The sequence below is a fragment of the Arthrobacter sp. MDT2-16 genome, assembly GCF_054510925.1.
This window is the reverse complement of the sequence record NZ_JBTNDP010000002.1, coordinates 170,586-284,496: the sequence shown is the minus strand read 5'-3', so window position 1 is coordinate 284,496 and position 113,911 is coordinate 170,586. Positions and strand designations below refer to the sequence as shown.

The window sequence follows — 113,911 nt, the reverse complement described above, 5'->3', positions numbered from 1 at the left end:
GGCCTCGACGGGGTTGCCCGTGGTCGTCCGGCCGCGTGCGGCGAACCCCTCGTCCGTGAGCAGCCGGAGCGACGCCGCCAGGGCACTGCGGGCCGCGTCCTCGTCGTGGCGCCGGTCGTCGGGGGAGAAGGACCGGAAGGCCTCCCCGACCTCCAGCAGGCTCAGGTGGCGGAAGAACTCGCCGAGGACGGACTCGTTGCGGTCCTCCGGGATCAGGACGACGACGTCCGCGGGATCGTCCCCTTCCAGGGTCCGCAGATTCACCAGGTCGGGACGGGTCAGGGCTTCCTCGGCCAGGACGATGATCGTTTGCGTCATGGCGTCACTGTACTGCGGGGCCCTCCCATCCGCCGCGAGTCGCGCGACGCGCCCGCCGTGCTCGGCCGCCCGGGGCGGAAGCAGGGTAGAAATGGAGGCATGGCAACTGAGATGTCGACGGCCGCGGTCCACCGGATCCCTGCGCCCTGGCTCAAGTGGACGGCGCTCGGGGTCGGGGCGGGGGCCGCCCTCGCGTCCTCGGCCGCCGGCGCGGTCTCCGGACTCGCCGTGTACTTCGCACGGCAGATCGTGATCCCGGCGCGTGGCCGCGACGAGAACCTGGACATCCTCGCCGTCGTCGGACCCGCCGGGAACCAGAGCGTGATCCTCCCCGCGAACGACGACACGACCGTCGAGGGCACCTACAGCCTCCACTTCGACAAGGGCACGGGCCACGCCCGGATCGGGGCCATCCGCTCCTACGTGCCGCGCGAGGGGACGGTCGAGCGCGAGGTGGAGAAGGTGTACACGGGCGATCTCGCCTCCGCGACCCGCGGCTGGTGGGGTGGCGCGGTGTACCCCTCGCCGTCGGCCATGGGGTTCGCCGACGAGGAGGTCATCATCCCCGTCGAGGGCGGCTCGGCCCCGGCCTGGCTCGTCCGGGCGGAGAAGCCCGCCCGGACGTGGGCGATCATGGTGCACGGTCGAGGCGCGTCACGCGCCGAGGCGCTGCGAGCCCTCGCCCCCGCGCGTCGCCTCGGACTGACGAGCCTGGTGCTGTCGTACCGGAACGACGGCGAGGCGCCGTCGGCCCCGGACGGCCGCTACGGCCTCGGCATGACCGAATGGCAGGACGTCGACGCCGCGATCGACTACGCGGTGTCGCACGGGGCCCGCGACGTGGTGCTGTTCGGCTGGTCCATGGGCGGGGCCATCGTCCTGCGCACCGCGGACCTCTCGCGGCACCGGCGCCGCATCGTCGCCCTGGTGCTGGACGGCCCGGTCATCAACTGGATGGAGGTGCTCGCGCACCACGCGGAGCTCAACCGGATCCCGGCGCCCGTCGGCAGGCTCGGACAGTACCTCCTGGCGAACCCGCGGGCACGCAGGATCACGGGCCTGGCCGCGCCGCTGGACCTCAAGAGCATGGACTGGATCGCCCGCGCGGAGCAGCTGACCCTGCCCACCCTCGTGCTGCACAGCGAGGACGACGAGTTCGTCCCGATCGGTCCCTCCGCGAACCTGGCGGCGAAGAACCCCGCCTTCGTGACCCTCGAGCGGTTCCACCGCGCGCGCCACACCAAGGAGTGGAACGTGGACCCGCAGCGGTGGGAGTCCGTGGTCGAGCGCTGGCTCGACGGTCTCCTGTTCGGGCGGATCCTTCCCGGCGGGAAGGTGCCCGACGCCGGGACGCCCGAGCCTACTGCGCTTCCCTGATCTTGCGCTTGATGCGTCCGAGCATGGCGGCCATGCCGCGCATCCGCAGGGGAGTGATGGCGCGGGTCAGGCCCAGGCGGTCCGGCACGTCGTCCGGCACGGCGAGGACCTCGTCGGCCGGCAGCCCGTCGAGTCCCTCGAGGAGCACCCCGGCGAACCCGCGCGTGGTCGGGGCCTCGCGGGGTGCCGAGAAGAACAGGTGCACGGGCCGCTCGGGCTCCGCGCCGATCTCCATGGTCAGGAACAGCGGGCTCTGGCACTCGACCACCTGCTCCAGCAGTTCGGGGTGGTCGCCGTAGCGCTCGGGCAGGTCCGGGAGTTCCCGGGAGAAGTCGAGCAGGAGCTGCAGCCGGTCGGGCTCGGACAGGTCCTGGAAATCGTCGATGATCTCGGCGAGCTTCGCCGGAACGGCCCCGGCGGTCATCGGGCGACCTGCGCCCTGGCCGCGGGCACCTCGCCGGGCTCGCTGCCGCGGACGATCGGGACGCGCACGGCGTTGCCCCACTCGGTCCACGAACCGTCGTAGTTGCGGACGGTGTCGAAGCCGAGGAGGTGCTTCAGCACGAACCAGGTGTGGCTGGATCGCTCGCCGATCCGGCAGTACGCGACGACGTCGTCGCCGTCCTGCAGGCCCGCCTCGTCCCGGTAGATCGCATCGAGCTCGGCGCGAGGACGGAACGTGCCGTCCTCCGCCGCGGCCCGCGCCCACGGGACGGACTTCGCGGTGGGGATGTGACCGCCGCGCAGGGCGCCCTCCTCGGGGTAGGCAGGCATCGTGGTGCGGGCGCCCGTGTACTCGTCGCCGGAGCGGACGTCGATGAGCGGCTTGCCCAGATGCGCCAGGACATCGGTCATGTAGGCACGCACCGACGCGTCGTCCCGCTCGACGACGGGGTAGTCCGTGGGTGCCACCTCGGGCCTGTCCGTGGTCAGGGCACGGCCCTCGGCGACCCACTTGTCGCGGCCGCCGTCGAGCAGGCGCACGTCCTCGTGGCCGAAGAGGGTGAAGACCCAGAGGGCATAGGCGGCCCACCAGTTGCTCTTGTCCCCGTAGATCACCACGGTGGAATCACGCTCGATGCCCTTGGCGGCCATGAGGCGGGCGAAGCCCTCGCCGTCCACGTAGTCGCGGGTCACCTCGTCGTTGAGTTCGGTGTGCCAGTCGATCTTCACGGCGCCGGGTACGTGCCCGGTCTCGTACAGCAGGACGTCCTCGCTGGACTCCACGACCACCAGGCCGTCCGCCCCGAGGTTGTCGGCGAGCCACGCTGTGGAGACGAGACGTTCCGGGTGGGCGTACTCGGCGAACTTGTCCTGCGGGTCTGGAGACAGGGGCATTGCGGCCTTTCGTGGGGCTGTGAGCACGCGCGGCGCGCTCCTCGGGTGTCCTTCCACCTAGCCTAACCACGCGATGCGGCAATTGCTTCCGCATCTGCTGCGGCGCAGCGACCGCCCTGCCCGGCCCCTGAGGGCAGCCCGGTCAAGGGCTCCGCGACCCCCGTCCTCAACCCGGCGGACGCGCCTGTATGCCGTAGTCTTGCCTAGCGGAGCGGCACCTGCCGGGCCGCCGCCCTCGCCCCTTGCCGGAAACAGAAAGCGGTCCCGATCCGTGCCAGCCATCGAACACCTGACAGAGCGTTCCCCCAAGGTCTCCGTCGATGAATTGCTGGACGGGTTCTACCCCTCGCCCCGCTTCGGCGACGTGTCCTTCGACTCCTACCGCCCCGACCCGCAGCAGCCGTCGCAGTCCGCGGCCGTCGCCAAGCTCCGGGACTTCGCCGTCGCCGTCAACGAGCCCGAGCCCTCGGGACTGCGGAAGCTGTTCGGCGGGAGGAAGGACCCCACACGGGCCGGCCTGTACCTCGACGGCGGGTTCGGCGTCGGGAAGACCCACCTCCTGGCCTCGCTGTGGCACGCGTCCTCCGGGAGGAAGGCGTTCGGCACGTTCGTCGAGTACACCAATCTCGTGGGAGCGCTGAGCTTCCGCAAGACGGTCGAAGCGCTCAGCGGCTACAGCCTGGTCTGCATCGACGAGTTCGAGCTCGACGACCCCGGGGACACCGTGCTGATGTCCCGCCTCATGCGGGAACTGGCCGACGCCGGCGTCAAGCTCGCCGCGACCTCCAACACGCTGCCCGGCTCGCTCGGCGACGGACGCTTCGCCGCCGAGGACTTCCAGCGGGAGATCCAGGTCCTCGCCGACCAGTTCGAGGTCGCGCGGATCGACGGCGAGGACTACCGCCACCGCGGACTGCCCCAGGCCCCGGAGGCGATCGACGACGCCGCCCTGCGGGACCGGATCGCCTCTTACTCGGGGGGCGTGCTCGCGGAGGACGACTTCGCGTCCCTCATCCGGCACCTCGCCGACGTCCACCCGAGCCGCTACCGGCAGCTCCTGGACGGCGTCGACGCCGTGGCATGGCACAACGTGCAGACCATCACCGAGCAGTCCGTGGCGCTGCGCTTCGTGGTCCTGGCCGACCGTCTGTACGACCGCGACGTGCCGATCATGGCCAGCGGCACCACCTTCGACAACCTCTTCACCGAGGAGATGATGGGTGGCGGCTACATGAAGAAGTACTACCGTGCGGTCTCCCGCCTGACGGCCCTCGCGCGGCAGGGGAGCGACGTCCCAAGCTAGGTGCTCCACGCTTCGCGGTGATCATCCCCGGACGCCAGGTCGATCACGTCGCGGACGGAGACGCAAGAAGCGCCGGTGCCGCCTCTCGGCGGGACCGGCGCTCCTTCATTGCCAGGCTGGGATCACACGGCCGGCGGAGGCGTGGGGGCGTTGCCGCCCTTACCGTCCTTCTTGTCGATCTGGTCGACCATCTGCGAAGCCTTCATCTGCACCCCGCTGATGCGACGCGAGTACTTGCCATGGGTCCTGCTGTCGACGAAGCCGCCAGCCTTCCCGATGCCGTTCTTCACCTTGTCGGAATTACCGCCGATGAGTTCGGTCGCCTTACCCGCGAGGGTGCCGGCCCTGCCCTTGAGCCCGTCCAATAAACCCACGGACACCTCCTTTCGGTCGTGGAAACGCAGTCCCGTTTCCGCTCCTCCAAGCATAGGCGAGGAAGATGGGCGTGTCCTGGGAGGAAGAGCTACCGATCTCGGGCATGAAAATGGCCGGTCCTCGCGAGGACCGGCCGGTCTTATCCGAGCGGACGACGGGATTCGAACCCGCGACATCCACCTTGGCAAGGTGGTGCTCTAGCCAGCTGAGCTACGTCCGCAAAAAAGCGCCCCCGAGGGGGCGCCGTCGTGGGCGATACTGGGATCGAACCAGTGACCTCTTCCGTGTCAGGGAAGCGCGCTACCGCTGCGCCAATCGCCCATTTTCATGGTGCTCGTTCTGTAACGAGGTGGGGACGGGATTCGAACCCGCGTATACGGCTTTGCAGGCCGCTGCCTCGCCTCTCGGCCACCCCACCGTGACCGGAGAAGCTCCGGTCACCGGACTGATCCGGCCATACAGTGACTTGCGAGCGGACGACGGGATTCGAACCCGCGACATCCACCTTGGCAAGGTGGTGCTCTAGCCAGCTGAGCTACGTCCGCAGAAGAAAAACAACCTCCGAACCGCCGCTCGACGTGGTGCATTTCGCGGTAGTTCTTCGTTTTCCAACGAGAAAAAACTCTATAGGACGTTTGGGGGTTCGTCCAATCGGCGGCTCCCAGCGCCTACTGCGGTGCGCACCGGCGCCGCCCGCAGGGCGCGGGTCCGCGGCGCGGCCTGTCAGAGGCACCTGAGAGACTGGACCCATGACCGCCCCGCTCCTCGCCCACGCGACGCCCCACGGCAGGATGTACGCCCGCTCGACGACGGAACAGCCCTCCGTCCCGTCGATCACCACCGTGATCTCGCAGCTTCCCACCTCGCTCGGGGGCTGGTTCGGCCACATGGCGGCCAGCGCGCTCTCGCGGGATCCCCGGCTGCCCGGAGCGCTCGGCAACCCGTCCGAGCTGCGGTCGGCGGTTCGCGATGCGGCCTCCGCGGCCGAGCGCTACCGCGACGAGGCCGCCCTCCGCGGTACGCGCGTGCACCACTACTGCGAGCAGGTCGCCCTGCGAGCGCTGGGGCGTCCCGAGGAGCTCGACGCCGCGCGCCTGGCCCTGGAGGAGAACGGCGAGACGGGCTTCGCCGACCGGTTCGACGACTGGTGGGACCTCTACGACGTGCGGCCGGTGGAGCCCGAACTGACCGTCTGGAACACCGAGCTCGGCTACGCGGGGACCCTGGACCTCGTCGCCACCATCGGCGGGCGGACCTGCCTCATCGACTACAAGACCAAGAACACCGACCGGGACGGCTTCGTGAAGGCCCTCGACGACAAGGTGGTCATGCAGCTCGTCGCGGGGATGAAGGCCGAGGAATGCCTCGTGGACCCCGAGAAGGGTGAATGGCGCGCGTGGCCGCACGGGGACCAGCCGCTGCTGCTCGGCGTCGCCGTCGGGCAGACCGAGGTGCGGGCCATGCGCGCCAACCCGGAGGTGCTGAGGACCCACTGGCTCCGCTTTTGCGCGCTGCGGCGCGCCTGGGAGGCGGGGCTGCTCGCCGAGGAGGCCGGCCGCGCTCTGCTGCCCGTCAGTCCGCCGCCCTCCGCCGCCGTACCGACCGGGTCGGCCCTCCCCGCCTGACGCACGGGCGCGGATCGGGCCGCCCGGCACCCGGGTCGGCCCTCCCCGCCTGACGCACGGGCGCGGATCGGGCCCTGCGACGGTCGTCGGCCGTTCCGCCAGGGCCGCACGCGGGGTTGCCCCGGCGACCCGTCCGGCGACACGGCACTAGGATTGTCGGGAGCCTCGCGGCCGCAGCAGGACCGCGGGCATCCCGTACTCCTGTTCTGCGCGCCCCCGCGCAGCCCGTGACCGAAGCGAGGAACCGAGCACCGATGGCCGTCCTGAGTATCCGCATGATCGGTGATCCGATTCTCCGCACACCGGCCGCCGAGGTGACCGACTTCGGACCGGAGCTCGCGCGGCTGGTCGAGGACATGACCGAGACCATGATCGACGTCCAGGGTGCAGGGCTGGCCGCACCCCAGGTGGGGATCGGGCTGCAGGTGTTCACCTATCGCGTGGACGGGGTGCGGGGCCATGTGGTGAACCCGGTGCTCGAGACCGACGGTGCGTCCCAGGGCGAGTCCGACGTCGAGGGGTGCCTCTCCGTGCCAGGGCTCGGCAGCTTCGTGGACAGGACGGAATGGGCGCGTGTCACCGGCAAGGACGTGTCCGGGCAGGACGTCGTGGTCGAGGGGAGGGGCATGCTCGCCCGCGCCCTCCAGCACGAGACCGACCATCTGCGCGGCACCCTGTACATCGACCGGCTCCAGGGCGAGGACCGCAGGAACGCCCTCCGTGCCATCCGGAGCGCCGACTACAACCGCGTGACCTCCCGGACCGCGGCCGAGCGGTCCAGGACCCTCGGGTCGAGCTTCACACCGGGTTCGGCTCCCGCTCCCGGCGGCACCGGTGCGTTCGGCCGGACCACCCGATGAGGGTCCTCTTCGCCGGAACGCCCGAGGTCGCCGTCCCCTCACTGCGGGCGCTCGTGGACGCCGGGTTCGACGTCGCCGCGGTCCTCACGCGCGTCGACGCCCCGGTGGGGCGCAAGAAGGTGCTGACCCCGAGCCCCGTCGCCGCGGCCGCCGAAGCGCTCGGACTCCCGGTGCTGAAGGCCAACCGCTTCACGACGGAGCTGATCGGCGAACTCACGGCCCTCGATCTCGACGCCGCGGCCATCGTCGCCTACGGGGGGATCGTCCCGCCGGCAGGCCTGGCCGTGCCGAGACACGGCTGGATCAACCTGCACTTCTCCGTCCTGCCCGCATGGCGCGGTGCGGCCCCCGTGCAGCACGCCGTGCTCGCCGGGGACGCGATCACGGGTGCCACGACCTTCCGTCTCGAGGAGGGGCTGGACACCGGGCCCGTCTTCGGCGTGATGACCGAGACCCTCGAACCCTCCGCGACGAGCGGCGAGGTGCTGGAGCGCCTGGCGTCGAGCGGCGCCGTGCTGCTCGTGCAGACCCTCGCGGGCATCGACGCCGGTCAGGTGACGGCGACGCCGCAGGCAGGGGAGCCGAGCCTCGCACCCAAGCTGAGCATCGACGACGCGAGGATCCGCTGGTCGGACCCCGCCCCTGCGGTGCGCCGCCGCGTGAACGCCGTGACCCCCGAACCGGGGGCCTGGAGCCTGCTCGACGGACAGCGGCTGAAACTCGGTCCGGTCCGCCCCGCGTCGGTCGGACACGGGGTGTCGGCCGACGTGGCCGTGCCCGGGGTGCTGGCGCCGGGCGCGGTGCGCCTGGCCGGGCGGGAGGTCCTCGTGGGAACGGGCACCGATCCACTGGCCCTCGGTGAGGTCCAGCCGGCAGGCAAGAAGATGATGAACGCCCTCGACTGGGCACGGGGCGCGATAGCGCGCGGAGAGCTGGTGTTCGAGTGAGTGAGACCGGAGGCAATGATCGCGGTTCCAGGGGAGCCGGCACGCCGCGCGGCCCGGGCGGTACCGGGCAGGGTGGCAACCGGCGCCGCAACGAGCAGGGGCGCGAGCGCAACCGCGGTGGTGAGCGCCAGTACTCCTCCTCCGCGCCGTCCCAGCGCACGCGGCGCGCCGACCCGGCACGCCTCGTCGCCTTCGAGGTCCTGCGCGCCGTCGCCGCCGAGGACGCCTACGCCAACCTCGTCCTGCCGGCGAGCATCCGCAAGCACCGCCTGGACCGGCGCGATGCCGGCTTCGCCACCGAACTCACCTACGGTGCGCTCCGGGGCCAGGGAACCTACGACGCCGTCCTGGCTCGCTGCGTGGACCGCCCCCTGGACCAGCTCGACCCCGCGGTGCTCGACGCCCTGAGGATCGGCGTCCACCAGCTCCTCGCCATGCGCGTCCCCGCCCACGCGGCGCTCGACCAGACGGTCGGGCTCGTCCGCGCGGTCATCGGGGCGGGCCCGTCGTCGCTCGTGAACGCGGTCCTCCGCAAGGTGGCAGCACGCGATCTCCAGGGCTGGATCGGCGAGCTCGTGTCCGGCATGACGGATGCGACCGCCATCGCGTCCCTGACCTACAGCCACCCCGAGTGGATCGTGCGCGCCCTGCGCCAGGCGCTCGTCGCCCACGGGCGCGACGTCGCCGAGATCGACGCGCTGCTCGCCGCCGACAACGCAGCGCCCGTGGTGCACCTCGTGGCCCTGCCAGGGCTCGCCACCGTGGACGACGCCCTCGCCGAGGGCGCCGAACCGGGACGCCTCGCGCCCGGCTCGGCCTACTACTCCGGCGGGGATGTCAGCCGGCTCCCCGGCGTCTCGACCGGGACCCTCCGGGTGCAGGACTCCGGCTCCCAGCTCGTGGCCCGCGCCCTGGCGGGTGTCCGGCTCGAGGAGCGGGAGGCACAGGGCCCCGAGCGCTGGCTCGACCTGTGCGCCGGCCCCGGCGGCAAGACGGCCCTGCTGGCGGCACTGGGCCAGGACGCCGGCGTCCACCTGACGGCGAACGAGCCGGTCCCGCACCGCGCCCAGCTGGTCCGCCAGGCGCTCCGACCGCTGCCGGAGGACTCCTGGACGGTGCGGGTCGGTGACGGGCGCGATCTCGGACGGGAACAGCCCGGCGCCTACGACCGCGTGCTCGTCGACGCCCCGTGCACGGGTCTCGGCGCTCTGCGGCGTCGCCCCGAGTCGCGGTGGCGTCGCCGGCCCGCGGACCTGGTGACCCTCGCTCCGCTGCAGCGCGAACTGCTGGCCTCGGCCCTGGACGCCGTCGCGCCGGGTGGCGTGGTGGCCTACGTCACCTGCTCACCGCACCACGCCGAGACGGACGCCGTCGTCGACGACTGCCTGCGCAAGCGCGAGGGGTTCGAGCGCCTGGACGCGGGCGCTGCGCTCGACGCCGTGAGCATCGGTGGAGCGCTCGGGGCGGGACACGGCGCGAGCGCCCAGCTGTGGCCGCACGTGCACGGCACGGATGCCATGTATCTCGCACTCATCAGGAAGACTCCCTGACGAGGACTCCGCACCGAGGATTCCGCACCGAGGATTCCGCACCGAAGACTCCGCACCAAGACACCCGGCCGCTGCCCCCTGAGGGCGCGGGCCCCGGGGCAACGAAGGGAAGAACCGTGACGCACCTGCGTATCAACCCGAGCATCCTCTCCGCCGACTTCGCCAACCTCGAGTCCGAACTGCAGCGGATCGGCACCGCCGATGCGGTGCACGTGGACGTCATGGACAACCACTTCGTGCCGAACCTGACACTCGGCCTGCCGGTCGTCCGCCGGATCCAGGAGGTCAGTCCGCTCCCGCTGGACGTGCACCTCATGATCGAGGACGCCGACCGCTGGGCACCTCTCTATGCCGGTACGGGAGCGGCGTCCGTCACCTTCCACGCGGAAGCGGCGACCGCCCCGATCAAGCTCGCACGGGAACTGCGGGACACCGGGGCGAAGGCCGGGATGGCGCTGCGCCCTGCGACGCCGGTGGAGCCCTACCTCGACATGCTCGCCGAACTCGACATGCTGCTCGTGATGACCGTGGAACCCGGCTTCGGCGGGCAGTCCTTCCTGGACCTCACCCTGCCGAAGATCCGCCGGGCGGCAGCGGCGATCCGCGGGGCGGACCTTCCCCTGGTCATCCAGGTGGACGGCGGCATCACCGAGGAGACCATCCTCCGCGCGGCAGATGCCGGGGCGACCGTCTTCGTCGCGGGTTCCTCCGTCTATGGCGCCCACGATGCCGCCTCCGCCATCTCGGCCCTGCGCTCCGCGGCGTCCCGTCCGGCCTGAGGCCCGGCCCTGCCGGTCAGGTGGAGGGCGGGTCCGTCACCGTGATCCGAACGGACAGCGCCGAGCCGGCAGCCTCCTTCAGGACGGCGAACCGCGGGTCGGGCACGGTGAGGAAGGGGACCTGCGGCAGCGTCGCGAAGGCCGTCAGGGCGGGTTCGCCGAGCACCGCGGCCGCGAGCGTCCTATCGCCCCCGAGCTGGAGGCACGACGGCGGGTGCGCGCGGAACACCGCGGCCGCCCTCACCGCGGTCTCCTCGACGAGGGCGTCCGCCTGGTTGGCGCGTCGCCGGGCGAAGCGCTGCTGGGACCATCCGCCGGCGGCGGTCCTGCCCTGCACGTACCGCGTGCCCGTCTTCGAGGCCAGCACCTGACCCGCCGCGGCGACTCCCACCGAGTAGCCGCCCCGCCGGATCAGCAGCAGTCCCACGGTGGTGGCCGTGTCGATCCCCGACAGCAGCGAGGGAACGAGGCCGTCGGCATCCGGCGACGAACCCTCGGCTGCACCGGACGCGGGCGGAATGCTCCCCTCCGTGGTCGCGCGGGATCCTGTACCCGCGCGCGATCCGGCAGCGGACTCCCCGCCCGGTCGTGCCCGGGGCAGGAGGGGTGGGGTCAGGAGGGCCGTGCACCCGTTCCCGGCGACGACGTCGAGGGAGCCGTCGTCACGGCCCGTCGCGAGGCTCACGGTATACGGACCGTTCCGCGCCTCGAACCGTGCGAGCCAGCCGTCGAGCCGCCGGGCGTCGACGAGCACGGACCTGGTCGGGGACATGGAGCTCCTTCGAGGGCGACGGTGGAGGCTGCGGAGGCGGCACCGCACGGCACCGGACCCGTCAGAGGCCCACAGTAACGTTGGGGCTGTGAATGATCTATTCAGCGCGGCGGCCGACGACGACGCGGACGACGTCCCCTCCAGCACCTCCCGTGCAGCGGGGACGGTGCGGCCGCGCAGTCCCCTCGCCGTCCGGATGCGGCCGCGCACGCTGGACGAGGTGGTCGGCCAGCAGCACCTGCTGGGCCGCGGATCGCCGCTGCGCACCCTCGCCGGCGAGCACGACCCCGGCGCGCATGCGGCGCCGTCATCGGTCATCCTGTGGGGACCGCCGGGGACCGGCAAGACGACGCTCGCGCACGTGATCGCCCGCGGCCAGGGCCGGAAGTTCGTCGAACTGTCGGCCATCACCGCGGGCGTCAAGGACGTGCGGCGCGTCATGGACGAGGCGCTCACCTCCCGCGACCTGTACCGGCAGACGACCGTGCTGTTCCTCGACGAGATCCACCGCTTCAACAAGGCTCAGCAGGACGCCCTGCTGCCCGGCGTGGAGAACGGGTGGGTGGTGCTGATCGCGGCCACCACCGAGAATCCGTCGTTCTCGGTGGTGTCGCCGCTGCTCTCGCGCTCGCTGCTGCAGACCCTCCGGCCGCTCGACGAGGCGGACATCCGGGGCCTGCTCGAACGCGCGGTCGACGACGAACGCGGGCTCGCCGGGACGGTGGAGGTCTCCGGGGACGCCCTCGAGCACCTCGTCCGGCTGGCGGCAGGGGACGCGCGGCGCGGGCTGACGGCCCTGGAGGCGGCCGCCGGCGTCGCCCGGTCCGAGCGGGAGTCGCACTCCGCCGCGCACCAGCCCGACGGGCCGGTCGGCCACGGGGGAGAGGACGCCGAGGACGCCGAGCAGGAGGACGGCCAGGAGGCGCTCCCCGCGCTCGTCACCCTGGACCATGCGGAGAAGGCGGTGGACGTCGCCGCCCTGCGTTACGACCGCGCGGGGGACCAGCACTACGACGTGGCGAGCGCGTTCATCAAGTCGCTCCGCGGGTCGGACGTGGACGCGGCGCTGCACTACGTCGCGCGGATGCTCGAGGCGGGCGAGGACCCGAGGTTCATCGCCCGCCGGCTGATGATCTCGGCGTCCGAGGACGTCGGCATGGCCGATCCCACGGCGCTGCAGACCGCGGTCGCCGCCGCGCAGGCCGTGCAGCTCGTCGGCATGCCCGAGGCGCGCATCATCCTCGCCGAGGCGGTGGTGCACATCGCCACCGCGCCGAAGTCCAATGCGGCGTACAACGGCATCAATGCCGCCATCGCCGATGTCCGGGCGGGCCGCGGGCAGGGTATCCCCGCCCACCTGCGGGACGCGCACTACCCCGGGGCGAGCCAGCTCGGGCACGGCAAGGGCTACGTGTACTCCCACGACGAGCCCCACGGCATCGCGCTGCAGCAGTACGCCCCGGACGACCTCGTGGGACGGGACTACTACGAACCCACCGACCGGGGTTCGGAGCGGGACATCTCCGCCCGCCTGGCGCGGCTGCGCAGGATCATCCGCGGGAAGTAGCAGCGGGGGCGGCGCCGTGTGCGGGCGGCGATTCGGCTGCGCGACCCGCGCACTGCTAATATTGGTCGCTGACTGGCAAGTCGTCGTGTACCAGTCGTCCTCCCGTGGTCCGCAGCAGGTCTCCTGCCGCGCGGTGCGGGTCGGCGACCAGGGTCGCGGCGGACTGTAGTACCGGGAAGCGGCCAATCCCGGCTCTCCGCATGTGGAGGCCAGCGACACCAGGAAGTGCGGACGCCCCCGTGGCTGTCCGCTTCTTCGCCGCAAAAATCATCGAAAGGTAAACGTGGCTAACAACACACGTGCCCGCCGGAAGGTCCGCATCTCGCGAGCCCTCGGCATCGCCCTCACCCCGAAGGCGGAGAAGTACCTCGAGCGCCGGCCGTACGCGCCGGGCCAGCACGGCCGCGCGCGTCGCAAGCAGGACAGCGACTACGCCGTACGCCTGCGCGAGAAGCAGCGTCTGCGCGCGCAGTACAACATCCGCGAGGCGCAGATGGCCCGCATCTTCGAGGAAGCCCGCCGCACCGCAGGCCTGACCGGTGAGAACCTGATCGAACTCCTCGAGATGCGTCTCGACGCCCTCGTCCTCCGTGCAGGCTTCGCCCGCACGAGCGCCCAGGCGCGTCAGCTCATCGTGCACCGTCACATCATGGTCGACGGCGCCCGCGTGGACCGCCCGTCGTTCCGCGTGGCCGAAGGCCAGCTCATCCACGTCCACAGCCGCAGCGAGACCATGGTCCCGCTCCAGGTTGCTGCCGCCGGTGCGCACCGCGACGTCCTCCCCGCCGTCCCCGGCTACCTGGACGTCCAGCTCGACAAGCTCCAGGCACGCCTCGTGCGTCGCCCCAAGCGCTCCGAGGTCCCCGTGACCTGCGAAGAGCAGCTCGTCGTCGAGTACTACGCACGCTAGACGCCCCGACGCCGGCGGAGTCCGCAGGCGCACAGCGCGAAGGCTGAACGAAGAGCCCGTGGCAACCGCCGCGGGCTCTTCGTTCTGTAAGGTACTAGGAGCACGAATTCCCATGCCGCTCGTTCAAGGCGGTGTACCCCTGCGTAAAGGAGACCGCCCATGTCAGGTGGAGATATTGCCGGCCTGATAGCTGCCGGCGTATTCGCCGTCCTGGTCCTGCTGCTGGCCGTGCCGATCTGGAAGCTCGGCCGCGTGTTCGACGAGCTGCGCAAGGCGATCCGCACCGTCACCGACGAGACGACGCCGCTGATCGGGGAGGTCACGAGCACCGTGAACACCACCCACCAGCAGCTTAAGGCCGTGGACGGCATCACCACCAACGTGTCCGACGCCTCGGCCAACATCTCCGCGCTGTCATCGCTCGTCGCGGCCACGATCGGCGCCCCGCTCATCAAGGTCTCGGCGTTCTCCTACGGCGTCCGCTCCGCCCTCGCCGGCCGCACGTCCCCCGCCCGCCGCCGCCGCAGCCGCTAGCACCCAACGAACGGAGAGAGAACGATGATCAGAAGAGTCTTCTGGCTCGCCGCCGGTGTCACCATCGGCGTCGTCGCCGTCCGCAAGGTGTCGAAGGCGAAGTCCACCCTCGGGCCCGAGGGAGTGAACCGCGCCGTCGGGCAGATCAGCGACAGCATCGCCGACTTCGCCGATGCCCTGCGCTCGGCCATGACCGAGCGCGAGAACGACCTCCGCGCCGCGCTCGGCGTCGAGGCGCCCGCCGCGCCCGCCGCGCCCTCCACCTCCGCTCCCGTCGACGCCGTCCCGGCCTCCCGCCGCTCGCTCCGCTAGGACGCACCACCCTCCCGACGCCGGCAGCGGGGCCGCAGCCTCCGCCCGCCCGGGCGGAGGCTGTCGCCTGCGACCGGGCACCCCCGCTCGGGCCGGAGTCTCCGCGTCCCGACCCACCACCGAAGGATCGCCCCCATGAAGTCCCACGAGATCGCCAGCCGCTGGCTGAGCTACTTCGAGAAGAACGGGCACACCGTCGTCCCCTCGGCGTCGCTGATTTCCTCCGACCCGTCACTGCTGTTCACCGTCGCCGGCATGGTGCCGTTCATCCCGTACCTCACCGCGCGCGAGGTGGCCCCGTACGCGCGGGCCACGAGCGTCCAGAAGTGCATCCGCACGGGGGACATCGAGGAGGTCGGCAAGACCGCGCGGCACGGCACGTTCTTCCAGATGTGCGGCAACTTCTCGTTCGGCGACTACTTCAAGGCCGAGGCCATCCGCATGGCGTGGGACCTGCTGACCCGCGACGTCGCCGACGGCGGGTTCGGGCTGCCTCCCGAGAGGCTCTGGATCACCGTCTACCACGAGGACGAGGAAGCGCTGGCGATCTGGCGCGACAGCATCGGCGTGCCGGCCGAGCGTATCCAGAAGATGGGCAAGAAGGACAACTACTGGTCCACCGGCCAGCCCGGGCCGGCCGGTCCCTGCTCCGAGATCTTCTACGACCGCGGACCCTCCTACGGCGTGGACGGCGGCCCCGAGGCCGACGACACCCGCTATGTGGAGATCTGGAACCTCGTCTTCATGCAGTACCAGCGCGGCGAGGGGACCGGCAAGGACGACTTCGAGATCCTCGGCGAGCTCCCGAAGAAGAACATCGACACGGGCCTGGGCCTCGAGCGCCTCGCGATGATCCTGCAGGGCGTCGAGAACATGTACGAGACGGACCAGGTGCGGCCCGTCCTCGACCGCGCTGCGGCACTCAGCGGCAGGACGTACACGAGTGCGGAGTCGCCCGACGACCCGCACCACACCGACGACGTCCGGCTGCGCGTCGTCGCCGACCACATCCGCTCCTCCCTGCTGCTCATCGCCGACGGCGTCACCCCCTCCAACGAGGGCCGCGGCTACGTGCTGCGCCGCCTCATCCGCCGCGCCGTCCGCGCCATGCGCCTCCTCGGCGTGGAGAAGGCCTGCCTGCCGGAGCTGCTGCCCGCCTCGCGGGACGCCATGAAGGGCGTGTACCCGGAGGTCGAGGCCGACTTCGAGCGCATCAGCCGCATCGCCTACGCCGAGGAGAAGGCGTTCCTGCGCACCATCGCCTCGGGCACCGCCAGGCTCGAGGAGGCGGTCCGCGAGTCCCTGGCCGATGAGCGACCGCTGTCCGGGCAGGACGCCTTCACCCTCCACGACACGTACGGGTTCCCGATCGACCTGACGCTGGAGATGGCCGAGGAGGCTGGCCTGGCGGTGGACGCCGACGGCTTCCGCTCCCTCATGCTCGAACAGCGTCAGCGCGCCCAGGCGGACGCCCGCGGCAAGAAGGCCGGCCACGCTGACCTCACGGCTTTCACCGAGCTCCTCGGCCGCGGCCAGACGGTGTTCACCGGCTACGACGAGCTCACCACCGAGGCGACGGTCGTCGGCGTGCTGGACAAGGGGCAGTCGATCCCGAGTGCGCTCCAGGGCGACGAGATCGAACTGGTCCTCGACCAGACCCCGTTCTACGCCGAGGCGGGCGGCCAGGCCGCCGACGTCGGCCTCATCACCGGCGACGGATTCGTCGTCGAGGTCCTCGACGTCCAGCGCCCGATCAAGGGCCTCAGCGTGCACCGCGCGGTGGTCCGCGAGGGCGAGATCTCCCCGGGCGCGACGGTGGTCGCCGCCGTCGACCGCCAGCGCCGGCATGCGGGGGAGCAGGCCCACTCGGGGACGCACATCGTCCACGCGGCGCTCCACGAGATCCTCGGCCCGGAGGCGCTCCAGCGCGGCTCGTTCAACAAGGCCGGGTACCTGCGCTTCGACTTCTCCTGGGGCGAGGGCATCAGTGCCGCCGCGCGTTCGGAGATCGAGGAGGTGTCCAACATCGCGATCCGCAACAACTACGAGGTCGAGACGAAGATCATGTCCCTCGCCGATGCGAAGGCGCTGGGGGCCACCGCGCTGTTCGGCGAGGCCTACGGCGACACCGTCCGCGTGGTGGAGATGAACGCGGAGTTCTCGCGGGAACTCTGCGGCGGTACCCATGTGGCCTCGACCTCGCTCATCGGGAGCCTCACGCTGCTCGGTGAGCAGTCGGTCGGCTCCGGCAACCGGCGGGTCGAGGCCCTCGTCGGGCTCGACGCGTTCCGCCACCTCGCCGCGGAGCGGGCCCTCGTCTCCGAGCTCTCGGAGATGCTGAAGGTTCCCTCCGCCCAGCTGCCGGAGCGGCTCTCGGCCACCCTCGGCAAGCTCAAGGCCGCCGAGCGCGAGCTCGACCGGCTGCGCAAGGAACAGCTCGCCGTCGCGGCCGCGTCGCTCGTCGACACCGCCGTGGACGTCGACGGTGTGCGCCTCATCGCGCACGACGCCGGCGAGGTGGGCGGTGCGGACGACCTCCGCACGCTCGTGCTCGATCTGCGCGGACGGCTCGGGTCGGACGCGGCCGTCGTCGCCGCGACGGCCGTCTCCCAGGACCGCCCGCTCGTCCTCGTCGCCACCAACGAGGCCGCGCGCGCCGCCGGTGTGAAGGCCGGCGCCCTGGTGCGCACGGCGGCGAAGGTGCTTGGAGGAGGCGGTGGCGGCAAGGACGACGTCGCCCAGGGCGGTGGATCGGATGCCTCGCGCATCCCCGATGCGCTGTCGGCCATCCGCACCGCGGTCGCGAAACGCTGATCGACGCGGTGACGGGCGAGGCCGGGGGAGCGGGGGGCGCGCCCGACGCTCCCTACCCGCACGGCCCGAAACTCGGCGTGGACGTGGGGCAGGTCCGGGTGGGTCTGGCCGGCTGCGACCGTGACGGCCTGCTCGCCACACCGATCCGGACCCTCACGCGGGATCCCCGGAGGAACGGCGACGTGCGGATCCTCGTGCGGGAGGCCGTGGAGCGCGGCGTGGTGCAGATCATGGTGGGTCTGCCGAAGAACCTCAGCGGTCGGGAGGGCGCGTCCGCCGAGATGGCGCGGACCTATGCGGGGCTGCTCGTGGAAGAACTCCGGCGACAGGCCCACCCCGTGCCGGTACGCTTGGTGGACGAGCGGCTGAGCACGGTGTCGGCCCACCGCTCGCTGCACGCGGCTGGTTTGAGCAGCCGCGAGCATCGTAAGGTGGTGGACCAGGTGGCTGCCGTCGAAATTCTCCAGCATGCCATCGACATGCAGCGTTCACGTGGACGGGATGTGGGGGATCCGGTTCCTGTGCGTGAGGCGGAGGACGCCCGCCGCCCACTGCTGACCCCAACAGAGGAGCCAGTCATCAAGGACAGTTCGACGAGCAGGAGGGACCCGGAATCATGAACAACCGTACCCGGCAGACCCCTGCCTCCCCCGAGTTCGACGACCAGCACGACGCCTACGCCGGTGACCACGGGCATCCCGAACCCGTCGAGGAGTTCTTCGCATCGCAGGAGTCGAACCGGCGCCGCCGCCCGCCGTCGGACGCGAAGCGGCGCAGGCGCCTCCGGCGCACCGTCGTCATGGTCGTGGTCGTCCTGCTGTTCGCCGGCACCGTCTACGGTGCAGCGCTCATGCTGCGCGATTTCCTGGGCTTCAACGAGGTGACCGACTACGCGGGGCCGGGGGGCGAGGAGACCGTCTTCGCCGTGACCGAGGGCGCCGGTGCCCTCGCGATCGGCAACGGACTCGAGAGCGCCGACATCGTCGCGGATTCCGAGACCTTCGTGGCCGCCCTCGCCGCCATCGCCGAGGGCCGCGAGGTCCAGCCGGGCGAGTACGAGATGCGCCTGCAGATGCCCGCCGCCGATGCCGCCGAGGCCCTCCTCGGCGAGGATCCTTCCCTCGTCTCCTACGCCGCAGTGGCCCGCGACCTCCGCCAGGGCGAGGTGTTCGACATCCTCAGCACCTCCACGGGCATCCCGCGCACCGAGTTCGAGGCCCTCGCGGCGAGTCCCACGCAGTTCGGCCTTCCGCAGCAGGCGCTGTCCCTCGAGGGATACCTGCACCCGGGGGAGTACCGTTTCGACGTCGAGGCCACGGCCACGGACATCATCACCGAGATGGTGAAGGCCACGACCGACCGCCTCGCGCAGGACGGCGTGACCGATCCCTCCGAGCAGTACCGGATCCTGACGATCGCGAGCATCGTGCAGGCCGAGGCGCAGCAGGGCGACTACGCCACGGTCGCGGGTGCCATCAACAACCGCCTCACGCCCGGGAACACGGAGACCAACGGCTTCATCCAGTCCGATGCCTCCGTCACGTACGGTCTCGGCAAGCGCAGCTACCAGCTCACGGACGAGGAGAAGCAGGACACCTCCAACCCCTACAACACCTACGCCAACCCCGGCCTGCCGAAGGGTCCCATCGGTTCCCCCGGCGACGAGGCAATCGACGCGACGGTCAACGCGGCGGACGTCCCGTTCTACTTCTGGGTGACCGTCGACCTGGACACCGGCGAGACCAAGTTCTCCGAGACCTACGCGGAGCACCTGCGCTACGTCGACGAGTACCTGGCCTGGTGCACCGACCACCCCGGGCGCTGCGAGTAGGTGGCGCCGGCCGGACCTGCCGCGCCCGCCCTCCGGGCCGCCGTGATCGGCTCGCCGATCGGGCATTCGAAGTCACCGCTGCTGCATGCCGCGGCGTACCGTGCGATCGGCGTCGACTGCTCCTACACGGCGGTCGACGTCGATGAGGCGGGGCTCGCCGCGTTCATCGCCGGCGTCCGGGCCACGCCGGCCTGGCGGGGGCTGTCCGTCACGATGCCGCTGAAGGCCGCCGCGGCACGGCTCGTGGACACCACGACCGCGCCCGCGTCCGTCCTGGGCGTGATCAACACCGTCGTCGTCACCGGCGAGGGACGCGGCCGGGTCCTCACGGGCCACAACACGGACGTCGTCGGGGTGGCGCACGCGCTGGCCGGCGCCGGCGTCCGGACCCCTGGACACCCCGTGGTCCTCGGCGGCGGCGGGACCGCGGCGGCCGCCCTCGCGGGCCTCGCGCAGCTCGGCGCGCGGACCGCCGCCGTACTGGTCAGGCGCCCCGAGGCGTCGGCCGAGCTGCTGCGCGTCGGGGCGGACCTCGGCCTGGACGTCGTGATCGGGCCCTGGTCCGGCGCGGGCGAGGCGGTGCGGGCTGCCGACGTCGTCGTCTCCACGCTCCCGCCCCGCGCCGCGGATCCCCTCGCGGCGGACCTCGCCGGGCCCGGATTCCGCACGCACGGCACCCTCCTCGACGTGGCCTACGACCCCTGGCCCAGCGCACTGGCCGCCGCCTGGCAGGGCGCCGGCGGAAGCATCGTGCCGGGCCTCGACATGCTGCTCCACCAGGCCGTCGAGCAGGTGCGCCTGTTCTTCCCCGACGTCACACAGGACCCCGCAGGCGTCCTGGACGTGATGTGCGACGCAGTCGGCGCCGCACGGCGCTGATGCCTGCGCCGCTGCATGGCAGTATGGAAACCATGTTGCGTTGGTTGACGGCAGGAGAATCCCACGGCCCCTCCGTGGTCGGCATCATCGAGGGCATGCCCGCGGGCGTCGCCGTCACGAGTGGCGACATCCAGGAGGCCCTCGCCCGGCGCCGGCTCGGCTACGGGCGCGGCGCCCGCATGAAGTTCGAACAGGACGAGGTGCGCATCCTCGGCGGCGTCCGCCACGGCATCACCCAGGGCGGCCCCGTGGCCATCGAGGTCGCGAACACCGAGTGGCCCAAGTGGGAGAAGATCATGTCCGCGGACCCCCTCGCGGTCGAGGACGCCGCGGAACTCGCCGCATCGGCACGCAACGCCCCGCTCACGCGGCCGCGGCCCGGACATGCCGACTTCACCGGCATGCAGAAGTACGGCTTCGACGAGGCCCGGCCCGTCCTGGAGCGTGCGAGCGCCCGGGAGACCGCCACGCGCGTGGCCCTGGGCACCGTCGCGGCGAGGTTCCTCCAGGGCCTGGGCATCCGCCTCGTCAGTCACACCGTCTCCATCGGTTCCGTCTCGGTCCCCGAGGACGCCCCTCTGCCGGGACCCGGAGACGTGATCGCGCTCGACACCGATCCACTGCGCTGCTTCGACCGCGACACCTCCGAGGCGATGGTTGCCGAGGTCGACGCCGCCCACAAGGAGGGCGAGACGCTCGGCGGCGTCGTCGAGGTGGTCGCCTACGGGCTCCCGCCGGGGCTCGGCAGCTACGTCCACTGGGACCGGCGCCTCGACTCCCGCCTCGCGGCGGCACTCATGGGCATCCAGGCCATCAAGGGCGTCGAGGTGGGTGACGGCTTCGAGACCGCCGCGCGCCGTGGCACAGCGGCCCACGACGAGATCGTCCGCAACGACGACGGCAAGATCGTCCGCGTCACCAACCGCGCCGGCGGCATCGAGGGTGGCATGAGCATCGGCGATGCACTGCGCGTGCGCGCCGCGATGAAGCCCATCGCCACCGTGCCGCGCGCCCTGCGCACCGTCGACATCAGCACCGGGACCGCCGCCCGCGCCCACCACCAGCGCTCGGACGTGTGCGCGGTGCCGGCCGCCGGCGTGGTCGCCGAGGCCATGACCGCGCTCGTGCTGGCCGAGGCCGTCACGGAGAAGTTCGGCGGCGACTCCCTCGCGGAGACCGCCCGGAACATGCGCGGCTACCTCGAGAGCATCCCGGAGTTCCTGGACTCCGCCGGAGCCTGATGGGAGCGGACCACCCCGTGGTGCTCGTCGGTCCGATGGCCGTGGGCAAGTCCGCCGTCGGACGCATGCTCGCCCAGCGCAGGGGTGCGCGGTTCGTCGACACGGACCGCGTGATCGTCAAGCGGCACGGCAGCATCGCCGGCATCTTCGCCCGCGACGGCGAGCAGGCCTTCCGCAGCCTCGAGGCGGAGGTGGTGCGCGACGCCCTCGCCGAGGACGGCGTCGTCATCTCCCTCGGCGGGGGAGCGGTGCTCCACCCCGGCACGCGGGAACTGCTGGCGGAGGCGACAGTGGTCTTCCTCGACACCGATCTGGCGACCGTCCTCCCACGCATCCGTGCCGACTCCAGCCGGCCGCTGCTCGCCGGCCGGCCCGCCGAACGGTGGCAGGAGCTGTACGACGCGCGGCGTCCGGTCTACGTGGCGGTGGCGTCCGCCGTCGTCGACACCCGCGGCCTGACGGTGCGCGAGGCGACCGAGGCCGTGCTGCACGCCCTGGCCGCCCACCCAAACGACCACCGACACGACGAGAGCGGGAATTCCCATGGCCACTGACGAACCAACCATCATCCCGGTGACCGGGAGCGCCGAGGGCAGCTACGACGTCGTCGTGGGGCACGGGCTGCTGGGCGGGCTGCCCGCGATCCTCGGTGAGCGGGTGCGGCGCGTCCTGGTCATCCACCCCCGGGCCCTGCGCGCCACGGGCGACACGGTCCGGGCCGAACTCGCGGACGCGGGCCTCACCGCCGTCACGGCGGAGATCCCCGACGCCGAGGAGGGCAAGCACATCCAGGTTGCCGCCTTCTGCTGGCAGGTGCTCGGCCAGAACGACTTCACGCGCTCGGACGCCGTCGTGACCGTGGGCGGCGGGGCCGTCACGGACCTCGGTGGCTTCGTCGCCGCCACCTGGCTGCGCGGCGTCCGCGTGGTGCACCTGCCCACGAGCCTCCTGGCCATGGTCGACGCCGCCGTGGGCGGCAAGACGGGCATCAACACCGCCGAGGGCAAGAACCTCGTGGGATCCTTCCACCCGCCCGCCGCCGTCCTGGCCGACCTCGACGCCCTGGCCACGCTGCCGAAGAACGAGCTCGTCACGGGACTGGCCGAGGTGGTCAAGTGCGGGTTCATTGCCGACCCGGCCATCCTGGACCTCATCGAGCAGGACACGACGGCGGCCACCGACGCCACCTCGCCCGTGCTGCGGGACCTCGTGCAGCGTGCCATCCGGGTCAAGGCGGACATCGTCTCCGAGGACCTGCGCGAGTCCGGCCGGCGCGAGTACCTCAACTACGGCCATACGCTCGCACACGCGATCGAACTCGCCGAGCGGTACTCCTGGCGCCACGGGGCCGCCGTCTCGGTGGGCCTGGTGTTCGCCGCCGAACTCTCCCGCATGGTCGGGCGCCTCGGGGACGCCGACGCCGACCGGCACCGGCGCATCCTCGAGCCGCTCGGCCTGCCCGTCACCTACCGGCGGGACCGGTGGGCCTCGCTGCTGGACGGCATGCGCCGCGACAAGAAGTCCCGCGGCGACCTCCTGCGGTTCGTGGTGCTCGACGGCATCGGCCGCCCGGGAATGCTCGAGGTGCCGGACACCTCGCTCCTGTTCGCCGCCTACCAGGAGATCGCTTCCTGACCTGTCCACGCCGCCTGCGGGCCGGGCGTCCCGGCCGGGCCCCGCGCCGCGCAGGGTAGACTGGTCTCTGGACTTTTGGCGCGCTTCCCCGCGCCCGCTGTGCTCCGGCCGGCCCATCCATCCGCGAAACCGACGAAAGTGAATCTGTGGCGACCACGAACGACATCAAGAACGGCACTGTGCTGAAGCTCGAGGGCAACCTCTGGAACGTCCTCGAGTTCCAGCACGTCAAGCCCGGCAAGGGTGGCGCCTTCGTCCGCACCAAGCTTCGCAATATCCTCTCCGGCAAGGTGGTCGACAAGACCTTCAACGCGGGCCTGAAGATCGAGACGGCCACCGTGGACCGTCGCGACTACCAGTACCTGTACAAGGACGGCGAGGACTTCGTGTTCATGGACACCACGGACTACGACCAGATCACGGTGTCCGGCAAGACCGTGGGCAACGCCGCGAACTTCATGCTCGAGAGCCAGATGGCCACCATCGCGATGCACGAGGGCTCCCCGCTCTACATCGAGCTGCCCGCGTCGGTGACGCTGGAGATCACCTACACGGAGCCCGGCCTGCAGGGCGACCGCTCCACCGGCGGCACGAAGCCCGCGACCGTCGAGACCGGCCACGAGATCCAGGTCCCGCTGTTCCTCGGCACCGGCACCAAGGTCAAGGTCGACACCCGGACGGGCGAGTACCTGGGACGCGTCAACGAGTGAGCGCACGCAGCAAGGCCCGACGCCGGGCCCTGGACATCCTTTTCGAATCCGAGCAGCGGGACATGCCGGCACTCGAGGTCATCCGCGCCCGTCGTGAGAAGACGGACATGGTCATCGCCGACTACTCGGTGGACGTCGTGGAAGGCGTGCTGGAGCGCCAGGAGCAGATCGACGAGTTCCTGAGCACCTACTCGCAGGGCTGGACCCTCGACCGCATGCCGGCCGTCGACCGCATGATCCTGCGGATCGGCAGCTGGGAGCTGCTCTACAACGACGACGTCCCCGACGGCGTCGCCGTCAGCGAGGCCGTGGAGCTGGCCAAGATGCTTTCCACGGACGAGTCGCCCAAGTTCGTCAACGGCCTCCTCGGCCGGCTCCAGCAGCTCAAGCCGACCCTGCTCGCGTAGTTGCGGGCCCGAGGCCCCCGTGGACCGCCGAGAGCGGACCACGGGGGCCTCTGGCGTCCCGCGACCGGAAGGGGTGCCTCCGGGCACCCGCACGGCCGCATCCCGTGCTCCGGCGGTCAGAGCACCGCGGATGCCGCCTGGAAGATGCGCGTGCGGCGCTGCGTCGCCTCCTCGAGGAGGGCGCGCTCCTCGGCCGCGTAGTCGGCGTCGCGCCGCCCGCCGAGCAGGCGCTGGCGCGTGTACGCGATGCGGGCGCCCGTGCGGATGAACGCGCGCATGTCCTGCTCGGCGCCGACGGACCGGGCCCAGGCCAGCGCCTGCGACCTCCCGGGCCGCGTGGCGAGCATGTGCACCTCCTCGGGCGTGAACCACCCGGCGTGGGCGTAGTCGCCCAGCCGGGCCTCGGTCAGGCGCCGCTCGGAGCGGCGCAGGAGCACGACGGCGATCACGGCGGCGACGAACAGCGGGACCTGCACCACCAGGTAGAAGAGCAGGAAGTTGTTGAACAGCACGAGGGTGCCGCCGTTCCACAGCATGTGCCCCGCGATGGCGGGGATCAGCCCGAGCACGAAGGCACCGAGGATGCGGCCGTTGCCGCCGCCCCGGCTCAGCGCGTAGCCGAGCACGAACCCGAGGAGCGAGGTGAACATGACGTGCGCGAACGGGGAGAACAGGCCCCGCAGGATGAAGACCCCCACGAGGGAGCTGACGTTGCCCGACTCCATGACCGCGGACCCGAAGTACAGGATGTTCTCGGTGAAGGCGAAGCCCGCAGCGACCGTCCCGGCGTAGACGATGCCGTCCACGGGACCGTCGAAGTGGCTGCGGCGCGTGTAGACGAGGATGAGCACGCCGACGCCCTTGGCGAACTCCTCGACCAGCGGCGCCTGCAGGACCGGCCCGATCACCTCCGGGGAGGTGGTGCTGAACGCGGTGCCGAGCAACTCCACCACGTAGCTGCCGAGCAGCAGCGTCACGACCACGGAGGTCCCGGCGCCCCAGAGGAACGCGAAGAGCAGGGCGCCGCGCGGTTCGGGATCCCACCGGTCGATCCAGCGCAGGCCGAGCAGGCAGATGCCCAGTGGGACGAGGGCGAGGATGCCGCAGAGCACGAACGCCGACGGCCCCAGGGACAGAGAGAGCAGGAGCAGGACGCCCGCCACCACGAGGGCCGCCACGATCACGAGTATGACGTTCAACACGCCGCGGCGGCGGGGCGGTGGCTGGTTCCACACGGGCTGGAACGGCCGGCCGTGCGTCCGGGCCGGTGCCGGATGATGGTGGCGGTGCGTCGTCGTGCCCCACCAGTCCTGGTGCTGGACGCTCTGGTGGGTGTCCTGCGGTTGCCGCGCGAAGTCCTGCGTGCCGTGCCGGCCGGGACCGCCGGGCGCCCCTCCGGGGTTGTTCATAGCCATGGTGCAACCCTAGGTGCAAGCGGCGCTGTGGTAGTTTGGGCACCGCAACCAGCCTTTAAATTCCGTCCGGTGAGGCGGGGAAGGAGGAAGCGTGTTATGACCGTGCCTGCCTCGGAATCCGGCATCCACAAGCGCGTCGTTCTCGCAGAAGCCGACATAGACCGCGCACTCACGCGCATCGCCCACGAGATCCTCGAGGCGAACAAGGGTTCCCGCGATCTCGTCCTCCTCGGCATCCCGCGCAGGGGCTTCCCGCTCGCGCAGCGGCTCGCCCAGAAGATCGCGGCCGTGGACCCCACCGTCGACCCCGACCTCATCGCCGGCCAGCTCGACGTCACGATGTACCGCGACGACCTGCGGCGCCATCCCACCCGCTCGCCGCTGGCTACCCAGCTGCCGCCGTCGGGCATCGACGACAAGGTGGTGGTGCTCGTCGACGACGTGCTCTACTCGGGCCGCACCATCCGCGCCGCGCTCGACGCCCTCGCCGACCTCGGGCGCCCCCGCGCGGTCCGCCTCGCGGTGCTCGTGGACCGCGGGCACCGCGAGCTGCCCATCCGAGCGGACCATGTGGGCAAGAACCTGCCGACCTCGTCCCGCGAACGCGTCCGGGTCCACCTGGCGGAGACCGATTTCATCGGCGGGTCGGCGGTCAACGAGGTCGTCATCGAGGACCGCGTGTGAAGCACCTGCTCAGCACGCACGACCTCTCCGCGAGGAACGCCCTGCGCCTGCTGGACGTCGCCGAGGAGATGGCGGCGGTGGGGGAGCGGGAGATCAAGAAACTGCCCGCGCTGCGCGGACGTACCGTGGTGAACCTGTTCTTCGAGGACTCCACGCGCACTCGCATCTCCTTCGAGGCCGCGGCGAAACGGCTCTCCGCGGACGTCATCAACTTCGCGGCGAAGGGCTCCTCGGTCTCCAAGGGCGAGTCGCTGAAGGACACCGCGCAGACCCTCGAGGCCATGAGCGCGGACGCCGTCGTCATCCGCCACCCCGCCTCCGGCGCGCCCGCACGCCTGGCGGCGTCCGGCTGGATCGACGCCGCCGTGGTCAACGCCGGCGACGGGACCCACGAGCACCCCACGCAGGCACTGCTCGACGCCTTCACGCTGCGCCGGCACTGGGCACGGGTGGGCGGCACCCCGTCCGCCGGTACCGACCTCACGGGGATGAAGGTCCTCATCGTGGGCGACGTCCTCCACTCGCGCGTGGCCCGCTCCAACGTGTGGCTCCTGACCACCCTCGGCGCGGAGGTCCTGCTCGCGGGTCCGCCCACGCTGCTGCCGGTCGGCGTCGGGGCCTGGCCCTGCACCGTCCACTACGACCTCGACGACGCCCTCGCCCAGCGCCCCGACGCCGTCATGATGCTCCGCCTGCAGGCCGAGCGCATGAACGCCGCCTTCTTCCCCTCCACCCGCGAGTACTCGCGGCGGTGGGGGTTCGACGACGGACGCCTGGCGCTGCTCGACACCCTGGGCCTCGACGACACCGTGGTCATGCACCCCGGTCCCATGAACCGGGGCCTGGAGATCTCCTCCGCCGCCGCCGACTCCCCACGCTCCACCGTCCTCGCGCAGGTGCGCAACGGCGTCTCCGTGCGCATGGCGGCGCTGTACCTGCTGCTCGCCGGGGACCCGCACGACGACGTCCCCGAGCAGCACGACCCGCCCGCCCTCATCCCGGAAGGCCGTACCCCGTGACGACCACCACCAGCACCCGAACCAGCGCCCGGACCGGCACCGCGTACCTCATTCGGGGCGGCTCCCTCCTCGGGCGCGGGGTCGAGGACCTCCTGGTCCGCGACGGCCGGATCGCCGCCGTCGGGTCCGCGGCGGCGTCCGGGGCACCGCAGGACGCGGTGACCATCGACGCCGACGGGCTCGTGGTGCTGCCCGGCATGGTGGACCTCCACACCCACCTCCGCGAACCCGGCCGGGAGGACGCCGAGACGGTCGAGACCGGCTCCCGCGCCGCGGCGCTCGGTGGGTTCACCGCCGTGCACGCCATGGCCAACAGCTCTCCCGTGGCCGACACCGCGGGCGTCGTGGAGCAGGTGTACCGGCTGGGCCTCGCCTCCGGCTGGGTCGAGGTGCGGCCCGTCGGCGCCGTGACCGTGGGCCTGGGCGGAGAACGCCTCGCCGAGCTCGGCGCCATGGCCGAATCGCGGGCCGGGGTGCGCGTGTTCTCCGACGACGGCATCTGCGTCTCCGATCCGGTGCTCATGCGTCGGGCCCTCGAGTACGTGAAGGCGTTCGACGGCGTGATCGCCCAGCACGCCCAGGAGCCGCGCCTGACCGAGGGCGCCCAGATGAACGAGGGCGACGTCTCCGCGGTCCTCGGACTGGCCGGGTGGCCGGCCGTCGCGGAGGAGAGCATCATCGCCCGCGACGTCCTGCTCGCCCAGCACGTAGGCTCGCGCCTGCACGTCTGCCACGTCTCCACGGCCGGGTCGGTGGAGATCATCCGCTGGGCCAAGGCCCGCGGCATCGACGTCACCGCCGAGGTGACCCCCCACCACCTGCTCCTGACCGACGAACTGGTCCGCAGCTACGACCCCGTCTACAAGGTCAACCCGCCGCTGCGCACGCCCGACGACGTCACCGCCCTGCGCGCGGCCCTCGCCGACGGCACGATCGACGTCGTGGGGACCGACCACGCACCCCACCCGAGCGAGCACAAGGAGTGCGAGTGGGCGCAGGCCGCCATGGGTATGACGGGCCTGGAGACCGCCCTGTCCGTGGTTCAGCACGCCATGGTGGACACGGGCCTGCTCGACTGGGAGGGCTTCGCGCGCGTCACCTCGGTGACGCCCGCGCGCATCGGCCGGCTCGGGCACCAGGGCCGCCCGCTGGCCGCCGGCGAGCCCGCGAACCTGATCCTCGTGGATCCTGCCGCGCGCTGGACGGTCGACCCCACGACGATGGCCACGAAGGGCCGCAACAGCCCGTTCCGCGGGCTCGAACTGCCCGGCAGCGTGCGCGCCACCTTCTACGCCGGCCACGCGACGGTCCTCGACGGCTGCCTCGCGACACCGCGGCCCGTCCAGGCGGCGGACGGGGAGGCCCCGGCATGGAATCTCTAGGCTGGGTGGCCCTGACCCTGGGCATCATCGCGGTCCTGGTCGCTCTCATGGCCCTCGGCTGGCGCAACCGGCTCCGCCGCCAGTCCGACGTCCCCGCACCGCCCGAGGTGCCCGGACACCTCGGGCCCGTCCTCTACGAGGCCGAGGGCCAGTACGTCGCGACGACGACGGCGGGGGACTGGCTGGACCGCATCGCGGTCCACGGGCTGGGCCTGCGCGGCAACGCCGTCGCCTCCGTCCACGCCGACGGCGTCCTGGTCACCCGCACCGGGGCGCGCACGGTCTTCGTGCCGCGCGCCGACCTCGTCTCCGTGCAGCTCGCCGGCGGCATGGCCGGCAAGTTCGTCGAGAAGGAAGGCCTCGTCGTCGTGACCTGGCGACTCGGCGAGGGGCGGGTCGACACCGGCTTCCGCACCCGCCACGCCGCGCACAAGGCCCAGCTCGTCGCCGCGATCGCGGCGCTCGTCCCCTCCGATCCACCCCAGAACCGAACTCCACCGACCCCCGAAGGCAGGGAACAGCTGTGAGCAGCGCTCCACCCAAGGCCCACGCTCCATCGACGGCACCGGCCGGCACGAAGGCACCCGCGGTGCTCGTCCTCGAGGACGGACGGACCTTCCGCGGCCGCGCGTACGGCGCCGAGGGCACCGCCCTCGGCGAGGCGGTCTTCGCCACCGGCATGACCGGCTACCAGGAGACCATCACCGATCCGTCCTACGCCCGCCAGCTCGTGGTCCAGACCGCACCGCACATCGGCAACACCGGCGTGAACGCCGACGACGCCGAGTCCCGCCGCATCTGGGTGGCCGGCTATATCATCCGCGACGCGGCCCGCCGCCCCTCGAACTGGCGCTCCGAACAGAGCCTGGACGAGCAGCTGCGCGAGCAGGGCGTGGTGGGCATCGAGGGCGTGGACACGCGCGCCATCACCCGTCACCTGCGCGAGCGCGGCGCCATGCGGGCCGGGATCTTCTCCGGTGCGGACGCCGCGGCCGGCGAGGAACGGCTCGTGGAGCAGGTCCTCGCCCAGCCGTCCATGGCCGGAGCGCGCCTCGCCGAGGAGGTCAGCATCGACGAGGCGTACGTCGTCGACCCCGCCGACCACGGCTGGACCGGCGGGACCGTCGCGACCATCGCGGCCCTCGACCTCGGCATCAAGGCCATGACGCCCAAGCACTTCGCCCAGCGCGGCGTGCGCACCGTGGTCCTGCCCGCCGGGGTCACGTACGAGGACATCGCCGCCGTGCAGCCCGACGGCGTGTTCATGTCCAACGGTCCGGGCGACCCCTCGACCGCCGATGACCAGGTGGCCCTGCTGCGCCGCGTGCTCGACGAGCGCATCCCCTTCTTCGGCATCTGCTTCGGCAACCAGATCCTCGGCCGGGCGCTGGGCTTCGGCACCTACAAGCTGCGTTACGGCCACCGCGGCATCAACCAGCCCGTGCTGGACCGCCGGACCGGCAAGGTGGAGATCACCTCGCACAACCACGGGTTCGCCGTCGACGCGCCGCTCGCCGGCCCGGTCGAGGCGCCCGCGGGCTCCTACGGCCGCGTCGAGGTGAGCCACGTGAACCTCAACGACGACGTCGTCGAGGGCCTCGCATGCCTGGACCTGCCCGCGTTCTCGGTGCAGTACCACCCCGAGGCCGCCGCCGGCCCGCACGACTCCGCCTACCTCTTCGACCGGTTCATCGACCTCATGCACGCCGAGAAGGCCAGGCCCGGCTCGGGGGACGCCGTCCTCGCCTCGCAGCTCGACGCACCCTCGGAGGCGGAGGCCCTCGCGGGCGCCGCCGCCGCGGAGCTCGGCACGCACGGCTCCAAGGTGACGGGCACGCAGCCCCGCCACGCGACAGCACACGACAGCGCACACCCCAGCGAACCGCAGGAAGAGAACTGATGCCCCGCAGAACCGACCTCAAGAGCGTCCTGGTGATCGGCTCCGGCCCGATCGTCATCGGCCAGGCCGCCGAATTCGACTACTCGGGCACCCAGGCGCTGCGCGTGCTGCGCGAGGAGGGCCTGCGCGTCATCCTCGTGAACTCGAACCCCGCCACGATCATGACCGATCCCGAGTTCGCCGACGCCACCTACGTGGAGCCGATCACCCCCGACGTCGTCGCCAAGATCATCGCGAAGGAACGCCCCGACGCCCTGCTGCCCACCCTCGGGGGCCAGACGGCGCTCAACACGGCGATCGCGCTCGACAAGAACGGCGTCCTCGAGGAGTTCGGCGTGGAGCTCATCGGCGCGAACATCGCCGCCATCGAGCTCGGCGAGGACCGGGAGAAGTTCAAGGGCGTCGTCGAGCGCTGCGGCGCCGAGTCCGCCCGCTCCGCCATCATCCACACCATCGACGAGGCGCTGGTGGCCGCCGACGACCTCGGCTACCCGATGGTGGTCCGGCCCTCCTTCACCATGGGCGGCCTCGGCTCCGGCCTCGCGTACACCGAGCAGGACCTGCGCCGCATCGTGGGCCAGGGCCTGCAGTACAGCCCCACGAGCGAGGTGCTGCTCGAGGAGAGCATCCTCGGGTGGAAGGAGTACGAGCTCGAGATGATGCGCGACAGGAACGACAACGTCGTGGTCGTGTGCTCCATCGAGAACTTCGACCCCGTGGGCGTCCACACGGGTGACTCCATCACCGTGGCCCCCGCCCTGACCCTGACGGACCGCGAGTACCAGCGCCTGCGCGACATCTCGATCGCCGTCATCCGCGAGGTCGGGGTGGACACGGGCGGCTGCAACATCCAGTTCGCCGTCGAACCGGGCACCGGCCGCGTGGTCGTGATCGAGATGAACCCGCGCGTTTCCCGCTCCTCGGCCCTGGCGTCGAAGGCCACCGGCTTCGCGATCGCGAAGATCGCCACCAAGCTCTCCCTCGGCTACACGCTCGACGAGATCCCCAACGACATCACGCTGAAGACCCCGGCGTCCTTCGAGCCGACGCTCGACTACGTGGTGGTGAAGGTCCCGCGCTTCGCGTTCGAGAAGTTCCCCGCCGCCGACCCCACGCTCACCACCACCATGAAGTCGGTCGGCGAGGCCATGGCGATGGGCCGCAATTTCACCGAGGCCCTGCAGAAGGCCCTGCGCTCGCTCGAGCAGAAAGGCTCCCAGCTCTCCTTCGCGCCCGTCGGCGCCGACGAGGTGGACGACCTGGTGGAGGCCGCGAGGCGCCCCACCACCGAGCGCCTCGCCCAGGTGCAGCGCGCCCTGCTGGGCGGCGCGAGCGTGGAGCGGCTGTACGAGGCCACGGGCATCGACCCGTGGTTCCTCGACCAGCTCGTGCTGCTCAACGAGGTGGCCGAGGAGGTGCGCACCGCGCCCAACCTCAGCGAGGACGTCCTGCGGCTCGCCAAGCGCCACGGCTTCTCGGACGAGCAGATCGGCGCGCTGACCCACACGCCCGACGCCGTCGTACGCGGCGTCCGGCACGCCCTCGGCATCCGGCCGGTCTTCAAGACCGTGGACACCTGCGCCGCGGAGTTCGCCGCCTACACGCCGTACCACTACTCCTCCTACGACGAGGAGGACGAGGTGGAGATGCACGAGAAGCCCTCCGTCGTCATCCTGGGCTCCGGGCCCAACCGGATCGGGCAGGGCATCGAGTTCGACTACTCCTGCGTCCACGCGACGATGGCGCTGCGCGAGGCCGGCTACGAGACGGTCATGATCAACTGCAACCCGGAGACGGTCTCAACGGACTACGACATCTCCACGCGCCTGTACTTCGAGCCGCTGACCCTCGAGGACGTCCTCGAGGTCCTCGCCGCGGAGGAGCGCACGGGCGGCGTGCTCGGCGTGTTCGTGCAGCTCGGCGGGCAGACCCCGCTGAAGCTCGCGCAGGAACTCGCCGACGCCGGTATCCCCATCCTCGGCACGTCCCCGGAGGCCATCGACCTCGCCGAGCACCGCGGCGCCTTCAGCCGCGTGCTCGACGCCGGCGGGCTGATCGCCCCGAAGAACGGCACCGCGGTGTCCTTCGAGGACGCCAAGCGGATCGCCGACGCCATCGGCTACCCCGTGCTCGTACGGCCCTCCTACGTGCTCGGCGGCCGGGGCATGGAGATCGTCTACGACGAGGCGAACCTCTCGCGCTACATCGCCAACGCCACGGAGATCACCGAGGCGCACCCGGTGCTGATCGACCGCTTCCTCGAGGACGCCATCGAGATCGACGTCGACGCCCTGTTCGACGGCTCGGAGATGTACCTGGGCGGCATCATGGAGCACATCGAGGAGGCCGGTATCCACTCCGGCGACTCCGCCTGCGTGCTGCCGCCCATCACACTGGGCGCGGACGTGCTGCAGCGCGTCCGTGAGGCGACGCTCGCGATCGCGCAGGGGGTCGGGGTGCGCGGACTCATCAACATCCAGTTCGCGCTGGCCTCGGACGTGCTCTACGTGCTCGAGGCGAACCCGCGGGCCTCGCGGACCGTCCCCTTCGTCTCCAAGGCCACGGGCGTGCAGCTGGCCAAGGGCGCGGCACTCATCGGCACCGGGGTCACCGTCGCCGAACTGCGGAAGCGCGGACTGCTGCCGGCGCAGGGCGACGGCGGGTCCCTCCCGCTGGACGCCCCCGTCTCCGTCAAGGAGGCCGTGCTGCCCTTCAGCCGCTTCCGGACGCCCGAGGGCACCGTGGTGGACTCGCTGCTCGGCCCCGAGATGCGCTCCACGGGCGAGGTCATGGGCATCGACAAGTACTTCGACACGGCCTTCGCCAAGAGCCAGGCGGCCGCGAACGCGGCCCTGCCCGTCGAGGGCAAGGTCTTCGTGTCCGTCGCCAACCGGGACAAGCGGGCCATCGTCATGCCGGTGAAGCGCCTCGTGGACCTCGGCTTCGAGATCGTGTCGACGGGTGGCACCGCCGACGTCCTGCGCCGCAACGGCATCCAGGCGACGACGGTGCGCAAGGTCGCCGAGGGTGCCGGCGCCGCGGGGGAGGGGACGGTCGTCGACCTCATCACCGAGGGCGGGATCGACATGATCATCAACACACCCTCCGGCGGCCAGGCCCGCGGGGACGGCTACGAGATCCGCGCGGCGGCGACGTCCTACGGGTTGCCGGTCATCACCACCATCCCCGAGGTGGGCGCGGCCGTGCAGGCCATCGAGGCCATGCGCTCCTACGAGTGGTCCGTGACGAGCCTGCAGGAGCACGCCGCGAACCTGCGTGCGTCGGCCGAGGCCCGCAGTGCCTCCTGAGGCCGGGGCCGCCCCGCGCGCCCCCTTCGGGGTGCGGCTCGCGGCTGCACGGGCGGAGCGCGGGAGCCTGTGCGTCGGTATCGACCCGCATCCCGCGCTCCTGACGGCGTGGGGGCTCGAGGACACGCCGGCCGGGCTCGAACGGTTCACGCTCACGGTGCTCGACGCCGTCGGGCCCGTGGCCGCGGCCCTCAAACCGCAGGTGGCGCTGTACGAACGGCACGGCGCGCGCGGCCTGGCCGTCCTGGAGACGCTGCTGGCCCGGGCCGCCGAGGCGGACGTCCTGACCATCGCCGACGCCAAGCGCGGCGACATCGGTTCCACCATGCAGGCCTACGCCGACGCGTGGCTGGGAGAGGGCCGCCCCCTCGCGGCCGACGCCGTCACGCTCAACCCGTACCTCGGCTTCGAGTCCCTCCGGCCGGCCCTCGACCTGGCAGCCGCCACCGGGCGGGGCGTGTTCGTCCTCGCCCTCACCTCCAATCCCGAGGGCCGCTCGGTCCAGCACGTGGGCGGGGACGCGTCGGTGGCGCGGTCCATCGCGCGCGCGGCCGCCGCCGAGAACGCCGCCGGTCGGGCAGGAGCGGGTGCGGCGGCGACGGGTTCCGTCGGGCTCGTGGTCGGGGCGACCGTCGGGGACGCGGCCGGTCGACTCGGCCTGGACCTCGCCTCGCTCGACGGCCCCATCCTCGCCCCCGGTGTGGGGGCGCAGGGAGCGGGCCCGCGCGAACTGGAGGCCGCCTTCGGCGAGGCCCTGCCGTTCGTGCTCCCGACGTCGAGCCGCGCCATCCTGGCCGCAGGACCGAACGCCGCCGCCGTGCGGCAGGCCGCCGAGCGGACGCGCGACGAGCTCGCCTGAGGGATGCGCCCCGGCGGGGGTGCATTGATTTCGGAGCCGTGCGCCCGGTAGGTTCGGTTCCAGCCCGATCCCCGTCCGGGGAGACCTTTCACCGATCCATACGACGAGCGGTCGCCGCCATCCGTGGTGCCGTCCAGCGCAGGGAGCACCCGTGAACCTGAAGCCCTTGACGGACGACGAACGAACACTGGCACGAGAGAAGGCGACGGCGGCGCGGGCGGTGCGGGCGGACATCAAGTCCCGACTGAAGACCGGTAAGCTTTCCGTGGCGGAAGTCATCGACAACCCGGACGGCGACGACGCCGTGGGCCGCCTCAAGGTCCTGGACCTCCTCAAGGCACTGCCGGGCGTCGGCGACGTGCGGGCAGCCGCGATCATGGCCGAGGTCGGCATCGCGGCGACGCGGCGCGTGCGCGGACTCGGCGTGCACCAGCGCAGGGACCTCGTCAGCTACCTCGACCAACATCACGCCGGCCCGGCCGGCAAGTAAGGAACCATTCGTGTCACAGCCCCGGCTGACAGTCCTCGCCGGCCCGACCGCGGTCGGCAAGGGAACCGTCTCCACCTACATCCGGGACAACTACCCCGAGGTGTGGCTGTCCGTCTCCGCGACCACGCGCCCGCCGCGCCCCGGTGAGGTGAACGGCGTGCACTACTTCTTCGTCTCCCCCGAGGAGTTCGACGGGCTCGTCGCCGACGGGCAGCTGCTCGAATGGGCGGTGGTGCACGGACGCAACCGGTACGGCACGCTCCGGCGCACGGTCCAGGCAGCCATGGACGAGGGCCGCGCCGTCCTGCTGGAGATCGACCTGCAGGGTGCACGCCAGGTCAAGGAGAGCATGCCGGAGGCCAATTTCGTCTTCCTCGCCCCTCCCACCTGGGACGAGATGGTGCGGCGCCTGGTGGGGCGCGGCACCGAAACACCGGAGGAACAGCAGCAGCGGCTGGAAACCGCTAAACTGGAACTTGCCGCCGAGCCGGAATTCAACCACACCGTCGTCAACGACACCGTGGAGCATGCGGCAGACGAGCTCGTATCACTGATGGGACTGCGTCCGCTGCAGCGCTGAGAGGCCCCGCACCAGCCGTTCCGCCTTATTTTTTGGAGAATTTGTGTCAACTCAGCCCGAAGGCATCATCAACCCGCCGATCGACTCTCTGCTGGAGGCCTCGGACTCGAAGTACGCCCTCGTGATCTACGGTGCCAAGCGCGCCCGCCAGATCAACGCGTACTACTCCCAGCTCCACGAGGGCCTGTTCGAGTACGTCGGCCCGCTCGTCGACACCAAGCTGAACGAGAAGCCGCTCTCCATCGCCCTGCGCGAGATCAACGAGGGCATGCTCGTCTCCTCACCCATGGAACAGTCCGAATAACCGGACCGGGCCGGCAGGGGCATACGACCGGTGCGCATAGTACTCGGTGTCGGAGGAGGGATCGCAGCCTACAAGGCAGCATCCCTCCTCCGTCTTTTCACGGAGTCCGGCCATGACGTCACCGTCATCCCCACCGAGGCGGCCACACGCTTCGTCGGCACCGCGACCTGGGAGGCGCTCTCCGGCAACCCGGTCAGCAACAGCGTCTGGGACGACGTCGACAAGGTGAACCACGTGCGCCTGGGCCACGAGGCGGACCTGATCGTCATCGCACCCGCGACCGCCGACGTCCTCGCCCGCGCCGCGGCCGGCCTCGCCAACGACCTGCTGACCGGGACCCTGCTCATGGCGCGCGGCGCCGTCGTCATGGCGCCCGCGATGCACACCGAGATGTGGCAGCACGCAGCCACCCGGGCGAACGTCCGGACCCTGCGTTCGCGCGGCGTCACGGTGATCGAGCCCGCGTCCGGCCGGCTCACCGGGACCGACTCGGGTCCGGGCAGGCTGCCCGAGCCGGCCGCCATCTACGCCGCGGCCCTGGACGCGGTCCACCCTCCCGCCGGGGACGGCGCCCTGCGCGGGAAGCGCGTCACCATCTCGGTCGGCGGCACCCGCGAGGCCCTCGACCCCGTGCGCTTCCTCGGCAACCGGTCCTCGGGCAAGCAGGGCATGGCGCTGGCCGAGGCGGCCCTCGCCCGGGGCGCGCACGTGACGCTCGTCCTCGCCCACGCGGAGGTCCCGCCCCCGCAGGGGTGCGACGTCGTCCGGGTCGAGTCCGCACTCCAGCTGCGCGACGCGGTCCTGGCCGCGCTGCCCGCAACCGACGTGCTCGTCATGGCCGCCGCGGTGGCGGACTTCCGTCCCGCCGAGGTGGTCGGAACGAAGATCAAGAAGCGCGACGACGGCGCGGACCCGGTGATCACCCTCGTCCGCAACCCCGACGTGCTGCGCGAAGCCGTCCTCGCCCGCGAGGGGCGCACCGAACCCCTGGTCATCGCGGGCTTCGCCGCCGAGACGGGCGACGCCACGGCCGACCCCCTGACCCACGCCCGCGCCAAGCTGGCACGGAAGGGCTGCGACTTCCTCGTCCTCAACGTCGTGGGTCGGGAGCTCGTGTTCGGCGCGGACTCCAACGAGGTCACCATCCTCGACGCCGACGGCAGCGAAGCGGCAGCGGTGCGCGGCACCAAGCGCGTGGTCGCGGACGCCGTCATGGACCACGCGGCGCACCTGCTGTCCCCCTGAGCCCGGCCCGCGGCGCTCCGAGGGCCCCGACGGGCGGCTCCGGGACGTCCGTCATCGACACGGGACTGTCCTCCCGACCCAGTAGAGTGGGCACGTGAATCCTCCCAGCACCGCTTCCCGCCTGCGGCTTTTCACCTCGGAGTCGGTGACCGAGGGCCATCCCGACAAGATCTGCGACCAGATCAGCGACGCCATCCTCGACGGCCTCCTCGAGCAGGACCCCGACTCCCGCGTCGCTGTGGAGACGCTCGTCACCACCGGCCTCGTGCACGTCGCGGGCGAGGTCACCACCGAGGCCTATGTCGAGATCCCCGACATCGTCCGGAAGACCATCCTGGGTATCGGGTACGACTCCTCGGCCAACGGCTTCGACGGGGCCCGCTGCGGCGTGTCGGTGTCCATCGGTCAGCAGAGCGCGGAGATCGCCTCCGGCGTCTTCACCTCCCTCGAGGCGCGCGAGGGCACCGGCGTGGACCCGTACGACGCCCAGGGCGCGGGGGACCAGGGCATCATGTTCGGGTACGCGAGCGACGAGACCTCGGTCCTGATGCCCACCCCCATCTGGCTGTCCCACCGCCTCTCCGAGCGCCTCACCAGCGTCCGCAAGGACGGCACCCTCCCGTACCTGCGCCCCGACGGCAAGACCCAGGTCACCATCGGCTACGACGGGGACCGCCCCGTCTCCATCGACTCCGTGGTGATCTCCTCGCAGCACGCGGCGGAGGTCCCCCTCGACGAGCTGCGCGCGGACCTGGTGGAGCACGTCATCACCCCGGTCCTGGCCGACTCCGCCCTCGACACCTCGAACGTCCGGCACATCCTGAACCCCGGGGGTGCCTTCGTGATCGGCGGACCCGTGGGGGACGCCGGCCTCACGGGTCGCAAGATCATCGTGGACACCTACGGCGGCATGGCACGCCACGGCGGCGGGGCCTTCAGCGGCAAGGACCCCTCGAAGGTGGACCGGTCGGCCGCCTACGCCATGCGCTGGGTCGCCAAGAACGTCGTCGCCGCCGGCCTCGCGCGCCGGGCGGAGATCCAGATCGCCTACGCGATCGGCATGGCGCAGCCCGTGGGCATCTACGTCGAGACCTTCGGCACCGAGACGGTGGACCCGCAGGCCATCGGGACGGCGATCCGCGAGATCTTCGACCTCCGACCCCTCGGCATCATCAACGCACTCGACCTCAAGCGCCCGGTGTACCAGCGCACCGCGGCGCACGGCCACTTCGGCCGCGAGGAGGACGGTTTCACCTGGGAGCGCACGGACCGTGTGGACAAGCTCCGGGGCTACTTCAACGCCTAGGGCGGGAGGGGACGGCGGACGGCAGGCGCCGTCCGTCGCAGCATCATGACGGAGACGACGCGGCCTGCTGCGAGGCCCGGTGGACGGCCCACGGCCACCGACGGCCAGCTGTCGCTCCTGCACGGCTTCGGACCGGCGAAGCTCCCGCGCGCCGACCCCGAGCGTGCATCCTCCCTCCCCGTGGCGCGGGTCATCCTCGACGCACAGCTGCCCCACCTCGACCGGTACTTCGACTACGCGGTCCCCGCCGAGATGGACGCCGAGGCGCAGCCGGGTGTCCGCGTGAAGGTGCGGTTCGCCGGCCGCGAGCAGGCGGGCTTCCTCGCGGAACGGGTCGAGGAGGCCAGCACCACCGCCACGCTCCTGCCGCTCGGGAAGGTCGTGTCGCCGCAGCAGGTGCTCACCCCCGAGATCCTCGCCCTCGCGACAGCCGTCGCCGCTCGGTCCGTCGGCACCGTGAGCGACGTCCTGCGCTCCGCCGTGCCGCCCCGCATGGCGCGTGTCGAGACCGAGTTCCCCGGCATCGCAGCATCCGACGGCGGGACACGGGCGGCCGAGGACGACGGCGGACAGGAGCCGGCGCTCCCCGTCTTCGTGGAACCCCGGTCCTCCGGCAGCTTCGGCCGCTACGTGAACGGGCGCGCCTACCTGGAGCACCTCCGGGTCGGGGAGTCCCCGCGGGCCGTGGTCACGAGCCTCGGCGGGTACGGTGCCACGGCCTGGCCGGAGGAGATCGCCGACGCCGTCGCGGCCGCCGCCGCGTCCGGGCGCGGGTCCGTCGTCGTCGTCCCCGACCAGCGGGACCTCGCCCGCGTGGAGGCAGCGCTCGTCGCCCGGCTTGGCGCGCCCTCCGTCGCCCGCCTGACGGGGGAGGACGGTGCGACGCCGCGGTACCGGAACTTCCTGCGCATCCTGCACGGCACGGCGACCGTCGCGGTCGGCACCCGCTCGGCGGCCTACGCGCCCGTGCGGAATCTCGGCCTCGTGTGCCTGTGGGACGACGGCGACGACCAGCACATCGAGCAGCGCGCCCCGTACCAGCACATCCGGGACGTGCTGCTGCTCCGGGCCGAGCACGGGGGAGCGGCGATGATGCTGTCCTCCTTCGGCCGGACCACCGAGGCGCAGCGCCTCGTCGACACCGGCTGGGCCCACGCCATCCAGGCCGACCGCACCGAGGTGCGCCGCGCCACCCCCCGCGTCGTCCACGCGGCCGACGCCTACCAGATGGAACGCGACCCGCTCGCTGCGCAGGCCCGCATCCCCCATGCCGCGTGGGCAGCGGCACAGGCAGGCCTGAAGCGCGGGCCGGTGCTGCTGCAGGTCGCGCGCACCGGGTTCTCCCCGGCGCTCGCGTGCGACCAGTGCCGCCACCCCGCCCGGTGCTCGGCCTGCGCGGGTCCGCTCGCGCAGGCCGGCCGCCTCGCGCCCCTCGCGTGCAGGTGGTGCGGCCGCCCCGAGGCGCACTGGTCCTGCGCCGAGTGCGGCGGGACCAGGATCCGCGCGACCGTCGCGGGAGCCACACGGACGGCGGAGGAACTGGGCAGGGCGTTCCCCGGCGTACCGGTGATCTCCTCCGCGGGCGAGCACATCGTCGACAGCGTCCGGGACGTCCCTGCCGTCGTGGTCGCGACGCCGGGCGCCGAGCCCGTGGCGCCCGGCGGATACGCCGCCGTCATCCTGCTCGACGGCAACGCCCTGCTCAGCAGGGAATCGCTGCGTGCCGGCGAGGACGCCCTCCGCCGCTGGTTCGCGGCGGCGGTCCTCGCCCGCCCGTCGGAGGCAGGCGGCACCGTGGTGATCACGGGCCACGACGACGTCGCCGTCGGACATCTCGTCCGCTGGGACCCGTCCGGCGCAGCCTCGCGCGAACTGCTCGAGCGCCAGGAGCTCGGGCTACCTCCCTCCGTCCGCTACGCCGTCCTGACCGGGACGCGGGAGGCCCTGATGCACTTCCTGGAGGGGGTCCGGACCGACGGCGTCGCGCGCGTGGTCGGACCCGCACCGGTGCCCCCGGATCTCCGGCGGGAGGCCATGCTCGCCGAGCGTGCCGCCGGTCCGGCACGGGGGTCGGACCGGAGCGGCCCGACTCCCGCCGTCGCGCTGGCCGGGCAGGGGAGCCACCGGGTCCTCCTGTTCTTCCCCTACCGGGCGGCGGCGGGCATGACGCGCGAGTTGCGCGCACGGCGCGCTGCCCTTTCCGCCCGGAGGACGGGCGAGCCCGTGCATATCCGCCTCGACGCGCTCGACGTCCTCTGACCCCTTGCGGGCCACTGCCCGCACAAACGTGCACGGCGTGCATCTTCGGCCACGCTTCCGGCGGGCTGTCAAGGGGAGAGCGACATCCCCTGTTCCTTCTTTTCAGCCTCCCTGGGGAGGCATAGCGTCGATAACGGGCTCCGGTGGTGGACGGGCGCCCCCAGTCCGACAACGTGCCGAGCGTCCACCGGAGTTGAATCGAATCCGACCGACGAAAGCGGGAACCATGTTCTTCCACAAGCAGGAGCTTCAGTACAAGTCGACGCCTGATAAGCCTGATGCGGTGTATGCCCGGAAGTTGCAGGAGGTCCTGGGCGGCCAGTACGGGGAGATCACGGTGGCCCTGCAGTACAGCTTCCAGGCGTGGAACGCGCACATCCCGGGGAAGTACCGGGATCTGCTGTTCGGTATCGGGGCGGAGGAGATGGGGCATGTGGAGATGCTCGCGACGATGATCGCGCAGTTGCTGGAGAAGGCGCCGTTGGGCATCACGGAGGACTCGGTCCAGGCCGATCCGGCGGTCGCGGCGGTGATCGGGGGGACGGACATGCAGCAGGCGATCGTGGCCGGTGCCGGTGCGCGGGCGGCGGACAGCAACGGTAATCCGTGGCAGGGCTCCTACATCACGGCCAGCGGTAATCTGCTGGCGGATTTCACGGCGAACGCGAATGCGGAGATGCAGGGCCGGTTGCAGGTGGCCCGGCTGTATCACATGACCGATGACCACGGGGTGCGGGACATGCTGTCGTTCCTGTTGGCGCGGGACACGATGCACCAGAACCAGTGGACGGCGGCGGCCCGGGAGTTGCAGGAGTCGAAGATGGAGCTGATGCCGGTGCCGAGCAACTTCCCGATCAAGAAGGAACTGCGTGAGGTGTCCTACCAGTACCTGAACTTTTCCGACGGCAGGACCGCGTCGGAGGGCAGCTGGGCGTCGGGTCCGACCCCGGATGGCAGGGGTGAGTTCACGTACCACGAGGGTCCCACGACGTCCGCGCCGATGCCGCCGCCCACACACCCCGATGCGCGGTTCTACGGCACCACGGAGATCCCGAACACCGTGGAGAAGCTCGCCGGCACCGTCCAGGACAAACTGAACCGCGAATAGCACCGCCGGCGGTGATGTCGGCGGTCCGGACCGCCGGACCGCCGGCACCGCCCGGGCCGTCGGGTCACTCCTGCGGTTCGTACCCGATGAGCCAGCAGAGGCCGAAACGGTCGACGACCTGGCCGTCGGAGGCCCCCCAGGGCTTCGGGGCCAGGGGGTCGAGCACGGATCCGCCGGCCGACAGCTTCTCGAACCATCCGTGCAGGACCGCCGGCGGGGCGATGCCGAGCAGCGCGAGCTTGAGGCCCTCGACCCGCACGGCCGGCTCTTCCGCAGCCGCGTCCGCCCCCGCCAGTACGACGACGCCGTCGAGCACGCCGTGCGCCACCGCCGCGGGCGGGCCGTCGGTCCTGCCGAAGTCCTCGTAGGAGTGCAGGGACAGCTCGCCACCGAAGACCTCCGCGTAGAAGCCCAGTGCTGCGCGCGCGGTCCCGGGAAAGCTGATGTAGACGAGGGGGGCGGCCATGGTGACCCTTCCTGACGTGGGGAGCGGGACCGGCGACATCATCCCGCGCTACCTGATGGACGCAGACGGCCCGGCCGAATCATCGCCTCCCGGTGCATCGTCGTCGAGCAGTATCTCAGGACCGAGCCGGCAGCACGCAGAGCTCGTTACCCGAGGGGTCGGTGTAGATGCGCCAGGGCAGGTCGCCCCAGCCGGGATGCAGTTCGCGCCCGCCCCACCCGACGATGCCCGCCGCGACCTCGTCGGGATAGTCCCCGGCATCGAGCCGGACGTCCAGGTGCACCCGGTTCTTCCCGGTCCCCTTGGGCGAGGGCTCGGGGCACAGTTCCAGGAGCGGGCCCAGCAGCGACGGATGGCGCAGCGTGCGGGGGCGTCCCGGCACCGGGACCCAGCCGGTGAGCCACGACCAGAACCGCGCGTCCCGGTCCGCGTCGGAGGAGTCGAGCGGCAGCGCCGCGATCGGCCCGGTACCCGTGTACTCCGCCCGTTCGTGCATCACGCAGCAGGGGTTGCCTTCCGGATCGGCGAGGACCACCCAGGGTACGTCCCCCTGACCTACGTCGAGGTGCCGGGCGCCCAGTCCGAGCAACCGGTCGACCTCCACGGCCTGCCGGGAACCGCCCCTGAGGTCCAGGTGGAGCCGGGGCCCGGCAGCGGGCGGCTCCGGGACGCGCTGGAAGCACAGGTCCAGGACCGGGCCGCCCTCGATCGTGAGTCGGGTCTCGTACCCGTCGGGTGCGTCGGTGAGCGTCTCGCCTCCGATCACCGCCTCCCAGAAGCGACCGAGTCGCTGGGGGTCCACGGCGTCGACGACGAGATTCTCCAGGTACATGGATGCCACCGTAGGCCAGTCGGGGGACGATCCTCCAGGACCGCGCCGTCCGGAGGAGGCGCTCCGGATCGGACTGCCCACGGAGGAGTACGGCTCAGCGGCGGTGCCGCCGGCGGATGACGACCTCGGCCACGGCGAGATTTACCACCCAGCCCGCCCCCATCAGCAGCGCCCGGACGGTCACACCCGGTGGACTCGCGAGGAGCTCCGGCAGGATGAGGATCAGGGCCTGCGTCCCGGCGCCCAGCCCGATCGCGTAGGCCCGGGTCATCCAGGCACCGTGGGCGCCGATGTCGCCGCGCATCACGGCCCGGACGCCCAGTACGAGGCTGAGGGCCATGCCGCTGCCGAAGACGAGTCGGAACGCCAGCAGGAGCGGCCCGTCGCTGGGCGGGAGGACGTAGAAGAGCGCCATCCACACGCCGGACCCCGCAGCCACGAGCCCCGCAGGCAGCAGGATCCTGCCCGCGATCCGGTGCCAGCGGCGCCCACGGCGGCGCAGGGACGGCACGAACTGGAACGCGCCGAGCAGCGAGTAGAGGGTGGCCCCGACGATGTGCAGCACCACCGGTACGGGGGAGTCGAAAAACCGGGCGTTCCGTGCCGTGATGTCGGCCCCGCCCGTGAGCTCGGTGAGCCGGGCGGCCCCGGCGAGGACGGGAATGAGGCCCAGCAGGATCAGGCCCGCCGGCACGACCCAGGCCGGGGTCCTGCGGCCGGTCGTGCGCGGGCTGACCGGGGGCCGAGCCTTCTGTCCCGTGGTGTCCATCGGCGTCCTCTTCCTGGTCCCGGTCGGCGGTGCAGAGAGCTGTCCGCTAGCCCGCCCCTTGTGTACGGAGTACACGATGCGCTTCACAGTAGGTGTACGGCGTACACTCGTCAAGGGGCGGATCGACGGACAGGGAGAAGCGCATGGAGGATGGAGCGGCGCCGCGCGTGCGCCTCACCCGGGACGCCGTGCTGCACGCAGCCGTCGTCCTGGCCGACGAGCAGGGCGTGGGAGGGCTGAGCATGCGCAGCCTGGCCGAGTCGCTCGGCGTCGTGCCGATGGCGCTCTACCGGCATGTGGCGAACAAGGAGGACCTGCTGGACGGGATGGTCGACGTCCTCGCGGACGAGATCGATCCGCCGATCGACACGCCGGACTGGAGGACCGCGGTCCGTCATCGGGTCCTGTCGGCGAGGAGGGCACTCCAGCGCCACGCCTGGGCCCGCAGGGTCCTCGAGACGCGCACCAGCAGGACACCGGGCGTGCTCGCGTACACCGACTCGTTCATCGGCATGTTTCTCGACCGGGGATTCTCGATCGACCTGACGCATCACGTTCTGCACGCCCTGGGAAGCCGCATGTGGGGCTTCACGCAGGAACTCTTCGACGATCCCGGAGCCGCCCCCGCCGAGCAGGCGACCGCCGTCGACGACGCGGAGGCGCAGGCGGTCCTGCAGCAGATGGCCGCCCGGTACCCGAACGTCCTCCGGATCGCCATGGCCTCGGCGCACGGCGACGACGTCGTGGGCACGGGCTGCGACGACCAGTTCGAGTTCGAGTTCGCGCTCGACCTGCTGCTCGACGGCATCGAGGCACTGCGTGCCGAAGGCTGGACGTCGCCAGGATCGGGCAGGGACCGGTAGCCGCCGCTCCCGTCGTCGGACACGCGGCAGGGCGCGGTCCCGTCAGGGATGGTCGACGAGGTGCCAGCCGCTCGCATCGATCTCGACGGCGACCGGCGCCGGTCCCTGCATGCCCCGCGCCCTCAGCGCCCGCGTCAGTGTCTCGGCGGAGGCCGTGAGGACGAACGTCTCGCCGCGGAAGCGGTCCGCGGTCTCCTCGAGGAAGCCGGCCGCGTCGCGCTCGTCCGGCAGGTCGAACCATGCGGCGACCGGCAGGCGCGCCAGCCAGGCGGGACGGCCGGCGCCCGCCGCAGGGAGCACGGCCGTGGCGGCGCACTGCAGGTCCGTCACGATCCCCTCCGTCCGCCGCGGGTGGCGCTCACGCCGCCCGGTCCTTCCGGCCCCCGGGCACCGGGCGCCCGGTGAGGCGTCGCCGTCGGCCGTACTCGAGCACCGCACGCCGGCAGGCCGTGCGCAGCTGCTCCGCGGATGCCGCCCAGGAGTACGTGGCGGCCTGCTCCAGCCCGGCGCGGGATGCCTCGGCCCAGCGGCCGGGCTCCTCGAGGCTGCGGACGGCAGCCGCCACGGCGTCCGGGTCGTCGGGATCGACGAACAGCGCCGCCGTTCCGCCGACCTCGCGGAAGATCGGGATGTCGCTCGCAATCACCGGTGTGCCGGTCGCCATCGCCTCGATGATCGGCAGGCCGTAGCCCTCGGCCCTGGACAGCGTGACGAGCGCCGTCGAATCGTCGAGCAGGTCCTCGTACTCCGCGTCGGACACCCCGTCGTGGAAGACCGTGCGGCCGGCGTCGGGTATGAGGTCCGCGAGTTCGGCGCGGCGGGAGGGCGTGATCCTGCTCAGCAGGTGCAGCGTGTGGCCCGGGAGGGACGCCATGGCGCGGACGAGGGTCTCGACGTTCTTGTAGGGCATGAAGGAGCCCATGTAGAGCAGCGACGCGGACCGGGGCGCGCCGGGATCACGCCGCCGTTCCGTCGGCTGGGGTGCGTTGCCGACGAGGAGCACGGGCCGGCGCGTGAGGCGGTGGCGTCCGATGAGCCCGGCCGTGGTGGCGGAGATCGTGGCGACGACGTCCGCGCGGTCCAGCAGCAGGCGCTGCGGCCAGTACGCGAGGTGGTAGAGCCGCCAGAGCAGGCGGACGGGCAGGGGGAGGAACGACGGCGGGGTCGGGTTCTGGTAGTAGATGAGGTCGTGCAGGGTGAGGACGAGCGGGTACCTGCGCCCCCAGGAGCCCATGGTCTGCATGGGACAGACGACGACGTCCGGCCTCAGGCGGTTGATGCGCCGCGCGACGAACAGTTCGGCGGGGGAGAGCGGGCTGGTGATCCGCACGTGCGGCACCTCCGGCAGGAGCGCGAGCTGCCGCGGGTCGCTGACGAGCATCACGACGTCGTCGGTCGCGGCCAGGGCTGCGATGAGGCTCGCACCGTAGCGGCTGATGCCGTCGTGGTGGTCGGTCCGCGTGAACCGCGCGTCGAACAGGATCCTCACACGCGTACCCTCTCCAGGAAGTCCTCGATCAGCAGTGCCGCCTCGCGCGGCTTCTCGTAGTGCACGAGGTGCCCGACATCGGCGAGGACGGCGAGCGTGGCGTCCGGCACGAGGGCGGCGAGCTCGCGCTGGCTCTGCACCGATCCGATGTCGTCCTGCTCGGCGGCGATGAGCAGGACGGGCATCCCCAGCTCGCGGGCGCGGTCCCGGACCGTGCCGGAGATGGAGGCCCGGAACGCCTCGAGCACCACCCGGCGGCTGGCGAACGCGCTGAAGTAGGCATGGTGCTGCCCGTGGATCCAGCGGCGCAGGGTCCTGTCCCTCGTCTTGGCCATGAAGGCGCTCATGCCCCTGACGATCACCGGGTTCGCCAGCAGCGCGCGCCCGGTCCGTTCGGGCAGGCGGTCGGCGGCCACGTAGTACGCCTCCGCCACCCTCGACGCCACCCGGCTGGGCCCTTCGAGGGCGGGAGCGCTGATGGGGTTCACGAGTACGAGGGTCCCGGCCAGGTCCGGTGCGAGCGCGGCGGCCTCGGCCGCGACGATCGACCCGAAGGAGTGCCCGAGCAACACCCGCGGCTCCCGAGCGAGGATGCGTGCGGTGTCGCCGATGAAGCGCGCATAGGTGGCGACGTCGTGCGTGCCGGGCAGTTCGCCTCCCTGACCGAATCCGGGCAGGTCGGGCAGGAGGATCCGGTGCCGCGGCAGTTCCTCGACGAGGCGCAGCAGTCCGTGGTGGTCCCCCCGGAACCCGTGCACCATGACGATCGTCGCGCCGGGTCGCCCCTCGGCCTCGAGCGCGGGGAAGTCCCACACCCTCTGCAGCGTGCCCTCCCAGGGGAGGGTGCGCACGGTGGCCTGCCGCATCAGCCCACCCGGTCGGGGTGGGAGCCGAACCGCTGGTCGCGGTCGAGCACGTCGAGGTCCGCGACGTGCGCCTCCTCGAGGGTGAAGCCGAAGACGTCGAGGTTGGAGCTGATGCGCTCGCGGGAGCTGGCCTTCGGGATGGTCAGGATGCCGTGCTGCAGGTGCCATCGGAGGATCACCTGGGCGGGTGTGCGGCCGAGCTCCTCCGAGATGCGCACGATGACCGGATCGTCGAGGACGCGTCCCCGCCCGAGGGGACTCCAGGCCTGCGTGGCGATGCCGTGCAGCGCGTGGAACGCGCGCAGCTCGCGCTGCTGCAGGTACGGGTGCAGTTCGATCTGGTTGATGGCCGGCACCACACCGGTCTCGGCGACCAGCCGCTCGAGGTGCGGGCGCTGGAAGTTGGAGACGCCGATGGACCGCACCCGTCCCTCGGCGCGGAGCCGGTCCAGGGCCCGCCATGACTCCACGTAGAGGTCCCGCGGCGCGCAGGGCCAGTGGATGAGGTAGAGATCCAGCCGGTCGAGGCCGAGGCGGTCCATCGTCGCGTCGAAGGCGCGCAGCGTCGCGTCGAAGCCGTGGTCGTCGTTCCACACCTTCGAGGTGATGAAGAGATCCTGCCGGTCCGCGCCCTCGAGGAACGCCCGCGCCGCGGCGCCCACACCGGTCTCGTTCCCGTACAGCGCCGCCGTGTCGAGCAGCCGGTACCCGGCGGCCAGCGCCGTCGAACAGAGCCCCGCGGTGTCCTCGGGTGGGACCTTGTACACGCCGTACCCGAGGACGTCGATCTCGGTCCCGTCGGCGAGCGCGGTGCGGGGAACGGAGGTGCTCATGGTGGAACTCTACCGAGGCCGGCGATGCCGGCCGTGCGGGGAGCCTGTCAGGTGTGGACGAGACGCCGTGCGGAGCCCTCGTCCAGGATCAGGTCGGTGGCGAGTCCGGCAGCGAGCGCCCCCCGCAGGCCGTGGATCTTCGATTCGCCGGAGACCACGCAGATGCGCCGGCCGACCCTGCGCAGCTCGTCGAGGTCCGGCCCGGTGCTGCGCCCGTTCAGCAGGACGTCCCGGTGCGTGCCGTCCGCCCGAAAGAACATGGTGGCGACGTCGCCCACGACGGCGTCGTTCTCCAGGGCCTCGAGATCCTCGCGGTCGAGGTACCCCCCGCTGTACACATGGCTGGGGATGCCCGAGCCGACCGACCCCACGGAGCCCACCCCGAAGATCGCCATGGTCATGCGGCGCTGCAGGTCGAGGATGCGCCGGACGCTGCGTTCCTCCCACATGGCGGTCTTCGTCCCGGCATGGTCGAAGAACGCAGGCACGGGGAACTGCTCGACGCGCGCCCCGTACGCCTGGCCGAAGCGGCGCAGGATCTCGCTCGCGTACGTGATGCCGGTGGTCTGTGTGTTGCCCGCGCCGTTGAGCTGCACGATCGTGCTGTCGTGGGTCTGCTTGCGGGTGAGGTGGTGGCTGACGGCGCTGAGCGTCGAGCCCCAGGCCACGCCGATGATGGCGTTCGAGTCCACCAGGGGCCCGATGGTGCGGGCGGCCTGGATCGCGACGCGGTCGAGCACGTCCGAGTCGCTGACGGAGTCCGCGACCGGGACCACGTGCGCCTCGACGCCGAACCGGCGGCGGATGTGCTGCTCCAGTGCCGGTGCCCGTTCCGAGGGGTTGTTGACCTGGATCTGCACCAGCCCCGTCTCGCGCGCCATGGACAGCAGCCGGGACACCGTGGAGCGTGACGTGCGGAGCTCCCGGGCGATCGCGTTCATGGTCAGGTCCTGCAGGTAGTACATCTGCGCGGCCCGCAGGGCGTCACCGGAGCGGCTGCCCTCCACGGGACCCGAGGGCCGGCCGTCCGGGGCGGAGCTACTCCTCGTCGTCACTCCGCCAGTCTGGACCTCTTCTGCACGTTTGTGCAATCCGGTTGACTGGTATTCCCACGGCTCGAAGAATGAGGAGTGCAGGAGCCCTTCCAGACATAGACGTTACGGAGTAGTACCTTGAGCATTGCAGCCGACCGGATCAACGGTGAAGGCACGACAACTTCTACCCGCACCGTGGTGCAGGAGCTCAGGGACAAGCCCCGGGCGTCCGTGCTCATCATCGGTGGCGGCATCAACGGGGTCGGCACGTTCCGCGACCTCTCGCTGCAGGGCATCGACGTCGCACTCGTGGAGCGCGGCGACTACTGCCAGGGCGCCTCGGGTGCGTCCTCGCACATGATCCACGGCGGCATCCGCTACCTCGAGAACGGCGAGTTCCGGCTCGTCCGCGAGTCCGTCATCGAGCGCAACGCCCTCATGAAGATCGCCCCCCACTACGTGAAGCCGCTGCAGACCACCATCCCGATCTACACGACCTTCTCCGGCATCCTCTCCGCCCCCATGCGCTTCCTGACCCACCGCCAGGGCAAGCAGGTGGAGCGCGGTGCCGTGCTCATCAAGGCCGGCCTGACCATGTACGACTTCTTCTCGCGCGACGGCGGCAACGTCCCCCGGCACTCCTTCGTGGGCCGCAAGAAGGCCCTCGCGGCCATGCCCGACGTCCGCAAGGACATCAAGTGGGCGGCGACCTACTACGACGCCTCGGTGCACAACCCCGAGCGTCTCACCCTGGACGTCCTCCGCGACGGCCAGATCATCAACCCCGCCGCCCGCGCCGCCAACTACGTCAGCGCCATCGGCGCGGGCGAGGACGGCGTGCTGCTGCGCGACGAGCTCACGGGGGAGACCTTCACCTTCCAGGCCGACGTCGTCGTGAACGCGACGGGCGCCTGGACGGACGGCACCAACGCCGCCCTCGGCACCGAGACCCGTTTCATGGGCGGCACCAAGGGCTCGCACATCGTGCTGGACCACCCGGAGCTGCTCAAGGCCTGCAACGGCACGGAGATCTTCTTCGAGCACATCGACGGCCGGATCGTGCTGATCTACCCCATGGGGGACCGCGTCCTGGTCGGCACCACGGACATCGACGTCGACATCAACGAGCAGGCCGTCTGCACCGACGAGGAGATCGACTACTTCTTCGAGCTGATCGGTCATGTGTTCCCCGACATCAGGGTCGCGCAGGAGCACATCGTGTACAGCTTCTCGGGCGTCCGGCCGCTGCCGCGCCACGACGACACCCAGCCGGGCTTCGTCTCGCGCGACTACCGCATCGAGAAGCGCGAGGAGAAGCTGGGCGGGCGCTCGGTCACCACGCTGAGCCTCGTCGGCGGCAAGTGGACCACGTTCCGAGCCCTGGCCGAACACCTCACCAACGACACGCTCGCCGCCCTCGGGGCGCCGCGCAAGGCGTCGACGGCGGGTGTCGCGATCGGCGGAGGCCAGGACTTCCCGACGGACGACACCGCGGAGCGAGCGTGGATCCGGCAGGCCGTCCGCCCCGGTGTCGACGAGGCGCGGGTGCAGGTCCTGCTCACCCGGTACGGGACCCGCGCGACGGATGTCATCGGATACCTTGCCGAAGGTCCCGACAGGCTGTTCAATTCCACGAAGGAGCTGAGCACGCGCGAACTCGCCTACATGGTGGAGCACGAGCAGATCGGCCACCTGGTCGACGTCCTGATCCGCCGAACGTCCCTCGCCTTCCGCGGACTCGTGACCGAGGAGCTGCTCGCCGAACTCGCCACCACGCTGGCGCCCCTGCTGGGATGGGACGCCGCCCGGTCCGCGGCAGAGGTCGAGCTCGCCGAGACGGTCCTCGCCGAGGCCCACAGGGTGCACGTCAAAAGCCTGATCGCGTAGCGGCGCCCGCCGCCCACGAGGTCGAACCGCTGCCACGGGCAGCGGTGCAGTGCCAACGGCAGTGGTTGCCGGGGGGGAATGAACGGGTGCCGTCGAGGCGGCGGCACCCGTCGATAAATGAATAGAATGAGGAGTCAAAGATGTCTCTGGAAGTATTTGTTGCCGAAGCCTTCGGCACAATGCTGCTGCTATTGCTCGGAACGGGTGTCGTCGCGAATGTCGCGCTCGCCAGGACCAAGGGCAATAACGGCGGCTTTCTCATGGTCAACTTCGGGTGGGGCCTCGCCGTCTTCGCCGGCGTCTACGTCGCAGCCCTGTCGGGAGCGCACCTCAACTTCGCCGTGACCGTCGGTCTCTGGGCCAACGGCGACACCGCCGAGTTCGCCCCGGGCGTGGACAAGAACGTGATCAACGCGCTGGCGTACTTCGCGGCCCAGATGATCGGTTCCATCCTCGGTGCCGTCCTCTGCTGGCTCTCCTACAAGCAGCACTTCGACGAGGAGCCCGATCCCGCAAACAAGCTGGGGGTGTTCGCCACCGGCCCAGCCATCCGTTCGTACGGCTGGAACCTCGTGACCGAGATCATCGGCACGTTCGTGCTCGTGTTCGTCATCATCTCCTTCGGCAACACGCCCTCCGGCCTGGGCCCCCTCGCCGTCGCACTGCTCGTCGTCGGCATCGGCGCCTCGCTCGGCGGACCCACCGGCTACGCCATCAACCCGAACCGCGACCTGGGCCCCCGTATCGCCCACGCCATCCTGCCCATCCGGGGCAAGGGCGGCAGCGACTGGGGCTACGCGTGGGTACCGATCGTCGGACCGATCATCGGTGGCATCCTCGCCGGCATCGTCATCCAGTTCGTCTCGTTCCCCGCTCCTCCAGCCTAGGAGCCGTGCCGCGGCCGCGCGCAGCCGCCACTCAACGACACATCCAATGAAGGAGTAAGACATGTCGCAGCAGTACGTCATCGCCATCGACCAGGGCACCACCTCCAGCAGGGCCATCGTCTTCGACCACAAGGGCGACATCGTGTCCTCCGGTCAGAAGGAGCATGAGCAGATCTTCCCGAAGGCCGGCTGGGTGGAGCACGATCCCGCCGAGATCTGGAACAACACCCGCGAGGTCATCGGCAACGCGCTGGCCAAGGCCAATCTCACCCGCCACGACATCGCCGCCGTGGGCATCACCAACCAGCGTGAGACGGCCGTGGTCTGGGACAGGACCACCGGCAAGGCCGTGTACAACGCCATCGTCTGGCAGGACACGCGGACGCAGAACATCGTCGACGACCTCGCGAAGGACGGCGGCGTGGAGCGTTACAAGGGGAAGGTGGGGCTCCCCCTGGCGACCTACTTCTCCGGCACGAAGATCAAGTGGATCCTCGACAACGTCGACGGGGCCCGCGAGAAGGCCGAGGCGGGCGACCTCCTGTTCGGCAACACCGATTCCTGGGTCACCTGGAATCTGACGGGCGGCACGGACGGCGGCGTCCACATCACGGACGTCACCAACGCCTCCCGCACGCTGTTCATGGACCTCGAGACGCTGTCCTGGGACGAGTCGATCCTCGCCGACTTCGGCGTCCCGGTCTCGATGATGCCGGAGATCAAGTCCTCCTCCGAGGTCTACGGGACCGTGCACACCTCGCAGCTCCTCCGCGAGGTGCCGGTGGCCGGCATCCTCGGCGACCAGCAGGCCGCGACCTTCGGCCAGGCCGCGTTCGACAAGGGCGGTGCCAAGAACACCTACGGCACCGGCAACTTCATGATCGTGAACACCGGCGAGGAGATCGTCCACTCCAAGAACGGGCTGCTCACCACGGTCTGCTACAAGCTCGGCGACGCGAAGCCCGTGTACGCGCTCGAAGGGTCGATCGCCGTCACCGGTTCACTCGTGCAGTGGCTCCGGGACAATCTCGGCATCATCAGGAGCGCGCCCGAGGTGGAGCAGCTGGCCACGACGGTCGAGGACAACGGCGGCGTCTACATCGTCCCCGCTTTCTCCGGCCTGTTCGCGCCGTACTGGCGTTCGGACGCCCGCGGGGCGATCGTCGGCCTGACCCGCTTCGTGAACAAGGGACACATCGCACGGGCAGCGCTGGAGGCCACGGCCTTCCAGACCCGCGAGGTCCTGGACGCGGCGAACGCCGACTCAGGTGTCAACATGGAGGACCTCAGGGTCGACGGCGGCATGGTCGCCAACGACGCCCTGATGCAGTTCCAGGCGGACATCCTCGGGATCCCGGTCATCCGCCCGAAGGTCACCGAGACCACGGCGCTCGGTGCCGCCTACGCTGCGGGACTGGCCGTCGGTTTCTGGAAGGACACCGACGACCTCGCGACGAACTGGGCCGAGGACAAGCGCTGGAACCCGTCCATGGACGACGCCGAGCGCGAGCGCCAGCTCCGCCTGTGGAAGAAGGCCGTCACGAAGACCTTCGACTGGGTCGACGAGGACGTCAGCTAGCCCCTGCCGGACGCGCAGGGCACCACCCGAAGGGCACCCCGGGCCGTCGCACGACGGCCCGGGGTGCCCTTCGGTCCGTCCCGGGCCGCGGCCGGGCAGGCCGTTGGTGCACGCTGGTAAAGTGAAGCCATGCGTCGCGCCCTCCTCCTTACGTAGCCGCACGGTATCCACCGTGCGGCGGCCCCTCCCTGTGAGGGGCTTTTGCATGTCCGGGGCAGGACGGCACCGAGGCGCCGTCCGCCCCCGGCATCGGACGAGGCAGTACCGCAGCAGGATTTTCGCTCCACCGACAGGACAGGTCAATATACCGTGAGCATCAACCCCGAGGCCGCCCAGCCGGACGAGGACACCTACGATTTCTCCGCCATCGAGGCGAAGTGGCCCGCGGTGTGGGACAGGCTCCAGGCATTCGCCCCGGCCGACGACGGCTCACGTGAGCGCCGCTACGTCCTCGACATGTTCCCCTACCCCTCGGGTGACCTCCACATGGGCCACGCCGAGGCATTCGCCATGGGCGACGTCGCCGCGCGCTTCTACCGCCAGAAGGGCTTCGACGTCCTGCACCCCATCGGCTGGGACTCCTTCGGCCTGCCCGCGGAGAACGCGGCGATCAAGCGCAACGCGCATCCCGCGGAGTGGACGTACGCGAACATCGAGACGCAGGCGCACTCGTTCAGGCGCTACGCGATCAGCGCCGACTGGAGCCGGCGCCTGCACACCTCGGATCCCGAGTACTACCGCTGGACGCAGTGGCTGTTCGTACGGTTCTTCCAGCAGGGACTGGCGTACCGGCGGAACTCGCCCGTGAACTGGTGCCCGAAGGACCAGACCGTGCTGGCCAACGAGCAGGTCATCAACGGGGCCTGCGACCGGTGCGGCACCATGGTCACCAAGAAGAACCTCAACCAGTGGTACTTCCGGATCACCGACTACGCCGACCGCCTGCTGGACGACATGGAGCAGCTCAAGGGGCACTGGCCCGAGCGCGTGCTCGCGATGCAGCGCAACTGGATCGGCCGCTCGGAGGGAGCGCACGTCAGGTTCCGCATCGAGGCCACCGATGGCCGGCCGGACGCCGACGTCACCGTCTTCACCACACGCCCCGACACCCTGTACGGTGCCACGTTCTTCGTCGTCGCCGCGGATGCGGACCTGGCGCTGGAGCTCGTGACCGCCGACCGCCGCGCTGAGCTCGAGGCGTACCGCGAGCAGGTCCGGGGACTGTCCGAGATCGAACGGCAGGCCACTGAGCGCGAGAAGACGGGCGTGTTCACCGGCCGCTACGCCGTCAACCCGCTCACCGGGGAGAAGCTGCCCGTCTGGGCCGCCGACTACGTCCTGGCCGACTACGGCACGGGCGCCATCATGGCCGTCCCGGCGCACGACCAGCGTGACCTCGACTTCGCCCGCACCTTCGACCTGCCGGTGCGCACCGTCGTCGACACCGGCGCCGAGGAAGCGGCCGTCACGGGCATCGCGACCACCGGCGAGGGGACCCTCGTGAACTCCGGCGAGCTGAGCGGACTGGACAAGGCGGCGGCCATCGCCCGCGCCGTCGAGCTGATCGAGGAGCAGGGGACGGGCACGCACACCGTCAACTACCGCCTGCGTGACTGGCTGCTGTCCCGCCAGCGGTTCTGGGGGACGCCCATCCCGATCATCCACTGCCCGTCCTGCGGCGAGGTGCCGGTGCCGGACGAACAGCTGCCCGTCACGCTGCCCGAGGGCCTGCGCGGCGAGGCGCTGGCGCCCAAGGGCACCTCGCCCCTGGCCGCCGTCGAGGAGTGGGTCAACGTGCCCTGCCCCTCGTGCGGCGGTGCGGCGACCCGCGACACCGACACCATGGACACCTTCGTGGACTCGTCCTGGTACTACCTGCGCTTCGTGAACCCGCACCTGGAGACGGCCCCGTTCGACACCGAGGCGGTCAACCGCTGGCTGCCGGTGGGCCAGTACGTGGGCGGCGTCGAACACGCCATCCTGCACCTGCTCTACAGCCGGTTCTTCACCAAGGTGCTCTTCGACCTCGGCATGGTCGGCTTCACGGAGCCGTTCAGTGCCCTGCTGAACCAGGGCCAGGTGCTCAACGGCGGCAAGGCCATGAGCAAGTCCCTCGGCAACGGCGTGGACCTCGGCGAGCAGCTGGACCGCTTCGGGGTCGACGCCGTGCGCCTCACGATGGTGTTCGCGTCGCCACCCGAGGACGACGTCGACTGGGCCGACGTCTCGCCGTCGGGCTCCGCGAAGTTCCTCGCCCGTGCCTGGCGCCTGGGCGGCGACGTCACGAGCGCCGTCGGCACCGACCCGTCGACGGGCGACCGCGCGCTGCGCTCGGTCACCCACCGGACCGTGGCGGACGCCGCGGAGCTGATGGAGGCCAACAAGTTCAACGTGGTCGTCGCCAAGCTCATGGAGCTCGTCAATGCCACGCGCAAGGCCATCGACTCCGGTGCGGGGGGAGCGGACCCGGCCGTGCGCGAGGCCGCGGAGGCCGTGGCCATCCTGCTGAGCCTCTTCGCGCCCTACACGGCCGAGGACCTGTGGAGCAGACTCGGCCACGAGGCCACCGTCGCCACCGCGGGCTGGCCGGCCGTGGACCCGGCGCTGCTGACGCAGGAGAGCGTGGTGGCCGTCGTGCAGGTGCAGGGCAAAGTGCGCGACCGCCTGACGGTGTCCCCGGACATCGCCGAGGACGAGCTGCGCGAGCTCGCCCTGGCCAGCGACCAGGTGCAGCGCGTCCTGGACGGTCGCGGCATCCGCACGGTCATCGTGCGGGCGCCGAAACTGGTCAACATCGTCCCGGCCTGATGTGCGGCGTGCCGACGGTCTCGTCCTGCGGGGAGTCGATCCCGTGCGCGTAGCCGTCGTCGCGGATTCGGCCGCCGGGTTCCCTCCTGGCTGGACGGTGCCCGGCGGCCCGGCCGACGGCGTGCACCTGGTCCCCATGCCGGTCCTCGTGGGCAACGACATCCTCACCGGCGAGCACGACGACGTCACCGCACCGCTCATGGTGGCCCTCGCCGCGGGGTCGGACGTACGCACCTCGCGCCCGTCCCCGGGCCAGTTCGACCGCGTCTACGGTCGGCTGGCGGACGAGGGCTACGACGGGATCGTGTCCGTGCACCTGTCGGGCCTGCTGTCGGGCACCCTGGACGCCGCGCGCCTGGCGGCGTCGCGCGCGGCCCTTCCCGTCGAGGTGATCGACACGAGGACGGCGGCGATGGCTCAGGGCCGGGCGGCGCTCGCTGCCCTCGCGGCGGCACGGTCGGGCGACGACCTGCAGGGTGCGGCAGCCGCGGCCGCGATGGCGGCCCGTGCCTCCGCGCTCTACACCTACGTCCCGAGCGTCGAGCAGCTGCGGCGCGGTGGACGGATCACGGCCGCCGCCGGATGGCTGGGCACGCTCCTGTCCGTCCGGGTCATCCTCCAGGTGCAGGGCGGGCGGCTGGTGCCCCTGGAACGGATGCGCTCCGCCGTGCGGGGGGTGGGGCGGCTCCAGGAGCTGGTCGAGGCGGACATCGCAGGTCGTAGCACCGGCGTCCAGCTCACGGTGCACCACTTCGGCAACGAGGACGAGGCCGCGGACCTCGCCGGGCGGCTCACCGCCGTGGCGGGACCGGGGCGCGTGACGACGGCGCCGTGCCCCGCCGTGCTCGCGGCACACGTGGGCCTCGGCGTGGTGTCCGTCGCGATCAGTGCGGACTAGCCGCCCCGGAGGGCCTTCAGGGCACCGTGTGCGGATGTCCACATAGCAGCGATCCTCCTCCGACGGCCGGTCCCCGCCCCCTAGCGTGGCGGGATGGGAAAGCACCGATGGCCGATCAACGGCGACCCCTGGGATCCGCCCCTCGAGGCCCCTGCGGCATTCGAGCGCAGGGGGAGTACCGACGGGTGGACCGGACGGGTACGGCCCGGGAGGCGGCCCGAAACACGCCTGGATGCCCGGCACGACGAGGTTCCTGCCGGCTCGGTGCCCGATCAATCCACGGCGGACATCGGGGTCGGAAGGAACGCTGAGGGGCCCTCGCCCGGTGGCATCGTCGACGGGTGGGACGAGGCACCCGGGCCGGCGGTCACCCCGGTCCTAGAGGAGGCGCGGGACGCGGAACGGCCTCCCGCGCTCCCGCGGATCCAGTGGCGGGTCGCGCGCTCCGCGGCACTGGTGTTCCTCGGGGTGGCGCTGGCGGTCGGGGCCGCACTGTTCCTCGTCCGCAGCTCCGAGCCGTCTGCTGCTGCCGTGTCGGTGCAGCTCGAGAGCGGGGACGGCAAAGGAGCGACCGGGGATACGAAGGACCGTGCATCGGACAGCGGAACGCCGCACGGCCCTCCGGACGAGGAGGCCGGCCCTGGAGGTACCGTCACCGGGGCCGAGGTCGGTGGTTCCCCGGTCGGTACTCCGTCGGCGTCACCGGTCCTCGCTGGGAAGGGCGGCGGTGACTGGCAGACGATCGTCGTCTACGTGACGGGTGCGGTGACGGCACCGGGCGTCGTCACGGTGCCGGCGGGGACGCGGCTCTTCGAGGTCCTCGAGGATGCGGGCGGCCCGCTGCCCGAGGCGGACCTGGAGGGCGTCAATCTCGCTGCCGCCGCCTCGGACGGGCAACACGTCCACCTCCTGGCCGTGGGGGAGGAACCCCGGCCAGGAGTCGTGGCGCCGGACGCACCGGCGCCTCCACAGGGAGGGTCGGGCACGGGCCACGGGAGTACGGCCGCTCCGGCCGGGACCGGCGCTCCCGCGGGCCTTCTCGACATCAACACCGCCACCCTCGCCGACATCGAGACCCTGCCGCGCGTCGGGCCGGTCCTGGGGCAGCGCATCATCGACTGGCGCGACGAGCACGGTCCCTTCATCGAGGCGTCCGACCTCGACGCGGTGCCCGGTATCGGTCCCGCCATGCTCGAGGGGATCCTCCCGCTGATCTCGGTGCGGTGACAGCGGCCACGCCGGGGGACGACGCCTCCAGCTCCGGGCCCCGCCCTCCGCAGCAGGAGCCAGCCGGCGCCCGCACCGTGCGCGGCTCGGGGCGGACCGACCTGCGCCTCGTGCCGTCCGCCGCGGCGGCCTGGGTGGCCGCCACCATCGCCGTCCACGGAGGCGCGACCGGGGCGACGGCGGGCGGTTTCGTCGCCGCTGCGGGTGCCCTGGTGTTGGCCTGCCTGGTCCTGCTGGCCCCCGTGGGTGTCGGCCGACGCTGGAGGACGGTGTCGGCGCAGGCCCTGCCGCCGGCGGCCGCGCTGACCCTCGTCCTGCTCGCCGCCGGGGGGAGCCTCACCCGTGCACAGGCCGGGCCGGTCGGGGACGCTGTGGAGGGCGGGATCCCGTTCACCGCGGTGCTCCGGATCTCGGGCGAACCGTCCTCGCTGGCGCCCGGTGCGTTCGGCGGCGGTGACCGGTATCTCGTCGACGCGGACGTGACCGGTGGGGTGCTGCAGGGCGAGACGTTCGCCTCGACGACGCCCGTGGTGGTCCTGGGCCCTGAGCCGTGGGGCGAGGTGGGAACCGGAGACACCGTGCGGGTGCTGGGTACGGCGAAGCCGTCCGATCGGGTAGGCCGGGCCATGGCGGTGTTCCTGCCGGCGAGCAGCCCCTCCGTCGACGAAGCCACGGGGTGGCTCGGGTACACGAAGCACCTGCGGGCCCGGTTCCGGGACCTCTCGTCGCGGGATGAGCGCGACGGCGGGCTGCTGCCGGGCATGGCCCTGGGTGACAGGATCGGCCTCGAGTCCGGGCTGGAGGCCGACATGAAGGCCACAGGCCTGACGCATCTCACCGCCGTGAGCGGCGCGAACTGCTCCTACGTGCTCGCCTTCGCCTTCCTCGGACTGCGGCTGGTGCGCCTGCCGCGCCTGCCGGCCGCCGTCGGCGCCGTTGCTGCGCTGGTGTGCTTCGTGATGCTGGTCAGGCCCGAACCCAGTGTCCTCCGCGCGGCCGTCATGGGCTCGATCGGGGTGGCAGCCGTCCTGTCCGGCCGGGGCAGGGTCTCGCTGGCCCTGCTGATGGTGTCCATCATCGTCCTGCTCGCGGTGGACCCGTGGCTCTCGGTGTCCTACGCGTTCGCGCTCTCGGTCGCCGCGACCCTGGGACTCGTCACCGCGGGACCGGCGGTCGTCGAGGCCTTCGAGCGGATCATGCCGCGATCCGCCGCGCAGGTGCTCGCCATCCCCCTGACGGCGCAGCTCTTCTGCACGCCGATCCTCGTCCTGATCCAGCCGGCACTCCCGGTGTACTCGCTGCCCGCGAACGTCCTGGCATCACCCGTCGTCCCCGCCATCACCCTGCTCGGCATGACGGTGGTACTGGCGCTGATGGCCGCCCCGGTCCTGGCCCAACCGCTCGTCGCTGCTGCGCAGTGGGGGACGCGATGGGTGGTGGGGGTCGCGGACATCCTGGCATCCGCACCCGGCGCGTCCCTGCCGTGGCCGCCGGGAGCCCCCGGAGCCGTCGTCGCGGCCCTGGCATCCCTGGTGCTGCTTCTCCTGATCCGACGGGACGCCCTCATCGCCTGGTGGCGACGCGGCGACGGGGCCGGGGGCCGGATGCGGGGCGGCCGGACCGGGACGGCACCGCGACGGGCAGAGGCCGATCGAGCTGCGGGCATGCTGCTCTCGGCCGTCGCGTCCCGGAGTGGACGCACCGGGTGGAACCGTCGGGAGAGGGCAGGTCCCCGCGCGCCGGCACCGGCGCAGTATCGTCACGACCGGCTGAGGGGACGACGAGTGATCGTGGTCGTCGCCCTCGTCCTCCTCGGGCTTGCAGCAGCGTACGCCGTCTCCGTTCGGCTGCGGACACCGGCACCCGATCAGTGGATCCTCGCTGTGTGCGACGTCGGGCAGGGAGACGCCGTGGTGGTGAGGACGACCCCGGGCCACGCGCTCGTCGTCGACACGGGACCCGACCCGGAGATGATGGACGACTGCCTCGACACGCTCGACGTCGCGGTGATCGACGCCCTGGTGGTCACGCACCTGCACGACGACCACTACGGCGGCATCGAGGGCGCGGTCCGCGGCCGGTCGCTGTCCGCCCTGTACTACTCCACCGCCGAGGACCGCCTCCCGCGGGAGGTCACCGCTGCTGCGGCGACGGCCGGCGTCCGCGCGGAGCGACTCACCGACACCACCACGGTTCACCTCGCCCCACTGCACGTCGACGTCCTCTGGCCGAGGGGCGGCACCGCTCCGACAGGCGAGAACAACGCGAGCGCGGTGCTCGAAGTGGTGGTGCCCACACCGGAACGTCCCGTCTCGGTCCTCCTGACCGGAGACCTGGAGGAGGACGCCGCCGCCGTGCTGCTCTCTGCCGCCCCCTCGCTGCGCGAGGACGGAGTGGACATCCTGAAGATCGCCCATCACGGGGCGAGGAATGGCGGCACGGCGCTGATCGAGGCCGTCCATCCGCGCCTCGCCCTCATCTCGGTGGGGGAGGACAACGACTACGGCCACCCCCATCCGAGCATCCTCGATGCGCTCGACGGGGCGGGTATCGCCGCCGCCCGCACGGACGCACTCGGTGCGTTCCTCGTGGACGTCGTCGGGGACACGGTGGAGGTCAGGGTGCTGGGCTGAGCGACGTGCCGTGCAGCCGCACCGCCTGCCGTGGTTCATCACCCACCGCTGCGGCAGGGATCATCAGGCCCGACGGCGTGCTCGCTGCGCTGCTGAGTCCGTGGGGGTCCGCGGCTTTGAGGCATCGCGGCACCGTGAAACAGTAGGAGTTCATCCGTCGGAAGGAACCCCGCCTCGTGGCACCAAGATCACCGGCCGGCCGCACCAGCGGCCAGGGCCCCGCGCCCGCCTCCTGGCGCGACATCCAGCCGGCGCCGGTCGTCCTCCTGTCGGGTCCCGAGGACTACCTCGCGTCACGGGCTGCCGAATCGATCCGCAGTCAGGTCCGGATCGCGCAGCCCGCAGCGGAACTCGTCCGCTTCGACGCCGGGTCCTACGAGGCGGGCACACTGACGATGCAGGCGAGCCCTTCGCTCTTCGGCGACTGGAAGGTCATCGAGGTCGCGGGACTGGCCCAGATGAACGACGCCTTCCTGGTCGACGCGCTCGCCTACCTCGCCGACCCGGCACCGGACGTGGTCCTGGTGATGCGTCACGCGGGCGGCAACCGGGGCAAGAAGCTGCTCGACGCCGTCAGGGCAGCGGGAGCGACGATCGTGGACTGCCAGCCCCTGAAGAAGGACGGCGAGAAGGCCGAGTTCGTCACCACCGAGTTCCGCCTCGCACGACGGCGCATCGACCCCGAGGCCGTCCGGGCGCTCGTCGCCGCGGTCGGATCCCAATTGCCGGAGCTCGCGGCCGCCTGCCAGCAGCTGATGGCCGATACGGCCGGTGATGTCTCCGTCGAGACGGTGGAGAAGTACTACGGCGGTCGGGTCGAGGCCACGGGGTTCAAGGTCGCCGACGCAGCACTGGCAGGACGGACCGCCCAGGCGCTGTCGATGCTGCGCCACGCCCTCGCCACCGGCGCCGACCCCGTGCCGATCGTCGCGGCGCTCGCCATGAAGGTCCGGGCCGTCGCGAAGGTCCACGGTGTCAGGGGATCCTCCGTGCAGCTCGCCAAGGACCTGGGGATGGCGCCGTGGCAGGTGGACCAGGCACGCCGGGAGGCGCAGCGCTTCAGCTCCGACGCGCTGGCCCGCTGCATCAGGGCACTCGCGGAGGCGGACGCCCAGGTCAAGGGCGAGTCACGGGACCCGGTCTACGCCGTCGAGCGGGCCGTCACGGTCATCGTGCTGGGCGATGGCTGAATCCGCCCTGTCCCGGATGCCGGCGGGTGGTGAACGACGAAGGACCGGCTCCCCAGGGAGCCGGTCCTTCGTAGAGGGTCCGCAGCTTAGAGCGCGTTGACCTTCTTGGAGATCGCGGACTTGCGGTTCGCTGCGTTGTTCTTGTGCAGCACACCCTTGCTGACAGCCTTGTCGAGCTTGCGGCTGGCTGCCTGCAGAGCCGTTGCCGCAGCGTCCTTGTCAGCGCCCTCGACGGCCGTGTTCACGGCGCGGATGGCGGTCTTGAGCTCGGACTTGACCGAGTTGTTGCGCTGCCTCGCCTTCTCGTTGGTGAGGATGCGCTTCTTCTGGGACTTGATGTTTGCCACGTATGAGAACTTTCTTTGTATTGCGGACTGGTCGTGAGGGTATTTCGGCCGACCAAGACTGAGCGGCGTGGGGATACCGTATGGCGATCGGCCAAAGTGCCCGAAGACCTGCGCGGACACACAGCTATACAGGTTACCAGAAGGCGCCGGGAAACCCGAGCGCTCGGCGCCCTCCGCCCGTCCTCACCGGCAGGGCGTGGGTGCCGGAGAAGGCGGCACCACAGGGCGGCACCACAGGGCGGCGCTAGCCGAGCAGGTGGTCGGGCACGGCCGCGACGACCTGCTCGAAACGCGCGCGCGGCAGGACGGCGCCCTCGCGCCGGATGTCGGCCGGCGCCACCCGCAGGAGGCGATCGACCCTCACCTCGCTCGGTCGTCCCTGACGGTCCCAGGCACCCGTGCCGATATCGACGTACCTGTCGTCGGCCTCGCGCGCGTTGTTGCGGTCCCGGCTCGTCAGCATCAGGCCCAGGAGGTCTGCGCCGTCGCGGCCGACCAGGAGCACCGGGCGGTCCTTGCCCTGCTGCGGGTCGTCCTCGTAGGGCACCCACGTCCAGACGATCTCGCCGGGATCCGGATTCCCGTCGCTCGAGGGGGAGTAGGCCGGCGACACGGCTCGACGCCGTTGCGGCGAACTCTCGTCGGTCCGGGCGGCGTCGGCGGATCCCCGGCGGGCACGGGTGCGCGCACGCCCCTGGGTCCGGGCGGGCTGCGTGCTCTCCATGGTGCGGATGACGCGGTGCGCCAGGGACAGGAGGGAGCGCAGGGTGATGGCCATGAGGGTGATCCTAGGCGAGTCTCCCGCCGGCGCGGTGGCGGCGCGACGTGCCATGATTGCCGGAGCCCTCCGGCCACGTGGGACACTAGGGGAAGTGAAAACGGCGCGGACCAGCCCCGGCCGCCGGAGTGGACGGCGCGGCTGCCACCTGCAGGCCGCACCCCGTCCCGCAACAGTGAGGAACCCACGTGTCACCCATGGCCCGCACCGCACCGGTGCCCGCCGCGACCGATCCGGCGATCATCAGGAACTTCTGCATCATCGCCCACATCGATCATGGAAAATCCACGTTGGCCGACCGCATGCTCCAGCTCACGGGAGCCGTGGAGCAGCGGGACATGAAGGCGCAGTACCTCGACCGCATGGACATCGAGCGTGAGCGCGGCATCACGATCAAGTCGCAGGCCGTGCGCCTGCCGTGGGAGGTGGACGGCACCGCCTACGCGCTGAACATGATCGACACGCCGGGGCACGTCGACTTCACCTACGAGGTGTCCCGCTCGCTCGCGGCCTGCGAGGGCGCCATCCTGCTCGTCGACGCGGCACAGGGCATCGAGGCGCAGACCCTCGCGAACCTGTACCTCGCGATGGAGAACAACCTCACGATCATCCCCGTGCTGAACAAGATCGACCTGCCGGCCGCCCAGCCCGAGAAGTACGCCGCGGAACTCGCGAGCCTCATCGGCGGCGAGCCGGAGGACGTGCTGAAGGTGTCCGGCAAGACCGGCATGGGGGTCGAGGCCCTCATGGACAAGATCGTCCGCGACCTGCCCGCCCCCACCGGCAACCCCGACGCACCGGCCCGCGCCATGATCTTCGACTCGGTGTACGACACGTACCGGGGCGTCGTCACGTACGTGCGCGTCGTCGACGGCAAGCTCAGCCCCCGCGAGCGCATCCAGATGATGTCCACCCGGGCCAGCCACGAACTGCTCGAGATCGGCGTCAGCTCGCCCGAGCCGAAGCCGTCCAAGGGCCTCGGCGTGGGCGAGGTGGGCTATCTCATCACCGGCGTGAAGGACGTGCGCCAGTCGAAGGTCGGCGACACCGTCACCAATCTCGCCAAGCCCGCCGCGGAGTCGCTCGGCGGCTACCAGGACCCCAAGCCCATGGTCTTCTCCGGGCTCTACCCCCTCGACGGCACGGACTACCCCGTGCTGCGGGACGCCCTCGCGAAGTTCACCCTGAACGACGCCGCCCTGGTGTACGAGCCGGAGACCTCCGCCGCGCTGGGCTTCGGCTTCCGCGTCGGCTTCCTCGGGCTGCTGCACCTCGAGATCACGCGTGAGCGCCTCGAGCGGGAGTACAACCTGGACCTGATCTCGACGGCGCCGAACGTCGAGTACGAGGTCACGCTCGAGGACAGGCGGACCCTCAAGGTCACCAACCCGAGCGAGTACCCGGTGGGCAAGATCGCCGAGGTGCGCGAGCCCATGGTGTCCGCGACCATCCTCGCGCCGTCCGAGTTCGTGGGGGCGATCATGGAGCTGTGCCAGCAGCGCCGCGGCGTGCTCGGGGGGATGGACTACCTCTCGGAGGACCGCGTCGAGATCCGCTACCGGCTGCCGCTGGCGGAGATCGTCTTCGACTTCTTCGACCTGCTGAAGTCCAAGACGCGCGGTTACGGCTCCCTGGACTGGAAGGCCGACGGCGACCAGGTGTCCGACCTCGTCAAGGTGGACATCCTCCTTCAGGGCGAGCAGGTCGACGCCTTCAGCGCCATCACCCACCGCGAGAAGGCCTACGCCTACGGCGTCATGATGACGGGCAAGCTGCGCGAGCTCATCCCGCGCCAGCAGTTCGAGGTACCCATCCAGGCGGCCATCGGCGCCCGGATCATCGCGCGCGAGAGCATCCGGGCCATCCGCAAGGACGTCCTGGCCAAGTGCTACGGCGGAGACATCACCCGCAAGCGCAAGCTCCTCGAGAAGCAGAAGGAGGGCAAGAAGCGCATGAAGATGGTGGGCCGCGTCGAGGTGCCCCAGGAAGCGTTCATCGCCGCCCTGTCCTCCGACGAGTCGAAGGACAAAGCCAAGAAGTGACCCGGTACGGTACCCACGGGACTGGTCCGCATGCCTAGCGCGCTGCCGCTCGGCCTGCCCGCGCCCGACGACGGCCTCCTGCCGCCCGACGCCGCGGACGGGGCGGACGGACGTGACTTCTGCCTCTACGTCCACATCCCGTTCTGCGCGGTGCGGTGCGGCTACTGCGACTTCAACACCTACACGGCCACGGAACTGGGCGGGGGTGCGTCGCAGGACGCCTACGCCGGATCGGTGCTCGCGGAGATCGGCCTCGGAGCCCGCGTCCTGGAATCCTCCGGGCTGCCGGCCCGGCCGCTGTCCACCGTGTTCTTCGGCGGCGGCACCCCGACCCTTCTCCCCGCGGAGGACCTCGCCTCGATCCTGCGGGCCGCACGCTCGACGTGGGGGTTCGCACCCGACGCGGAGGTCACCACCGAGGCCAATCCCGACTCCGTCACCCCGGAATCGCTGCGCATCCTGCGGGAGGCCGGCTTCACCCGCGTGTCCTTCGGCATGCAGTCCGCGGTGCCCCACGTCCTCGCGGTACTCGATCGCACCCACGCTCCCGAGCGCGTCCCGCAGGCCGTGCAGTGGGCGCGGGACGCCGGGCTGAAGGTGAGCCTGGACCTGATCTACGGCACCCCGGGGGAGTCGCTGGAGGACTGGCGCACCACCTTGGCCACCGCCCTGTCCTACGGCCCCGACCACATCTCCGCCTACGCACTGATCATCGAGGACGGCACGCGCCTCGCCTCGCGCATCCGGCGCGGCCAGGTACCGCCCATCGACGACGACGACCACGCGGACAAGTACGCCCTCGCCGAGGAGATGCTGACGGCGGACGGCCTGCACTGGTACGAGGTGAGCAACTGGGCCAGGACCCCCGCTGACGCGTGCCGGCACAACCTCGCGTACTGGCGCGGGAGCGACTGGTGGGGTGCCGGCCCCGGCGCGCACTCGCACGTCGGTGGTACGCGCTGGTGGAACGTCAAGCACCCGCGGCCCTACGCCGATGCGCTCGGCGCCGGGCGGTCACCGGCCGCGGGGCGCGAGATCCTCTCGGCGGGGGACCGCTACGTGGAGGACGTGATGCTGCGCGTGCGGCTGCGCGAGGGGCTTCCCACGCAGTCCCTGACATCGACGGGCCGCAGGGCGGTCGCCGGCCTGATCGCCGACGGGCTGGTGGATCCGGCCTCGGCCTTCGCGGGCCGCGTCGTCCTGACGCTCCACGGCAGGCTGCTCGCCGACGCCGTCGTCCGGCGGCTGCTGTCGGACTGAGGGCCTCCGCTCAGCGGATCAGGCGCAGGTTCAGGGCGTACCGGTAGGGCCGCCCACGGTTCACCTGGATTCCCGCGTTGACCGAGAAGACCGTGATCGTGACCCAGATGAGCGCGTTCACGACGGCGAACACGCCGCCGATCTCCGGTACGAGCGACAGGAGCCAGGCGACCAGCGCGAGGAGCGTGGGCGGGAGCGTGAAGTTCAGTGCCTCCTTGGACTCCTGGGCGGTGAAGGGCCCACGGTCCTGGAAGATGAGGTAGATCAGCAGCGACGGGATGAATCCCAGGATCCCGCCGAAGTGCGCCAGCGTGGCGAACTGGCGGTCCTCGGAGGCCGTCAGGGGCAGGGCGTTCGCCGGCGTGCCTTCGAACGCGGACTGGGACGCTCCCCGCCCGTGGTGCTGGTGGTCGGCGGTGTTGGACAACTTCGATTCCTTTGCTGGCTGACGGAGACTCTTCCCCCGGAGCCAGTTCCAAGGATACGTGGCGGCCGGGACGGGATGGTTCAGGCGCGGCGCGGGGGAGCGGTGAGGAAGTCGATGACCTCCTCGACCCGTCCCAGCAGCGAGGGTTCGAGGTCCGCATAGGTGCTGACGCCGGCGAGGATGCGCTTCCACCCGTGGGCGACGGCGGCCTGGTCGTGGTGCGGCCAGCCGAGGCCGGCGAGGATGCCGGTCTTCCAGTCCTGGTGCCGGGGGACCACGGGCCAGGCCTCCAGGCCCAGCGCGGCGGGCTTCACCGCCTGCCAGACGTCGACGTAGGGGTGCCCGACGATCAGGACATGGCTGCGGGCGCCGGGCACGGTCATCGCCTGCTGGGCGATCCGGGACTCCTTGGTCCCGGGCAGCAGGTGGTCGACCAGGATCCCGAGCCTGCGCTCCGGCCCCGGCCCGAATGCACGGATGGCGCCCTCGAGGTCGTCGACGCCGTGCAACGGCTCGACGACGATCCCCTCCAGCCGGAGGTCGTCGCCCCACACCTTCTCCACCAGTTCGGCGTCGTGCTGTCCCTCGACCCAGATCCTGCTCGCACGTGCCGTCCTCGCCCGGGCGCCGTCGACCTTCACGGAACCGGAGGCGGTACGGGTCGACGACGGCGCGGCGCGGACGGCCGGGGCGACGACGTGCACGGGCTCACCGTCGAGGAGGAATCCGTGGCCGAGCCGGAAGGTGCGCGTCTTGCCGCGGCGGTCCTCGAGCACCATCACGTGGAGTCCGCCGGACTTCTCGACGCGGACCACCGCTCCGACGAAGCCGCTCTGGACGTCCTCGAGGACCATGTCCTTCTGCACCGGCACGTCGGGCAGGTCGACCCGCTTCGGAGCCGCGATGTCCTGTGCTCCCCAGCCGTACTCCATGCCAGCGCGTCCTTCCCGCAAGGGCTGCGGCGGTCTGCCGCGGCCCGGGATCCCAATGCTAACAATCGCCTCGGACGTACTAGACTTGGCACTTGGGTGTGTCGAGTGCTAACCGCGCCGGGCCACCCCCCGAGCCGTGCTCGTCAGGAACAGACCCGGAGGTGACACAGGAATGAGTGAACCGCGACGCCTGGAGGTGCTCCGGGCCATCGTCGAGGACTACGTCCACTCCCGGGAGCCGGTCGGCTCCAAGGCCTTGGTGGACCGCCACCAGCTGGGCGTATCATCCGCCACCATCCGCAACGACATGGCCGTCCTCGAGGAGGAGGGCCTGATCGCCGCTCCCCACACCAGTTCGGGCCGGATCCCCACGGACAAGGGCTACCGCCTGTTCGTCGACCGTATCTCCGAGGTGAAGCCGCTCTCCGCTCCCGAGAAGAAGGCCATCCAGACACTGCTGGAGGGCGCCGACGATCTCGACGACGTCATGGACCGGACCGTCCGGCTGCTCGCGCAGCTCACGAACCAGGTCGCCGTCGTGCAGTTCCCGCGGGTGGGCGGTGCGTCCGTCCGGCACATCGAGTTCGTGCTGCTCGCCCCGCAGCAGATCCTGGTGGTCCTGATCGCCAGCAACGGCACCGTGCAGCAGCGCATCGTCAGGACCGCGGCCGAGATCCAGGAGGCGGAGCTCGCCGAGCTCCGCCAGCGCATCCTGTCCGCGGTGTCCGGCGTGAAGCTGGCGGCGCTGCCGGCCGAGCTCGGGGTCGCGCAGTCGCAACTGCCCGGCGCGCTGAGGGCCCACGGGGGTACGATCGTACGGGCGCTGGAGCAGCTCGCCGGAATGGGCCGGGACGACCGGATCCTGCTGGCCGGGACCGCCAACCTCGCGCGCTCCACCGGGGACTTCCCCCTGAGCATCGGGCCGATCCTCGAGGCCCTCGAGGAGCAGGTGGTCATGCTGAGGCTGCTGTCCGAGATGGAGTACGACGCCCGGGGCATCTCGGTGCGGATCGGGAGCGAGAATCCCTACGGCGGGCTGTCGGAGGCCTCGGTCGTGGCGACCGGGTACGGTCCGGGTGCCGGGGCGAAGCTCGGGGTCCTCGGGCCCACCCGCATGGACTATCCGACCACGATGGCCGCCGTGCGCGCCGTCGCCCGCTACCTCTCGAGGATCCTCGAGGAGTGAGCGGGAGCGCCTCCGGCGCCGGGGCATGTCGCGCCGGGCCGGCCGGCGAGCAGAAGACAGAGAAGTTTCCAACAGGAAGTGATGTGCACGAGTGAGTAATCACTATGAGGTCCTCGGTGTGGCGCAGGGCGCGACCGCGGAGGAGATCAAGAAGGCGTACCGCAAGCTGGCCCGCAGGCTCCACCCGGACGTGAACACCGGGGAGGACGCCGCCGACGAGTTCAAGCGCGTCACGCACGCCTACGAGGTGCTCTCGGATCCGCAGAAGCGCCGGATCTACGACACGACCGGCAACGAGAACGGCAACGACAACGGGTACGGGGCGGGTTACTCCGGGTCCGGGTTCGCGTTCCAGGACATCTTCGAGACCTTCTTCGGCGGGGGAGGCCAGCAGGCCGGCACCCCCACCAGGACGCGCCGCGGGCAGGACGCCCTCATCAACGTGCGGATCGACCTCAAGGACGCCGTGTTCGGCGCCAACAAGAAGATCGAGGTGGACACCGCGGAGGTGTGCCCCACGTGCGACGGCACCTGCTGCCAGCCCGGGACATCGGTGCGCACCTGCGACATCTGCGGCGGGTCCGGCCAGGTCCAGCGCGCCGTGCGCTCGATCCTCGGCCAGGTCATGACGAGTGCCCCCTGCGGTACCTGCCAGGGCTACGGCACCGTGATCCCGAGCCCCTGCCACGAGTGCAGCGGCGAGGGCCGCATCCGGGCGCGCCGTACCCTGACCATCAAGGTCCCCGCCGGCGTGGGCACCGGCACGCGCATCCAGCTGGCCGGACAGGGCGAGGCCGGCATCGCCGGCGGCCCCCAGGGCGATCTCTACGTGGAGATCCGTGTCAACACCGACTCGACGTTCCTGCGGGACGGCGACGACCTGCACGTGACGCTCAGCGTCCCCATGACGGCTGCCGCGCTCGGCACCAGCGTGCACCTCGACACGTACGACGGCGACCAGGAGCTCGAGATCAAGCCCGGCACGCAGTCCGGCGAGATCCTGACGCTGCGCGGCCTCGGTGTCACCCACCTCCGGAGCCAGGGCAGGGGGGACCTGCGGGTCCACCTCAACGTCGAGACGCCGCGGAACGTCGACCACCAGCAGGAGGAACTCCTGCGCAGGCTCGCGGAGCTGCGCGGCGAGGAGTACACCGACGGCCAGCTCGCCAGCAGCGGATCCGGGGTGTTCGCGCGCCTCCGGGAGCGCCTCGGGAACCGCTGAGCGTGACGCGTCCCCTCTTCTTCGGCCCCGGTGACGCCGTCCGTTCGGCCGTACCCGGCAGCGTCTTTGTCCTCGGCGGGGACGAGGGCCGGCACGCGGCCACCGTGCGGCGCCTCACCGCGGGCGAGCGTATCGACGTCTCGGACGGCGCCGGCTACCGGATCGGCGGGGTGATCGCCGCCGTGGGCACCGGGACGGTCGAGCTCGACGTCGAGACCGCGGGCCAGGAGCCGGCGCCGCGGCACCGCCTCGTGCTCGTACAGGCCCTGGCGAAGGGCGGCCGCGACGAGCAGGCCGTCGAGTCGGCCACCGAGCTCGGCGTCGACGCCGTGGTGCCGTGGCACGCCGAGCGGAGCATCGTGCGCTGGCGTGGCGACAAGGCCGAGAAGGGACGGCAGAAGTGGGTCTCGCTCGTCGCTGCGGCGGCGAAGCAGTCCCGCCGGTCGTTCGTGCCCGAGGTGCACGCCGTGATGGACACCACCCGGCTCGCGGCATGGGCCGCGTCGGTGGACCGCATGCTGGTGCTCCACGAGGACGCGGACGCCTCGCTCGCCGACCGGATGGCGGTACTCCGTGACTCCGGCGCGCTGGAGGTGCCGACGTCGACCGCCGTGCTGGTGGGACCGGAGGGCGGCATCAGTGATGCGGAGCTGGGGAAACTGCGGGCCGTCGGGGCGGGCACGGCGCGCCTCGGACCGCACGTCCTGCGGTCCTCGTCCGCCGGGCCGGCCGCGCTCGTCCTGCTGAACCACCTGCTCGACCGCTGGTAGCCGACGGTGCCCGGGCCGGCACCCGGCACGGGCTAGCGGACGACGACGGTCTTGGAGTCCTGCGCCTCGCCGTCGCCTGCAGGGACGGACACCGTGATCGCGTAGCGGCCAGGAGGCAGTGTCACGGAGAAGGAGTAGGCGCCGTCCCCGGGCATGATGTCCACCGACCCGTCCCGGAACAGCTCGGCGTCTCCCGAGCCGTCGCCCAGGCCGTCCACCTGGCGGTCGATGCGCCAGTCCACCGACTCCTCGGAGGAGGGCCCCACCCCGTGGACGATCAGGCCTGCCGTATCGGCCTCGACGTCCTGCTGGGGATCGATGATCCAGACGGGAGCGAGCGTGGCTGTATCCCGCGTCCATTCACCGGTGAGGTCCACGGAATCGAAGGCGCGGAAGCCGGACGCCCCGTCGACGAGGACGACGACGGAGCTCGATTCGCCGCCGGGGATCAGGCCTGCGTTCGAGGCCGCCGCCGTCGCCGTGTAGACCAGCTGCTGGAGGGCCAGGCGGGCGTCGTCCTCGCCGAGGCTTCCACCGAACGCGTCCGAGGAGATGTCGAGGGTGATCACGTTCTTGGTGGAGATCGCCGAGCGTACGCTCGAGGCGTCCTGCCACGGCGACCGGTAGTCGGGGTCCAGCGGTTCGCCTGCGGACATGAGCCGGACGGCGTCGGCGATCGGGTCGCCCGAGGACTCCTGGGGGGTCGGCAGGAACTCGCGGAACAGACGCCCGGATCCGTCGACGTCCGCGACCCAGTACACCGGCAGCAGCGCCGGCGCGGCAGCGGCCCCGGCCGTGGCGTCCCGCGACTCGATCGTGGCGTCGGACGACGGGTCCGTGGGCGTCCCGGTGGCCGCCGTGAGGGGCCCCGTGATGGACGCCGTCGGCGCGGTGCCCGGCAGCAGCCCCGTGTTCGGGAGGACGAAGACACTACTGGCGACGAGCACGCTGCCCGACGCCAGGAGGATTCCCCGCAGTCCCAGGCGGCTCTTCTTCAGGGGGTCGTGCTCACTCATGCCGGCCCCCTTCCGTTGGGCGCGCGCAGGCGCGTCGATCGCTCGAGTCTCCGCGGCTCGCCACCTCGATCGCTGGATCGGAGCGGGCACGGACGGCCGGCTGCTTCCGCCGGGCCGGATTCAGCTTGGCACAGGGCGGGGGAGCCCAACCCCACGAATCCGCGCACCCGCCAGGACTGAAACCTGATCGATACGAAGCCGTTGCGCATTCGCGATGAAACGCGGGCTCCGTCCCGCGTCCGGGCGGGGTGGCTCCGGAAGGGCCGGGCCGGCGGGAATCAAGGCCCCTGTGTCCGTGTTGACGAAAAGGGGCATGGCGTAGCATGGACATCTCTGCCATTCTCTTGCTGCGGCCCGCTCCAGCGGGGCAGGATCAGTGCCCGGCAGACCACTTCACGCTGGTACGACTACTCGAACGAGGGGCGATCGAAGGCCGGACGGCCGAGCTATGAGCGAATCTTCAACAGGCATCAACGCGGCAGGACTGGACACCAGGACGTTCGTCTTCGACTCGACGGAGCAGATGGTGCAGGCACTCGGCTCGAACGACGAGGCCCTCCGGCTGATCGAGGATTCGTTTCCCGGCATCGGCCTCCAGGCGAGGGGCAACGAGCTGACGATCACCGGTCCCTCGGCGGACGTCCTGCGCACCGAGCGGCTCGTCGGCGAGATCCAGACCATGGCCACCAACAACGCGACCGTCTCACCCCAGGTCCTCGAGCAGCTGGTGACCATGCTCAAGACGCAGAGCGCCGCCAGGCCCTCGGAGGTCCTGTCCGTCAACATCCTCACCTCCCGCGGCAAGACGATCCGCCCCAAGACGCTCAACCAGAGCACCTACGTGGATGCGATCGACCGCAACACCATCGTGTTCGGGATCGGCCCGGCGGGTACCGGCAAGACCTACCTCGCGATGGCGAAGGCGGTGCAGGCGCTGCAGCAGAAGGAGGTCAACCGGATCATCCTCACGCGGCCCGCAGTCGAGGCCGGGGAGCGGCTGGGCTTCCTGCCCGGGACGCTCAACGACAAGATCGACCCGTACCTGCGCCCGCTGTACGACGCCCTGCACGACATGATGGACCCCGACTCCATCCCGCGCCTGATGGCGGCCGGCACCATCGAGGTGGCACCGCTCGCATACATGCGCGGCCGGACGCTGAACGACGCCTTCATCATCCTCGACGAGGCGCAGAACACGACGCCCGAGCAGATGAAGATGTTCCTCACGCGCCTCGGCTTCGGCTCGAAGATGGTGGTCACGGGCGACATCACCCAGGTGGACCTTCCCGGCGGGACGAGTTCCGGGCTCCGGATCGTCAGCGAAATCCTACGCGGCGTCGACGACGTCTACTTCAGCGAGCTCGACGCCACCGACGTCGTCCGCCACCGCCTCGTGGGTGACATCGTGTCCGCCTACAGCGCCTGGGACGAGGAGCAGCGCGCCTCGCAGGCGCGCACCGGCCGCCCGGTGGCGACCCGATGAGCGTCGAGATCAACAACGAGTCCGGCTACGACGTCGACGCCGAGTCGCTCGTCCGCCTGGCCAACTTCCTGTTCGAGTCGATGTTCGTGCACCCCGAGGCCGAGCTGTCCATCATCCTGGTGGACACCGCGGCGATGGAGAAGCTGCACGTCGAGTGGATGGACGAGCCGGGCCCCACGGACGTGCTCTCCTTCCCCATGGACGAGCTGCGCCCGGGGACGCCGGGCCGGGTCACGCCCGCCGGGCTCCTCGGCGACATCGTGCTCTGCCCCGAGGTCGCGGCGTCCCAGGGGGCGGCGGCAGGTCACAGCACCGACGACGAACTCCTGCTCCTGACGACCCACGGCGTGCTCCACCTGCTCGGCTACGACCACGCGGAGCCCGACGAGGAGAAGGAGATGTTCGGCCTGCAGCGCCAGCTGCTCTCCGCCTTCCTCGGCGGCACCGCCCCCCAGGAGACGCGCGCTTGACCATCTGGCTCCTGGCGCTCATGGGTCTGCTCTTCGCCCTCACCGCCGCCCTCGTCACCGCCGCCGAAGCGGCCTTCAGCTACCTGCCGCGGCAGGAGGGCGAGGCGCTCGTGCAGGAGTCGCGCACCTCGTCGCTGCGACGCATCCTGGACGCGCCGGTCGCCCACATGCATGCCCTGCGCTTCTGGCGGGTGTGGTTCGAGATGGCAGGCGCCGTCGCCGTCGCCATCCTCTTCCAGGACCTGCTGGACAACATCTGGCTCGCGGGACTGCTCGCGACGGTCGTGATGGCAGGCATCGGCTTCGTGCTCGTGGGCGTCTCGCCCCGCCAGCTCGGGCGGCTGCACGCCCCCGCCGTCGTGCGGGCCACAGCGGGACTCGTGGCGTTCCTTTGCGCGGTGCTCGGACCGATTCCGCGCCTGCTGGTGCGGATCGGCAGCTCCATCACGCCGGGCGCGAGCCGGGACGAGGCCGCCTTCTTCACGCAGGAGGAGTTCCGCGAGCTCGTCTCCCGCGCCTCCGACGCCGAGATGATCGAGGACAACGAGGCGGAACTGATCCACTCGGTCTTCGAGCTCGGCGACACGAAGGTCCGCTCGGTGATGGTCCCGCGCACCGACATGGTGACGATCGACTCCGGGTCGACGCTGAACCAGGCGATGTCGCTGTTCCTGCGCTCGGGCTACTCGAGGATCCCCGTGATCGGCGAGAGCTCCGACGACATCCGGGGCCTGCTGTACCTGAAGGACGTCGTCGCGAACCTCCACGGACGGGCGCCGTCCAACCTCTCGCGACCGGTGGACTCCGAGTGCCGTCCGGCGCGCTACGTGCCCGAGTCCAAGCCGGTCGGTGACCTGCTGCAGGAGCTGCAGCGCGAGTCCACGCACGTGGCCATCGTCATCGACGAGTACGGCGGCACCGCCGGGCTCGTCACGCTCGAGGACCTCATCGAGGAGATCGTGGGCGAGATCGTCGACGAGTACGACTCCGAGGTCCCCGAGCAGGAACGGCTCGACGACGGCGAGTACAGGGTCAGCGCCCGCATGGGCATCGACGACCTTGGCGAGCTGTTCGGCCTGGACCTCGACGACGAGGAGGTTGACACGGTCGGCGGGCTGCTGGCCAAAGCACTCGGAAGGGTGCCGATCGTCGGTTCGGAGGTCACAATTGACGGTATCGGCCTGCGGGCCGAACGCGTGGAGGGCCGACGCAACAGGGTCTCCCACGTCATCGCCTCCCGCCGACCCCCCGAGCACATCGAGCAGGACGAACGAGAGACGGTAGAGGCCGACCATGACCGACGCTAAGCACAGGGCCGGATTCGTCTCCCTCGTGGGCCGGCCGAACGCAGGCAAGTCCACGCTGACCAATGCACTGGTGGGGCAGAAGGTCGCCATCACCTCGGCGAAGCCGCAGACCACCCGGCACACCATCCGCGGCATCGTGAACCGCGAGGACTCCCAGATCGTCCTCGTGGACACCCCGGGCCTGCACCGGCCGCGGACGCTGCTCGGGCAACGCCTCAACGACCTCGTCGCCGACACGCTGGCGGAGGTCGACGCCGTCGGTTTCTGCCTGCCCGCCAACGAGAAGATCGGCCCCGGCGACCGCTTCATCGCCGAGCAGCTCGCCAGGCTGCAGCGCAAGCCGCTGATCGCCGTGGTCACCAAGACGGACCTCGTGGACCGGCAGGCCCTGACCGAGCAGCTCCTCGCCGTCGCCAGGCTGGGCACCGACGTGGCGGGCGCCGACGGCTGGGCCGACATCGTGCCCGTCTCGGCCGCCGACGGCTTCCAGGTGGACACCGTCGCCGGGGTGTTCAGCAGGCACATGCCGGAATCGCCCGTGCTCTACCCCGACGGCGAACTGACGGACGAGCCGGAGGCCGTGATGGTGGCCGAGCTCGTCCGGGAGGCCGCCCTGGAGGGAGTGCGCGACGAACTGCCGCACTCCCTCGCCGTCGTCGTCGAGGAGATGATCCCGCGCGAGGGCCGCAGCGAGGACAACCCGATGCTGGACGTCCACGTGAACCTGTACGTGGAGCGGCCGTCGCAGAAGGCGATCATCATCGGCAAGGGAGGCGCACGGCTCCGGGAGGTCGGGACGAACGCACGCCGCGGGATCGAGGCGCTCCTGGGCACGCGGATCTATCTCGACCTGCACGTCAAGGTGGCCAAGGACTGGCAGCGCGACCCCAAGCAGCTGGTGAAACTGGGCTTCTAGCTGACGGGAGTTCCCGGGTCCGCCCGTTATGATGCGGGAACGGGCCGGCAGTCCTCGCCGGCTGCCGTCGTCCATCCCTGCGCCGCCGCCGGTCACCGGTGGTGGCGCGGCCGTGCCGCTCCCGGTCGGCACGCCTGCGGTCCCCGACAACGACCATCCACCCGAAGGAGCCCGGGCATGACCCGCCGATCGTCCTCCGAGGGCGCACACAGCGCCAGCGACATCCCCGGGGCGGCTCCTGCAGGAGCGCCCGGCGCCACGGACCCCGTGGGACGCCACCTCGGCCGTCGCGGGAGGCACCGCGCCCTGAAGCTGACGGCCATCCTGATGGCCACGGTCCTCGTGGCCGCGGTCGCCTTCGTCGCCGTACAGGTCATCCGCCTGCAGTCCAATGTGCTGACGATGCCGCTGAACCTCGCCGAGAACCAGGAGTCGGCGCTGCCGGTCGACTCGAGCACGGACCCGCTGCAGATCCTCATCCTCGGCTCCGACACCCGGACGGGCAACAGCGGGGAGTTCTTCGGGGACGAGAGCGACTCCTCCGGTGAGGGGAACTCCGACGTCATGATGCTGATGACGCTCTCCGCCGACCGCGAGGACGTCACCGTGGTCTCCTTCCCCCGCGACCTGCTGGTGCCCCTGCCCAGCTGCGTCAATCCCGAGACGGGCGAGCCGTCCGACGCGATGGACCTCGGCCAGCTCAACGGAGCGCTCAAGGAAGGCGGGCCGGGCTGCACCGTCGCGGCGATCAACAATCTCACCGGGCTGTCCATCGACCACTTCATGATGGCCGGGTTCAACGCCGTGAAGGAACTGTCCACCACCGTCGGCGGCGTGGAGGTCTGTGTCCAGGACCCCGTCGAGGACGAGTACTCCGGACTGTCCCTGCCCGCCGGCACCAGCGAGGTCGAGGGGGACCAGGCACTGGCCTTTCTGCGCACGCGCCACAGCTTCGGTGACGGCGGCGATACCGGACGCATCGCGGCCCAGCAGTCGTTCATGGCGTCGCTGGCACGCAAGGTGCTCGCCGAGGGAACGCTGACGAACCTGCCCAAGCTCTACTCGATCGCCGACGTCATCACGCGCAACCTGACGGTGGACGAGGGCCTCTCACAGCCCACCGAGCTGCTCAAGATCGCCGACCGGATGAAGAACGTGGACCTCGGCAACATCGCCTTCGTGACCGTGCCCACCGAGCCCTGGGTCGAGGACCCGAACCGGCTGGTGCTCGACGAGGAGGCGGCCGCCCCGCTGTTCGACGCCCTGCGGGACGATCGCGGGCTCACCGAGCAGGACCCCGACGCCACCGCCCCGGCGGACTCTCCGTCCCCAACAGCCCCCGCCACGCCCGACGCCCCCGCGGTGGACCCCGCCGCGGTGCCGGTCCTGGTGGTCAACGCGACGACGAAGGCATCGCGCGCCACAGAGCTGCAGCGGTTGCTCCTCGCGGCGGGCTACGAGCAGGCGACGACGTTCCAGGCCGCGCCGGCGGATACCACGCTGGTCGTCGTGGGTCCGGGCTACGAGGCCGCGGCAGCCGAGCTCGCCGCGCGTTTCGGGGTTGCGGAGGCGCAGGTCGTGTCCGATCCGTCCCTGGTGGGCGTGCAGCTGCAGGTGGGCGCCGACCTCGCCACCGGGACCAGGATCGTTGCGCCCCCGCTGGGCAGCGACCTGCAGGGCCAGACAGCCGAGCAGGTCACCTGCCAGGCCTCCTCGGGCCTGTAGGAACACGGCCGGCCCGGGAGCGGTCCGGTACGGGGCGGGCCCCGCGCAGGGCCCGCCCGGGGGTCCTACCAGATCCTGACGCGGTCCTCCGGGTCCAGCCACAGCCGGTCCTCGGCGCCGACGGCGAACGCCGCGTGGAACTCGTCGAGGTTCCTCACCACCTGGTTGCAGCGGAACTCGTTGGGGGAGTGCGGATCGACGGTCAGGCGCCGTCGAGCCTCCTCGGGGCGGATCTTCTGCTGCCAGCACGTGGCCCAGGACAGGAAGAACCGCTGCTCGCCCGTCAGTCCGTCCACCACGGGAGGCTCCTGACCGCCGAGGCTCAGCAGGTAGGCGCGGTAGCTGATGCCGAGGCCGCCGAGGTCGCCGATGTTCTCGCCGAGGGTCAGCTCGCCGTTGACGGCCTGCCCGGGGACCTCGGAGGGCTCGAGCGCGGCGTACTGGGCCACGAGCCGCCCGGTGAGGGCGTCGAAGGACGTCCTGTCCTCCTCGCTCCACCAGTTGGCGAGCCGGCCGGTGCCGTCGAACTGGGAGCCCTTGTCGTCGAAGCCGTGACCGATCTCGTGCCCGATCACCGCGCCGATGGCGCCGTAGTTGACGGCGTCGTCGGCCTCGATGTCGAAGAAGGGCGGCTGGAGGATCGCGGCCGGGAAGACGATCTCGTTCATGGTCGGCATGTAGTACGCGTTGACGGTCTGCGGCGTCATGAGCCACAGGCCGCGGTCGATCGGCTGCCCGAGCTTGTCGAGCTGCCGGCGGTGCTCGAACTCGGCGGCCCGCAGGACGTTGCCGTACAGGTCCGAGGGCCGCACCTCGAGCGGCCCGTAGTCGATCCACTGCTCCGGGTAGCCGATCTTCGTGGTGAACAGGGCGAGCTTCTCGAGTGCCCGCGCCCGCGTCTCGTCGGTCATCCAGGTCAGCGCCGTGATGCTCGACTCGTAGGCCGCGATCAGATTGCCGACCAGTTCGAGCATCGCGGCCTTGTGGGTCGCCGGGAAGTGCCGCTCCACGTAGCGCCGGCCGATCGCCTCACCCATGGCCCCCTCGACCAGCGCGACGCCGCGCTTCCACCGGTCCTTCAGCCGGGGCGTGCCGGCGAGGTGCGTGCCGTAGAAGGCGAAGGCGGCATCCACGAAGCGCTCGTCGAGGTAGTCCGAGGCGTGCAGCAGCACCCGGCTCACCAGCCACTCGCGCCAGGTGCCGAGGTCCTCCTCGCGCAGCGCGGCGTCCAGCCCCTGCATGAACGCAGGCTGGTTGACCACGACTTCCGCCGCCTGGTGCGGCGCATCCGACACGATCCGCAGCCACGGCACGAGGTGGCTGGAGAGGCCGGCGACGTCCTCGTGCTGGACCAGGTTGTAGGTCTTCTGGGGGTCCCTGCGCTCCACGCTGCCCATCGACGACGCCGCCAGACGGGCCTCGAGCGCGAGGACGCGGGCCGCCGCGCCCGCCGGGTCACCGGCGCCGACGAGCCCGAAGAGGGTCGCGAGCAGCTCCTCGTACCTCCCGCGGGTCTCCTCGAACCCCTCCTCCCGGTAGTACGACTCGTCGGGCAGCCCGAGACCGGACTGGTAGAGGTGCAGCAGGTAGCGCTCGGGATTGCCGGCGTCGTTGCTGACGTACGGGGCGGCGATACCCTGCACGCCGGACCGCGTGAGGCCGGCGCTGAGCTCCACCAGTTCCCCGATGGTCGCCACCGCTGCGATGCGCTCGAGCAACGGCAGGATCGGGGCGGCGCCCTCGTCCTCGATGCGGTGCGCGTCCATGAAGTCCGCGTAGAGGGTGCCGAGCTTGGCGTCGATACCGTCCGCCGCACCGCCCTCTGCCTGCCGGGCGGCGTCCTCGATGATGGCGCGGACGGCCAGCTCCGAGGCGTCCCGCAGCGCGGTGAAGGACCCCGCGAGCGGCCGGTCCTCGGGGATCACGGCGGTCCTCAGCCACTCCCCGTTGGCGTGCCGGAAGAGGTCGTCCTGGGGGCGGACCGTCCCGTCGAGACGGGCCGGATCGAAGGTGCTGATCGTCATTGTCGCTTCCGTTTCCTCGTGGTGCGGAACCTGTACGTCCCGGGGCGGATAGCCCCGGAAGCCATCCTATGTGCCGTGCTATCGTGACAACGTGCGCGCACAGCTGACCCTTCTTCGGTGCCGCGGCGAGGCCATCTAGGACCTTAGAGCTACTAGCCACCCCTCGCCGCGGAGTCCGTGTCGCCCGGCCGCCAGCCCCCATAGCTCCCACAGACAAGGCCGATCCCCATGCGAAACGCACAGAAGACCTCCGGTATGCCCTTCGGTAAGTACCGCCCCTTCCAGGACCAGATCACCGTCGAACTCCCGGACCGCACATGGCCGGACCGGGTCATCTCGAAGGCACCCCGGTGGTGCGCCGTCGACCTCCGCGACGGCAACCAGGCGCTCATCGACCCGATGAACCCCGAGCGCAAGCACAAGATGTTCGACCTCCTGGTCCGCATGGGCTACAAGGAGATCGAGGTCGGCTTCCCGTCGGCGTCGCAGACGGACTTCGACTTCGTCCGCCAGCTCATCGAGGGCGACCGCATCCCCGACGACGTCACCATCCAGGTGCTGACGCAGTCCCGCGAGCACCTGATCGAGCGGACCTACGCGTCCATCGAGGGAGCGGACCGCGCGATCGTCCACCTCTACAACTCGACGTCGGTGCTGCAGCGCCGCGTGGTGTTCAACCAGGACCAGGACGGGATCGTCGACATCGCGCTGCAGGGGGCCCGGCTGTGCCGCAAGTTCGAGGAGACCATGGGTGACACGGCCATCACCTACGAGTACTCGCCGGAATCGTTCACCGGGACCGAGCTGGAGTTCGCGGCCCGCATCAGCAACGAAGTCTCGGCGGTGTTCGAGGCGTCCGCTGACCGCCAGATGATCCTCAACCTGCCGGCCACCGTGGAGATGGCCACACCCAACGTCTACGCCGATTCGATCGAGTGGATGACCCGGAACCTGGCCGACCGGGACAGCATCATCCTCTCCCTCCACCCGCACAACGACCGCGGCACGGGCGTCGCCGCCGCCGAACTCGGCTACCTGGCCGGCGCCGACCGCATCGAGGGGTGCCTGTTCGGCAACGGCGAGCGGACCGGCAACGTGGACCTGGTGACGCTCGGCATGAACCTGTTCAGCCAGGGCATCGATCCGCAGATCGATTTCTCGGACATGGACGACATCCGGCGCACCGCGGAGTACTGCAACCAGCTCAGCGTGCCCGAGCGTTCCCCGTACGGCGGCGACCTCGTGTTCACGGCGTTCTCCGGCTCCCACCAGGACGCCATCAAGAAGGGCTTCGAGAGCATGGAACGCGACGCCGCTGAGGCCGGTGTGGGCGTGGACGACCTCCCCTGGGCGGTCCCGTACCTGCCGATCGACCCCAAGGACATCGGCCGCTCCTACGAGGCCGTCATCCGCGTGAACTCCCAGTCCGGGAAGGGCGGCGTGGCCTACCTGCTCAAGAGCGAGCACAGCCTGGACCTGCCGCGCCGCGCGCAGATCGAGTTCTCCGGCGTCATCCAGCGCCGCACCGAGACCCAGGGCGGCGAGGTCAGCGGCGCCCAGCTGTGGTCCGTCTTCCAGGACGAGTACCTGCCCACCCGGGCCGAGGGCGGCACGGAGGCGTGGGGCCACTACGAACTGACCTCCGTCAACACGGACACCGCAGAGGACGGCTCCTTCAAGCTCGTCGCGACGCTGCTCGTCGACGGGGTCCAGCAGCGCAAGACCGCGCAGGGCACCGGCCCGATCGACGCGCTGCTGACCATCCTCAGCCGTGACGGCGTGGACGTGCGCGTCCTCGACTACACCGAGCACGCCCTGTCCTCGGGCGGCAACGCGCGGGCCGCGGCCTACGTGGAGTGTGCCGTCGGTGAGCGCGTGCTCTGGGGCGTCGGGATCGACGCGAACACCACCATGGCGGCGCTGAAGGCCGTCATCTCGGCCGTGAACCGGGCCATCCGCGACAACGCCTGAGCGCCGCCGCCCCGCCTGCGACCGCGCCCGCCCCCCACCTCCCGCGGGTCGGTCCGGGCGGGGGTGGCGGATGGAAGAATGATCCCGTGCCCTCCTCGTCAGCGTCCCGTACCTACCGCACCGAAGGTGTGGTGCTGCGCACCTACAAGCTCGGGGAGGCGGACCGCATCATCGTGCTCCTGACGCGTGACCAGGGCCAGGTGCGGGCGGTGGCGAAGGGCGTGCGGCGGACCAGCAGCAAGTTCGGTTCGCGCCTGGAGCCCTTCATGTCCGTGGACCTCCTGCTCGCGCACGGGCGCAACCTCGACGTCATCACCCAGGCCCAGACCAAGGGTGCCTACGGGCACAGTATCGCCTCCGACTACGGGCGCTACACCGCGGCCACGGCCATCGCCGAGACCGCCGAACGGCTGACCGACGTCGGGGAGGCCGGGGGCGCGCAGTACGCCCTCGTGGCGGGGGCCTTCTCCGCCCTCAGCCGCGACCTCCACCCGTCGGAGCTCATCCTCGACTCGTACCTGCTGCGCGCGCTCGCGACAGCGGGGTGGGCCCCGAGCTTCACCGACTGCGCGCGGTGCGGAGCAGCCGGACCCCACACCGCGTTCTCGGCGCCGCTCGGCGGAGCGGTGTGCCCCGCGTGCAGGCCGCCCGGAGCCGCCTCGCCGGCGCCCGCCACCATGGACCTGCTCGGAGCCCTGCTCACGGGCGACTGGATCACCGCCGACGCGTCGGACGGCAGCGCGCGTCGCGAGGCCGCCGGGCTCGTGGCCGCATTCCTGCAATGGCACCTCGAACGCGGGGTCGCCTCCCTCAAACACGTGGAGCGTGCATGAACAACCCGTCCCGTCCCGTGGCCCCCTGGCCCCACCCGAGCGGCGAGCGGGCTCCGACCATCCCGCGGCAGTTCGTCCCCGCGCACGTCGCGATCGTCATGGACGGCAACGGCCGCTGGGCCAACGAGCGGGGACTGCCCCGCACCGAGGGGCACAAGGCCGGCGAGGCGGCACTCCTCGACGTGATGGCGGGTGCGATCGAGATCGGCGTGCGGCACGTCTCGGTGTACGCCTTCAGCACGGAGAACTGGAAGCGCTCACCCGAGGAGGTGCGCTTCCTCATGGGCTTCAACAAGGACGTGCTGCGGCGCCAGCGCGACCAGCTCGATGCCTGGGGGGTGCGCATCCGCTGGTCGGGACGCCGGCCGAAACTGTGGCAGTCGGTGATCCGCGAACTGGAGGAGGCGGAGCGTCACACCGTGGACAACACGACGTGCACGCTGACCATGTGCGTCAACTACGGCGGACGCGCCGAGATAGCCGACGCCGCCCGGGCCATCGCCGAGGACGTCGCCGCCGGCACACTGAGGGCGTCGTCGGTGAGTGAGAAGACGGTGCAGCGCTACCTCGACGAACCCGATCTGCCCGACGTCGACCTCTTCCTCCGCACGTCGGGGGAGCAGAGACTGTCCAACTTCATGCTGTGGCAGTCCGCCTACGCGGAGATGGTCTTCATGAACACCCTGTGGCCCGACGTCGACCGCCGTACCCTGTGGCGTGCCATCGAGGAGTACGCCTCACGCGACCGCCGGTACGGCGGGGCCGTGGACCAGGCCGCTGCCACCGGCGCGTCCTCCTAGCCCTCCCGGTCGCCCGACGGCCGGGTCCGCACCCTCGGCGCACCGACCAGGGGCGGGCCGGTCCGTCGCCCGGCGGCCTGTCCTCCGCCGGATCGGGGCGTTCCGGTCCGCGACGGGGACGCCCAGGCGCGCACGGCGGTCCGGGGCGCGGCGGGGCCGACGAGCGCGTCCGCCGCACCCACGGGGACGTACATGTCCAGCCACGACGCAGCACTGTCGACCGCGAGCCGGCGCACGTCACCGCGGGACAGGAAGACGTCGTGCAGGGCGCCGGGAAGCCGCCGGATGGTCACCCGCGGGCCCAGTTCCGCCGCACGGCGGACCATCGGCACCACGTCGAGGACGCAGTCCGTCGCGAGCTTCGCACCCTTCCACGCGGCGCCCAGGGTCGACGCCGTCGAGCACAGCACGAGGACCGGGGCGCTCACCGAGATCCCCTTGGCGAGGGTGGCGTGCGCGGCCAGGACCGCGGCGAGCCATCCGGCCGTGACGGGGAAACCGGCCTCGGGACGCCACACCGGGTCGACGGGCCACTCCCGGTGGCGGGAGCGGCCCGCCCTGCGGAGGGAGACTCCTGCCTGCGGCAGACGCAGGCGCAGCTTGGGCCGGCGGCGGGACACCGCGGTCAGCACCCCACGAGCCGTCCTCTTCAGCAGTGCCGTGCCCGGCGTGTCGAGCCACGGGCTGTTGAGGACGAGGGCAGCGATCCTGCCCGGATTGCGCGTGGCCCAGAGCGTGGCGATCAACCCGCCGGTCGAGTGGCCGATCAGGACGAGGTCGACCACGGTCGGGGCGCCGCGGCGGGCCGCCACGCGAAGAGCGAGCGCGGTGACCGCGGCCTCGAGGTCCGCGTCGTAGTCCTCCAGGGAGGTGGCGTAACCCGGGGTCTGGCCGGGCAGCATGCTCCGCCCGTACTTGTGGAGGTCGAGCGCGAAGAAGGCCCAGCCGTGCGCGTGCAGCGTCCGGGCGAGCTCCTCGTGGAAGAAGTAATCGCTGAACCCGTGGAGGTACAGGACGGCGCGCGCAGGATCCGCAGCTCCCGCGTCGTGCCCGGTGTCGGGCCCGGCGTCCCCGTCCGGCTCATAGGCGACGAGCGTCGCGACGCGGGGTCCCTCGTCGTCGGGCTCGAGGGGCAACGTCAGCGCCCGGAATGACGGACCGAGGACGTCCTCGGTCCAGAACTCGTCCATGCGGACACTATCCTCCTGTCGCCGCCCGAGTTGATGCCCGGACATCCACCGTGGAACTCTTGACCCATGCGCTTCTACCCGACCTTCTTCCGGATCGTCTTCTCCGGGATGGATGCCGAAAGGGCCCACAGGATCGGCTTCGCCCTCATCCGGGCCGTCGATCCCACTCCTGCCGGGTGGGCGCTGCGGCGCTTCTGCGCACCGGATCCGAGCCTCGCGACCACGGCCTTCGGCGTGCACTTCCCGTCGCCCTTCGGCCTCGCCGCCGGCTTCGACAAGGCCGGCAAGGGCGTGCTCCCACTCACGGCCCTCGGCTTCGGTCACGTCGAGATCGGCACGATCACCGGCCAGGCGCAGCCGGGTAATCCGACGCCGCGGCTGTTCCGGCTCGTCGAGGACAGGGCCGTCATCAACCGGATGGGCTTCAACAACGACGGCGCGGCCGCGGTGGCGCCCCGTCTCGCCTCCGCCCGCCGAAGGCTTACGCGCCGCTACGCTGCGCGCCCGCGCCCCGTGGTGGGGGCCAACATCGGCAAGACCAAGAAGGTGGACCTCACCGACGCCGTCGGCGACTACCTGGCGAGCGCCGGGCAGCTGGCGCCGGTGGCGGACTACCTCGTGGTCAACGTGTCCTCCCCGAACACGCCCGGGCTCCGGCTGCTGCAGGGCGTCGACTCCCTCCGGCCGCTCCTCGAGTCCGTGCGGCGGACGGCCGACGACGCCGCGGGCCGGCACGTGCCGCTCCTGGTCAAGATAGCCCCCGACCTCACGGACCAGGACCTCGACGACGTGGGCGCCCTCGCGCTGGACCTCGGGCTCGACGGCATCGTGGCCACCAACACCACCATCACCCGCGAGAACCTCTCGACCGACCCGGCCACGGTGATGGCCAAGGGCGTGGGCGGCCTCAGCGGCGCACCCCTGAAGGCGCGCTCCCTCGAGGTCCTGAAGCGGCTCCGCGCCGCGGTGGGGACCGAACTCGCGCTCGTCTCCGTGGGTGGCGTGGAGACCCCCGAGGACGTCGTCGAGCGGCTCGAGGCCGGGGCGACGCTCGTCCAGGGGTACACGGGCTTCCTCTACGAGGGACCCTTCTGGGCGCGGCGGATCAACCGCGGATTGGTGCGCTCCCGCCGTCGTACCCCGGCCTGACGGCCCGTCCTCGACAGGAGAAGAGCCGGGCCCGAGGCCCCGGCTTTTCGCGTTCCCGCCGCCATGCATGGCGGCGGAGGGGGGGTCAGGAGGGGTACTGCCCGCGCTTGACCTGGGGCTTCGGCAGTCGGAGGCGACGCAGTTGAAGCGCCCGGGTCACGCCGTACCAGAGATCGCCCTGGTTGGGGCCGCCGAACTTCTCGGTCAGCTTCTTCTTGAGCTTGCGGCGCAGCAGGACGCAGTCCACGATCACCGCGACGATCAGGACCCAGAACGCCATGAGCACGGCGCTCTGTACCGCGAGGGACTGGAAGAAACTGAGGACCACGAACACGAGCGCGGCGATCATGAGGAACTCGCCGATGTTGACGCGCGCGTCGACGAACTGGCGGATGAAGCGGCGGCTGGGGCCCTTGTCCCGCAGCGGCAGGTAGCGCTCGTCGTCGGTGTCGAGTGCCTGGCGCATCCTCGCGCGGTCGTCACGCACCGACGACCGGTTCCTGTCGCGCGCGGCCTTGCGGTCGGCGGGGACCAGCGGCCGCTTGCGGGCGGCCTGCTGCACGCTGCGCCTGGGCGTCGGGGCGCCCTTGCCCTGCGCGCGCTGCGGCTCGTGGGTGCGTGAAGCGCTGTCGACGACTTCCTGGGCAGAGGGTGCTTCTTTATTTCGTTCGAACACCCCCTCAGGATACCGGCTCCGGGCGGCGACTCCGCCGGGTGGTGTCGGGCAGGTCCGGATGGTCCCCGACCGCCCCCGGCGAGCCCGCCCAGGTCAGGCCGGTCCCGGACGGCCCGCCCGCCGCGTGCGTGTGTAGGGTTCTGGCATGACTTCCATGAGTACCCCCACCGAGCATCCGCACGAGCCCTCCGACGTCGTCGCGCACCTGCGGGCGAGCGTCGACGCGGCGTTCCCCCGGATCGTCGAGGAACTCTCGGCGCTCGTCGCCATCCCGGGTATCGCCTGGGAGGCCTTCGACGCTGCCGACCTCGACCGCAGCGCCGAGGCCGTGGCCGCACTGGTCCGGGACGCCGGCATCGACGACGTCCGCATCCTGCGGGTCGACAACGACGGCACCCCGGGCGGGCCCGCCGTCGTCGCCCGCCGCCGCGCCGTCGGCGACCGACCCACCGTGCTCCTGTACGCACACCACGACGTCCAGCCACCGGGCGACCCCGCGCTCTGGGAGAGCGAGCCGTTCGAGGCCACCGAACGCGACGGCAGGCTCTACGGCCGGGGGGCCGCCGACGACAAGGCCGGCATCATGGCGCACATCGGTGCCTTCCGGGCCCTGTCCGAGGTGCTCGGCGACACCTTCGGTGTGGGGGTGACGCTCTTCATCGAGGGTGAGGAGGAGGCCGGCTCGCCGACCTTCCGCTCGTTCCTCGAGACCTACCGGGACGACCTCGAGGCCGACGTCATCGTGGTCGCGGACTCCAGCAACTGGAAGGTGGGTGTCCCCGCGCTCACCACCAGCCTGCGCGGCCTCGTGGACGGCACCATCGAGGTCCAGGTCCTCGACCATGCCGTGCACTCCGGCATGTTCGGCGGCCCCGTGCTCGACGCCCCGACCCTCCTCGCCCGGCTCATCGCGACCCTGCACGACGACGCGGGCGACGTCGCGATCGCCGGCCTGCAGGGCGGGGACCACGCATCCGTGGACTACGACGAGCAGGACTACCGCTCCGACGCCTCGGTGCTCGACGGCGTGCAGCTCGCCGGGACGGGGTCCATCGCGTCCCGCCTCTGGCACAAGCCCGCCCTGTCCATCATCGGCATGGACATCCCGAGCGTGGCCCTGTCCTCCAACACGCTGCTCCCGCGGGCGCGCGCCAAGTTCAGCCTCCGGCTGGCACCGGGCGAGGATCCCCAGGCCGCGATGGACGCCGTGCGCCGCCACGTGGAGGGCCACGCGCCCTTCGGGGCCCGGGTGACGTTCACGCCGGGGGAGACCGGCAGTCCCTTCCGGACGGACACCACCGAGCCCGCGTCACGCCTGGCCCTCGAAGCCCTGGAGGAGGCGTGGGGCGTGCAGCCCGTCGAGGCGGGCATGGGCGGCTCCATCCCGTTCATCGCGGACCTCACCGAGCTCTTCCCGTCCGCGCAGATCCTGATCACCGGCGTCGAGGACCCCGACTCACGGGCCCACAGCGCCAACGAATCGCTGCACCTCGACGAGTTCCGCAAAGCCGTCCTGGCCGAGGCCATCCTCCTCGCACGGCTCAACGAGGGCGGGCTGCACCGGGAGTAGGGGAGGAGCCGGACGGGAGAGGCCGGAAATGTTTCGGGCCCGCCGTCCGTTATGCAGTCGGTGGGTCCGGCGTACGATTGACGGAAGCCGTGCGCGCCCAACCGCGGACGGTACGAGCGGGTCCACCGGGGTCCGAACGAGGAGAGACACTTATGAGCACATCGACCACCGAAACAGACTCCCTGCAGGAGTCCACGGATCTCCCTGCGCACGAGGTCGCCCTGTCCGAGGTTGCAGCCGGCAAGGTCCGGAGCCTCCTCGAGCAGGAGGGCCGCACGGACCTCCGTCTGCGTGTGGCCGTCCAGCCCGGCGGCTGTTCGGGCCTGATCTACCAGCTGTACTTCGATGAGCGCGTCCTCGACGGCGACGCCGTCCGGGACTTCGACGGCGTCGAGGTCATCGTGGACAAGATGAGCGTCCCCTACCTGTCCGGCGCGTCCATCGATTTCGAGGACACCATCTCGAAGCAGGGGTTCACCATCGACAACCCGAATGCGGGCGGGTCCTGCGCCTGTGGAGACTCATTCCACTAGCAGTCCGACGACACACGGCGAAGGCCCGGAACGAACCGAAAAGGTGCGTTCCGGGCCTTTTGCATGTCACCGGATCGCAGGTCTTCCGGGTAAGCTCTACAGTGAGTAGTAAAACTGGATGTGCACCCCGGACCGCTTCCCGGGCGGGTGGCAACGCACGTAGAAAAGGAAGGTCCGTCTGTGAGTTCGCAGGACCGAACCGGTAGCAAGCGCGTCAGGATCGCGAAGATCTCCAGCATCTCGCTGGTCGGCGCCCTCCTACTGACCGGCTGTTCGGAGGAGGCCCAGAGGGGCTGGCTCCCGGCAGATCGGGACAACACCAACCACACCGCGGCCATCACCGATCTGTGGGTCAACTCGTGGATCGCGGCCCTGGCCGTCGGCGTCATCACGTGGGGCCTGATCATCTGGTGCATGGTGGCGTACCGCCGCCGCAAGAACGACACCGGCTACCCGCGGCAGATGAGCTACAATCTGCCGCTCGAGATCTTCTACTTGACGATCCCCCTCTTCATGGTGCTGGTGTTCTTCTACTTCACCGAGCGTGACATCGCGACCATCGATGCGCGCGTGGAGGATCCCGACGTCATCGTCGACGTACGCGGCAAGCAGTGGTCCTGGGACTTCAACTACGTCACCGAGGACAGGTACTCCACAGGAGTGCAGGCCCACCTCACCGGTGAGACCGGCCAGGTGGCAGACCTGCCGACGCTCTACCTGCCCGTGAACAGGACCGTCGAGCTCCAGCTCAACGCCCGCGACGTGCAGCACTCCTTCTTCGTCCCCGGCTTCCTGATGAAGCGCGACCTGTACCCGGGCCGCACGAACTACATCAATCTCACGCCCACCAAGGAAGGCACCTTCGACGGGAAGTGCGCCGAACTGTGCGGCCAGTACCACTCGGAGATGCTCTTCAACGTGCAGGTCGTCTCCCAGGCGGAGTTCGATGCGCAGATGAGTCAGCTGGAAGAGGGCCAGCTCGGCGATGAGTACGACCGCGACTCCTACCCGGAGGACGATCCCGATACCGACCCAGCCAGGAGCAGCAGCTGATGTCCACGTTCGAATACACCCTTGAGGAAGCCGGTACCGTAGCCGCTCCCCGCGTGGTCCCGAGATCCAAGGGGCGCATCGTCGTCAACTGGATCACCTCGACCGACCACAAGACCATCGGGTACATGTACCTGATCTCCTCGTTCGTCTTCTTCTGCCTCGCCGGCGTGATGGCCCTCGTCATCCGCGCCGAGCTCTTCGAGCCGGGCATGCAGCTCCTGCAGACGAAGGAGCAGTACAACCAGCTGTTCACGATGCACGGCACCGTGATGCTCCTGATGTTCGCGACCCCGCTGTTCGCGGGCTTCACAAACGTCATCATGCCCCTGCAGATCGGCGCGCCCGACGTCGCCTTCCCGCGACTGAACGCCCTGGCGTTCTGGTTCTTCCTGTTCGGCAGCACCATCGCCGTCTCGGGCTTCGTGACTCCGCAGGGCGCAGCGTCGTTCGGCTGGTTCGCCTACGCACCGCTCTCCAGCACGACCTTCTCCCCGGGTGTCGGTGGCGACCTGTGGGTGTTCGGACTCGCCCTGTCGGGCTTCGGCACCATCCTCGGCGGCGTCAACTTCATCACGACGATCATCTGCATGCGCGCCCCCGGCATGACGATGTGGCGCATGCCCATCTTCACCTGGAACGCCCTGATCACCTCGATCCTCGTGCTCATGGCGTTCCCGCCCCTGGCTGCCGCCCTCTTCGCCCTCGGCGCGGACCGCCGCTTCGGCGCCCACATCTTCGACCCGGAAGCGGGCGGTGCCATCCTGTGGCAGCACCTCTTCTGGTTCTTCGGCCACCCCGAGGTCTACATCATCGCGCTGCCGTTCTTCGGCATCGTCTCCGAGATCTTCCCGGTCTTCAGCCGCAAGCCGATCTTCGGCTACAAGGGCCTCGTCTACGCGACGATCTCCATCGCCGCCCTGTCGGTAACCGTGTGGGCGCACCACATGTACGTCACCGGCGCCGTGCTGCTGCCGTTCTTCGCATTCATGACCATGCTCATCGCGGTGCCCACGGGTGTGAAGTTCTTCAACTGGATCGGTACGCTCTGGCGCGGTTCGCTGACGTTCGAGACGCCCATGCTGTGGAGCCTGGGCTTTCTCGTGACCTTCCTGTTCGGTGGCCTGACCGGGATCATCCTGGCCTCGCCCCCGCTGGACTTCCACGTCTCCGACACCTACTTCGTGGTGGCGCACTTCCACTACGTGGTCTTCGGGACCGTGGTGTTCGCGATGTTCGCCGGCTTCTACTTCTGGTGGCCCAAGTTCACGGGCAAGATGCTCAACGAGCGCCTCGGCAAGATCCACTTCTGGATGCTGTTCCTCGGCTTCCACGCCACGTTCCTGATCCAGCACTGGCTCGGTGTCGAGGGCATGCCCCGCCGCTATGCGGACTACCTGCCCGAGGACGGCTTCACGGCCATGAACCAGTTCTCCACCATCGGCTCGTTCGTCCTGGGCGCCTCCCTGATCCCGTTCTTTTGGAACGTGTACATCACCTGGCGCACCGGCAAGAAGGTCGAGGTGGACGACCCGTGGGGCTTCGGCGCCTCGCTGGAATGGGCCACCTCGTGCCCGCCTCCGCGCCACAACTTCACCTCGCTGCCCCGCATCCGCTCGGAGCGGCCGGCACTGGATCTCCACCACCCCGAACTGCAGCAGACCCACACCCCCGATGACAGCGTGATCGGCCAGGCGCTGGGCTCGGCCGACCGGAAGGACGCGGACGCATGAGGATCGAGAAGAACCTCTTCCTGATCGGTGTGCCGATCTTCGTGCCTATCGCCCTGATCTACGGTTTCCTGACCGAGTGGTCGGAATGGGTCGGTCTGCTCGGCATCCTGCTCGTCGGCGGACTTGCCGGGATGATCGGCTTCTACCTCGCGTTCACCGGCAAGCGCGTCGGGGAACGCCCTGAGGATCGCCTCGACGCCGAGATCCACGAGGGGTCCGGCGAGCAAGGGCACTTCAGCCCCTGGAGCTGGTGGCCGCTCGTGCTCGGTCTGTCCGCCGCCACCGGGTTCCTCGGCATGGCGATCGGCTTCTGGATCCTCTACATGGGCCTTGGCCTCGCCGTGATCGCCCTCGTCGGCTGGGTCTTCGAGTACAGCCGGGGCGACCACGCCCACTAGCCTCACCGTGCACCACCGAGGGAGCCCGCCATGTGCGGGCTCCCTCGCGTTTAAGCAGGGCGTCTGCGTACAGTCGGTATCGACGCCGTGCGGCGGGATAGCAGAGAGAAGGAGACCGACACATGGCCGTGCTGCCGAGGCCCTTCGACGCGGACCGGCTGGATGACGCCTCCGCCACCCCCAAGCACGTCCAGCTGCGCGAGAGCCTGCGGCGCTACGTTCAGCACTGCGGTGAGCCAGGGGCCGGCATTCCGTCGGAGCGGCAGCTGAGCGACTACTTCGGGGTGGCCCGCATGACCGTCCGCCAGGCCGTCGACGCCCTGGTCGCGGAGGAGGTCCTCGAGCGCGTCGTGGGACTCGGGACCTTCGTGGCGCGGAGCAAGATGGACCTGCACGTGAAGATGACCTCGTACACCGAGGAGATGATCCGGCGCGGCATGGTGCCGGATGCCCGTGTGCTGAGCTTCGAACAGCAGGGAGCCTCGCCGCTCGTTGCGCGGGAGCTGCAGATCGAGATCGGTCAGCCGGTGATCCGATTCCGGCGGCAGCTGCTGGCCGACGGGGAGCCCATGAGCGTGGACGAGAACTTCATCCCGGCGCACCGCGTGAAGGGGATCCTCGACGGTCCTCCTCCCACCTCGCTGTACAACGTGCTCAGCGAGAAGTACGGGCTCGTCATGGAGTGGGGGGAGGACACGATCGAGGCGACGGCGGCGTCGCCCTCCATCGCGCGCCTGCTCAACGTGGAGATGAATGCGCCGCTGCTCAAGATCCAGCGGCACGCCTACGTGGCGCGGGCGATGATCGACTACTCCGTCTCCTATTACCGTGCCGACCGCTACAAGCTGTGGGTGCCCCTGCAGCGGCCCGGCGTACGCACCCCCCGCGCGTACAGCCCGAAGCCGCCCCGGTGACCTTCGCGGGCCCGTGCTGAAGGTATACGCCCGCCCTCGGCCTACTGGCCACGGCGACGCCTACGCCTACGCCCCGTTACTCCCCGATGGTCCCCGATCCGCGCTCGGGACGTGGCACGCGTTCGCCCTGGCACCGTTCGAGCCTGCCGTGCCAGGCACCTGATCGGCGAGATTGCTGCAGGCTCTCGTACCCGCCCGTCAAGAACCCTATCCCGCCCGCGATGATCACCGCAGCGACGAGCCCGAGGAGATGTGCAGGAGGACCACTCGGAGGAGTCCTGGACCCGGGTCGCTACCCACCCGAAGGACGTCATCCATCCTCGCGTCCATTCGATCCGGGCGGCAGGCCACCAGTACGACACCTGCCGCGCATCCCGGCTCTGATCATGACCATCGCCGTCGAACACAGCAGCGGCCCGGAGGGTGCACCCCTTCCGGACGACTCAGCCGTTGGCGCCGACCACCGCGAAGGCGACACCGATCGCCGCACCGAGAGCATAGCCCGCGAGCACCTGCGCCGGCGTGTGCGCCTGCAGTCGGACACGGGACCACCCCACGGCCGCGGGGACCACCAGGAGGAGGCATGCCCAGCCGCCGAGGAGGACGGTGCACCCCGCGACGACGAACACGGCGACAGCCGAGTGCGCCGACAGCTTCCACCAGAGGTTGACGACCAGCACCACGACGACGCCTCCCACGGTGCACAGAACGGCCCCGACGAGGACGCGCGGGGCGTCGAGGAGCAGCAGCAGCAGCAGACCCACACCGATCGACACGAGGGTCCCGGCGAGCACCGGCGTCCTCTGCCGGCGGTCACTGATGTGGTGGTCCACGAGGTGACCGCGGCGCACGAGGGCGACGACGACCAGCAGGGGGAGCGCCGTGGTGGAGCCCACGGCCACGAAGGCGAGCAGGGCACCGCGGGGCCAGGGCGAGGAACCGAGGGCGGTCACTGCCAGGAACACCGACAGGAGGATCGCGGGTGCGAACACCTCGCTCACGGCCGCAGCAAGCGACGCGGCAGGGCGCCGTGTGCGGGTGGGCAGGCTTGCGCTCATGGTGGGCGGACGGTCGGTCACGGTGGTTCCTCTTCCGGTGGAGTCGGCGGCGCGGGCGGACCCGGGGATGACGAAGGGCCCGGACGGAGTGTCCGGGCCCTTCGATCGGTCGATCAGGTGCTAGTGGCTCGCGATCGACTCGCGGTCCTTCGCACCGGCGATCTCGCCGTGGTGGTCCCCGTGGGAGGCCGCGAGCTCCTTCGGGGTGACCGGGGCCACCCGGTCCTCGAAGAAGAAGCGCGAGACGCGTCCGTGGACCTTGTCGAGCACGCTGATCTTGCCGTCGGCGTCCGGGGTCGGGATCATGACCTCGGGCGAGTCGAAGCTGACGAGCCGGTAGCGCTTGTAGTCGTCGACGGGCTCGTGGACCTCGATGAACTCGCCGTGCGGCAGCCGGACGATCCGACCGGTCTCCCGACCGTGCAGGGCGATCTCGCGGTCCTTGCGCTGCAGGGCCAGGGCGATGCGCCGCGTGACCATGAAGGCGAGGATCGGGCCGACGATCACGAGGAACCGGAGCCAGTAGGTCACGTCGTTCAGCGACACCAGGAAGTGCGTGGCGATGAGGTCGGAGCTGGCAGCGGCCCAGAGGACGCAGTAGAACACGACACCTGCGACGCCGATGGCGGTGCGGGTGGGAGCATTGCGCGGCCGGTCCAGCAGGTGGTGCTCACGCTTGTCCTTCGTGACCCAGGCTTCGATCCAGGGCCACGCGAACATCAGGGCGAAGACGATGGTGGCCGGGACGAGCGCGGGGATCAGGACGTTCAGCGACAGCGCGTTGACGCCCCAGGGGAAGGGAATCATGAACTCGAAGTCGAAGTTGTCGCCGATCGTGCCGGGCATCAGGCGCAGGGCGCCGTCCACCCATCCGATGTACCAGTCGGGCTGGGTGCCCGCCGACACGGGGGAGGGATCGTACGGTCCGTAGTTCCAGATCGGGTTGATGGTGAACGCCGCGGCGATCGCCGCGAGGACACCGAACACGATGAAGAAGAAGCCCGCTGCCTTGGCACCGAAGACGGGGCCCACCGGGTAGCCGACCACATTGGTGTTGGTCTTGCCGGGACCGGCGAACTGGGCGTGCTTGTGGAGCACCAGCATGAACATGTGGATGGCGATCAGCAGCAGGATGACCGCGGGGATCAGGAGGATGTGCAGCACGTACAGGCGGCCGATGATCATGGTGCCCGGGAACTCCCCACCGAAGAGGAAGAAGCTCAGGTAGGTACCCACCACGGGGATGGCCTTCATGACGCCGTCGATGATGCGGAGTCCGTTACCGGAGAGCAGGTCGTCGGGGAGCGAGTAGCCCGTGAAGCCGGCGGCCAGGCTCAGGACGAGCAGGACACAGCCGACGACCCAGTTGAACTCGCGCGGGCGGCGGAACGCACCGGTGAAGAACACACGCAGCATGTGCACTGCGACTGCGGCCACGAACAGCAGTGCGGCCCAGTGGTGGATCTGGCGCATGAACAGGCCGCCGCGGATGTCGAACGAGATGTCCAGTGATGACGCGTAGGCCACCGACATCTCGACGCCGCGCAGGGGCAGGTAACTGCCCTCGTAGTGTGTCTCCGCCATCGACGGGTCGTAGAAGAAGGTGAGGAAGGTGCCCGAGAGCAGCAGGACGACGAAGGAGTACAGCGACACCTCGCCGAACATGAAGGACCAGTGGTCGGGGAAGATCTTCCGCCCGAACACCTTGACCATCCCCGACCCGCCGACGCGGGAGTCGACGTAGTCGGTGACCTTGCCCACGCGCGTCTTCGGCACGTAGGTGTGTGTCGCAGTTGAGCTGCTCATGTCAGCCTCGCTCCCAGAAACTAGGTCCTACGGGTTCTTGGAAATCGCTTGAAGCGACGAGGTAGCCCTCGTCGTCGACTTCGATGGGTAGCTGTGGCAGCGGCCGCGCAGCCGGTCCGAAGATCACCTTGCACTCTTGCTCAAGGTCGAAGGTGGACTGGTGACAGGGGCACAGCAGATGGTGTGTCTGCTGTTCGTAGAGCGCTACCGGGCAGCCGACGTGCGTGCAGATCTTGGAATACGCGACAATTCCGTCGTAGCCCCAGTTCTCCCGGCCGGGAGAGGGGTTGAGTTCCTCGGGGTCGAGGCGCATGAGCAGGACGACCGCTTTGGCCTTCTCCTCGAGCTTGTTCTCGACCTCGTTGAGGCCTTCGGGGATGACATGGAACGCGGACCCGATGGTGACGTCGGACGCGCGGATGGGGGTACCGCTGGGGTCGCGGGTCAGGCGGACTCCGGTGTCCCACATGGTCTGCTTCAGGCTGTTCCCGGGCAGGGGGCCGAGGTCGCGGAAGATTGCGATGGCCGGCAGGGGAGCGAGGATCGCCGCTCCGAGGAGCGTGTTGCGGATCAGCGGCCGACGCTTGATCCCGGACTCGTCCAGGATCTGGTTGACGATCTTCTCGGCGTCCTCGCGGTCCTGCTCGGGGCGGATCTCGTAGCGGCTCTCCGTCAGTTCGTGATCCGGCATCAGCGTCTTGGCCCAGTGCACCATCCCTACTCCGATGCCGAGCATTGCGAAGGCGGTACCGAGTCCGAGCAGCAGGTTCTGGAGGCGCAGCCGCTCGACGGTCTCGTTGAGCGGTACGGCGAAGTATCCGACGAAGAAGAGCAGGGTGCCGAGCACCGAGATCATGAACAGAAGCGCGACCTGCCGCTCGGCCCGCTTCTCACCGCGCCGGCTCTTGTCGGCGATACGCGGCCGGTGCGGGGGGAGACCGGGATTCTGGAACGCGTCGAGCTCGCTGCCCGGCGTGGCGACGGTAACCGAGGTCCCGGGAGCGCCGTGACTAGAGTCGGCCATGATCTCTCTCATCCTTCTTCAGGTACTGCATACGAAAGTCTGTCTGTGATTCGTTCACGGTGTGCGCGCGGATGGTCAGGAGGACCTGGAGGTCAGCCACACGGTGAAGGCGATGATGACACCCAACCCGGCGACCCAGATGAAGAGTCCTTCGGAGACCGGGCCGAGTGAACCCAGCTCGGCTCCACCCGGGGAGCCCTGCTCCTCGATGGTCTTGAGGAAGGCGATGATGTCCTGCTTGTCCTCCGGGGAGATGTTGGCGTCGCTGAAGACGGGCATGTTCTGCGGGCCCGTGACCATGGCCTCGTAGATGTGCTTCTCGCTGGTGCCGTCGATCGAGGGCGCGAACTTGCCCTGGGTGAGGGCGCCGCCGGCGGCCGCAGCGTTGTGGCACATGGCGCAGTTGACGCGGAACAGCTCGCCGCCGTTGGAGGCGTCACCCTGCGAGGCGTCGAGGATCTCCTCGGACGGGATCGCGGGACCGGCGCCGAGGGATGCGACGTAGGCGGCCATCTGCCGGATCTGCTCCTCGGTGAACTGCACGGGCTTCGCCTGGGCCTGCGGGCCGTCCATCTGCATGGGCATGCGTCCCGAGCCCACCTGGAAGTCGACGGATGCGGCACCGACACCGACGAGCGACGGTGCCGCCTGCGATCCCGTGGCGCCCATGCCATGACAGGAGGCGCAGTTGGCCGAGAACAGCTTGCTGCCCTCTTCGACGTCGTCCTGCGTGAATGTGGTGGTCTGCGCCTGCGCTTCATTGGCGGTGCTGGCTGCGGCGTAGAGCCCGCCGGTGACGAGGAGCGCCATCAGGAGCAGCGCGAATGCTGCAAGTGGGTGACGCCGCCTCTGGGAGAGTGCCTTCACGGAGTGGTTCCTGCCTTTTGTGGTACCAGAGCTGCTGGAGTTCTTCATTGAATTCTACCTCTAGTAGAAGAGTTTAGGTGAACCAGTTACTGGAGGAAGTAGATGATGATGAAGAGCCCGATCCAGACGACGTCGACGAAGTGCCAGTAGTACGAGGTCACGATGGCCGAGGTGGCTTCGAAGTGGCCGAACTGGCGGGCGATGAAGGCACGGCCGATGATGAAGAGGAAGGCGATGAGCCCGCCGATCACATGGATGCCGTGGAAGCCGGTGGTGATGTAGAAGGCCGAGCCGAAGGCGTTCGAGGACAGTGCGACGCCCTCCGCGACGAGCTCGGCGTACTCATAGGCCTGTACCGAGACGAAGATCGCGCCCATGAGGAACGTGAGCAGGAACCACTCGACCATGCCCCACCGGCTGAAGGCGAACAGGCCGCCGGTGCGGCGGGGCTGCAGGCGCTCTGCGGCGAAGACGCCGAACTGGCAGCTGAAGGAGCTCGACACCAGGATGACGGTGTTGATGAGGGCGAATGGCACGTTCAGCTTCTCGGTCTCCATGGCCCACAACTCGCTGGAGGTGGAGCGCAGGGTGAAGTACATGGCGAAGAGGCCGGCGAAGAACATCAGCTCGCTGGACAGCCACACGACGGTTCCGACGGAGACCATGTTGGGGCGGTTGAGCGCGGGATGCGGGGCAGTGCTGGGGGCTTGGGTCGCAGATGTCACAGAGTCATTATGTCCCCAAGGACAACGCGATCACCAACGCGAAACGGCGCTCCGGAGCGTCGCGCAAACCTGCGGAGAGGCAGAACGCCCGTGTTTCCGCGGAAGTTCCCCGGGATGACTTTCTACAATTCGTAGATAATCTTGGACGGTGAGCGTGACAACCGCCCCCGCGGGGGGCCAACCGACCTGGCCGTCGATCTTCTCGTCCCTCCTGACGGGAGCCGATCTGAGCACCGCGCAGAGCCGGTGGGCGATGGACACGATCATGGCCGGCGAGGCGAGCCACGCCCAGATCGCGGGATTCCTGATAGCCCTCCGGGCCAAGGGCGAGTCGGTCGGGGAACTCGTCGGGCTGGTGGAGGCGATGCTGGGGCGGGCGCACCGCATCGCGGTCGAGGGACCGACCCTCGACATCGTCGGGACCGGAGGCGACGGCCTCAACACGCTCAACATCTCGACGATGTCCTCGCTGGTCGCCGTGGGCGCAGGGGCGAAGGTCGTCAAGCACGGGAACCGGGGTGCGTCCTCGGCCTCCGGGGCCGCCGACGTCATCGAGGAACTGGGCGTCCGGCTCGACCTCGCACCGGCCGATGTCGCCCGCACCGTGGAGCGGGCCGGGATCACGTTCTGCTTCGCGCAGGTCTTCCACCCGTCGATGAAGCACGTCGCGGTGCCGCGCCGCGAGCTCGGCGTCCCGACGGCGTTCAACTTCCTCGGTCCGTTGAGCAATCCCGCCGGTGTGTCGGCGCAGGCGCTCGGGTGTGCCGACGCACGGATGGCCCCCCTCATGGCCGGTGTCCTGGCTGCGCGGGGTATCCGCGCGCTGGTCTTCCGGGGCGACGACGGCCGCGACAAGCTGACGACCAGCGGGTCCTCCACGGTGTGGGAGGTCCGCGACGGGCAGGTGCAGGCGCACCAGGTGCACCCCGGCGACTTCGGGCTCGACGCCGTGCCGGTCGACGCGCTCCGCGGCACCGACGCGGCGGGCAATGCGGCGGTGGTGCGAGCGGTCCTGGCGGGCCGCCCCGGACCGGTCCGCGACGCCGTTGTCCTCAATGCCGCCGCGGGCCTCGTGGCGCTCGACGACGCCTCCGACGGCACACTCGTCGGCAGGATCCGGTCGGCGATGGACCGCGCGCGTGCCTCCCTGGACACCGGCGCCGCCGCGGACGTGCTCGAGCGCTGGGTCGAGGTCAGCCGCTCCTACTGAACCGGATGCGGTGCCGGAGCGCCTGCAGGTCCGTCAGCTGTCGAAGCCGAGGGAGAAGGCGGCGTCGAGGTCGTGCTGCGAGTAGGAGCGGAACGCGATCTGCGTCGTCGTCGACCGCACGCCCTCGACCTTCGACAGCCGGTCCGCGATGACGTCCGCGAGGTCCTCGTGCCGCGTGACACGCGCGATGGCGATGAGGTCCCACTCGCCGGTCACGGAGTAGACCTCGCTGATGCCCTCGATCTCGGAGATCGCCTGCGCGCTCTCGGGGATGCGCGCGGCGTCGGTCTGGATGAGGACGAATGCGGTGATCATGGCGTGCCTTTCGCGGGGGTCGGGAAGCTCGGTCCTACGCTACCGGCAGGCGGCCTGCGGATCGCGCGGGCGACGACTCGCGGGGCCAGCAGGAACACGCCGAGGACGAGGAGCGTGACGACCTGGAAGCTGGGGGCCACCCCGGCGCCGGAGAGGGCGCGCAGTGCCAGTCCGCCCACCACGGTCCCGAGCCACAGGGTGAGACCGGTGGGCCGGAGGGCGGCCGGGGTGCGCCACGCGCGCGCCACGACCGTGGTGACCGCGTAGGCGAACAGGAACGGCCAGGCGGTCTCCAGGACTCCGGCTGCGCTCACGCCGTGCTCGTGCGTGCGGCGTCCGGACGCGGCGAACGCCAGGACGAGGGCGACGTCGGCCGCACACCAGGCGACGGCCGCGCGTGTGGCGCGGGGCTGCCGGGCCGGCGGGCGGACAGGGGGACGGCGGGCCATGGGGCCAGCCTAGTGGCTGTCGGTGTCGGACACGGAGGCCCCCGGTTCTCCTGCACGGAGGCTGTGTCCATCCAGGCCTCGTGGAGCGACCACGCGGAGGTGGACCGATACTGGTCCGCGCCGGCCGGGGGCGGCGAGGAGGCGCGCCGGAGCCCGCGGGAACCGGCACCCCCAGCCTTTCGGCGCCGCCCCGCTCGGGGTGCGGACGGTCCCGCGTTCGCGGGGCGCTGATGCGGAACATCCCTGTCCTCGATGCTCCTGCCGAGGGGTCGAGGGTGCCTGTACGCTCGTCGTCGGTCCGGCAACCGCCCGACGGAGCAGGGCAGTCCTTTCGTCCCGAGGAGCACTCATGACAACCCTCCAGAATCGTCCCAATACGGCCCTGATGGTCATCGACGTGCAGAACGGCGTGGTTGCCGGCGCCCATGCGAGGGACGAGGTGGTCGCCAACATCAACACCCTGGTGGGCAAGGCCCGCGAGGAGTCCGTGCCGGTGGTCTGGGTTCAGCACACGGACGCCGACCTCGAGGCGGGGAGCGAGGCCTGGAAGCTGGTGCCGGAGATCGAGCGGCTCGGGTCCGAACCGCTCGTGCACAAGAACCATGGCGATTCGTTCGAGGGCACCGACCTCGAGGAGGTGCTCGCAGCGGCCGGCGTCGGCCGGCTCGTGGTCACCGGGGCCCAGACGGATGCCTGCATCCGCTCGACCATCCACGGGGCGTTCACCCGCGGGTACGACGTCACGCTGGTCGGGGACGCCCACACCACGGAGGATCTGAGCGCCTACGGGGCGCCCACCCCGGACAGGGTCATCGGCCACACCAACATGTACTGGCAGTACCAGTCGGCGCCCGGGCGCACGGCCTGTGTCGCCACGACAGGGGAGATCGACTACGGCGCCTAGAGCCCGGCGGTGCGGACCGCTGCAGAGGAAGCGCCCGCCCACGGCTTCTTCCGACGCCATGTCCAACGATGCAATGCGCCCGCCGCGCACCGGGACGCGCAATCGGGCGCCAGGAGCCTGTACATCGGGCACGGGCTCCACAGACTGGCCATACAGGACGCGCTTCCCAGCGCGCTTCACCGGCGGTCTCGGAGGAGTTTCCGGAAATGGTCCCACCACGCCAGAGCGCTGCGGCCGACGAACTGTCCGTGCCGACCGGCACCCTGCCGCCGCACCGGTCCCGGCAGAACGCGGCTCCGTCATCGGTGTCCATCCTCTCCTCGGGTGCTGTGTGGTCGTCGATCGCGGCCGAGTTCGGGCTCCTTCCCGGCTCGGCAGTCGACGAACTCCTGGGTCCCGGGAGCCCTCCGGCCGGCTGCCTCGCCGCGGACCGGAGGATCCTCGGCGTCGCGACCCGCGCGGGCCGCGTCCTCTACCCGGGTTTCCAGTTCGATCCCGCCGTGCGTTCCGTGCAGCCGCTCATCGTCGGCGTGGCCCGGATCGGGCGATCCTCCGGCTGCAGGGACCGCAGGATCCTCGCCTGGTTCTGCGTCCCCACCGCGCGTCTGGACGGAAAGCGTCCCGTGGACCGGATGCCGGACGCCGACGCCGTCCTCGCAGCCGCAGCGGCGGACCTCTCCTGGGACCGGTGGCGGGGACTGCTCAGCTGAGGCAGGGCGCATGGCCGGCGGAGACGGCCGCCCGTTCGACCCGGTGCGACCCCTCGGCGGGTGTCGCGGGAATGAGGTTGGCCGGGCGCCTGATCGCGATGCGGCGCCCGTCGGCTGTCGCCAGGACGACGGGAGAGCGCGCAGAATCGGAACGGACGGATCCGAGGCGGCGGGAGGCGGACCTGGTATGGCGGGTGACGTGCCATCGAACGTGCTCCAGGGTCTGACCTTCGTGCCGGGGAGGGACGGCAGGTGGGTCAGCCCGGGCGTCGACGGCCTGTCGCTGTCGTCCCCCGACGGGAGTGATCCGGAGATGACCGTCCGGGCGAAATCGGTCGGCAGCATGACCGCCGCCGCCACGACGCAGACGGCACTCCTGGTGTCGGCGCAGGCCGTGGGCCTGCGCGGGATGACGTACGTGGGGTTCGCGGCCCGGGGACGCGCCCTGGTTGTGCCAGCGGGTTCCACTCCCGTCCCGCTCGAACAGGGGGAGGCGCTGATCCTCACCGAGCCGGTCGACCTCGTGGTGGAGAGTTCCGTCCCGACGCGCTGGATCCACCTCCTCGTCCCGTCCTCCCGTCTGATCGAGCGCGGCGTGGAGCTTCGGGCCGGGGAATGCCTCATCCGTCGTGGGGCACTTGCAGGACCGGTGGCGGCCTTCGCCGCGGCGCTCATGGACGCTCAGGACGGCAGGAACGCCGTCAGCGAGGTGGTCGCCGCCCGGGTGCTGGAGAACCTGCTCGTCGCCGTCTACGGGGACGGGCTCGGTGACGCCGACCCCCGGGCGGACCAGAGACTGCGCATGCGCCGCACCGCGATCGATCTCATCGACCAGTCCTTCAGCGACCCGCTGCTGACTCCGGCCACCATCGCCGAGGCGGTGGGGGTGTCGCTCCGGCACCTCCAGCGGTCGTTCGAGGGCAGCGGGACCAGCATCGCGGCCGAGATCAGCGAGCGCCGCACGGACAACGCCTGCATGCTTCTCGCCGCGCCGGCGTCGCGGGAACTCACCGTGAACGAGATCGCCCGACGATCGGGCTTCTCGTCCGCCTTCGAGCTCCGGTCGCGGGTGCGCACGCGATTCGGCGTCTCCCCGTCACAACTGCGGCGCACGACGACAGGCGGCCCGCCCGCATCAGGCGGAGGGCAGCAGGGCATGTCCCGCCGCCAGCATCCGGTAGCGGGAGGTGGGCATCCCGAAGTGGTCGTCGAAGGCAGCACGTAGCTGGCCGACGGAGCTGAAACCTGCGAGCGCGGCGATACGGCGGTCCGTGCGCTCCGGGCCGCTCGGGGTGTCGATGAGCGCCGCGGCGTATTCGATCCGGGCTCGACGGATCTCCAGTGCGATCGTGGTGCCCGAGCCTTCGAAGCAGCGCTGGAGGTGCCGCAGCGAGACATTGAGCTCGAGGGCCACCGAACGGGGGCGCAGGGACGGGTCGGTGAAGCGGTGCCGGACGATCGCGGTGGCACGGGAGCGGAGGACGCCGCGCAACGCCTCGCTGTCCATACCGGGCGCCTCCGCCTCCAGGAGCGCGCCGACGAGCAGTTCCACGAGGCTGCGCTCCGCGGCCCGCCCCGCCTGTTCGGAGAAGGGCGGAGGGGAGCGGTGCAGGGCGTAGGCGAACTCGCGGAGGGGGCCGAGGAGGGGTCCTTCCTCGAAGGTCCTGGCGGTCGTGGCGGAGAGGCGCACGCCTCGGTGGGAGAGTGCGTCCAGGGGGAACCTGAGGAGCAGGACCACCGAGGGGTCGCCGACGGCGACGGTCAGGGCGCCGGCGCTCGCTGCCCCGCCGCCCCGTGCCACGGGCATGAGGGGTCCGCGGGTTCCGCGCACCGCCACGCATCCCGTGAGCACCACCGCGACCTGGGCGGTGGAGGCCGGTGCAGCGAGGTGCAGGGGATCCGCGGGGAGGACGGGAAGGCAGGCGAGCGTCACGTCGCCCACGACCGTCCGGCGTCCGGTCCTGCCTGCACCGGTCCGCTGCGCCCCGGGTTCCCGGGGAGCCGTCGGCGCGCGGGCGGGGGAGCGTTGTGGCTGCCCGGATCCCCTGGACGGCGGGACGGCTGTTCCTGGCGCTGCTGCCATCGGTGCCCTCCCTCCTCCACGTAGCACCGGCCCGCACTGCGCCGAAGCAGCAGTCGGGGCACGCCCGCGCCTGGCGTGTCCTCGGACGGAACCGACTCCTCCATCCTGCAGGGCGGTGCCGCTGGCAGGATCACCCGGTCCGGGTGATCCTGCCGGCGCGCGGTCGCGGCGGGTTCGCGACGCGCGGCACACTGTCGGGGGCGGGTGCTGCCTGCCGTTCAGGGAAGTCGGGACGGAAGGCGTACGGAGGCGCGGCCCGCCGCGCCCGGATCGAGCGGGACGGGGCTGACGAGAACCGCCGGTCCGCGGGTGAGGTGTCCGCTGTCCAAGGGGCGGCACCGCAGGCCGCCCCTGCCGCGCATCGCCCTGTGAGCGCCGGGGGCGAGCACCCGGTCCATCCAGGCGCAGGGGTGAGCGTGCCGGCCCCCGTGGAATCCCACGCTCCCGTCGGCGGACACGAGGGCGAAGTCCTGTCCGATGAGCGGCGTGAGGTCCGCACCGCGCAGGACCACGTTGCGGCGGGGCAGGAGCGGGTCGAACGGCGCAACGCCGAGCTCCGCGGCGATGGCCTCGAGGGACTCGACGGCGAACACGGTCACGGCGGCGTCCATGTGGGCCGCCTTGCCGAAGAAGCGGTCCCCCACGATCCCCTTCCCGGCCACGACCTCCACGGTCCCGGCGTCCGTGGTGACGACATCCGCCGCGCCGTCGCGTGCACGCCCGAAGTAGGCGTGCGCGGGAGATACGAGCAGGTGCAGGATCTCGACGTCGTACCGGAACTCGTGCGTCATGCGTCCTACGCTAGCCGTTTCCGGTCGTTGCCCCCGCCGCCCCGGTCAGGGGTTCCCGGGTTGTGGCTCGCGCTCCCCGTGCACGGCCCAGTAGCCCAGGGACCGGGCCTTGTAGATGGCGGGGTTGTGCGAGGAGATGGTCCGCGCATTACGCCAGTGCCGATCGAGAGCCCTGCCCGCCGAGGTCGCCGACGCCCCGCCCACCTCGAACAGGTGGGTGGCGGCCCGTAACGCCTGGTCGACGGCGACGAGCTGCGCCTGGCTCACCGCGATGTCGGCGGCGTCGACCGCCGCCCGGGCAGCGCTCGGAGCGCCGCCGCCCGCGGCACCCGGCGGCCCGTCCGGCAGTCCGTCCCGCTCCGTCCGGAGCCGTTCATAGGCGTCATCCAGGCGGTCGGCGGCCGCGAGCACGACGGCGTCCGCCGCGAATGCCTGCCCGGCCAGCTCGCCGAGCACCTGCAGGACCTGCGGGTCCTCGCGCGGGAGCGGCGTGGTCGCGTTGACGTACGACCGCGGCCGCGGCCGGACGAAGGCCGCTGCGTCCTCGGCCGCGGCCCGGGCGATGCCCGCGAGCGACGCGACGAGCACCAGCTGGAAGAAGGCATGCACGTGGCTCGGAGCCTCGGGCGAGAAGGGCCGCACGTTCCGCGGGTCCACCCGCACATCGGTGTAGTGCGTGGTACCGCTGCCGGTGAGCCGTTGGCCGAACCCGTCCCAGTCGTCGATCCGCTCGACCCCGGGGGCCGTGGCCCGGACCGCGTACCCCACGCGCTCGCCGTCGCGCACGGCGCTGCCGGCGATCCAGTCGGCGTACAGGCTACCGGTGCTGTAGTACTTGGTGCCCGTCAGCGTCAGGGCGCCGTCCGGCGGGCTCGGGGACGTCAGGGCGGTACGGATGTCGCGCAGCGACGTGCCGGCGAGCTCGCTCGAGGCATTGCCGATCATGGCGCCGGCGGCGACGTCGAACAGCCACCGGTCGCGATGTGCCGACGAGGGCTGGAGCAGCGTCCCCTCGACGTAGGCGAAGTGGCCACGCCAGAGCTGCGCCAGGTTCGAGTCCGCCGCGGCCAGGTCGGTGAGGAGGGTGAAGAGCTGACGCAGGGACACCCCGGAGCCGCCGTACTCGACGGGAACGCGCAGGGCACCGAATCCGGCCTCCTTCAGCGCCGCCACCTCGGCGAAGGGCAGCACGCGGTCCCGTTCCCGGCGCGCCGCACCGTCGGCGACGGCCGTGAAGAGGGGGCGGAACCGTTCCCGGAGCGCCGACGTGGACGGCGGGTGCTCCACCGGCCCGGGCGGGACCGTCCCGTGCGGATGGGTGGGCGAGGACACGGGGGACACTGAATACACGGGGGACACGGGGGCTCCTAGGCGTAGGACGCGGCGACGGCGTCGGGTTCGGTGGCGGCGCCCGGGACCGGGCCGGGTGCCCCGGACCCGCTGCCGAGGTTGGCGCCGTTGCGGTACCGTGCCCCGGGGTGCCGGTCCGGCAGCCTGGCCGAACCCGGACCGAACAGGCGCTCGCGGAGGGTGGACTCCTCGTAGGACCTGCGGTAGCGGCCGCGCTTCTGCAGTTCCGGGACCACGAGTTCGATGAAGTCCTCCGCGGTCCCGGGTGTGAGGAACTGGCGCAGGTTGAATCCGTCGAGGCCGGTCGCCTCGACCCACCGCTCGATCTCGTCGGCCACCTCGGTGGGTGTGCCGATGGCCACGAAGGGCCCCCGGTCGAACCGCGTGATGCGCTCGAGCGCCTCGCCGACGGTGGTCCCCGCCGGGTGGCGCCGGTTGCTCGGCTGCCGGTCCCGGCCGGGCCGGTTCTCGCGGGCCAGGATGTCGTCGATCACCTCGTCCGGCCGGTAGGCGGCAAGATCGATCCCGCCGCCGCCCGCGTGCGCCAGGTAGCCCTCGGCGCTGGAGAGGCGGCGGTACTCGTCCGCCTTCCGCTGGGCCCCCTTGGATGTCCTGCCGACGATGACGACGGCGCTCGCGAACGCCTTGATGGAATCGGCACCCCGCCCGTTGGCGACGGCGAGCCGGCGGAGGTCCTGCACGTTCTCCCGGTAGGCCGCCGCATCACGCCCACCGACGAAGACACCCTCGGCGTGCCGCGCCGCGAACGCCTTGCCCGCGACGGAGCTGCCGGCCTGGAAGAGCACGGGCGTGCGCTGGAGGGAGGGCGAGCTGAGGTGCGGTCCGGCCACGGAGAAGTGCGGACCCCGGTGATCGATGGAGCGGACCTTCGACGGGTCGGTGTAGATACGCCGGTCACGGTCCTCGATCACGGCGTCGTCGTCCCAGGAGCCTTCCCACAGCTTGTAGAGCACCTCGAGGTACTCATCCGCGATCGCGTACCGCTGGTCGTGCTCCACCTCGTCGGCGAGGCCGAAGTTGCGGGCCGCATTGGGGAGGTAGGAGGTCACGATGTTCCAGCCGAAGCGGCCCTTGGTGAGGTGGTCCAGCGTGGAGGCCCTCCGCGCGAAGGCGAACGGCGGCTCGTAGGTCGTGGAGAAGGTCGCAGCGAAGCCCAGGTGCCTGGTCACCGCGGCCATGGCCGGGATGACCAGCAGGGGATCGTTGCTCGGGATCTGCACCGCCTCGCGCAGGGCCGTCCCGGGGCCGCCCCGGTAGCCGTCGTACGTGCCGATCACGTCCGCGAGGAACACGCTGTCGAAGAGGCCGGCCTCGAGCAGCTTCGCCGTCTCCGTCCAGAAGTCGAGGTCGTTGAAGCGATGGCGGTTGTTCTCGGGATGGACCCAGAGTCCGTGGGAGATGTGGCCCACGCAGTTCATCTCGAAGAGGTTGAAGGCTATCTGGCGGGTCATGGTCGAACCTGCTCCTTCTGCAGGGCGGGCAGCGCGGGGATGGCGCTGATGAGATGGCGGGTGTACTCGTGCGCGGGATGGTCGAAGACCTCCCCGACCGGACCGTGGTCGAGCACCTCGCCGTCCTTCAGCACGAGCACGTCGTGGCTGACGTGCTGGATCACGCCGAGATCGTGGGAGATGAAGAGGTAGCTGAGGCCGAAGCGCTCCTGCAGGTCGGCGAGGAGGTCCAGGATGCGGGCCTGCACCGAGACGTCCAGCGCGGAGACCGGTTCGTCGCAGATGATGACCTCCGGCTCGGCAGCCAGGGCGCGGGCGATCGCCACGCGCTGCCGCTGGCCGCCGGAGAGCTCGAGGGGACGGCTGCGGGCCTTGTCGGCGGACAGGCCCACGAGGTCGAGCAGTTCGAGGACACGCCCGGACCTCGCCCGCCGGGGCGTACCCGCGACAGCCACCGCCTGACCGATCACCTGCCGCACTGTCTTGCGGGGATCGAAGGAGTGCAGCGGATCCTGGTAGATCATCTGCACGGAGCGCCGCGCCGCGAGATCGCGCGACGCCCGGTGCTCGGCCCAGGTCCGTCCGTGGACGGTGACCACGCCGGCATCGGCGTCCTCGACTCCGAGGGCGATGCGGGCCAGGGTGCTCTTGCCGCTGCCCGATTCCCCCACGACCCCCAGCGTCCGGCCGTGCGGGAGGGAGAGGGACACGCCGTCGACCGCCGTGCGCGCACCGCCGTCGGGGCCCGGGAACGCCTTGCTGACGCCCTCCAGCGCCAGGACGGGCGACGGCGCGGCGCCCTGCGGGCCCGGGCCCCGCGTCGTCGACCCGAGGGGGTTCGACGCCGGCACCCGGGCCGGCACCTCGGGCTCGCCGACCGTCAGACGGCGGCCGCGCGACGAGCGCGAGGGGATCGCCGCCAGCAGGCCCTGCGTGTAGGGGTGGCGGGGATCCTGGAGGACGGCCTGCACGCTGCCCTCCTCCACGACCACGCCGTCTCGCATGACCGCCACCCGATCGGCGAGGTCCGCGACGACGGCCAGGTCATGGCTGACCACGAGCATCGCCGTCCTGGCCCCCTTCAGACCGCCCAGCAGGCGCAGGACCTGCGCGGCGATCGTCGCGTCCAGCGCCGTCGTCGGCTCGTCCGCGATGAGGAAGCCCGGGTCCGCGGCGATCGCGGAGGCGATGAGCGCCCTCTGGCGGAGCCCGCCGGAGAGCTGGTGCGGGTACTGGGCAGCCCGGATCTCGGGATCCGGCACGCCGACCGAGGCCAGGAGTTCGACGACGCGCTCGCGGCGTGCGGCACGGCCGAGGTCTCCGTGCAGGCGCAGGACCTCGCCCACCTCGTCACCCACCGTGCGGAGGGAGTCGAGCGATGACAGCGCATCCTGCAGGACGAATCCGGCCTCGCTGCCGCGGACGCGCGTCCACTGGCGTTCGCCCCACGTGGAGGCGTCCTGGCCGTTGAAGTGCTGCGTACGGGACCGGACGTGCGCACCCGCGCCGGTGAGTCCCACGAGGGTCCTGGCGGTGACGGACTTGCCGGAGCCCGATTCACCGACGAGCGCGAGGCACTCGCCCGGCCGGATGGACAGACTCAGGTCGTGGACGACCTCCCGGCGGTGGATGCCGTGGCCGAACGCGATGGAGAGTCCCTCGAGTTCGACGACGGGCGTGTCGACCGGGATCGGCGGGACGGGGGGAGTCAGGGTCGTGGAGCTCATGCGAGCCTCCCTTCGGCACGGCGGCGGAGCTCGCGCCCGAGGACGGTGATGGACAGGACGGTGGCGACGAGGAAGGCCGCGGGGAACGTGATCATCCAGGGCGCGTTCGAGATGAAGTTGCGCCCGGCGGAGAGCATGGCTCCCCATTCGGGCGCGGGTGGCGGGGTCCCGAGTCCGAGGAAGCTCAGGGACGCGCCCGCTCCGATGGCCGATCCGACGCCGATGGTCGCGAGGACCAGCACGGGCCTGACGACGTTCGGCAGGGTGTGGGTCACCAGGATCCGCCAGGCCGGCAGGCCGAGGGTCCGGGCGGCCTCGACGAAGCCCGACCGCCGGACGAGGTGCGTCTGCGCCCGGGTGATCCGGGCGTAGTACGCGATGCTGCCGGCTCCGATCGCGAGGATGGCGTTCTCCGTGCCGCCGCCGATGATCCCGATGACCACGAGCGCGAGGAGGATCTCGGGGATGGCGAGGGTGACGTCGAGGAACCGCATCACGGAGGCTTCGACGAGCCTCCCGTTGAGGCCTGCGAGGAGGCCGATCGCGGTCCCGCCGACCACGCCGATGGCCGTCGCGCCGATCCCGATGTACAGGGAGGTCGCCGCACCGTGGACGATGCGCGTGTAGTTGTCGGCACCGGAGTCGTCCGTCCCGAACCAGGCGGCGGCGCCCGGCGCCTCGAAGCTCCGGGCCGGATCCACCGCGTAGGGGTCGGCGGGTGCGAGCAGGCCGGGCGCGAGGACCGCAGCTGCGAGCCACAGGAGGAACGCGGAGGAGAGCAGGATGCCGGGACGGAAGCGCCACCGCCGCCGCCGCGCCCTCTCGGGACCCTGAAGGGCTGACGGCTGTGCGGGGAGTGAGGCCAACGGGGCGACGGCCGCCGGGATGGTGCGTGAGGCGATGCTCATGCCGTCACCACTTTCGGGTCGATGAGCGTGTACAGGAGGTCGATCACGAGGTTCACGACGACGTAGACCGCGGCCGAGAGCAGCACGATCCCGATGATGACCGGCAGGTCCTTGTTGTAGACCGAGGCCAGGGTGAGCGAGCCGATGCCCTGCCGGCTGAAGAGGGTCTCGACCACCACCGACCCGCCGAGCAGTGCTGCGACGACGAACCCGGACATCGTCATGACGGGGATGACGGCGTGGCGCAGGGCGTGCCGGATCCTGACCGGGAGGTCGCGCATGCCGCGCGAGCGGGCCGTCAGGATGAACGGCTGTTCCAGGACGTCGTCGAGCTCGTTGCGCAGGACCTGCGAGAGGGTCCCGAAGACCGCCAGGGCGAGGGTGAGCGCCGGGAGGACGAGCGCGGCCGGGCCCTGGTTCCCGCCGATGGGGAACCAGCGCAGCGTGAACGAGAAGACGATCAGCAGCGCGAAGCCGATGATGAACGTCGGCGTCGCGGCGAACACCACCTCGATCCCCGAGACGATGGACCGGACCCAGGAGGTGCGCTGTGCCGACAGGATCGCGACCGCGAACGTGAGCGGCAGGGCGATGACGACGGCGGCGCCCGCGAGGGCCGCCGTCGCGCCGATCTGCTGCCCGATCGCTTCCGTGACGGGCAGTCGCAGCCGGTAGGACTGGCCGAGGTCGCCCTGCAGCAGGTTGCCCAGGTAGCTGCCGTACTGCACGATGAACGGCTGGTCGAGGAGGTAGTCGGCCCGCACCTGCGCCAGCGTCTCGGCGGTGGGCCGGGCGTCGGGACCGCCGAGGATCAGCAGCGCCGTGTCACCCGGGATGAGGTAGACCGCGAGAAACGTCAGTGTCGCGGCTCCCCAGAGGACGCCGATCCCGACGGTCAGGCGCGTGAGGATGCGCCGGAGCACGGCCACCTACTCGGCCTTCCACGCGTAGGTCAGCACGGGTACGGGGTGCGAGGTGTCCACGGCGACGCCCTGGACCGTGGTCGCGTAGGCGAACTGGCTCGGGTTCTCGTAGAGCGGGACGCCGGGGACGATCTCGAGCAGCCGGTGCTGGGCCTTCGCGTAGGCCTCCGCGGCCTCGGGTCCGTCGTCGGCCTTCCGGGCCGTCGCGAGCAGCTCGTCGAGTGCGGGGTCGTTCACGTAGGAGGAGTTCTGACCGATCCGCTCACCCGTGATCTCGGAGGAGTGGTAGCGGATGAACAGCACGTCGGTGGTGTTCGTGTGCCACACGCCGGCCAGCGCGTCGTAGTCACCGGCGTAGCGGAGTTCGGTCAGCTGGGCCTGGGGGAGCTGGATGATCTGGAGGTCGAAGCCTGCCTTGCGGGCCTCTCCCTGCAGCTGCACGAGCAGGGGACTCGGCGTCGAACTCTCCACGGTCGGCACCTCGACCACGAGTCGCTTGCCGTCCTTCGTGCGGAAGCCCTCGTCGTCGCGGCCGGTCCAGCCGGCGTCGTCGAGCAGTTTGTTCGCACGCTCGGGGTCGTGGGCGAGGACGCCTTCCACGGTGGGGTCGTAGTACTTGCTCTCCTTCGACAGGAAGCCGTCGATCGGTGTGTACGTGCCGAAGCCGAGGCTGTCCGTGACGGCCTTCGTGTCCACCGCGGCGGCGAACGCCTGGCGGACCGCGAGGTCGTCGAACGGCGCACGGCCCAGGTTGAAGCTCAGCACGTAGGGGCTGCCGGTCCGGGGGAGGTTCTCGTAGGTGAAGTCGGGATCCGCCTGCACGGCCGCGGCGTTCTGGGGTGCGAGGTTCTCCGTCAGGTCGTACTGGCCGGACGCGAGGGACTGGTGGCGGATCACCGGCTCGCTGACGAGGGTCACCTCGACGCCGTCGAGCAGCGCGGCGCCGTCGCCCTCCAACCAGTCGGGCGCCCAGTCGTAGCCCTCGCGCTTGGTGTAGCTGATGCTCTGGCCCGGCCGGTAGTCGGCGACGGTGAACGGCCCCGTCCCGATGGGCTCCTGGCACAGTGTCTCGGGCGATTCGGTGATGGCCTTGCCCGAGTTCATGCCGAGCCAGGACTGGGCGAGCGTGTAGAGGAAGGGGGTGTAGGGGTAGGCGAGGTGGGCCTCGAAGGTGTACTCGTCGACCACCGTGCCGTCGACGTAGGGGGCGATGTAGGCGGCGGCCAGGGGCGACTTCGTGGCCGGGTCCCTCATGTGCTCGAAGTTCTGGCCGAGGACCTCGGCGTTCCAGGGGGAGCCGTCGCTGAAGGTGACGCCCTGTTTCAGGTGGAACGTATAGGTCCTGCCGTCCTCGGAGACGTCCCACGACTCGGCGAGGTAGGGGGCGATGTCCCCGTCCTCGTCCAGGGTCACCACGTTGTCGTAGATCAGGCGCCCCAGGAACTGCTGCTGCGTGGCGGAGATGCCGTGGCCGTCGAGGCAGCCCGGCTCGGCAGAGATGGACACGTCGAGGATGCCGCCGGCCACGGGCTCGCCGTTCGCTCCGGCGGACGGGCCGGCCGGGCCGGCGCAGCCGGTGGCCAGGGCCAGCAGGGCGACGGCGGAAAGGGCCGTCAATTCGCGGAATGTGTTTCGATTTCGGGCAGGCGGAATTACGGATGCATTCATGGGAGTTCCTTCGGGCGTTCGGGCGCAGCACAGCGTGCCGGGAAATGGGTGAAGAAGAGAATGGGCGCGACGGGCGCGGGGGATCCTGCTAAGGGAGGGCGGTGCAGTTCACGATGAGTGCCTTTCGAAATGCTCTTGCCCGCACCGGACCGGCGCCGCAGCGCCGAGGAGAAGGCCGCTTCGTCATCCGAACCACCCAGGAACATGGGGTTGGTGCGCGGTCCAGTCGGAGCTTTCCGACCGCGTCTCTTGAAGCTGGAACAACTATAGGCAGACGATTCTCCTGTTCGGTCAATGAAAAGAAATATGACGGGTACCACGAATATCCCCGGACGCGGGCGATGGTTCCGTGAGAAGGCGCTCGGCGGGGGAGTGCTGACTGCCGCGCGGGCTGCGATATAGAGTGCCGTATGGCTCTGGACCCTGAAGTCGAGATCGAGCGGAAGTTCGACGTCGAGAACGACACCCCGCTCCCGTCCCTGATGGACCTCCCCGGCGTCGGGAGCGTGGACCAGCCGGTGGAGCACCTCCTCGAGGCCGAGTACTACGACACCGAGGACCTGCGGCTCGCCTCCCACCGGATCACGCTGCGACGGCGAACGGGCGGCGAGGACGCGGGATGGCACCTGAAGCTCCCGGCCGGGCCGGAGGAGCGCCACGAATACAGGAAGCCGTTGCGCGGGAGCTCGAAGGGCGTGCCCAAGGCCCTCCTCGGGTTGGTCCGCGTGCACATCCGGGGTGCCGCCCTGGTGCCGGTGGCCCGGCTGAGCACGCGGCGGATCGTCCACCGCCTGCGAGGGACCGGCGGTGAGGTCCTCGCCGACCTCATGGACGACCATGTGCAGGCCGAGGCGCTCCACCCCGCATCGTCCGGACGGCAGTGGCGTGAATGGGAGGTCGAGCTGGTGGACGGGTCGAGGGACCTGCTGGACGCCGGCGAGTCCGTGATCGCCACCGCGGGGGGCACCCCTGCCGCTCACGGCTCCAAGCTCGCA

The 113,911-nt window shown here is 70.8% G+C and carries 105 protein-coding genes, 4 tRNA genes and 1 riboswitch (2 of these 110 only partly in view); of the genes, 68 read left to right on the top strand and 41 right to left on the bottom strand.

Annotation, left to right across the window (positions count from 1 at the left end; all coding sequences use genetic code 11):
* Positions 1–318: the 5' portion of a hypothetical protein gene (locus ACX80N_RS05910; RefSeq protein ID WP_459338656.1), read on the bottom strand. It extends 168 nt beyond the left edge of the window; the window shows 318 of its 486 coding nt (coding positions 1–318); it begins with the start codon at positions 316–318; its stop codon lies beyond the left edge, outside the window.
* Between the two features lie 99 nt (positions 319–417).
* On the opposite strand from ACX80N_RS05910, the gene ACX80N_RS05905 reads away from it, so the two are divergent.
* A complete protein-coding gene (locus tag ACX80N_RS05905; protein WP_459338655.1) occupies positions 418–1,695 on the top strand; it encodes an alpha/beta hydrolase family protein in 1,278 nt (425 codons plus the stop codon).
* Here ACX80N_RS05905 and ACX80N_RS05900 read toward each other — a convergent pair.
* Together ACX80N_RS05900 and ACX80N_RS05895 are read right to left on the bottom strand one after the other, a co-directional pair.
* Positions 1,679–2,119, bottom strand: a complete 441-nt coding sequence (locus ACX80N_RS05900; RefSeq protein WP_105030109.1) for a SufE family protein — start codon at positions 2,117–2,119, stop codon at positions 1,679–1,681. The genes ACX80N_RS05905 and ACX80N_RS05900 overlap by 17 nt on opposite strands.
* Positions 2,116–3,033: a sulfurtransferase gene (locus ACX80N_RS05895; RefSeq protein WP_459338654.1), complete on the bottom strand. Its 918-nt coding sequence runs from the start codon at positions 3,031–3,033 to the stop codon at positions 2,116–2,118. The genes ACX80N_RS05900 and ACX80N_RS05895 overlap by 4 nt, the downstream gene beginning before the upstream one ends.
* Positions 3,034–3,304: 271 nt before the next feature.
* Here ACX80N_RS05895 and zapE point away from each other — a divergent pair, with 271 nt between their 5' ends.
* Entirely contained in the window at positions 3,305–4,336 is a 1,032-nt protein-coding gene (zapE, locus tag ACX80N_RS05890) for a cell division protein ZapE (protein WP_105030111.1), read from the top strand.
* A 122-nt stretch (positions 4,337–4,458) separates the two neighbouring features.
* Here zapE and ACX80N_RS05885 read toward each other — a convergent pair whose 3' ends face one another.
* The 5 genes from ACX80N_RS05885 to ACX80N_RS05865 form a co-directional block, all read right to left on the bottom strand.
* Positions 4,459–4,710, bottom strand: a complete 252-nt coding sequence (locus ACX80N_RS05885; RefSeq protein WP_459338653.1) for an antitoxin — start codon at positions 4,708–4,710, stop codon at positions 4,459–4,461.
* Positions 4,711–4,857: 147 nt separating this feature from the next.
* A tRNA-Gly gene (locus ACX80N_RS05880) sits at positions 4,858–4,931 on the bottom strand.
* Positions 4,932–4,960: 29 nt separating this feature from the next.
* Positions 4,961–5,032, bottom strand: a tRNA-Val gene (locus ACX80N_RS05875).
* A gap of 26 nt (positions 5,033–5,058) precedes the next feature.
* Positions 5,059–5,129, bottom strand: a tRNA-Cys gene (locus ACX80N_RS05870).
* A 53-nt stretch (positions 5,130–5,182) separates the two neighbouring features.
* A tRNA-Gly gene (locus ACX80N_RS05865) sits at positions 5,183–5,256 on the bottom strand.
* Positions 5,257–5,460: 204 nt separating this feature from the next.
* Between ACX80N_RS05865 and ACX80N_RS05860 the strand changes: the two genes are divergently transcribed.
* From ACX80N_RS05860 to rpe, 5 genes are all read left to right on the top strand, one after another.
* Entirely contained in the window at positions 5,461–6,336 is an 876-nt protein-coding gene (locus ACX80N_RS05860; RefSeq protein ID WP_459338652.1) for a cytochrome, read from the top strand.
* A gap of 254 nt (positions 6,337–6,590) precedes the next feature.
* Positions 6,591–7,196, top strand: coding sequence for a peptide deformylase (gene def / locus ACX80N_RS05855; protein ID WP_459338651.1), 606 nt, complete (start codon positions 6,591–6,593; stop codon positions 7,194–7,196).
* Positions 7,193–8,143, top strand: coding sequence for a methionyl-tRNA formyltransferase (locus ACX80N_RS05850; RefSeq protein WP_459338650.1), 951 nt, complete (start codon positions 7,193–7,195; stop codon positions 8,141–8,143). The genes def and ACX80N_RS05850 overlap by 4 nt, the downstream gene beginning before the upstream one ends.
* On the top strand, positions 8,140–9,693 hold the full coding sequence (locus ACX80N_RS05845; RefSeq protein WP_459338649.1) for an RsmB/NOP family class I SAM-dependent RNA methyltransferase: 1,554 nt from the start codon (positions 8,140–8,142) through the stop codon (positions 9,691–9,693). Before ACX80N_RS05850 ends, ACX80N_RS05845 begins: the two co-directional genes overlap by 4 nt.
* A gap of 116 nt (positions 9,694–9,809) precedes the next feature.
* The gene (gene rpe, locus ACX80N_RS05840) at positions 9,810–10,472 is read left to right on the top strand and encodes a ribulose-phosphate 3-epimerase (protein WP_459338648.1); all 663 of its coding nucleotides are present in this window, start codon (positions 9,810–9,812) and stop codon (positions 10,470–10,472) included.
* A 16-nt stretch (positions 10,473–10,488) separates the two neighbouring features.
* Here the strand turns inward: rpe and ACX80N_RS05835 are convergent, their stop codons facing one another.
* Entirely contained in the window at positions 10,489–11,244 is a 756-nt protein-coding gene (locus ACX80N_RS05835; protein WP_459338647.1) for an acVLRF1 family peptidyl-tRNA hydrolase, read from the bottom strand.
* Positions 11,245–11,332: 88 nt separating this feature from the next.
* Here ACX80N_RS05835 and ACX80N_RS05830 point away from each other — a divergent pair, with 88 nt between their 5' ends.
* The 13 genes from ACX80N_RS05830 (at position 11,333) to nusB (ending at position 24,084) form a co-directional block, all read left to right on the top strand.
* Entirely contained in the window at positions 11,333–12,811 is a 1,479-nt protein-coding gene (locus ACX80N_RS05830; protein ID WP_459338646.1) for a replication-associated recombination protein A, read from the top strand.
* 283 nt (positions 12,812–13,094) lie between these two features.
* Positions 13,095–13,721, top strand: a complete 627-nt coding sequence (gene rpsD, locus ACX80N_RS05825; RefSeq protein ID WP_055771608.1) for a 30S ribosomal protein S4 — start codon at positions 13,095–13,097, stop codon at positions 13,719–13,721.
* A 159-nt stretch (positions 13,722–13,880) separates the two neighbouring features.
* Positions 13,881–14,255, top strand: coding sequence for a DUF948 domain-containing protein (locus tag ACX80N_RS05820; RefSeq protein ID WP_105030120.1), 375 nt, complete (start codon positions 13,881–13,883; stop codon positions 14,253–14,255).
* Positions 14,256–14,279: 24 nt separating this feature from the next.
* The gene (locus tag ACX80N_RS05815; RefSeq protein WP_459338645.1) at positions 14,280–14,567 is read left to right on the top strand and encodes a hypothetical protein; all 288 of its coding nucleotides are present in this window, start codon (positions 14,280–14,282) and stop codon (positions 14,565–14,567) included.
* Positions 14,568–14,702: 135 nt separating this feature from the next.
* The gene (gene alaS, locus ACX80N_RS05810) at positions 14,703–17,381 is read left to right on the top strand and encodes an alanine--tRNA ligase (RefSeq protein ID WP_459338644.1); all 2,679 of its coding nucleotides are present in this window, start codon (positions 14,703–14,705) and stop codon (positions 17,379–17,381) included.
* Positions 17,382–17,458: 77 nt separating this feature from the next.
* The gene (ruvX, locus tag ACX80N_RS05805) at positions 17,459–18,001 is read left to right on the top strand and encodes a Holliday junction resolvase RuvX (RefSeq protein WP_240614911.1); all 543 of its coding nucleotides are present in this window, start codon (positions 17,459–17,461) and stop codon (positions 17,999–18,001) included.
* Complete coding sequence (mltG, locus tag ACX80N_RS05800; RefSeq protein ID WP_459338643.1) at positions 17,998–19,212, top strand: endolytic transglycosylase MltG; 1,215 nt, start codon at positions 17,998–18,000, stop codon at positions 19,210–19,212. The genes ruvX and mltG overlap by 4 nt, the downstream gene beginning before the upstream one ends.
* A complete protein-coding gene (locus ACX80N_RS05795) occupies positions 19,213–20,091 on the top strand; it encodes a shikimate dehydrogenase (protein ID WP_459338642.1) in 879 nt (292 codons plus the stop codon).
* Positions 20,092–20,123: 32 nt separating this feature from the next.
* Positions 20,124–21,332 (top strand): chorismate synthase, encoded by a 1,209-nt coding sequence (aroC, locus tag ACX80N_RS05790; RefSeq protein ID WP_105030265.1) that lies wholly within the window; start codon positions 20,124–20,126, stop codon positions 21,330–21,332.
* A complete protein-coding gene (locus tag ACX80N_RS05785) occupies positions 21,332–21,886 on the top strand; it encodes a shikimate kinase (RefSeq protein WP_459338641.1) in 555 nt (184 codons plus the stop codon). Before aroC ends, ACX80N_RS05785 begins: the two co-directional genes overlap by 1 nt.
* Positions 21,876–22,967: a 3-dehydroquinate synthase gene (gene aroB / locus ACX80N_RS05780; protein ID WP_459338640.1), complete on the top strand. Its 1,092-nt coding sequence runs from the start codon at positions 21,876–21,878 to the stop codon at positions 22,965–22,967. The genes ACX80N_RS05785 and aroB overlap by 11 nt, the downstream gene beginning before the upstream one ends.
* 146 nt (positions 22,968–23,113) lie before the next feature.
* Positions 23,114–23,677, top strand: a complete 564-nt coding sequence (gene efp, locus ACX80N_RS05775) for an elongation factor P (RefSeq protein ID WP_105030268.1) — start codon at positions 23,114–23,116, stop codon at positions 23,675–23,677.
* Positions 23,674–24,084: a transcription antitermination factor NusB gene (gene nusB / locus ACX80N_RS05770; RefSeq protein WP_105030269.1), complete on the top strand. Its 411-nt coding sequence runs from the start codon at positions 23,674–23,676 to the stop codon at positions 24,082–24,084. The genes efp and nusB overlap by 4 nt, the downstream gene beginning before the upstream one ends.
* A gap of 116 nt (positions 24,085–24,200) precedes the next feature.
* On the opposite strand, the gene ACX80N_RS05765 is transcribed toward nusB, so the two are convergent.
* Positions 24,201–25,499, bottom strand: coding sequence for a PrsW family intramembrane metalloprotease (locus ACX80N_RS05765; protein ID WP_459338639.1), 1,299 nt, complete (start codon positions 25,497–25,499; stop codon positions 24,201–24,203).
* A gap of 96 nt (positions 25,500–25,595) precedes the next feature.
* Between ACX80N_RS05765 and pyrR the strand changes: the two genes are divergently transcribed.
* The 14 genes from pyrR to ACX80N_RS05695 all read left to right on the top strand — a co-directional run bounded on the left by pyrR (position 25,596) and on the right by ACX80N_RS05695 (position 41,943).
* A complete protein-coding gene (gene pyrR, locus ACX80N_RS05760) occupies positions 25,596–26,183 on the top strand; it encodes a bifunctional pyr operon transcriptional regulator/uracil phosphoribosyltransferase PyrR (RefSeq protein ID WP_459338638.1) in 588 nt (195 codons plus the stop codon).
* Positions 26,180–27,202, top strand: coding sequence for an aspartate carbamoyltransferase catalytic subunit (locus tag ACX80N_RS05755; protein ID WP_459338637.1), 1,023 nt, complete (start codon positions 26,180–26,182; stop codon positions 27,200–27,202). Before pyrR ends, ACX80N_RS05755 begins: the two co-directional genes overlap by 4 nt.
* Positions 27,199–28,584 carry a dihydroorotase gene (locus ACX80N_RS05750; RefSeq protein ID WP_459338636.1) on the top strand — a complete coding sequence of 462 codons (1,386 nt, stop codon included), beginning with the start codon at positions 27,199–27,201 and terminating at the stop codon, positions 28,582–28,584. The genes ACX80N_RS05755 and ACX80N_RS05750 overlap by 4 nt, the downstream gene beginning before the upstream one ends.
* The gene (locus ACX80N_RS05745; protein ID WP_459338635.1) at positions 28,572–29,111 is read left to right on the top strand and encodes a PH-like domain-containing protein; all 540 of its coding nucleotides are present in this window, start codon (positions 28,572–28,574) and stop codon (positions 29,109–29,111) included. The genes ACX80N_RS05750 and ACX80N_RS05745 overlap by 13 nt, the downstream gene beginning before the upstream one ends.
* Positions 29,108–30,484, top strand: coding sequence for a glutamine-hydrolyzing carbamoyl-phosphate synthase small subunit (gene carA, locus ACX80N_RS05740; protein ID WP_459338634.1), 1,377 nt, complete (start codon positions 29,108–29,110; stop codon positions 30,482–30,484). The genes ACX80N_RS05745 and carA overlap by 4 nt, the downstream gene beginning before the upstream one ends.
* Positions 30,484–33,792, top strand: a complete 3,309-nt coding sequence (gene carB, locus ACX80N_RS05735) for a carbamoyl-phosphate synthase large subunit (protein WP_459338633.1) — start codon at positions 30,484–30,486, stop codon at positions 33,790–33,792. Before carA ends, carB begins: the two co-directional genes overlap by 1 nt.
* The gene (gene pyrF, locus ACX80N_RS05730; RefSeq protein ID WP_459338632.1) at positions 33,782–34,651 is read left to right on the top strand and encodes an orotidine-5'-phosphate decarboxylase; all 870 of its coding nucleotides are present in this window, start codon (positions 33,782–33,784) and stop codon (positions 34,649–34,651) included. The genes carB and pyrF overlap by 11 nt, the downstream gene beginning before the upstream one ends.
* Before the next feature lie 151 nt (positions 34,652–34,802).
* Complete coding sequence (gene mihF, locus ACX80N_RS05725) at positions 34,803–35,141, top strand: integration host factor, actinobacterial type (protein ID WP_105030278.1); 339 nt, start codon at positions 34,803–34,805, stop codon at positions 35,139–35,141.
* Positions 35,142–35,151: 10 nt separating this feature from the next.
* Positions 35,152–35,721, top strand: a complete 570-nt coding sequence (gmk, locus tag ACX80N_RS05720) for a guanylate kinase (protein ID WP_459338631.1) — start codon at positions 35,152–35,154, stop codon at positions 35,719–35,721.
* Between the two features lie 43 nt (positions 35,722–35,764).
* The gene (rpoZ, locus tag ACX80N_RS05715) at positions 35,765–36,025 is read left to right on the top strand and encodes a DNA-directed RNA polymerase subunit omega (protein ID WP_055771293.1); all 261 of its coding nucleotides are present in this window, start codon (positions 35,765–35,767) and stop codon (positions 36,023–36,025) included.
* 30 nt (positions 36,026–36,055) lie between these two features.
* Entirely contained in the window at positions 36,056–37,270 is a 1,215-nt protein-coding gene (gene coaBC / locus ACX80N_RS05710) for a bifunctional phosphopantothenoylcysteine decarboxylase/phosphopantothenate--cysteine ligase CoaBC (protein ID WP_459338630.1), read from the top strand.
* 94 nt (positions 37,271–37,364) lie between these two features.
* A complete protein-coding gene (gene metK, locus ACX80N_RS05705; RefSeq protein WP_105030281.1) occupies positions 37,365–38,576 on the top strand; it encodes a methionine adenosyltransferase in 1,212 nt (403 codons plus the stop codon).
* Positions 38,577–38,621: 45 nt separating this feature from the next.
* Entirely contained in the window at positions 38,622–40,835 is a 2,214-nt protein-coding gene (locus tag ACX80N_RS05700) for a primosomal protein N' (protein ID WP_459338629.1), read from the top strand.
* Positions 40,836–41,061: 226 nt separating this feature from the next.
* Positions 41,062–41,943: a manganese catalase gene (locus tag ACX80N_RS05695; RefSeq protein ID WP_105030283.1), complete on the top strand. Its 882-nt coding sequence runs from the start codon at positions 41,062–41,064 to the stop codon at positions 41,941–41,943.
* 64 nt (positions 41,944–42,007) lie between these two features.
* On the opposite strand, the gene ACX80N_RS05690 is transcribed toward ACX80N_RS05695, so the two are convergent.
* The 3 genes from ACX80N_RS05690 to ACX80N_RS05680 all read right to left on the bottom strand — a co-directional run bounded on the left by ACX80N_RS05690 (position 42,008) and on the right by ACX80N_RS05680 (position 44,010).
* The gene (locus ACX80N_RS05690; protein WP_459338628.1) at positions 42,008–42,409 is read right to left on the bottom strand and encodes a VOC family protein; all 402 of its coding nucleotides are present in this window, start codon (positions 42,407–42,409) and stop codon (positions 42,008–42,010) included.
* Between the two features lie 115 nt (positions 42,410–42,524).
* Positions 42,525–43,241 carry a VOC family protein gene (locus ACX80N_RS05685; RefSeq protein WP_459338627.1) on the bottom strand — a complete coding sequence of 239 codons (717 nt, stop codon included), beginning with the start codon at positions 43,239–43,241 and terminating at the stop codon, positions 42,525–42,527.
* A gap of 94 nt (positions 43,242–43,335) precedes the next feature.
* Positions 43,336–44,010 (bottom strand): DUF2306 domain-containing protein, encoded by a 675-nt coding sequence (locus ACX80N_RS05680; RefSeq protein ID WP_105030286.1) that lies wholly within the window; start codon positions 44,008–44,010, stop codon positions 43,336–43,338.
* A gap of 143 nt (positions 44,011–44,153) precedes the next feature.
* On the opposite strand from ACX80N_RS05680, the gene ACX80N_RS05675 reads away from it, so the two are divergent.
* On the top strand, positions 44,154–44,873 hold the full coding sequence (locus ACX80N_RS05675) for a TetR/AcrR family transcriptional regulator (RefSeq protein ID WP_105030287.1): 720 nt from the start codon (positions 44,154–44,156) through the stop codon (positions 44,871–44,873).
* A gap of 42 nt (positions 44,874–44,915) precedes the next feature.
* Here the strand turns inward: ACX80N_RS05675 and ACX80N_RS05670 are convergent, their stop codons facing one another.
* The 5 genes from ACX80N_RS05670 to ACX80N_RS05650 are packed head-to-tail and all read right to left on the bottom strand — an operon-like array spanning position 44,916 to position 49,026.
* Complete coding sequence (locus ACX80N_RS05670) at positions 44,916–45,203, bottom strand: hypothetical protein (protein WP_459338626.1); 288 nt, start codon at positions 45,201–45,203, stop codon at positions 44,916–44,918.
* A gap of 28 nt (positions 45,204–45,231) precedes the next feature.
* The gene (locus ACX80N_RS05665) at positions 45,232–46,362 is read right to left on the bottom strand and encodes a glycosyltransferase family 4 protein (protein WP_459338625.1); all 1,131 of its coding nucleotides are present in this window, start codon (positions 46,360–46,362) and stop codon (positions 45,232–45,234) included.
* Entirely contained in the window at positions 46,359–47,228 is an 870-nt protein-coding gene (locus ACX80N_RS05660) for an alpha/beta fold hydrolase (protein ID WP_459338624.1), read from the bottom strand. The genes ACX80N_RS05665 and ACX80N_RS05660 overlap by 4 nt, the downstream gene beginning before the upstream one ends.
* Positions 47,228–48,061, bottom strand: coding sequence for an aldo/keto reductase (locus ACX80N_RS05655; protein ID WP_459338623.1), 834 nt, complete (start codon positions 48,059–48,061; stop codon positions 47,228–47,230). The genes ACX80N_RS05660 and ACX80N_RS05655 overlap by 1 nt, the downstream gene beginning before the upstream one ends.
* A gap of 47 nt (positions 48,062–48,108) precedes the next feature.
* A complete protein-coding gene (locus tag ACX80N_RS05650; RefSeq protein ID WP_459338757.1) occupies positions 48,109–49,026 on the bottom strand; it encodes a sugar-binding transcriptional regulator in 918 nt (305 codons plus the stop codon).
* Positions 49,027–49,239: 213 nt separating this feature from the next.
* Between ACX80N_RS05650 and ACX80N_RS05645 the strand changes: the two genes are divergently transcribed.
* From ACX80N_RS05645 to holA, 8 genes are all read left to right on the top strand, one after another.
* On the top strand, positions 49,240–50,982 hold the full coding sequence (locus ACX80N_RS05645) for a glycerol-3-phosphate dehydrogenase/oxidase (RefSeq protein ID WP_459338756.1): 1,743 nt from the start codon (positions 49,240–49,242) through the stop codon (positions 50,980–50,982).
* A 140-nt stretch (positions 50,983–51,122) separates the two neighbouring features.
* Positions 51,123–51,869 carry an MIP/aquaporin family protein gene (locus tag ACX80N_RS05640; protein ID WP_105030292.1) on the top strand — a complete coding sequence of 249 codons (747 nt, stop codon included), beginning with the start codon at positions 51,123–51,125 and terminating at the stop codon, positions 51,867–51,869.
* Positions 51,870–51,930: 61 nt separating this feature from the next.
* Complete coding sequence (gene glpK, locus ACX80N_RS05635; protein ID WP_105030293.1) at positions 51,931–53,448, top strand: glycerol kinase GlpK; 1,518 nt, start codon at positions 51,931–51,933, stop codon at positions 53,446–53,448.
* 309 nt (positions 53,449–53,757) lie between these two features.
* Positions 53,758–56,256 carry a leucine--tRNA ligase gene (gene leuS, locus ACX80N_RS05630; RefSeq protein WP_459338622.1) on the top strand — a complete coding sequence of 833 codons (2,499 nt, stop codon included), beginning with the start codon at positions 53,758–53,760 and terminating at the stop codon, positions 56,254–56,256.
* Between the two features lie 43 nt (positions 56,257–56,299).
* A complete protein-coding gene (locus ACX80N_RS05625; protein ID WP_459338621.1) occupies positions 56,300–57,154 on the top strand; it encodes a DegV family protein in 855 nt (284 codons plus the stop codon).
* Between the two features lie 93 nt (positions 57,155–57,247).
* A complete protein-coding gene (locus tag ACX80N_RS05620; RefSeq protein ID WP_459338620.1) occupies positions 57,248–58,381 on the top strand; it encodes a helix-hairpin-helix domain-containing protein in 1,134 nt (377 codons plus the stop codon).
* Positions 58,378–61,014, top strand: a complete 2,637-nt coding sequence (locus tag ACX80N_RS05615; protein ID WP_459338619.1) for a ComEC/Rec2 family competence protein — start codon at positions 58,378–58,380, stop codon at positions 61,012–61,014. Before ACX80N_RS05620 ends, ACX80N_RS05615 begins: the two co-directional genes overlap by 4 nt.
* 176 nt (positions 61,015–61,190) lie before the next feature.
* Positions 61,191–62,204 carry a DNA polymerase III subunit delta gene (gene holA, locus ACX80N_RS05610; protein WP_459338618.1) on the top strand — a complete coding sequence of 338 codons (1,014 nt, stop codon included), beginning with the start codon at positions 61,191–61,193 and terminating at the stop codon, positions 62,202–62,204.
* An 86-nt stretch (positions 62,205–62,290) separates the two neighbouring features.
* Here the strand turns inward: holA and rpsT are convergent, their stop codons facing one another.
* Positions 62,291–62,551, bottom strand: a complete 261-nt coding sequence (rpsT, locus tag ACX80N_RS05605) for a 30S ribosomal protein S20 (RefSeq protein ID WP_087075755.1) — start codon at positions 62,549–62,551, stop codon at positions 62,291–62,293.
* 244 nt (positions 62,552–62,795) lie between these two features.
* On the bottom strand, positions 62,796–63,329 hold the full coding sequence (locus tag ACX80N_RS05600; protein WP_459338617.1) for a type II toxin-antitoxin system PemK/MazF family toxin: 534 nt from the start codon (positions 63,327–63,329) through the stop codon (positions 62,796–62,798).
* A 188-nt stretch (positions 63,330–63,517) separates the two neighbouring features.
* On the opposite strand from ACX80N_RS05600, the gene lepA reads away from it, so the two are divergent.
* Together lepA and hemW are read left to right on the top strand one after the other, a co-directional pair.
* Complete coding sequence (gene lepA, locus ACX80N_RS05595) at positions 63,518–65,371, top strand: translation elongation factor 4 (protein WP_205753536.1); 1,854 nt, start codon at positions 63,518–63,520, stop codon at positions 65,369–65,371.
* A gap of 30 nt (positions 65,372–65,401) precedes the next feature.
* Positions 65,402–66,631: a radical SAM family heme chaperone HemW gene (gene hemW / locus ACX80N_RS05590; protein ID WP_459338616.1), complete on the top strand. Its 1,230-nt coding sequence runs from the start codon at positions 65,402–65,404 to the stop codon at positions 66,629–66,631.
* Positions 66,632–66,641: 10 nt separating this feature from the next.
* Here the strand turns inward: hemW and ACX80N_RS05585 are convergent, their stop codons facing one another.
* Both ACX80N_RS05585 and ACX80N_RS05580 read right to left on the bottom strand, forming a co-directional pair.
* Positions 66,642–67,058: a DUF4870 domain-containing protein gene (locus tag ACX80N_RS05585; RefSeq protein ID WP_105030301.1), complete on the bottom strand. Its 417-nt coding sequence runs from the start codon at positions 67,056–67,058 to the stop codon at positions 66,642–66,644.
* An 80-nt stretch (positions 67,059–67,138) separates the two neighbouring features.
* A complete protein-coding gene (locus ACX80N_RS05580) occupies positions 67,139–67,990 on the bottom strand; it encodes a DUF3097 family protein (RefSeq protein ID WP_459338615.1) in 852 nt (283 codons plus the stop codon).
* Between the two features lie 172 nt (positions 67,991–68,162).
* Here ACX80N_RS05580 and hrcA point away from each other — a divergent pair, with 172 nt between their 5' ends.
* The 3 genes from hrcA (at position 68,163) to ACX80N_RS05565 (ending at position 71,168) form a co-directional block, all read left to right on the top strand.
* Entirely contained in the window at positions 68,163–69,176 is a 1,014-nt protein-coding gene (gene hrcA / locus ACX80N_RS05575; protein ID WP_459338614.1) for a heat-inducible transcriptional repressor HrcA, read from the top strand.
* 91 nt (positions 69,177–69,267) lie between these two features.
* A complete protein-coding gene (gene dnaJ, locus ACX80N_RS05570) occupies positions 69,268–70,398 on the top strand; it encodes a molecular chaperone DnaJ (RefSeq protein ID WP_105030304.1) in 1,131 nt (376 codons plus the stop codon).
* A gap of 2 nt (positions 70,399–70,400) precedes the next feature.
* A complete protein-coding gene (locus ACX80N_RS05565) occupies positions 70,401–71,168 on the top strand; it encodes a 16S rRNA (uracil(1498)-N(3))-methyltransferase (protein WP_459338613.1) in 768 nt (255 codons plus the stop codon).
* A gap of 32 nt (positions 71,169–71,200) precedes the next feature.
* Here ACX80N_RS05565 and ACX80N_RS05560 read toward each other — a convergent pair whose 3' ends face one another.
* Positions 71,201–72,184, bottom strand: a complete 984-nt coding sequence (locus ACX80N_RS05560) for a GerMN domain-containing protein (protein ID WP_459338612.1) — start codon at positions 72,182–72,184, stop codon at positions 71,201–71,203.
* Between the two features lie 448 nt (positions 72,185–72,632).
* Between ACX80N_RS05560 and ACX80N_RS05555 the strand changes: the two genes are divergently transcribed.
* The 5 genes from ACX80N_RS05555 to ACX80N_RS05535 all read left to right on the top strand — a co-directional run bounded on the left by ACX80N_RS05555 (position 72,633) and on the right by ACX80N_RS05535 (position 78,085).
* The gene (locus ACX80N_RS05555) at positions 72,633–73,667 is read left to right on the top strand and encodes a PhoH family protein (protein ID WP_105030307.1); all 1,035 of its coding nucleotides are present in this window, start codon (positions 72,633–72,635) and stop codon (positions 73,665–73,667) included.
* Positions 73,664–74,137 (top strand): rRNA maturation RNase YbeY, encoded by a 474-nt coding sequence (gene ybeY, locus ACX80N_RS05550; protein WP_105030308.1) that lies wholly within the window; start codon positions 73,664–73,666, stop codon positions 74,135–74,137. Before ACX80N_RS05555 ends, ybeY begins: the two co-directional genes overlap by 4 nt.
* Positions 74,134–75,444: a hemolysin family protein gene (locus ACX80N_RS05545; protein WP_459338611.1), complete on the top strand. Its 1,311-nt coding sequence runs from the start codon at positions 74,134–74,136 to the stop codon at positions 75,442–75,444. The genes ybeY and ACX80N_RS05545 overlap by 4 nt, the downstream gene beginning before the upstream one ends.
* Positions 75,431–76,360 carry a GTPase Era gene (gene era / locus ACX80N_RS05540; RefSeq protein ID WP_459338610.1) on the top strand — a complete coding sequence of 310 codons (930 nt, stop codon included), beginning with the start codon at positions 75,431–75,433 and terminating at the stop codon, positions 76,358–76,360. The genes ACX80N_RS05545 and era overlap by 14 nt, the downstream gene beginning before the upstream one ends.
* Positions 76,361–76,537: 177 nt before the next feature.
* The gene (locus tag ACX80N_RS05535) at positions 76,538–78,085 is read left to right on the top strand and encodes an LCP family protein (RefSeq protein ID WP_459338609.1); all 1,548 of its coding nucleotides are present in this window, start codon (positions 76,538–76,540) and stop codon (positions 78,083–78,085) included.
* Positions 78,086–78,150: 65 nt separating this feature from the next.
* Here the strand turns inward: ACX80N_RS05535 and ACX80N_RS05530 are convergent, their stop codons facing one another.
* Entirely contained in the window at positions 78,151–80,109 is a 1,959-nt protein-coding gene (locus ACX80N_RS05530; RefSeq protein WP_459338608.1) for a M13 family metallopeptidase, read from the bottom strand.
* A gap of 228 nt (positions 80,110–80,337) precedes the next feature.
* Here ACX80N_RS05530 and leuA point away from each other — a divergent pair, with 228 nt between their 5' ends.
* From leuA to ACX80N_RS05515, 3 genes are all read left to right on the top strand, one after another.
* Positions 80,338–82,080 carry a 2-isopropylmalate synthase gene (gene leuA, locus ACX80N_RS05525; RefSeq protein ID WP_459338607.1) on the top strand — a complete coding sequence of 581 codons (1,743 nt, stop codon included), beginning with the start codon at positions 80,338–80,340 and terminating at the stop codon, positions 82,078–82,080.
* Positions 82,081–82,166: 86 nt separating this feature from the next.
* Positions 82,167–82,913, top strand: coding sequence for a DNA repair protein RecO (gene recO / locus ACX80N_RS05520; protein WP_459338606.1), 747 nt, complete (start codon positions 82,167–82,169; stop codon positions 82,911–82,913).
* On the top strand, positions 82,910–83,713 hold the full coding sequence (locus tag ACX80N_RS05515; protein ID WP_459338605.1) for an isoprenyl transferase: 804 nt from the start codon (positions 82,910–82,912) through the stop codon (positions 83,711–83,713). Before recO ends, ACX80N_RS05515 begins: the two co-directional genes overlap by 4 nt.
* Here the strand turns inward: ACX80N_RS05515 and ACX80N_RS05510 are convergent.
* Positions 83,710–84,903: an alpha/beta hydrolase gene (locus tag ACX80N_RS05510; RefSeq protein ID WP_459338604.1), complete on the bottom strand. Its 1,194-nt coding sequence runs from the start codon at positions 84,901–84,903 to the stop codon at positions 83,710–83,712. The genes ACX80N_RS05515 and ACX80N_RS05510 overlap by 4 nt on opposite strands.
* 66 nt (positions 84,904–84,969) lie before the next feature.
* Here ACX80N_RS05510 and ACX80N_RS05505 point away from each other — a divergent pair, with 66 nt between their 5' ends.
* Complete coding sequence (locus tag ACX80N_RS05505; RefSeq protein WP_459338603.1) at positions 84,970–86,052, top strand: quinone-dependent dihydroorotate dehydrogenase; 1,083 nt, start codon at positions 84,970–84,972, stop codon at positions 86,050–86,052.
* Positions 86,053–86,137: 85 nt separating this feature from the next.
* Here ACX80N_RS05505 and ACX80N_RS05500 read toward each other — a convergent pair whose 3' ends face one another.
* Complete coding sequence (locus ACX80N_RS05500) at positions 86,138–86,728, bottom strand: DUF3043 domain-containing protein (RefSeq protein ID WP_459338602.1); 591 nt, start codon at positions 86,726–86,728, stop codon at positions 86,138–86,140.
* 145 nt (positions 86,729–86,873) lie between these two features.
* On the opposite strand from ACX80N_RS05500, the gene ACX80N_RS05495 reads away from it, so the two are divergent.
* The 6 genes from ACX80N_RS05495 (at position 86,874) to ACX80N_RS05470 (ending at position 92,926) form a co-directional block, all read left to right on the top strand.
* Positions 86,874–88,298, top strand: a complete 1,425-nt coding sequence (locus tag ACX80N_RS05495) for a M20/M25/M40 family metallo-hydrolase (RefSeq protein WP_459338601.1) — start codon at positions 86,874–86,876, stop codon at positions 88,296–88,298.
* Between the two features lie 152 nt (positions 88,299–88,450).
* Positions 88,451–88,831, top strand: coding sequence for a HesB/IscA family protein (locus tag ACX80N_RS05490; RefSeq protein ID WP_105030320.1), 381 nt, complete (start codon positions 88,451–88,453; stop codon positions 88,829–88,831).
* Between the two features lie 180 nt (positions 88,832–89,011).
* Positions 89,012–89,884, top strand: coding sequence for an aa3-type cytochrome oxidase subunit II (gene ctaC, locus ACX80N_RS05485; protein ID WP_459338600.1), 873 nt, complete (start codon positions 89,012–89,014; stop codon positions 89,882–89,884).
* Entirely contained in the window at positions 89,884–91,614 is a 1,731-nt protein-coding gene (gene ctaD, locus ACX80N_RS05480) for an aa3-type cytochrome oxidase subunit I (protein WP_105030322.1), read from the top strand. The genes ctaC and ctaD overlap by 1 nt, the downstream gene beginning before the upstream one ends.
* Positions 91,611–92,012 carry a cytochrome c oxidase subunit 4 gene (locus ACX80N_RS05475; protein ID WP_105030323.1) on the top strand — a complete coding sequence of 134 codons (402 nt, stop codon included), beginning with the start codon at positions 91,611–91,613 and terminating at the stop codon, positions 92,010–92,012. The genes ctaD and ACX80N_RS05475 overlap by 4 nt, the downstream gene beginning before the upstream one ends.
* 122 nt (positions 92,013–92,134) lie before the next feature.
* Positions 92,135–92,926: a GntR family transcriptional regulator gene (locus ACX80N_RS05470; protein WP_105030324.1), complete on the top strand. Its 792-nt coding sequence runs from the start codon at positions 92,135–92,137 to the stop codon at positions 92,924–92,926.
* 443 nt (positions 92,927–93,369) lie between these two features.
* Here the strand turns inward: ACX80N_RS05470 and ACX80N_RS05465 are convergent, their stop codons facing one another.
* From ACX80N_RS05465 to ctaE, 5 genes are all read right to left on the bottom strand, one after another.
* Complete coding sequence (locus ACX80N_RS05465) at positions 93,370–94,005, bottom strand: phosphatase PAP2 family protein (RefSeq protein WP_459338599.1); 636 nt, start codon at positions 94,003–94,005, stop codon at positions 93,370–93,372.
* 99 nt (positions 94,006–94,104) lie between these two features.
* Positions 94,105–95,790, bottom strand: coding sequence for a cytochrome bc1 complex cytochrome b subunit (gene qcrB, locus ACX80N_RS05460; protein WP_459338598.1), 1,686 nt, complete (start codon positions 95,788–95,790; stop codon positions 94,105–94,107).
* Position 95,791: 1 nt separating this feature from the next.
* Positions 95,792–96,814, bottom strand: coding sequence for a cytochrome bc1 complex Rieske iron-sulfur subunit (qcrA, locus tag ACX80N_RS05455; protein ID WP_105030327.1), 1,023 nt, complete (start codon positions 96,812–96,814; stop codon positions 95,792–95,794).
* A gap of 75 nt (positions 96,815–96,889) precedes the next feature.
* Positions 96,890–97,681 (bottom strand): cytochrome bc1 complex diheme cytochrome c subunit, encoded by a 792-nt coding sequence (gene qcrC, locus ACX80N_RS05450; RefSeq protein ID WP_105030328.1) that lies wholly within the window; start codon positions 97,679–97,681, stop codon positions 96,890–96,892.
* A gap of 86 nt (positions 97,682–97,767) precedes the next feature.
* Positions 97,768–98,406 (bottom strand): aa3-type cytochrome oxidase subunit III, encoded by a 639-nt coding sequence (gene ctaE / locus ACX80N_RS05445; RefSeq protein WP_105030329.1) that lies wholly within the window; start codon positions 98,404–98,406, stop codon positions 97,768–97,770.
* 148 nt (positions 98,407–98,554) lie between these two features.
* Between ctaE and trpD the strand changes: the two genes are divergently transcribed.
* On the top strand, positions 98,555–99,616 hold the full coding sequence (gene trpD, locus ACX80N_RS05440) for an anthranilate phosphoribosyltransferase (protein WP_105030330.1): 1,062 nt from the start codon (positions 98,555–98,557) through the stop codon (positions 99,614–99,616).
* Positions 99,617–99,649: 33 nt separating this feature from the next.
* Here the strand turns inward: trpD and ACX80N_RS05435 are convergent, their stop codons facing one another.
* The gene (locus ACX80N_RS05435) at positions 99,650–99,931 is read right to left on the bottom strand and encodes an Lrp/AsnC family transcriptional regulator (protein ID WP_105030331.1); all 282 of its coding nucleotides are present in this window, start codon (positions 99,929–99,931) and stop codon (positions 99,650–99,652) included.
* A complete protein-coding gene (locus ACX80N_RS05430; protein WP_459338597.1) occupies positions 99,928–100,380 on the bottom strand; it encodes a DUF3054 domain-containing protein in 453 nt (150 codons plus the stop codon). The genes ACX80N_RS05435 and ACX80N_RS05430 overlap by 4 nt, the downstream gene beginning before the upstream one ends.
* Before the next feature lie 349 nt (positions 100,381–100,729).
* Between ACX80N_RS05430 and ACX80N_RS05425 the strand changes: the two genes are divergently transcribed.
* The 3 genes from ACX80N_RS05425 to ACX80N_RS05415 all read left to right on the top strand — a co-directional run bounded on the left by ACX80N_RS05425 (position 100,730) and on the right by ACX80N_RS05415 (position 103,219).
* Positions 100,730–101,284 (top strand): isochorismatase family protein, encoded by a 555-nt coding sequence (locus ACX80N_RS05425; protein ID WP_459338596.1) that lies wholly within the window; start codon positions 100,730–100,732, stop codon positions 101,282–101,284.
* 206 nt (positions 101,285–101,490) lie between these two features.
* A complete protein-coding gene (locus ACX80N_RS05420) occupies positions 101,491–101,994 on the top strand; it encodes a hypothetical protein (RefSeq protein ID WP_459338595.1) in 504 nt (167 codons plus the stop codon).
* A 199-nt stretch (positions 101,995–102,193) separates the two neighbouring features.
* Positions 102,194–103,219 (top strand): helix-turn-helix domain-containing protein, encoded by a 1,026-nt coding sequence (locus tag ACX80N_RS05415; RefSeq protein WP_459338594.1) that lies wholly within the window; start codon positions 102,194–102,196, stop codon positions 103,217–103,219.
* Here the strand turns inward: ACX80N_RS05415 and ACX80N_RS05410 are convergent.
* The 8 genes from ACX80N_RS05410 to ACX80N_RS05375 form a co-directional block, all read right to left on the bottom strand.
* Positions 103,130–104,077 carry a helix-turn-helix domain-containing protein gene (locus ACX80N_RS05410; RefSeq protein ID WP_459338593.1) on the bottom strand — a complete coding sequence of 316 codons (948 nt, stop codon included), beginning with the start codon at positions 104,075–104,077 and terminating at the stop codon, positions 103,130–103,132. The genes ACX80N_RS05415 and ACX80N_RS05410 overlap by 90 nt on opposite strands.
* A gap of 218 nt (positions 104,078–104,295) precedes the next feature.
* Positions 104,296–104,868: an MOSC domain-containing protein gene (locus ACX80N_RS05405; RefSeq protein WP_459338592.1), complete on the bottom strand. Its 573-nt coding sequence runs from the start codon at positions 104,866–104,868 to the stop codon at positions 104,296–104,298.
* A gap of 45 nt (positions 104,869–104,913) precedes the next feature.
* On the bottom strand, positions 104,914–106,227 hold the full coding sequence (locus ACX80N_RS05400; RefSeq protein WP_459338591.1) for an acyl-CoA dehydrogenase family protein: 1,314 nt from the start codon (positions 106,225–106,227) through the stop codon (positions 104,914–104,916).
* 8 nt (positions 106,228–106,235) lie between these two features.
* Positions 106,236–107,690 carry an LLM class flavin-dependent oxidoreductase gene (locus ACX80N_RS05395; RefSeq protein ID WP_459338590.1) on the bottom strand — a complete coding sequence of 485 codons (1,455 nt, stop codon included), beginning with the start codon at positions 107,688–107,690 and terminating at the stop codon, positions 106,236–106,238.
* Positions 107,687–109,417: a dipeptide ABC transporter ATP-binding protein gene (locus ACX80N_RS05390; RefSeq protein WP_459338589.1), complete on the bottom strand. Its 1,731-nt coding sequence runs from the start codon at positions 109,415–109,417 to the stop codon at positions 107,687–107,689. Before ACX80N_RS05390 ends, ACX80N_RS05395 begins: the two co-directional genes overlap by 4 nt.
* Positions 109,414–110,325: an ABC transporter permease gene (locus ACX80N_RS05385; protein WP_459338588.1), complete on the bottom strand. Its 912-nt coding sequence runs from the start codon at positions 110,323–110,325 to the stop codon at positions 109,414–109,416. The genes ACX80N_RS05390 and ACX80N_RS05385 overlap by 4 nt, the downstream gene beginning before the upstream one ends.
* On the bottom strand, positions 110,322–111,254 hold the full coding sequence (locus ACX80N_RS05380) for an ABC transporter permease (RefSeq protein ID WP_459338587.1): 933 nt from the start codon (positions 111,252–111,254) through the stop codon (positions 110,322–110,324). The genes ACX80N_RS05385 and ACX80N_RS05380 overlap by 4 nt, the downstream gene beginning before the upstream one ends.
* A complete protein-coding gene (locus ACX80N_RS05375) occupies positions 111,255–112,865 on the bottom strand; it encodes an ABC transporter substrate-binding protein (RefSeq protein WP_459338586.1) in 1,611 nt (536 codons plus the stop codon). It abuts the gene before it with no gap.
* A 177-nt stretch (positions 112,866–113,042) separates the two neighbouring features.
* Positions 113,043–113,171, bottom strand: a riboswitch (SAM riboswitch).
* 155 nt (positions 113,172–113,326) lie between these two features.
* Here ACX80N_RS05375 and ACX80N_RS05370 point away from each other — a divergent pair.
* Positions 113,327–113,911 carry the 5' portion of a CYTH and CHAD domain-containing protein gene (locus tag ACX80N_RS05370; RefSeq protein ID WP_459338585.1) on the top strand. The gene runs 936 nt beyond the window's last position, so only the first 585 of its 1,521 coding nucleotides appear in the window; its start codon is at positions 113,327–113,329; its stop codon lies beyond the right edge, outside the window.

What these genes read in the sequence shown, in the direction of transcription:
- ACX80N_RS05660 (WP_459338624.1), bottom strand. Translation starts at nt 47,228, where the DNA reads ATGCGGCAGGCCACCGTGCGCACCCTCCCCTGGGAGGGCACGCTGCAG.
- ACX80N_RS05405 (WP_459338592.1), bottom strand. Translation starts at nt 104,868, where the DNA reads ATGACGCACGAGTTCCGGTACGACGTCGAGATCCTGCACCTGCTCGTA.
- ACX80N_RS05850 (WP_459338650.1), top strand. Translation starts at nt 7,193, where the DNA reads ATGAGGGTCCTCTTCGCCGGAACGCCCGAGGTCGCCGTCCCCTCACTG.
- carB (WP_459338633.1), top strand. Translation starts at nt 30,484, where the DNA reads ATGCCCCGCAGAACCGACCTCAAGAGCGTCCTGGTGATCGGCTCCGGC.
- ACX80N_RS05905 (WP_459338655.1), top strand. Translation starts at nt 418, where the DNA reads ATGGCAACTGAGATGTCGACGGCCGCGGTCCACCGGATCCCTGCGCCC.
- pyrR (WP_459338638.1), top strand. Translation starts at nt 25,596, where the DNA reads ATGACCGTGCCTGCCTCGGAATCCGGCATCCACAAGCGCGTCGTTCTC.
- ACX80N_RS05680 (WP_105030286.1), bottom strand. Translation starts at nt 44,010, where the DNA reads ATGGACACCACGGGACAGAAGGCTCGGCCCCCGGTCAGCCCGCGCACG.
- ACX80N_RS05430 (WP_459338597.1), bottom strand. Translation starts at nt 100,380, where the DNA reads ATGGCCCGCCGTCCCCCTGTCCGCCCGCCGGCCCGGCAGCCCCGCGCC.
- hemW (WP_459338616.1), top strand. Translation starts at nt 65,402, where the DNA reads ATGCCTAGCGCGCTGCCGCTCGGCCTGCCCGCGCCCGACGACGGCCTC.
- qcrA (WP_105030327.1), bottom strand. Translation starts at nt 96,814, where the DNA reads ATGGCCGACTCTAGTCACGGCGCTCCCGGGACCTCGGTTACCGTCGCC.
- qcrB (WP_459338598.1), bottom strand. Translation starts at nt 95,790, where the DNA reads ATGAGCAGCTCAACTGCGACACACACCTACGTGCCGAAGACGCGCGTG.
- ACX80N_RS05820 (WP_105030120.1), top strand. Translation starts at nt 13,881, where the DNA reads ATGTCAGGTGGAGATATTGCCGGCCTGATAGCTGCCGGCGTATTCGCC.
- ACX80N_RS05675 (WP_105030287.1), top strand. Translation starts at nt 44,154, where the DNA reads ATGGAGGATGGAGCGGCGCCGCGCGTGCGCCTCACCCGGGACGCCGTG.
- ACX80N_RS05685 (WP_459338627.1), bottom strand. Translation starts at nt 43,241, where the DNA reads ATGTACCTGGAGAATCTCGTCGTCGACGCCGTGGACCCCCAGCGACTC.
- ACX80N_RS05640 (WP_105030292.1), top strand. Translation starts at nt 51,123, where the DNA reads ATGTCTCTGGAAGTATTTGTTGCCGAAGCCTTCGGCACAATGCTGCTG.
- ctaD (WP_105030322.1), top strand. Translation starts at nt 89,884, where the DNA reads ATGTCCACGTTCGAATACACCCTTGAGGAAGCCGGTACCGTAGCCGCT.
- ACX80N_RS05815 (WP_459338645.1), top strand. Translation starts at nt 14,280, where the DNA reads ATGATCAGAAGAGTCTTCTGGCTCGCCGCCGGTGTCACCATCGGCGTC.
- aroB (WP_459338640.1), top strand. Translation starts at nt 21,876, where the DNA reads ATGGCCACTGACGAACCAACCATCATCCCGGTGACCGGGAGCGCCGAG.
- ACX80N_RS05530 (WP_459338608.1), bottom strand. Translation starts at nt 80,109, where the DNA reads ATGACGATCAGCACCTTCGATCCGGCCCGTCTCGACGGGACGGTCCGC.
- ACX80N_RS05650 (WP_459338757.1), bottom strand. Translation starts at nt 49,026, where the DNA reads ATGTACTACCTGCAGGACCTGACCATGAACGCGATCGCCCGGGAGCTC.
- hrcA (WP_459338614.1), top strand. Translation starts at nt 68,163, where the DNA reads ATGAGTGAACCGCGACGCCTGGAGGTGCTCCGGGCCATCGTCGAGGAC.
- ACX80N_RS05900 (WP_105030109.1), bottom strand. Translation starts at nt 2,119, where the DNA reads ATGACCGCCGGGGCCGTTCCGGCGAAGCTCGCCGAGATCATCGACGAT.
- ACX80N_RS05390 (WP_459338589.1), bottom strand. Translation starts at nt 109,417, where the DNA reads ATGAGCTCCACGACCCTGACTCCCCCCGTCCCGCCGATCCCGGTCGAC.
- ACX80N_RS05510 (WP_459338604.1), bottom strand. Translation starts at nt 84,903, where the DNA reads ATGGACGAGTTCTGGACCGAGGACGTCCTCGGTCCGTCATTCCGGGCG.
- ACX80N_RS05580 (WP_459338615.1), bottom strand. Translation starts at nt 67,990, where the DNA reads ATGGAGTACGGCTGGGGAGCACAGGACATCGCGGCTCCGAAGCGGGTC.
- glpK (WP_105030293.1), top strand. Translation starts at nt 51,931, where the DNA reads ATGTCGCAGCAGTACGTCATCGCCATCGACCAGGGCACCACCTCCAGC.
- mltG (WP_459338643.1), top strand. Translation starts at nt 17,998, where the DNA reads ATGAACAACCGTACCCGGCAGACCCCTGCCTCCCCCGAGTTCGACGAC.
- ACX80N_RS05435 (WP_105030331.1), bottom strand. Translation starts at nt 99,931, where the DNA reads ATGATCACCGCATTCGTCCTCATCCAGACCGACGCCGCGCGCATCCCC.
- ACX80N_RS05600 (WP_459338617.1), bottom strand. Translation starts at nt 63,329, where the DNA reads ATGGCCATCACCCTGCGCTCCCTCCTGTCCCTGGCGCACCGCGTCATC.
- era (WP_459338610.1), top strand. Translation starts at nt 75,431, where the DNA reads ATGACCGACGCTAAGCACAGGGCCGGATTCGTCTCCCTCGTGGGCCGG.
- ACX80N_RS05860 (WP_459338652.1), top strand. Translation starts at nt 5,461, where the DNA reads ATGACCGCCCCGCTCCTCGCCCACGCGACGCCCCACGGCAGGATGTAC.
- ACX80N_RS05475 (WP_105030323.1), top strand. Translation starts at nt 91,611, where the DNA reads ATGAGGATCGAGAAGAACCTCTTCCTGATCGGTGTGCCGATCTTCGTG.
- alaS (WP_459338644.1), top strand. Translation starts at nt 14,703, where the DNA reads ATGAAGTCCCACGAGATCGCCAGCCGCTGGCTGAGCTACTTCGAGAAG.
- ACX80N_RS05495 (WP_459338601.1), top strand. Translation starts at nt 86,874, where the DNA reads ATGACTTCCATGAGTACCCCCACCGAGCATCCGCACGAGCCCTCCGAC.
- aroC (WP_105030265.1), top strand. Translation starts at nt 20,124, where the DNA reads ATGTTGCGTTGGTTGACGGCAGGAGAATCCCACGGCCCCTCCGTGGTC.
- def (WP_459338651.1), top strand. Translation starts at nt 6,591, where the DNA reads ATGGCCGTCCTGAGTATCCGCATGATCGGTGATCCGATTCTCCGCACA.
- ACX80N_RS05420 (WP_459338595.1), top strand. Translation starts at nt 101,491, where the DNA reads ATGGTCCCACCACGCCAGAGCGCTGCGGCCGACGAACTGTCCGTGCCG.
- ACX80N_RS05785 (WP_459338641.1), top strand. Translation starts at nt 21,332, where the DNA reads ATGGGAGCGGACCACCCCGTGGTGCTCGTCGGTCCGATGGCCGTGGGC.
- ACX80N_RS05505 (WP_459338603.1), top strand. Translation starts at nt 84,970, where the DNA reads ATGCGCTTCTACCCGACCTTCTTCCGGATCGTCTTCTCCGGGATGGAT.
- ACX80N_RS05395 (WP_459338590.1), bottom strand. Translation starts at nt 107,690, where the DNA reads ATGACCCGCCAGATAGCCTTCAACCTCTTCGAGATGAACTGCGTGGGC.
- ACX80N_RS05700 (WP_459338629.1), top strand. Translation starts at nt 38,622, where the DNA reads ATGACGGAGACGACGCGGCCTGCTGCGAGGCCCGGTGGACGGCCCACG.
- leuA (WP_459338607.1), top strand. Translation starts at nt 80,338, where the DNA reads ATGCGAAACGCACAGAAGACCTCCGGTATGCCCTTCGGTAAGTACCGC.
- ybeY (WP_105030308.1), top strand. Translation starts at nt 73,664, where the DNA reads ATGAGCGTCGAGATCAACAACGAGTCCGGCTACGACGTCGACGCCGAG.
- ACX80N_RS05765 (WP_459338639.1), bottom strand. Translation starts at nt 25,499, where the DNA reads ATGGCTATGAACAACCCCGGAGGGGCGCCCGGCGGTCCCGGCCGGCAC.
- ACX80N_RS05535 (WP_459338609.1), top strand. Translation starts at nt 76,538, where the DNA reads ATGACCCGCCGATCGTCCTCCGAGGGCGCACACAGCGCCAGCGACATC.
- ACX80N_RS05690 (WP_459338628.1), bottom strand. Translation starts at nt 42,409, where the DNA reads ATGGCCGCCCCCCTCGTCTACATCAGCTTTCCCGGGACCGCGCGCGCA.
- ACX80N_RS05385 (WP_459338588.1), bottom strand. Translation starts at nt 110,325, where the DNA reads ATGAGCATCGCCTCACGCACCATCCCGGCGGCCGTCGCCCCGTTGGCC.
- ACX80N_RS05490 (WP_105030320.1), top strand. Translation starts at nt 88,451, where the DNA reads ATGAGCACATCGACCACCGAAACAGACTCCCTGCAGGAGTCCACGGAT.
- ACX80N_RS05655 (WP_459338623.1), bottom strand. Translation starts at nt 48,061, where the DNA reads ATGAGCACCTCCGTTCCCCGCACCGCGCTCGCCGACGGGACCGAGATC.
- ACX80N_RS05470 (WP_105030324.1), top strand. Translation starts at nt 92,135, where the DNA reads ATGGCCGTGCTGCCGAGGCCCTTCGACGCGGACCGGCTGGATGACGCC.
- ACX80N_RS05555 (WP_105030307.1), top strand. Translation starts at nt 72,633, where the DNA reads ATGAGCGAATCTTCAACAGGCATCAACGCGGCAGGACTGGACACCAGG.
- ACX80N_RS05695 (WP_105030283.1), top strand. Translation starts at nt 41,062, where the DNA reads ATGTTCTTCCACAAGCAGGAGCTTCAGTACAAGTCGACGCCTGATAAG.
- ACX80N_RS05560 (WP_459338612.1), bottom strand. Translation starts at nt 72,184, where the DNA reads ATGAGTGAGCACGACCCCCTGAAGAAGAGCCGCCTGGGACTGCGGGGA.
- ACX80N_RS05895 (WP_459338654.1), bottom strand. Translation starts at nt 3,033, where the DNA reads ATGCCCCTGTCTCCAGACCCGCAGGACAAGTTCGCCGAGTACGCCCAC.
- ACX80N_RS05515 (WP_459338605.1), top strand. Translation starts at nt 82,910, where the DNA reads ATGAACAACCCGTCCCGTCCCGTGGCCCCCTGGCCCCACCCGAGCGGC.
- ACX80N_RS05410 (WP_459338593.1), bottom strand. Translation starts at nt 104,077, where the DNA reads ATGGCAGCAGCGCCAGGAACAGCCGTCCCGCCGTCCAGGGGATCCGGG.
- ACX80N_RS05425 (WP_459338596.1), top strand. Translation starts at nt 100,730, where the DNA reads ATGACAACCCTCCAGAATCGTCCCAATACGGCCCTGATGGTCATCGAC.
- ACX80N_RS05745 (WP_459338635.1), top strand. Translation starts at nt 28,572, where the DNA reads ATGGAATCTCTAGGCTGGGTGGCCCTGACCCTGGGCATCATCGCGGTC.
- ACX80N_RS05835 (WP_459338647.1), bottom strand. Translation starts at nt 11,244, where the DNA reads ATGTCCCCGACCAGGTCCGTGCTCGTCGACGCCCGGCGGCTCGACGGC.
- ACX80N_RS05620 (WP_459338620.1), top strand. Translation starts at nt 57,248, where the DNA reads ATGGGAAAGCACCGATGGCCGATCAACGGCGACCCCTGGGATCCGCCC.